107 protein-coding genes and 1 other RNA gene (1 of these 108 only partly in view) are annotated in these 110,971 nt (G+C 70.0%); 39 read left to right on the plus strand and 69 right to left on the minus strand.

What is annotated here, in order from left to right:
• Window positions 1–259: 259 nt before the first annotated feature.
• The 5 genes from mfnA to B378_RS0103970 form a co-directional block, all read right to left on the minus strand.
• Window positions 260–1,354, minus strand: a complete 1,095-nt coding sequence (mfnA, locus tag B378_RS0103950) for a tyrosine decarboxylase MfnA (protein WP_017342524.1) — start codon at window positions 1,352–1,354, stop codon at window positions 260–262.
• 77 nt (window positions 1,355–1,431) lie between these two features.
• Complete coding sequence (gene ppsA, locus B378_RS0103955; protein WP_017342525.1) at window positions 1,432–3,789, minus strand: phosphoenolpyruvate synthase; 2,358 nt, start codon at window positions 3,787–3,789, stop codon at window positions 1,432–1,434.
• Window positions 3,790–4,124: 335 nt separating this feature from the next.
• Complete coding sequence (locus B378_RS0103960; RefSeq protein WP_026046171.1) at window positions 4,125–4,754, minus strand: hypothetical protein; 630 nt, start codon at window positions 4,752–4,754, stop codon at window positions 4,125–4,127.
• 136 nt (window positions 4,755–4,890) lie between these two features.
• Complete coding sequence (locus B378_RS0103965) at window positions 4,891–5,610, minus strand: hypothetical protein (RefSeq protein WP_017342527.1); 720 nt, start codon at window positions 5,608–5,610, stop codon at window positions 4,891–4,893.
• Window positions 5,607–6,374, minus strand: coding sequence for an AAA family ATPase (locus tag B378_RS0103970; protein WP_017342528.1), 768 nt, complete (start codon window positions 6,372–6,374; stop codon window positions 5,607–5,609). Before B378_RS0103970 ends, B378_RS0103965 begins: the two co-directional genes overlap by 4 nt.
• Before the next feature lie 280 nt (window positions 6,375–6,654).
• Between B378_RS0103970 and B378_RS16700 the strand changes: the two genes are divergently transcribed.
• Window positions 6,655–6,942 carry a hypothetical protein gene (locus B378_RS16700; protein WP_192812432.1) on the plus strand — a complete coding sequence of 96 codons (288 nt, stop codon included), beginning with the start codon at window positions 6,655–6,657 and terminating at the stop codon, window positions 6,940–6,942.
• Window positions 6,943–6,964: 22 nt separating this feature from the next.
• Entirely contained in the window at window positions 6,965–8,278 is a 1,314-nt protein-coding gene (locus B378_RS0103975; protein ID WP_017342529.1) for a rhodanese-like domain-containing protein, read from the plus strand.
• A gap of 20 nt (window positions 8,279–8,298) precedes the next feature.
• On the opposite strand, the gene B378_RS0103980 is transcribed toward B378_RS0103975, so the two are convergent.
• From B378_RS0103980 to B378_RS0104000, 5 genes are all read right to left on the minus strand, one after another.
• Window positions 8,299–8,571, minus strand: coding sequence for a hypothetical protein (locus tag B378_RS0103980; RefSeq protein WP_017342530.1), 273 nt, complete (start codon window positions 8,569–8,571; stop codon window positions 8,299–8,301).
• A gap of 172 nt (window positions 8,572–8,743) precedes the next feature.
• Window positions 8,744–9,607 (minus strand): endonuclease V, encoded by an 864-nt coding sequence (locus B378_RS0103985; RefSeq protein ID WP_017342531.1) that lies wholly within the window; start codon window positions 9,605–9,607, stop codon window positions 8,744–8,746.
• Window positions 9,607–10,596, minus strand: a complete 990-nt coding sequence (locus tag B378_RS0103990) for a rhomboid family intramembrane serine protease (protein WP_017342532.1) — start codon at window positions 10,594–10,596, stop codon at window positions 9,607–9,609. Before B378_RS0103990 ends, B378_RS0103985 begins: the two co-directional genes overlap by 1 nt.
• Before the next feature lie 542 nt (window positions 10,597–11,138).
• Window positions 11,139–11,846 carry a type I 3-dehydroquinate dehydratase gene (locus tag B378_RS0103995; protein ID WP_017342533.1) on the minus strand — a complete coding sequence of 236 codons (708 nt, stop codon included), beginning with the start codon at window positions 11,844–11,846 and terminating at the stop codon, window positions 11,139–11,141.
• Window positions 11,847–11,932: 86 nt separating this feature from the next.
• Complete coding sequence (locus B378_RS0104000) at window positions 11,933–12,907, minus strand: transcription initiation factor IIB family protein (protein ID WP_004596489.1); 975 nt, start codon at window positions 12,905–12,907, stop codon at window positions 11,933–11,935.
• Between the two features lie 197 nt (window positions 12,908–13,104).
• On the opposite strand from B378_RS0104000, the gene B378_RS0104005 reads away from it, so the two are divergent.
• From B378_RS0104005 to B378_RS0104015, 3 genes are all read left to right on the plus strand, one after another.
• Complete coding sequence (locus B378_RS0104005; protein ID WP_017342534.1) at window positions 13,105–13,905, plus strand: cobalamin-binding protein; 801 nt, start codon at window positions 13,105–13,107, stop codon at window positions 13,903–13,905.
• Window positions 13,902–14,489, plus strand: a complete 588-nt coding sequence (locus tag B378_RS0104010) for a DUF84 family protein (RefSeq protein WP_017342535.1) — start codon at window positions 13,902–13,904, stop codon at window positions 14,487–14,489. The genes B378_RS0104005 and B378_RS0104010 overlap by 4 nt, the downstream gene beginning before the upstream one ends.
• A 166-nt stretch (window positions 14,490–14,655) precedes the next feature.
• Window positions 14,656–14,928: a hypothetical protein gene (locus B378_RS0104015; RefSeq protein ID WP_017342536.1), complete on the plus strand. Its 273-nt coding sequence runs from the start codon at window positions 14,656–14,658 to the stop codon at window positions 14,926–14,928.
• Window positions 14,929–14,954: 26 nt separating this feature from the next.
• On the opposite strand, the gene B378_RS0104020 is transcribed toward B378_RS0104015, so the two are convergent.
• From B378_RS0104020 to B378_RS0104035, 4 genes are all read right to left on the minus strand, one after another.
• The gene (locus B378_RS0104020; protein WP_017342537.1) at window positions 14,955–15,563 is read right to left on the minus strand and encodes a MarR family transcriptional regulator; all 609 of its coding nucleotides are present in this window, start codon (window positions 15,561–15,563) and stop codon (window positions 14,955–14,957) included.
• A gap of 89 nt (window positions 15,564–15,652) precedes the next feature.
• The gene (locus B378_RS0104025; protein WP_004596483.1) at window positions 15,653–16,789 is read right to left on the minus strand and encodes an SPFH domain-containing protein; all 1,137 of its coding nucleotides are present in this window, start codon (window positions 16,787–16,789) and stop codon (window positions 15,653–15,655) included.
• Between the two features lie 118 nt (window positions 16,790–16,907).
• Window positions 16,908–17,366 (minus strand): SRPBCC family protein, encoded by a 459-nt coding sequence (locus B378_RS0104030; RefSeq protein WP_017342538.1) that lies wholly within the window; start codon window positions 17,364–17,366, stop codon window positions 16,908–16,910.
• Between the two features lie 31 nt (window positions 17,367–17,397).
• Window positions 17,398–19,401: a bacterio-opsin activator domain-containing protein gene (locus B378_RS0104035; RefSeq protein WP_017342539.1), complete on the minus strand. Its 2,004-nt coding sequence runs from the start codon at window positions 19,399–19,401 to the stop codon at window positions 17,398–17,400.
• A 205-nt stretch (window positions 19,402–19,606) separates the two neighbouring features.
• Between B378_RS0104035 and B378_RS0104040 the strand changes: the two genes are divergently transcribed.
• Window positions 19,607–21,673 (plus strand): AAA family ATPase, encoded by a 2,067-nt coding sequence (locus B378_RS0104040; RefSeq protein WP_017342540.1) that lies wholly within the window; start codon window positions 19,607–19,609, stop codon window positions 21,671–21,673.
• 19 nt (window positions 21,674–21,692) lie between these two features.
• Here B378_RS0104040 and B378_RS0104045 read toward each other — a convergent pair whose 3' ends face one another.
• Both B378_RS0104045 and B378_RS0104050 read right to left on the minus strand, forming a co-directional pair.
• The gene (locus B378_RS0104045) at window positions 21,693–21,911 is read right to left on the minus strand and encodes a hypothetical protein (protein WP_017342541.1); all 219 of its coding nucleotides are present in this window, start codon (window positions 21,909–21,911) and stop codon (window positions 21,693–21,695) included.
• Between the two features lie 63 nt (window positions 21,912–21,974).
• The gene (locus B378_RS0104050) at window positions 21,975–22,754 is read right to left on the minus strand and encodes a bacteriorhodopsin (RefSeq protein ID WP_082224238.1); all 780 of its coding nucleotides are present in this window, start codon (window positions 22,752–22,754) and stop codon (window positions 21,975–21,977) included.
• A gap of 178 nt (window positions 22,755–22,932) precedes the next feature.
• Between B378_RS0104050 and B378_RS0104055 the strand changes: the two genes are divergently transcribed.
• From B378_RS0104055 to B378_RS0104065, 3 genes are all read left to right on the plus strand, one after another.
• Window positions 22,933–23,313, plus strand: coding sequence for a SlyX family protein (locus tag B378_RS0104055; RefSeq protein ID WP_017342543.1), 381 nt, complete (start codon window positions 22,933–22,935; stop codon window positions 23,311–23,313).
• Window positions 23,314–24,032: 719 nt separating this feature from the next.
• Window positions 24,033–25,085: a Brp/Blh family beta-carotene 15,15'-dioxygenase gene (locus B378_RS0104060; protein WP_017342544.1), complete on the plus strand. Its 1,053-nt coding sequence runs from the start codon at window positions 24,033–24,035 to the stop codon at window positions 25,083–25,085.
• 102 nt (window positions 25,086–25,187) lie between these two features.
• Window positions 25,188–25,928 (plus strand): protein sorting system archaetidylserine synthase, encoded by a 741-nt coding sequence (locus tag B378_RS0104065; RefSeq protein WP_007346080.1) that lies wholly within the window; start codon window positions 25,188–25,190, stop codon window positions 25,926–25,928.
• A gap of 100 nt (window positions 25,929–26,028) precedes the next feature.
• Here the strand turns inward: B378_RS0104065 and psmB are convergent, their stop codons facing one another.
• Together psmB and B378_RS17010 are read right to left on the minus strand one after the other, a co-directional pair.
• Window positions 26,029–26,760, minus strand: coding sequence for an archaeal proteasome endopeptidase complex subunit beta (psmB, locus tag B378_RS0104070; RefSeq protein ID WP_017342545.1), 732 nt, complete (start codon window positions 26,758–26,760; stop codon window positions 26,029–26,031).
• A gap of 221 nt (window positions 26,761–26,981) precedes the next feature.
• Window positions 26,982–27,158: a hypothetical protein gene (locus tag B378_RS17010; protein WP_017342546.1), complete on the minus strand. Its 177-nt coding sequence runs from the start codon at window positions 27,156–27,158 to the stop codon at window positions 26,982–26,984.
• A gap of 334 nt (window positions 27,159–27,492) precedes the next feature.
• On the opposite strand from B378_RS17010, the gene B378_RS0104080 reads away from it, so the two are divergent.
• Window positions 27,493–28,173 carry a uracil-DNA glycosylase family protein gene (locus B378_RS0104080; protein ID WP_017342547.1) on the plus strand — a complete coding sequence of 227 codons (681 nt, stop codon included), beginning with the start codon at window positions 27,493–27,495 and terminating at the stop codon, window positions 28,171–28,173.
• A 258-nt stretch (window positions 28,174–28,431) separates the two neighbouring features.
• Here B378_RS0104080 and B378_RS0104085 read toward each other — a convergent pair whose 3' ends face one another.
• The 4 genes from B378_RS0104085 to B378_RS0104100 all read right to left on the minus strand — a co-directional run bounded on the left by B378_RS0104085 (window position 28,432) and on the right by B378_RS0104100 (window position 33,369).
• The gene (locus tag B378_RS0104085; protein ID WP_044965585.1) at window positions 28,432–29,685 is read right to left on the minus strand and encodes an asparagine synthase C-terminal domain-containing protein; all 1,254 of its coding nucleotides are present in this window, start codon (window positions 29,683–29,685) and stop codon (window positions 28,432–28,434) included.
• Between the two features lie 8 nt (window positions 29,686–29,693).
• Window positions 29,694–30,377: a PHP domain-containing protein gene (locus tag B378_RS0104090; protein ID WP_017342549.1), complete on the minus strand. Its 684-nt coding sequence runs from the start codon at window positions 30,375–30,377 to the stop codon at window positions 29,694–29,696.
• Window positions 30,378–31,540: 1,163 nt separating this feature from the next.
• Entirely contained in the window at window positions 31,541–31,807 is a 267-nt protein-coding gene (locus B378_RS0104095; RefSeq protein WP_017342550.1) for a hypothetical protein, read from the minus strand.
• Complete coding sequence (locus B378_RS0104100; RefSeq protein ID WP_017342551.1) at window positions 31,804–33,369, minus strand: Na+/H+ antiporter NhaC family protein; 1,566 nt, start codon at window positions 33,367–33,369, stop codon at window positions 31,804–31,806. The genes B378_RS0104095 and B378_RS0104100 overlap by 4 nt, the downstream gene beginning before the upstream one ends.
• 392 nt (window positions 33,370–33,761) lie before the next feature.
• Here B378_RS0104100 and B378_RS0104105 point away from each other — a divergent pair, with 392 nt between their 5' ends.
• From B378_RS0104105 to B378_RS0104120, 4 genes are read left to right on the plus strand one after another with little or no spacing between them, the layout of a single operon-like run.
• Complete coding sequence (locus tag B378_RS0104105; RefSeq protein WP_026046173.1) at window positions 33,762–34,229, plus strand: 30S ribosomal protein S15; 468 nt, start codon at window positions 33,762–33,764, stop codon at window positions 34,227–34,229.
• Between the two features lie 43 nt (window positions 34,230–34,272).
• A complete protein-coding gene (locus B378_RS0104110; protein ID WP_017342553.1) occupies window positions 34,273–35,493 on the plus strand; it encodes a hypothetical protein in 1,221 nt (406 codons plus the stop codon).
• Between the two features lies 1 nt (window position 35,494).
• Entirely contained in the window at window positions 35,495–35,815 is a 321-nt protein-coding gene (locus B378_RS0104115; RefSeq protein ID WP_017342554.1) for a KEOPS complex subunit Pcc1, read from the plus strand.
• Window positions 35,812–36,459 carry a 30S ribosomal protein S3ae gene (locus B378_RS0104120; protein ID WP_017342555.1) on the plus strand — a complete coding sequence of 216 codons (648 nt, stop codon included), beginning with the start codon at window positions 35,812–35,814 and terminating at the stop codon, window positions 36,457–36,459. The genes B378_RS0104115 and B378_RS0104120 overlap by 4 nt, the downstream gene beginning before the upstream one ends.
• A 462-nt stretch (window positions 36,460–36,921) precedes the next feature.
• On the opposite strand, the gene B378_RS0104125 is transcribed toward B378_RS0104120, so the two are convergent.
• Complete coding sequence (locus tag B378_RS0104125; RefSeq protein ID WP_017342556.1) at window positions 36,922–37,494, minus strand: GNAT family N-acetyltransferase; 573 nt, start codon at window positions 37,492–37,494, stop codon at window positions 36,922–36,924.
• Window positions 37,495–37,607: 113 nt separating this feature from the next.
• On the opposite strand from B378_RS0104125, the gene B378_RS0104130 reads away from it, so the two are divergent.
• A complete protein-coding gene (locus tag B378_RS0104130; RefSeq protein WP_004596453.1) occupies window positions 37,608–37,886 on the plus strand; it encodes a DNA-directed RNA polymerase subunit L in 279 nt (92 codons plus the stop codon).
• A gap of 112 nt (window positions 37,887–37,998) precedes the next feature.
• Window positions 37,999–39,027, plus strand: a complete 1,029-nt coding sequence (locus B378_RS0104135; RefSeq protein ID WP_017342557.1) for a glycosyltransferase family 4 protein — start codon at window positions 37,999–38,001, stop codon at window positions 39,025–39,027.
• A 33-nt stretch (window positions 39,028–39,060) separates the two neighbouring features.
• On the opposite strand, the gene B378_RS0104140 is transcribed toward B378_RS0104135, so the two are convergent.
• The gene (locus B378_RS0104140) at window positions 39,061–39,384 is read right to left on the minus strand and encodes a hypothetical protein (RefSeq protein ID WP_017342558.1); all 324 of its coding nucleotides are present in this window, start codon (window positions 39,382–39,384) and stop codon (window positions 39,061–39,063) included.
• A 137-nt stretch (window positions 39,385–39,521) separates the two neighbouring features.
• Here B378_RS0104140 and B378_RS0104145 point away from each other — a divergent pair, with 137 nt between their 5' ends.
• The 4 genes from B378_RS0104145 to B378_RS0104160 all read left to right on the plus strand — a co-directional run bounded on the left by B378_RS0104145 (window position 39,522) and on the right by B378_RS0104160 (window position 43,874).
• Window positions 39,522–40,796: a Single-stranded DNA binding protein gene (locus B378_RS0104145; RefSeq protein WP_017342559.1), complete on the plus strand. Its 1,275-nt coding sequence runs from the start codon at window positions 39,522–39,524 to the stop codon at window positions 40,794–40,796.
• Window positions 40,793–42,421 carry a hypothetical protein gene (locus B378_RS0104150; RefSeq protein ID WP_017342560.1) on the plus strand — a complete coding sequence of 543 codons (1,629 nt, stop codon included), beginning with the start codon at window positions 40,793–40,795 and terminating at the stop codon, window positions 42,419–42,421. Before B378_RS0104145 ends, B378_RS0104150 begins: the two co-directional genes overlap by 4 nt.
• Entirely contained in the window at window positions 42,421–43,200 is a 780-nt protein-coding gene (locus tag B378_RS0104155; RefSeq protein ID WP_017342561.1) for a metallophosphoesterase, read from the plus strand. The genes B378_RS0104150 and B378_RS0104155 overlap by 1 nt, the downstream gene beginning before the upstream one ends.
• 95 nt (window positions 43,201–43,295) lie before the next feature.
• Entirely contained in the window at window positions 43,296–43,874 is a 579-nt protein-coding gene (locus tag B378_RS0104160; RefSeq protein WP_017342562.1) for a putative phosphothreonine lyase domain-containg protein, read from the plus strand.
• Between the two features lie 24 nt (window positions 43,875–43,898).
• Here the strand turns inward: B378_RS0104160 and B378_RS0104165 are convergent, their stop codons facing one another.
• From B378_RS0104165 to B378_RS0104180, 4 genes are all read right to left on the minus strand, one after another.
• Window positions 43,899–44,348: a Zn-ribbon domain-containing OB-fold protein gene (locus tag B378_RS0104165; protein WP_017342563.1), complete on the minus strand. Its 450-nt coding sequence runs from the start codon at window positions 44,346–44,348 to the stop codon at window positions 43,899–43,901.
• On the minus strand, window positions 44,345–45,505 hold the full coding sequence (locus tag B378_RS0104170; protein ID WP_017342564.1) for a 3-ketoacyl-CoA thiolase: 1,161 nt from the start codon (window positions 45,503–45,505) through the stop codon (window positions 44,345–44,347). Before B378_RS0104170 ends, B378_RS0104165 begins: the two co-directional genes overlap by 4 nt.
• An 86-nt stretch (window positions 45,506–45,591) precedes the next feature.
• Complete coding sequence (gene mutL / locus B378_RS0104175; RefSeq protein ID WP_026046174.1) at window positions 45,592–47,919, minus strand: DNA mismatch repair endonuclease MutL; 2,328 nt, start codon at window positions 47,917–47,919, stop codon at window positions 45,592–45,594.
• Between the two features lie 603 nt (window positions 47,920–48,522).
• Complete coding sequence (locus B378_RS0104180) at window positions 48,523–49,656, minus strand: ABC transporter ATP-binding protein (RefSeq protein ID WP_017342566.1); 1,134 nt, start codon at window positions 49,654–49,656, stop codon at window positions 48,523–48,525.
• 216 nt (window positions 49,657–49,872) lie between these two features.
• Here B378_RS0104180 and B378_RS0104185 point away from each other — a divergent pair, with 216 nt between their 5' ends.
• From B378_RS0104185 to B378_RS0104195, 3 genes are read left to right on the plus strand one after another with little or no spacing between them, the layout of a single operon-like run.
• Entirely contained in the window at window positions 49,873–51,150 is a 1,278-nt protein-coding gene (locus tag B378_RS0104185; RefSeq protein ID WP_017342567.1) for an extracellular solute-binding protein, read from the plus strand.
• 21 nt (window positions 51,151–51,171) lie between these two features.
• Window positions 51,172–52,164, plus strand: a complete 993-nt coding sequence (locus tag B378_RS0104190; protein ID WP_017342568.1) for a carbohydrate ABC transporter permease — start codon at window positions 51,172–51,174, stop codon at window positions 52,162–52,164.
• Window positions 52,161–53,222 (plus strand): sugar ABC transporter permease, encoded by a 1,062-nt coding sequence (locus B378_RS0104195; protein ID WP_017342569.1) that lies wholly within the window; start codon window positions 52,161–52,163, stop codon window positions 53,220–53,222. Before B378_RS0104190 ends, B378_RS0104195 begins: the two co-directional genes overlap by 4 nt.
• A 288-nt stretch (window positions 53,223–53,510) precedes the next feature.
• Here the strand turns inward: B378_RS0104195 and B378_RS0104200 are convergent, their stop codons facing one another.
• Window positions 53,511–54,542 (minus strand): glutathione S-transferase family protein, encoded by a 1,032-nt coding sequence (locus tag B378_RS0104200; RefSeq protein ID WP_017342570.1) that lies wholly within the window; start codon window positions 54,540–54,542, stop codon window positions 53,511–53,513.
• A 92-nt stretch (window positions 54,543–54,634) separates the two neighbouring features.
• Complete coding sequence (locus B378_RS0104205; RefSeq protein ID WP_026046175.1) at window positions 54,635–55,426, minus strand: PHP-associated domain-containing protein; 792 nt, start codon at window positions 55,424–55,426, stop codon at window positions 54,635–54,637.
• A 140-nt stretch (window positions 55,427–55,566) separates the two neighbouring features.
• Here B378_RS0104205 and B378_RS0104210 point away from each other — a divergent pair, with 140 nt between their 5' ends.
• Complete coding sequence (locus B378_RS0104210) at window positions 55,567–55,866, plus strand: hypothetical protein (protein ID WP_004596437.1); 300 nt, start codon at window positions 55,567–55,569, stop codon at window positions 55,864–55,866.
• 169 nt (window positions 55,867–56,035) lie between these two features.
• Window positions 56,036–57,277, plus strand: coding sequence for an RNA-guided endonuclease TnpB family protein (locus B378_RS0104215; RefSeq protein WP_017342572.1), 1,242 nt, complete (start codon window positions 56,036–56,038; stop codon window positions 57,275–57,277).
• A 12-nt stretch (window positions 57,278–57,289) separates the two neighbouring features.
• Here the strand turns inward: B378_RS0104215 and rocF are convergent, their stop codons facing one another.
• Window positions 57,290–58,195 (minus strand): arginase, encoded by a 906-nt coding sequence (gene rocF / locus B378_RS0104220; RefSeq protein ID WP_017342573.1) that lies wholly within the window; start codon window positions 58,193–58,195, stop codon window positions 57,290–57,292.
• Between the two features lie 711 nt (window positions 58,196–58,906).
• On the opposite strand from rocF, the gene B378_RS0104225 reads away from it, so the two are divergent.
• Window positions 58,907–59,125, plus strand: a complete 219-nt coding sequence (locus B378_RS0104225) for a hypothetical protein (protein ID WP_017342574.1) — start codon at window positions 58,907–58,909, stop codon at window positions 59,123–59,125.
• A gap of 106 nt (window positions 59,126–59,231) precedes the next feature.
• Entirely contained in the window at window positions 59,232–59,765 is a 534-nt protein-coding gene (locus B378_RS0104230; RefSeq protein WP_017342575.1) for an Rrf2 family transcriptional regulator, read from the plus strand.
• A 125-nt stretch (window positions 59,766–59,890) separates the two neighbouring features.
• Here B378_RS0104230 and B378_RS0104235 read toward each other — a convergent pair whose 3' ends face one another.
• The 7 genes from B378_RS0104235 to ligA all read right to left on the minus strand — a co-directional run bounded on the left by B378_RS0104235 (window position 59,891) and on the right by ligA (window position 67,866).
• Window positions 59,891–61,072 (minus strand): NAD(P)/FAD-dependent oxidoreductase, encoded by a 1,182-nt coding sequence (locus tag B378_RS0104235; RefSeq protein ID WP_017342576.1) that lies wholly within the window; start codon window positions 61,070–61,072, stop codon window positions 59,891–59,893.
• 103 nt (window positions 61,073–61,175) lie between these two features.
• A complete protein-coding gene (locus tag B378_RS0104240) occupies window positions 61,176–61,994 on the minus strand; it encodes a nucleoside phosphorylase (RefSeq protein WP_017342577.1) in 819 nt (272 codons plus the stop codon).
• Window positions 61,995–62,078: 84 nt separating this feature from the next.
• Entirely contained in the window at window positions 62,079–62,489 is a 411-nt protein-coding gene (gene cdd / locus B378_RS0104245) for a cytidine deaminase (RefSeq protein WP_017342578.1), read from the minus strand.
• Between the two features lie 66 nt (window positions 62,490–62,555).
• The gene (locus tag B378_RS0104250) at window positions 62,556–64,172 is read right to left on the minus strand and encodes a hypothetical protein (protein ID WP_017342579.1); all 1,617 of its coding nucleotides are present in this window, start codon (window positions 64,170–64,172) and stop codon (window positions 62,556–62,558) included.
• Between the two features lie 116 nt (window positions 64,173–64,288).
• Window positions 64,289–65,023: an MBL fold metallo-hydrolase gene (locus tag B378_RS0104255; protein WP_017342580.1), complete on the minus strand. Its 735-nt coding sequence runs from the start codon at window positions 65,021–65,023 to the stop codon at window positions 64,289–64,291.
• Window positions 65,024–65,058: 35 nt separating this feature from the next.
• The gene (locus tag B378_RS0104260) at window positions 65,059–65,874 is read right to left on the minus strand and encodes a hypothetical protein (RefSeq protein WP_017342581.1); all 816 of its coding nucleotides are present in this window, start codon (window positions 65,872–65,874) and stop codon (window positions 65,059–65,061) included.
• Between the two features lie 144 nt (window positions 65,875–66,018).
• Window positions 66,019–67,866, minus strand: coding sequence for an ATP-dependent DNA ligase LigA (gene ligA / locus B378_RS0104265; protein ID WP_017342582.1), 1,848 nt, complete (start codon window positions 67,864–67,866; stop codon window positions 66,019–66,021).
• A gap of 113 nt (window positions 67,867–67,979) precedes the next feature.
• On the opposite strand from ligA, the gene B378_RS0104270 reads away from it, so the two are divergent.
• Window positions 67,980–68,564, plus strand: a complete 585-nt coding sequence (locus B378_RS0104270) for a GNAT family N-acetyltransferase (RefSeq protein ID WP_017342583.1) — start codon at window positions 67,980–67,982, stop codon at window positions 68,562–68,564.
• Between the two features lie 1,157 nt (window positions 68,565–69,721).
• On the opposite strand, the gene ffs is transcribed toward B378_RS0104270, so the two are convergent.
• Both ffs and B378_RS0104275 read right to left on the minus strand, forming a co-directional pair.
• Window positions 69,722–70,033, minus strand: an RNA gene (gene ffs, locus B378_RS16315) — signal recognition particle sRNA.
• 71 nt (window positions 70,034–70,104) lie between these two features.
• Window positions 70,105–70,518, minus strand: a complete 414-nt coding sequence (locus tag B378_RS0104275) for a hypothetical protein (protein WP_017342584.1) — start codon at window positions 70,516–70,518, stop codon at window positions 70,105–70,107.
• Window positions 70,519–70,656: 138 nt separating this feature from the next.
• On the opposite strand from B378_RS0104275, the gene B378_RS0104280 reads away from it, so the two are divergent.
• Window positions 70,657–71,115 carry a hypothetical protein gene (locus B378_RS0104280; RefSeq protein ID WP_017342585.1) on the plus strand — a complete coding sequence of 153 codons (459 nt, stop codon included), beginning with the start codon at window positions 70,657–70,659 and terminating at the stop codon, window positions 71,113–71,115.
• A 48-nt stretch (window positions 71,116–71,163) separates the two neighbouring features.
• Here the strand turns inward: B378_RS0104280 and B378_RS0104285 are convergent, their stop codons facing one another.
• Both B378_RS0104285 and B378_RS0104290 read right to left on the minus strand, forming a co-directional pair.
• Window positions 71,164–72,189: an aldo/keto reductase gene (locus tag B378_RS0104285; RefSeq protein ID WP_017342586.1), complete on the minus strand. Its 1,026-nt coding sequence runs from the start codon at window positions 72,187–72,189 to the stop codon at window positions 71,164–71,166.
• Window positions 72,190–72,284: 95 nt separating this feature from the next.
• Window positions 72,285–72,929, minus strand: coding sequence for an FAD-dependent oxidoreductase (locus B378_RS0104290; RefSeq protein ID WP_017342587.1), 645 nt, complete (start codon window positions 72,927–72,929; stop codon window positions 72,285–72,287).
• 383 nt (window positions 72,930–73,312) lie between these two features.
• Here B378_RS0104290 and B378_RS0104295 point away from each other — a divergent pair, with 383 nt between their 5' ends.
• The 3 genes from B378_RS0104295 to B378_RS0104305 all read left to right on the plus strand — a co-directional run bounded on the left by B378_RS0104295 (window position 73,313) and on the right by B378_RS0104305 (window position 77,301).
• Window positions 73,313–75,070 carry a 2-oxoacid:acceptor oxidoreductase subunit alpha gene (locus tag B378_RS0104295; RefSeq protein WP_017342588.1) on the plus strand — a complete coding sequence of 586 codons (1,758 nt, stop codon included), beginning with the start codon at window positions 73,313–73,315 and terminating at the stop codon, window positions 75,068–75,070.
• 3 nt (window positions 75,071–75,073) lie between these two features.
• Window positions 75,074–75,937 carry a 2-oxoacid:ferredoxin oxidoreductase subunit beta gene (locus B378_RS0104300; protein WP_017342589.1) on the plus strand — a complete coding sequence of 288 codons (864 nt, stop codon included), beginning with the start codon at window positions 75,074–75,076 and terminating at the stop codon, window positions 75,935–75,937.
• A 128-nt stretch (window positions 75,938–76,065) separates the two neighbouring features.
• Window positions 76,066–77,301 carry a digeranylgeranylglycerophospholipid reductase gene (locus B378_RS0104305; RefSeq protein WP_017342590.1) on the plus strand — a complete coding sequence of 412 codons (1,236 nt, stop codon included), beginning with the start codon at window positions 76,066–76,068 and terminating at the stop codon, window positions 77,299–77,301.
• A 57-nt stretch (window positions 77,302–77,358) separates the two neighbouring features.
• Here B378_RS0104305 and citZ read toward each other — a convergent pair whose 3' ends face one another.
• The 5 genes from citZ to alaS all read right to left on the minus strand — a co-directional run bounded on the left by citZ (window position 77,359) and on the right by alaS (window position 85,067).
• Window positions 77,359–78,498 carry a citrate synthase gene (gene citZ / locus B378_RS0104310; RefSeq protein ID WP_017342591.1) on the minus strand — a complete coding sequence of 380 codons (1,140 nt, stop codon included), beginning with the start codon at window positions 78,496–78,498 and terminating at the stop codon, window positions 77,359–77,361.
• A 144-nt stretch (window positions 78,499–78,642) separates the two neighbouring features.
• Window positions 78,643–80,532 (minus strand): PINc/VapC family ATPase, encoded by a 1,890-nt coding sequence (locus tag B378_RS0104315; RefSeq protein WP_017342592.1) that lies wholly within the window; start codon window positions 80,530–80,532, stop codon window positions 78,643–78,645.
• An 86-nt stretch (window positions 80,533–80,618) separates the two neighbouring features.
• Window positions 80,619–81,335, minus strand: a complete 717-nt coding sequence (locus B378_RS0104320) for a type 1 glutamine amidotransferase (protein ID WP_017342593.1) — start codon at window positions 81,333–81,335, stop codon at window positions 80,619–80,621.
• A 127-nt stretch (window positions 81,336–81,462) separates the two neighbouring features.
• The gene (locus tag B378_RS0104325) at window positions 81,463–82,266 is read right to left on the minus strand and encodes an alpha/beta fold hydrolase (protein ID WP_017342594.1); all 804 of its coding nucleotides are present in this window, start codon (window positions 82,264–82,266) and stop codon (window positions 81,463–81,465) included.
• 20 nt (window positions 82,267–82,286) lie between these two features.
• The gene (alaS, locus tag B378_RS0104330) at window positions 82,287–85,067 is read right to left on the minus strand and encodes an alanine--tRNA ligase (RefSeq protein WP_017342595.1); all 2,781 of its coding nucleotides are present in this window, start codon (window positions 85,065–85,067) and stop codon (window positions 82,287–82,289) included.
• A gap of 233 nt (window positions 85,068–85,300) precedes the next feature.
• Between alaS and B378_RS0104335 the strand changes: the two genes are divergently transcribed.
• From B378_RS0104335 to B378_RS0104345, 3 genes are read left to right on the plus strand one after another with little or no spacing between them, the layout of a single operon-like run.
• Entirely contained in the window at window positions 85,301–87,187 is a 1,887-nt protein-coding gene (locus B378_RS0104335) for an ATP-binding protein (RefSeq protein WP_017342596.1), read from the plus strand.
• A 60-nt stretch (window positions 87,188–87,247) separates the two neighbouring features.
• Window positions 87,248–87,526, plus strand: coding sequence for a signal recognition particle subunit SRP19 (gene srp19 / locus B378_RS0104340; RefSeq protein ID WP_017342597.1), 279 nt, complete (start codon window positions 87,248–87,250; stop codon window positions 87,524–87,526).
• A 2-nt stretch (window positions 87,527–87,528) separates the two neighbouring features.
• Window positions 87,529–87,759: an H/ACA ribonucleoprotein complex subunit GAR1 gene (locus B378_RS0104345; RefSeq protein WP_017342598.1), complete on the plus strand. Its 231-nt coding sequence runs from the start codon at window positions 87,529–87,531 to the stop codon at window positions 87,757–87,759.
• 12 nt (window positions 87,760–87,771) lie between these two features.
• Here the strand turns inward: B378_RS0104345 and B378_RS0104350 are convergent, their stop codons facing one another.
• The 12 genes from B378_RS0104350 to B378_RS0104405 form a co-directional block, all read right to left on the minus strand.
• A complete protein-coding gene (locus tag B378_RS0104350) occupies window positions 87,772–88,068 on the minus strand; it encodes a hypothetical protein (RefSeq protein WP_017342599.1) in 297 nt (98 codons plus the stop codon).
• Between the two features lie 138 nt (window positions 88,069–88,206).
• Window positions 88,207–89,709 carry an NADH-quinone oxidoreductase subunit N gene (locus tag B378_RS0104355; protein ID WP_044965474.1) on the minus strand — a complete coding sequence of 501 codons (1,503 nt, stop codon included), beginning with the start codon at window positions 89,707–89,709 and terminating at the stop codon, window positions 88,207–88,209.
• Window positions 89,702–91,216, minus strand: a complete 1,515-nt coding sequence (locus tag B378_RS0104360; protein WP_026046176.1) for a NuoM family protein — start codon at window positions 91,214–91,216, stop codon at window positions 89,702–89,704. The genes B378_RS0104355 and B378_RS0104360 overlap by 8 nt, the downstream gene beginning before the upstream one ends.
• 14 nt (window positions 91,217–91,230) lie before the next feature.
• Window positions 91,231–93,279, minus strand: a complete 2,049-nt coding sequence (nuoL, locus tag B378_RS0104365; RefSeq protein WP_017342602.1) for an NADH-quinone oxidoreductase subunit L — start codon at window positions 93,277–93,279, stop codon at window positions 91,231–91,233.
• A 1-nt stretch (window position 93,280) separates the two neighbouring features.
• Window positions 93,281–93,601 carry an NADH-quinone oxidoreductase subunit NuoK gene (gene nuoK / locus B378_RS0104370; protein WP_004596404.1) on the minus strand — a complete coding sequence of 107 codons (321 nt, stop codon included), beginning with the start codon at window positions 93,599–93,601 and terminating at the stop codon, window positions 93,281–93,283.
• Window positions 93,598–93,957, minus strand: coding sequence for a hypothetical protein (locus B378_RS0104375; RefSeq protein ID WP_017342603.1), 360 nt, complete (start codon window positions 93,955–93,957; stop codon window positions 93,598–93,600). Before B378_RS0104375 ends, nuoK begins: the two co-directional genes overlap by 4 nt.
• Window positions 93,954–94,220 carry an NADH-quinone oxidoreductase subunit J gene (locus B378_RS0104380; protein WP_017342604.1) on the minus strand — a complete coding sequence of 89 codons (267 nt, stop codon included), beginning with the start codon at window positions 94,218–94,220 and terminating at the stop codon, window positions 93,954–93,956. The genes B378_RS0104375 and B378_RS0104380 overlap by 4 nt, the downstream gene beginning before the upstream one ends.
• A 49-nt stretch (window positions 94,221–94,269) precedes the next feature.
• Window positions 94,270–94,731: an NADH-quinone oxidoreductase subunit I gene (locus B378_RS0104385; protein WP_004596401.1), complete on the minus strand. Its 462-nt coding sequence runs from the start codon at window positions 94,729–94,731 to the stop codon at window positions 94,270–94,272.
• Between the two features lies 1 nt (window position 94,732).
• Window positions 94,733–95,806: a complex I subunit 1 family protein gene (locus tag B378_RS0104390; RefSeq protein WP_017342605.1), complete on the minus strand. Its 1,074-nt coding sequence runs from the start codon at window positions 95,804–95,806 to the stop codon at window positions 94,733–94,735.
• On the minus strand, window positions 95,806–97,470 hold the full coding sequence (locus B378_RS0104395; RefSeq protein WP_017342606.1) for an NADH-quinone oxidoreductase subunit D: 1,665 nt from the start codon (window positions 97,468–97,470) through the stop codon (window positions 95,806–95,808). Before B378_RS0104395 ends, B378_RS0104390 begins: the two co-directional genes overlap by 1 nt.
• Window positions 97,467–98,165: an NADH-quinone oxidoreductase subunit B gene (locus tag B378_RS0104400; protein WP_026046177.1), complete on the minus strand. Its 699-nt coding sequence runs from the start codon at window positions 98,163–98,165 to the stop codon at window positions 97,467–97,469. The genes B378_RS0104395 and B378_RS0104400 overlap by 4 nt, the downstream gene beginning before the upstream one ends.
• Window positions 98,165–98,581 carry an NADH-quinone oxidoreductase subunit A gene (locus B378_RS0104405; protein ID WP_004596397.1) on the minus strand — a complete coding sequence of 139 codons (417 nt, stop codon included), beginning with the start codon at window positions 98,579–98,581 and terminating at the stop codon, window positions 98,165–98,167. Before B378_RS0104405 ends, B378_RS0104400 begins: the two co-directional genes overlap by 1 nt.
• A gap of 426 nt (window positions 98,582–99,007) precedes the next feature.
• On the opposite strand from B378_RS0104405, the gene B378_RS0104410 reads away from it, so the two are divergent.
• Window positions 99,008–99,268 carry a hypothetical protein gene (locus B378_RS0104410; protein WP_237738320.1) on the plus strand — a complete coding sequence of 87 codons (261 nt, stop codon included), beginning with the start codon at window positions 99,008–99,010 and terminating at the stop codon, window positions 99,266–99,268.
• A gap of 104 nt (window positions 99,269–99,372) precedes the next feature.
• Here B378_RS0104410 and purE read toward each other — a convergent pair whose 3' ends face one another.
• A complete protein-coding gene (gene purE / locus B378_RS0104415) occupies window positions 99,373–99,981 on the minus strand; it encodes a 5-(carboxyamino)imidazole ribonucleotide mutase (protein ID WP_017342610.1) in 609 nt (202 codons plus the stop codon).
• Between the two features lie 118 nt (window positions 99,982–100,099).
• On the opposite strand from purE, the gene B378_RS0104420 reads away from it, so the two are divergent.
• The gene (locus B378_RS0104420; RefSeq protein ID WP_017342611.1) at window positions 100,100–100,369 is read left to right on the plus strand and encodes a hypothetical protein; all 270 of its coding nucleotides are present in this window, start codon (window positions 100,100–100,102) and stop codon (window positions 100,367–100,369) included.
• A gap of 1 nt (window position 100,370) precedes the next feature.
• Window positions 100,371–100,622 (plus strand): type II toxin-antitoxin system HicA family toxin, encoded by a 252-nt coding sequence (locus B378_RS0104425; RefSeq protein WP_017342612.1) that lies wholly within the window; start codon window positions 100,371–100,373, stop codon window positions 100,620–100,622.
• 18 nt (window positions 100,623–100,640) lie between these two features.
• On the opposite strand, the gene B378_RS0104430 is transcribed toward B378_RS0104425, so the two are convergent.
• The 4 genes from B378_RS0104430 to B378_RS0104445 form a co-directional block, all read right to left on the minus strand.
• Window positions 100,641–101,822 carry a 5-(carboxyamino)imidazole ribonucleotide synthase gene (locus B378_RS0104430; RefSeq protein WP_017342613.1) on the minus strand — a complete coding sequence of 394 codons (1,182 nt, stop codon included), beginning with the start codon at window positions 101,820–101,822 and terminating at the stop codon, window positions 100,641–100,643.
• Window positions 101,823–101,919: 97 nt separating this feature from the next.
• The gene (locus B378_RS0104435) at window positions 101,920–102,654 is read right to left on the minus strand and encodes a hypothetical protein (RefSeq protein ID WP_017342614.1); all 735 of its coding nucleotides are present in this window, start codon (window positions 102,652–102,654) and stop codon (window positions 101,920–101,922) included.
• Window positions 102,655–102,736: 82 nt separating this feature from the next.
• Window positions 102,737–103,942: a hypothetical protein gene (locus B378_RS0104440; protein WP_017342615.1), complete on the minus strand. Its 1,206-nt coding sequence runs from the start codon at window positions 103,940–103,942 to the stop codon at window positions 102,737–102,739.
• An 81-nt stretch (window positions 103,943–104,023) separates the two neighbouring features.
• Complete coding sequence (locus B378_RS0104445) at window positions 104,024–105,127, minus strand: AI-2E family transporter (RefSeq protein ID WP_017342616.1); 1,104 nt, start codon at window positions 105,125–105,127, stop codon at window positions 104,024–104,026.
• 117 nt (window positions 105,128–105,244) lie between these two features.
• Here B378_RS0104445 and B378_RS0104450 point away from each other — a divergent pair, with 117 nt between their 5' ends.
• The gene (locus B378_RS0104450; RefSeq protein WP_017342617.1) at window positions 105,245–105,742 is read left to right on the plus strand and encodes an NYN domain-containing protein; all 498 of its coding nucleotides are present in this window, start codon (window positions 105,245–105,247) and stop codon (window positions 105,740–105,742) included.
• A 53-nt stretch (window positions 105,743–105,795) separates the two neighbouring features.
• Here the strand turns inward: B378_RS0104450 and B378_RS0104455 are convergent, their stop codons facing one another.
• The 5 genes in view from B378_RS0104455 to dapB are tightly spaced (at most 57 nt apart) and all read right to left on the minus strand, a layout consistent with a single transcriptional unit that may run on beyond the window.
• Window positions 105,796–107,064 (minus strand): M20/M25/M40 family metallo-hydrolase, encoded by a 1,269-nt coding sequence (locus B378_RS0104455; protein WP_017342618.1) that lies wholly within the window; start codon window positions 107,062–107,064, stop codon window positions 105,796–105,798.
• Window positions 107,061–108,023, minus strand: coding sequence for a diaminopimelate epimerase (dapF, locus tag B378_RS0104460; RefSeq protein ID WP_017342619.1), 963 nt, complete (start codon window positions 108,021–108,023; stop codon window positions 107,061–107,063). Before dapF ends, B378_RS0104455 begins: the two co-directional genes overlap by 4 nt.
• Window positions 108,020–109,387, minus strand: coding sequence for a diaminopimelate decarboxylase (gene lysA, locus B378_RS0104465; RefSeq protein ID WP_017342620.1), 1,368 nt, complete (start codon window positions 109,385–109,387; stop codon window positions 108,020–108,022). The genes dapF and lysA overlap by 4 nt, the downstream gene beginning before the upstream one ends.
• Complete coding sequence (locus B378_RS0104470) at window positions 109,384–110,223, minus strand: 2,3,4,5-tetrahydropyridine-2,6-dicarboxylate N-succinyltransferase (RefSeq protein WP_017342621.1); 840 nt, start codon at window positions 110,221–110,223, stop codon at window positions 109,384–109,386. The genes lysA and B378_RS0104470 overlap by 4 nt, the downstream gene beginning before the upstream one ends.
• A gap of 57 nt (window positions 110,224–110,280) precedes the next feature.
• Window positions 110,281–110,971, minus strand: partial view of a 4-hydroxy-tetrahydrodipicolinate reductase gene (gene dapB, locus B378_RS0104475; RefSeq protein WP_017342622.1) — the 3' portion only. The gene runs 98 nt beyond the window's last position; 691 of the gene's 789 nt are visible here — the last part of the coding sequence; the start codon falls outside the window, past its right edge — the gene reads right to left on this strand; it ends in the stop codon at window positions 110,281–110,283.

A 110,971-nucleotide genomic window follows, 5' to 3' on the forward strand; every position in this document is an offset into this window, starting at 1 on the left:
TCCGCTCACTCGCTGCGGTGCTTCCGTCGTCTGCGCCGCCCTCGCGGCTGCCCCTTCGAGTCCCACCCCGCACCGCGACAGCACCTCACGCCTCCCCAGCCTCGTCGGTGGTCCTCCGCTTTGCTCCGGACCACCGACTCCCTCGCGCGGGCTCCTCGCGGCCTCCGCTTCGCTCCGGCCGCTCGCAGGCACGCGCCACCGCCCAGCAGGTTGATTTATAAGGGTCACTCGCCACTGCGGTCGCGTATTTAAATATCCTCTACCCCCGGATCCGGTCGAGGTCGTCGAGGAACGCCCGCAGCGCCGCACGCGTCACGTGCGGCATACACACCACGCGGAGCTCTCCGGTTCCGGTCCGCGACACCTTCCAGCCGGCGTCGCGGAGCGCGCGGAACTCGGATTCGGGCACGTCGGCCGCGACGAGCGGGAGTTCAGGTTCGACGGCGTCGTACCCGCGGTCGGCGAGTTCGCCGGCGAGCCACTCGGCGTTCTCGGCCGCGCGCTCCGCGGCCTCGCGGTAGCCGTCGGGCCACAGCGCGTCCATCGCCGCGACCGCGCCGGCGACGCCCGCGCCGCTCCGGGTTCCGGTCAGCGTCGCCTGCGAGCGCGTCTCTAAGTACGGCGTGTCGACCGCGAGCGCGTCGAGCGCGGCGTCCTCGCGGGCCAACAGCCCCCCGGCCGGGACCGGCGCCTGGCCGAACTTGTGGGGGTCGATCGTCAGCGTGTCGACCGGCGCGTCGGCGAACGACCACGCGTGGTCAGTGAAGGGGAGGACGAACCCGCCCCACGCGGCGTCGACGTGGAACCCCGCTCCGACTTCGTCGGCGATCGATCCCAGTTCGGGGATCGGATCGACCCGGCCGTACTCCGTGCTGCCAGCGACGCCGACGACGAGCGCGGTCGCGTCGTCGACCGCGGCGGCGACGGCCTCGGGGTCGGCCCGATAGTCGTCGTCGAGGGGAACCGTCCGCAGCTCGACCCCGAGCAGCTCCGCGGCCTTGTGGAACGAGAAGTGCGCGCTCTCGGGCGCGACGACGTTGATGTCGCGCTCGCCCTTCTCGGCGTCACTCCCCTCGTGCCGGTTCCGCGCCGACCGCACCGCCTGAACGTTCGCCTCGGTGCCGCCGGAGGTGACGTACCCCGCGGCGTCGCTCGGGGTCGGGTGGGCCGCGAGCGTCGCGAGCCCCTCGACCGCCCGGGCTTCGAGGTCCGCGACCGCCTCGTACGTGGCGGGGTCGCCCGGGTTCGTCGCGAGAAACCGCTCGGCGGCCGCGCGGGCGTCCGGGTGCGGCTCGGTACACATCGAGGAGAGCACCCGATCGAACGACTGCGGCTCCGGTTCCGGCTGTCGCATCTGCCCCCCTGTTGCCGGGGGCGGCTCTTACTCGTTCCGCTCTGGGATTCGGCAGAGAAAAGCCGCTCCGGGCCGCCTCAGCGGACCGAGTCGAGCAGCAGGCGCTGTTCGGTCCGCTTCACCTCGTGTTGGACGTCGCGGACCGCGTCGATGTTCGCGGAGATGGAGGAGACTCCCTTCTCGACGAGGAACTCGACCATCTCCGGCTTCGAGCCGGCCTGCCCGCAGATGCTGGTGTCGACGCCGAGCTCGCGGCACGTCTCGATCGTGTCGCCGATCAGCCGCAGCACGGCCGGGTGGAGCTCGTCGAATCGGTCGGCGACGTGCTCGTTGTTACGGTCGACCGCGAGCGTGTACTGCGTGAGGTCGTTGGTGCCGAAGGAGGCGAAGTCGATCCCCGCCTCGGCGAGCTCCTCGATCTGGAGCGCGCTGGCGGGCGTCTCGATCATCACGCCCCAGCGGTGCGTCTCGGGGTCGATCCCAGCCTCGCGCATGTGGCCCGTGATTCCCTCGACGTCGGCCGCGTCGTTGACGAGCGGGAACATCACCTCGAGGTTGTCGTACCCCATGTCGTAGAGCCGCGCGAACGCGGCCAGCTCCTGCCGGAACGGCTCCGGCTTGTCGAGGCTCCGGCGGATCCCGCGCCAGCCGAGCATCGGGTTGTGCTCGGCGGGCTCGCCCTCGCCGCCCTCTAACTCGCGGAACTCGTCGGTCGGCGCGTCGATGGTCCGCACGCGGACCGGTCGGGGGTAGAACTCGTCGGCGACGCGCCGGACGCCCTCGATCAGCTCGTCCTGATACGCGCGGGCGCCGTGGTCGGCGATGTACTTCTCCGGGGTCTTGCCGAGCGACAGGACCATGTGTTCGATCCGGAGCAGGCCGACGCCGTCGGCGCCCGTCGCCGCGGCGCGCTCGGCCGCCTCCGGGATCGAGACGTTCACCTTCACCTCTGTCGCCGTCATCGGCTTCACGGGGGTCTCCGGGCGCGCGGCCTCCACCGGCTCGAACTCCTCGCCGGGCTCGGCCGACTCCGACTCGCCCGCGCGGATCGTTCCCTTGTCGCCGTCGAGGGTCACCTGCTGGCCGTCCTCGAGGACGCGGGTCCCGTTGCCGGTGCCGACGACCGCGGGGACGCCGAGCTCGCGGGAGATGATCGCCGCGTGGCTCGTCATCCCGCCCTCGTCGGTGACGATGCCGGCGGCGCGTTTCATCGCCGGTACCATGTCCGGCATCGTCATCTCCGTCACCATCACGTCGCCCTCCTGGACCTGATCGAGGTGGTCGAGCTTGTGGACGATCCGGACCGCCCCGGAGACGACCCCCGGACTGGCGCCGAGCCCGTCGACGAGGACGTCCGCGTCCGAGCCGGCGGATCCGCCATTGGCCGCGCCGGGTTGGCCGGACGCCGCGTCCCCGACGGTGGACTTTCTCGGCGTCTCGCCGCCGGTTTCGCCCGCATCCGCGTCCTCCTCGTCGCCGGTGTCCTCCTGAATCGTCGTGATGGGGCGCGACTGGAGCATGTATATCTCGCCGTCGTAGATCGCCCACTCGACGTCCTGCGGAGACCCGTAGTGGTCCTCGACCAGCTCGCCGAGCTCGACGAGATCCCCGATCTCGGCGTCCGAGAGCACCCGCTCGTGTCGGCGGGCCTCGTCGACGTCGAGCTGGACCGTCTCGCCGGTCTCCTCGTCTTTCACCATCTCCACCTTCTTGTCCGCGACGGTGACCTGGTCGACCTCGCCGCGCTCGCGGTCGTAGACGTAGTTGTCGGGGGAGACGGTGCCGGAGACGACTGCCTCGCCGAGCCCCCACGCGGCCTCGATCGTGACCTGCGGATCGCCCGTCGAGGGGTGGCTGGTGAACATCACGCCGGACTTGTCGGCGTCGACCATCCGCTGGACGACGACTGCGATGTCGACCTCGCTATGCGGAAACCCGCGCTGCTGTCGGTAGTAGATCGCGCGCTGGGTGAAAAGTGAGGCCCAGCACTCCTTCACGCGCCGGAGGAGGTCGTCCTCGCGGACGTTGAGGAACGTCTCCTGCTGGCCGGCAAAGGAGGAGTCGGGGAGGTCCTCGGCCGTGGCCGAGGAGCGCACCGCGACGAACGCCTCCTCGCCGTCCTCGGCCATCGCCCGATACTGTTCCAGGATCTCCTCGCGCACCTCCTCGGGGAACGGCGTGTCGAGGATGAGCTCCTCCGCGCGCGCCTCGGCCTCGCGGAGCGCGGCGGAGTCTTCCGGGTCGACGTCGACCGCGTCGAACAGCTCCTCGTCGATCCCGGCCTCCTCGATGAACGTGCGGTACGTGCCCGCGGTGACGGCGAACCCCGGCGGCACCGGGAGCCCCGCACCGATGAGTTCGCCGAGCGACGCGGCCTTTCCGCCGACGGTCCCGACGTCGTCGGCGTCGACGTCCTCCAGCAAGAGTACTGCCATTCGTGTACCCGGAGGATCCGCGAGCCGACGTATGAAACTTCCGGCAGCCGTAGCGCTGAATAAAATATTACTCGCCGCCGAGTTGTGTTCCTCCGTGGCAGACGGAAGTTGAACGGGGTGAAAGGTACCGGGTCGGGAACCCTGCGACCGCGAGCGAAAACGAGGGCCGAAGGTCGGGGACAGCGAACCGAAACGTGGTTCGTACAACACAGTAATGGAGGGAACCGTCTATACTTATCTGCCGTTTCGCGATTAGGGTCCGTAACTTGTTACGGAAGCTGTAACAGTTCAACGCCGTCGGCTCGAACCGCGAGTCGGTCGACCGCCGTCCCCGATCAGTCGCCGCCGAGCCGCCGCCGCTCGTCTCGGAGCAGTCGCTCCCAGAGCCCGAACAGGGCGCTGTCGAGGCCGTACGCCTCGTCGACCCGGCGAACCCAGCGGTCGTCGGCGAACAGGTGCCGCTGGAACCGCCGGACGTCGGGCGAGAGGCGGTCGCGCTCCCCGCCGTAGTAGGACAGCGACTCCTCGCGGGTCCGCGCGACGAGGTCGTCGGGCACCTCGATCCCGTCGGCGGCGGCGACGTGGTCGAACCACTCTAAGTGGAGCAGCGAGTCCGCGAGGAGGAACCGCTCGCGGAAGCCGGAGACCCGCGACAGCGCCGGGGCGCCGTCGATCCGGACGTCGGTCGGGCGCGAGAACCGCGGCGCGGTCGCGGTCACGGACGCGCGCTCGGCGACCGCGCCGGCGACCCGTCGCAGCCGCCAGTCGCCGTATCTGACCGGCGCGATCAGCGCGAGCTCGTACCACGTCGGCAGCCACTCGCAGTACGGCTCCGAGAACGCGCCGTCCGCGAGCAGCGTCGCCGCGACCGAGCGCGCCTCAGCGGGCGTCAGCTCGTCGGGGGACGTTCGGAGCCGGCGGACGGTCCGCTCGTCGTCGAGCGCGTCGACGCCGGAAAAGCCCATCCCCTCGGCCACCTCGACCGTGTACGCGCGGCCGGCGGCGTACCAGGCCGCGAAGTCGGCGGGCGTCGTCAGCCGCAGCAGACGGAGGACCGTGATACCGATTGGAGGGGCCGCGTCGAGATAATCGTTCGGTCGGTCAGCCGTCGACGGAGCCCCCGGCGTCGCGCTCGATCACGCCCCCGGCGTCGCTCTCTTCCATCCCACCCGGATCGTCGAGCCCGTCGCTTTCCGCCATTTCCTCCGGATCGTCGAGGGCGTCGTCGAGCCCCCACTCGGCGGCGCGGTCGCGCGCCTCGGACCGCGCCTGCTCGCGGATCGCGTCGATCCGCTCCTCGTCCGCGAGGAAGGCAGCGACGGCGTCGTCCTCGTCGTCGGCCGCCTGAAGCCGCTCGTCGGGCGCCGCGTCGCGGGTCCGCTCGGCGAGGGCGGCGTCGTCGGCCAGCTCGGTCGCGGCCGCGTCGGGCGCGACCCGCAGCGCCTCCTCCTCGTGGGCCGCGGCCAGCCCGGTCGCGTCGACGGCGTACAGCTCGACGCGGTAGGGACCGGGTACCGCCAGCTCCGCGAGCGCGTCCGGACCGCCGCTGTCCGTCACGGTGTTGTACGCCAGCACGGGCACGCCGTCGTCGAAGGTGATCACGCCGCGGGCCTCGCCGGACAGCAGCAGCGTCTCTTGGGGAACGAGGGTCGCGTAGCCGGTGAGCTCGCGGTCGAGCGCGCGCGAGAGCGTCGTCCCCACGTCGGAGACCACGCGCGAGCGCAGGAGCGTCCCCCGCGGGATGGTGAGCGTGGCCGACTCCGAGCCGTCGCCGTCCGAGCGGTCGTCGTCCGAGCCGTCGCCGTCTTGGCTCCCGCTCATGGCGTGTCGGGGACGACCGCGCTGCGGAACCGGTCCGCCACCGCGTCGCCGTCGCCGTCGCGCACGTCGAGCCGATCGGCGGCCCGCCGGTAGCGCGCGGCGGCCTCGCTCTCCGGCGCGTGCGCGAGGAGGGGTTTCCCCGCTCGGCGCGCCGCCCGGACGTCGTCGCTCTCGGGGACGTTCGCGAGGACGGGGCCGCCGAAGTGGCGCTCCGCCTGCGCGGCGACGTCGTCGGCCTCGTCCCGGACCTTGTTGAACAGGACGCCGGCGGTCTCCGTGCCGTACGACCGCGCGTACTCCTGGACCTTCAGGCCGTCCGAGAGCGCCGGGATGGTCGGCTCGACGACGACCACGACGCGGTCGGCCAGCACGACCGGCAGCACGGCGGACTTCGACCCCAGCGCGGCCGGCGAGTCGAGCAGGAGCACGTCGGTGTCGCGCGCGAGCTCGGCCACCACGTCGCGGAGGCGCTCCGGTTCCGCGGCCTCGAAGCCGGCCAGCGAGGTGCCGCAGGGGACGACGGAGAGCCCGAACCGCTCGTAGGTCGCCTCGCTCACGTCCGTCGCGGTCCCCTCGACGAGCAGGTCGTGGAGAGTGACCGCCGCGTCGTCGAGCCCGGCGTGAAAGAGGAGGTTCGCCATGCCGGTGTCGGCGTCCACGACCGTCACGTCGTGGTCCGCCGCGAGCGCCATCCCGAGCGCGAGCGTGCTCGTCGTCTTCCCCGTGCCGCCCTTCCCGCTGGCGACCGCGAACGCCTCGACCATACGCCCGCTCGCCGGGCGCTCCGAATAAAAGCTACCCATCGCGGTCGCGGCGGAACCGTCCCGCACTGTCCCGCGGTGGCGCGTGCCGGCGAGCGGCCGCCCTCGGCGGCCGCGAGTCGCACGCGCGAGGGACGCGGTGAGTGAGGGGCGACCGCAGGGAGCTCCGAACGAACCGCGAGGCTGGGGAGGTGTGAGGCTGTGGTTGCTGTGCTGGGCGGGACTCAAAGGGGCAGCCGCGAGGACGAAGACGGGCGACGCAAGGACCGCAGGAGCGAACGTAGTGAGCGACGAGGACCGCGGCGAGCCCATCGAGTCCTCGCGGCTGGGGCTTTGGAGGTGTTCGCGGTCGATCCGTAGTCGATTATTTATAAGCGAGCAGCTGAGGCTTTGGAGGTGTTCGCGGTCGATCCGCAGTCGACTATTTATAAGCGAGCAGCTGGGGGAATCGGAGGCATTCGCCGCAGCGCCGTTGTTTATTTATAAACAAACCGCCGGCGAGTCCCAGCACGCAGCGTTGATCTCGCCGCTGCCGATTCCCTCGTACTTCCCGCCCACCGAGCCCTTTTGATCGCGCGGACCGAGACACGAGTATGGTCGAAACGATATCCGCCGACGAGTTCCGCGACAGGATCGACGCGCGTCGGCGCGGCGAGCGCACGTTCGCCGTGGTCGACACGCGCCCCGAAGAGAGCTTCGCGGGGTGGCGCGTGGCCGACGCCGTCCACTACTTCTACAAGCCGTTCCACGAGTTCGACGTCGACGACTTCGAGCGCGAGACGGGCCTCTCGCCCGACGACAGCGTGGTCACGCTGTGCGCCAAGGGGAAGGCCTCGAACGACTTCGCCGCCGAACTCGACACTGCGGGGTACGACGACGTGGTCGTCGTCGCCGACGGCATGCGCGGCTGGTCCGCCGTCTACGACCGCACCGCCGTCCCGCTCGGCGACCGACCCGACGCCGCCCCGCCGCTCGACGTCGTCCAGGTCCAGCGCCGCGCGAAGGGGTGTCTGGGGTACCTCGCCGTCGGCGGGCGCGAGCGGGGACCCGCGGACCACGTTCCGGCCGCTTCGGACTCCGACGGCGCCGACCGCGTCGCCGTCGCTATCGACGTCTCTCGACACGGCGACGAGTGGATCGAGGCCGCCGCCGAACGCGACGCGTCGATCGCGGCGGTCCTCGACACGCACGTCCACGCCGACCACCTCTCGGGCGGCCGGGCGCTGGCGGACGAACTCGGCGTCCCGTACTACCTGGCCGCCGCGGCGGCCGACCGCGACGTGGCCGCCGAGTTCGAGCCGATCGAACGCAACGAGACGCTCGACGTCGGCGGGGTCGACCTGAAGGCGCTCGCGACGCCGGGCCACACCGACGACGGCGCGAGCTACTTGGTCGGCGACGCCGCGGTGCTCACCGGCGACACGCTGTTCATCGACAGCGTCGGCCGGACGGAACTCCAGTTCTCGGCGGGCGACGCCGACGACACCGCCGACGCGGACGTGAACGCCGACGCCGACGACGAACCCGGGGCGGCGGCCGCCGCTCGCCGGCTCTACGACTCGCTCCACGGCACGCTACTCGCCGAACCCGACGGCGTCGCCGTCTGTCCCGGCCACTTCGCGGTCGCGAACGACGGGACGACCGGGGACGTGGTTCCGGGCGAGCCCGTGTTCACGACCGTCGGCGACGCGCGCCGCGGGATCGGGATCCTCGGACTCGACCGGGAGGCGTTCGTCGAGCGAATCACGCGGACCCTCCCGGAGAAGCCGCCGAACTACGAGTCGGTGATCGCGGCCAACCGGGGCGTCGAGGCGCCGCCCGACGAGACCGCGGCGATCGAACTCGAACTCGGGCCGAACCGCTGTGCGGCCGACTCCGGGTCCGGCTCGACGGCCGACGACGACTGAGCCCGCGGCGGCGACCGCGCTCAGTCGTCGTGGATGAAGACGAGCCGCTTCGAGTCCGTGTTGACTAAACAGAGGTCGATCCCGTCGCGGGTCGCTCCGATCTGCTGCCAGCCGTGGTCGCTGACGAACAGCGTCTGGAAAACGCCGCGGTCGCAGTCGGGGTTCGGACAGCCGACGCCGGCCGCGTTCTTGTACACCGTCGTACCGCCGCCGGAGCTCTGGCGCACTAAGCCGTCCGTTAGCGACCGGAACTCCTCGGCGGACATCGGACTCTCCGTGTCGTCGTCTCCCATGTGATCGCCTTCACCGTCGATCGTCTAAAAACCGCATGACTGTGGCAACTGATGGCACGTCCGTGCCGGCACGCCGCTACCACCCCGCGCGACCGCTCGGCGTCATCGCCAGCCCTCAGTCGCCGGTCTTCGTTCCTCACCGGGTCGCGTTCCGTCACCGGACCGCATTCCGTCACCGGTCCGCGTTCCGCTTCACCGCGTCGGCGTGGGCGTCCGCGAACCGCGTGGGCTCCGGGAGCTTGTAGCCCGCACACAGCGCGTCGACGAGGTCGACCGCGGTCGCGGCAGAGACGCGGTGCCCGGGGCTCACGTACAGCGGGTTCACCCGCCCGCTGTTCGGGTACTGCCGCGACTGGAACGCGTGGCCGATCACGGTGCCCGGCTCGGCGGTCGTCACCGCGTCGTCGGCGCGGATCGGCGTTCGCCAGCCGGCGGGACGCCCGTCGGTCGGCTCGTCGGGTTCGCCACAGAGGAGGCTCTTCGCGACGCCGACGCTCGGCGCGTCACAGAGGACGCCGACGTGCGTCGCGAGTCCGGCCTCCCGGAAGTGGATCCGCCCGGAGCCGTCACAGACCAGCAGATCGGGGGCGACGTCGAGCGCGTCGAGCGCGGCCAGTATCGGCCCGCCCTCGCGGAAGGCGAGGAGTCCGGGAACGTAGGGGATCGAGAGCGGGGTCGTCGCGCTCGCGAACTCGATCACGTCGCCGTCGCGGAACGCGACCGCGGCCGAAACGGCGGCGTCGGGCGCGCCCTCCCGGTCGACGAGGAACGCCTGGTCGAGTCCGACGACGACCGGCGCGTCCGGGTCGTGTCCGTCCGCCGAACCGGCTCCCGCGTCGAGTCGCGCTTGGGCCCCGTCGCGCGCCGGCGGGAGGCCGTCAGCGAGCGAGGCCGCCTCCTCGACCGCGACCGTGGACGGGTCGAGCCCGTGGTCGTCGTCTAACGTCGCGGCCGCCGCGATGTCGCGCTGGAGGGATTCCATCTCGTCGCGCGACAGCGACGGATCCGGGCGGAGGTCGGGCCGCGCGAGGTCCATCAGCGCCGCCCGCCCGGACCGCCGGGGCCGCCGGGGCCGCCCGGTCCGCGCGGGCCGCGCGCGCCGCCCATCGAGACGCCGCCCATGCCGCCCGCGGAGCGCGCGAGGCCCTCGTTGCGCTTGCCGAACGCGAGGCCGATCGCGAACCCGATCAGGTGCGCGAGGTGCGCGATGTTGCCCGCGCTGCCCGCCCCGCCGGCCTGGACGCTCTGGACGACGAGGACCGCAGAGACGATCGCGATCCCCCACGTGAGGTACTTGATCTTCATCGGGATGACGAAGAACAGCAGCACCTGCATGTTCGGCCGCCAGACGGTGAGGACGCCGAGGATCGCGAAGCCGGCGCCGCTGGCGCCGAGGACGCCGGTCGACGTGGCGCCCATGCCGAGCGCGAACAGGATGTGGCCGAGCCCCGCGATCATCCCCGACAGGAAGAAGAACGCGGCGAAGCGCTTCGACCCCACGGCGCGCTCGACGAGCGGGCCGAAGAAGAACAGCACGACGCTGTTACCGATGATGTGGTAGAGGCTGGCCGGCGAGTGAGAGAGCACGGACGTCACCCACGTCCAGACTCGACCGAGTTCGTCCGCCCGGAGCACGAACAGCTGGTCGTGGAGCGCCGGGCTCACGCCCCAGAACACGACCAGCTGCGCGAGGAACGTGACCCAGATTGCGAGGAGGATCGCGTACGTCGCGTTCCCTCGGAAGTAACTGATCAGGCCGCCCGTGCTGGTCTCGCGGTCGACCCGCTGTTTGACGCGGTCGACGACGCCCGCGGACGCGTCGCCGCCCGTTCGGGCGTCGCCCGCGCCGCCCTCAACGCTCTCGTCGAAGCCGCTGTCGAAGACGCCCCCGGGGTCGTCCCACTCGGCGAGGCCCGGACAGTCGTGGTTCTCGGGCAGTCGGTGTTCGGCGCAGAACGTCTGGCCGCACCGCTTACACTGGTACGGGAGGTTCTCGTACTCCCCACACACGTCGCACGTCGCCATTGGCGTGTGTTACGGGGGCGGTCGTAAAGCGGTTTGGCTCTATACGTGGTTTCTTCTGCGACGGATGGCGGCCTTGATGATGATTTATAAGCAGTACTTGACTGCGGATCGATAGCGAACACCGCCAAAGCCCCACCCGCTCGTTTATAAATAGTTGACTGCGGATCGACGACGGACACCTCCAAAGTCCCAGCCGCTCGTTTATAAATAGGTACTGGCGGATCTGCGGCGAAGACTTCCAAAGCCCCAGTCGCGAGACCGCAGTACGCTCGTTGCGCTCCTCGCTCGCTCCGCTCGCTGTGGTGCTTACGTCGCCTACTGCGGTCTCGCGACTGCCCCTTTGAGTCCCACCCCGCACCGCACGGCACCGCACCTCACGCCTCCCCAGCCTCGTCGGTCGCCGTCGCTTTGCTCGGCGACCGACTCCCTCGCGCGTGCGACTCGCGGCCTCCGCTTCGCTCCGGCCGCTCGCAGGCACGCGCCACCGCACCGTATTCACTTATAAATAGTCGCAGCAGTCGCGGCCAATCACTTATAAATAATCACTCGTCAGCTCCACCCTCTCTCAGCCCGTCGACCAGCTCTCTGAGCGTCGCGAGCGGGTACTGGCCCGGCGCGGTCGCGTTCGCGGGGTCGACCGGCGCGTAGCCGATCTTCGAGCCGTAGACCGGGGTGACGGCGCGGGTGTGGCGGCCCGGCTCGCCCATACACATCGTCGCGACGCGGTGGCCGGCGGCGGTCGCCTCGTGGGTCGCCTCGATCATCGCGAGCGCGTCCGCCGGCGCGGTCGCGGTCGTCGCCAGCTTCCCCACGTCGCCCTCGCTCGCGGCGTCGGCGAGCAGGTCGACGAGCGCGGCGGGCTCGGGCGTCGACTCGAAGTCGTGGACGGACGCGACCACGTCGACCCCCGCCTCTCGTGCCGCGTCGCGGAGCGCGGTCGCGTGCGACGCCTCGGCCGGGTCCGGGCGCGTCCCGCGCAGCGCGGCGAGTTCGACGTCGACGGCGGCGACCGCGTCGGTACCGATCGCGTCCGAGAGCGCGTCGTAGCGGCCGAGCCCCTCGGCCTCGCCCCCCTCCCACGACGCCCGGTTCGTGACGAGCAGCGGGAGCTCGCCGTCGTAGCCCGCCAGCTGGTCGAGCGGGTCGCTCGCGAGATCCATCCGGAACTCCACGGCGTCGGCGTCCTCGCGGGCGCGCGGCTCCCCCGTGAGGTCGGCCGTGCTCGCGGTCAGGACGAACTCCTCGAACATACGCGAGGCTTCCGTGGGCGGGGACTTAGCTGATCGGGTCAAGACGGTCCGCGAGGTCGAGACGGGTTCGGGAGAAGTTCGCCGGCTCAGGCGACGAGGCCGTCCTCGGCCTCTAACAGCTCGTGGTACCGGTTCCGGATGGTGACCTCGGAGATGTCGGCGACCTCCGAGACCGCGGCCTGCGTCGTCTTCTCGTTGGTGAGCAGCGCGGCGGCGTAGACGGCGGCCGCGGCGAGGCCCACCGGCGACTTGCCCGAGTGGACGCCCTTCTCCTTGGCGTTGCGGAGGAGGCTCTTCGCGCGCATCTCCGACTCCTCGCTCAGTTCGAGGTCGGAGGCGAACCGGGGAACGTACTGCTCGGGGTCGGCCGGCTTCACTTCGAGCTTCAGCTCGCGGACGACGTAGCGGTACGTCCGGGCGATCTCGGCCTTCTCGACGCGCGAGACGTCGGCAATCTCGTCGAGGCTGCGCGGGACGCCGGCCATCCGGGCGGCGGCGTACACGCAGGAGGTGGAGACGCCCTCGATCGAGCGGCCGGGGAGCAGGTCCTCGTCGAGCGCGCGGCGGTAGATGACGGAGGCCGTCTCGCGGACGTTGTCCGGGAGGCCCTGCGCCGAGGCCATGCGGTCGATCTCGCCGAGCGCCTGCTTCAGGTTGCGCTCCTTCGAGTCGCGGGTGCGGAACCGCTCGTTCCACTTGCGGAGCCGCTGCATCTTCTGGCGCTGGCGCGCGCCGAGCGACCGGCCGTACGCGTCCTTGTCGCGCCAGTCGATGTTCGTCGAGAGCCCCTTGTCGTGCATCGTGTTCGTGGTCGGGGCGCCGACCCGGCTCTTCTCGTCCTTCTCGCGGGAGTCGAACGCGCGCCACTCCGGCCCGCGGTCGACCGAGTCCGCCTCGACGACGAGCCCGCAGTCGCTACAGACCGTCTCGCCGTGCTCCTCGTCGTTGATGACGTGCCCGCCGCACTCCGGGCAGCTGAGCGTCTCGTCGGTGCTCTCCGATTCCTCCTCGTTCGTCTCCGTTCGGGAGCGACTCCCCCGTGTGTGTAGTCGTTCACTCATAGCTCGGTTGCCCCCGGAAACTGAAACTGCCCGGGAGCGATCTTACCTTACCGTCGGCGGAACACAACTTAAAACGACCGGAACGTGTCGCTCGAATCCCGACGAAAGGACACGATCTATCACGTGTTTTCGCCGATCTCCAGATCGGCGGCGACGCGACCGAAACCGTTGACACGGTCGCGGCCGGACCGGTTCCCATGTCCGCGCCCCGCGCCGTCTCGCTCGCGCCGAGCGCGACCGCGACGGTCGCCGCGCTCGGCGCAGCCGACCGCCTCGTCGGCGTCACCGCCCACTGCGACCTCGCCGACGACCCCGACGCCGGGCCCGCGAACGGCGAGGAGCCCCCGACCGCCGTCGGCGGCTGGCTGAACCCCGACCTCGACCGCGTCGCCGATCTCGATCCCGACGTCGTCCTCACGAGCGACGGGCTCCAGGCGGACCTCGCGGACGACTGCCGGGAGCGCGGCCTCGACGTCGCGCACCGAGAGCCGTCGACGCTGGACGAGGCCGTCGAGGGGTTCGCGGCCCGCGGCGCCGACGTCGGCCGCCCGGACGCGGGCGAGCGGCTCGCGGCCGACGCGCGCGACCGGCTCGACCGGATCGCCGACGCCGTCGCCGACCGCCCGCGCCCGACCGTCTACTGCGAGGAGTGGTCCGACCCGCCGATGGCGGCCGGCAACTGGGTCCCCGACGCCGTCCGCGCGGCGGGCGGGCGCTACCCGTTCGTCGACCCCGGCGAGCGCTCCCGCGAGGTCGACCCCGCCGCGGTCGAGCGCGCCGATCCCGACCGCGTCGTCGTCCACGTCTGCGGACACGGCGACCGGGTCGACCCCGCGACGGTCGCCGAGCGCGACTGGGCCGTCGACGCCCCCGTGACCGTGATCGACGACTCCCTCCTCAATCAGCCGAGCCCCGCGCTCCTCGACGGGGTCGAGCGGCTGGCGCGCCTGCTCCATCCCGACGCGTTTTCAGTCGCCGACGCCGACGACCGGACATGACGACCCTGCGAGTCGGCGTCGGCAGCGGCAACCCGGTGAAGCGGCGCGCGGTCGAACTGGCCCTCGGAGCGGCGGCGGACGACGACCTCCCGAGCGACCCGACCGGCGTCGCGATCGAGTCGGTCCCCGTCGACTCCGGCGTGAGCGAGCAGCCGACGGGCCACGCGGAGACGATCGCGGGCGCGGAGAACCGGGCCGCGGCCGTCCTCGACGCGGGCCCGAGAGGCGGCGCCGGCGCGCCGGACGACGGGGCGACGTACGACCTCGGCGTCGGCGTCGAGGGCGGCGTCGCGGGGTTCGACGGGAGCGACGACCGCTACCTGATCATGTGGGCGGCCGTAACGGACGGCGACCGCGTCGGCCGCGCCGCCGGCCCGAGCCTCGCGCTCCCGGCCGACGTCGCCGCCCGGATCGACGACGGGGAGGAACTGGGACCGGTGATGGACGACCTCCTCGACACCGACGGCGTCGCGACGCGCGGCGGCGCGGCCGGCGCGCTCACGAACGGCCGCGTCGACCGCGCCGAGGCGCTCGCCGCCGGGGTGAGCGGCGCGCTCGGCCCGTTCGTCTCCGGGCTGTACTGACCTCGGCGCGCCCTCGCCGCCGGGCCGCCGATCCGGTTCGAAGGCCGTACCCAAACGCGGCGACTGGCCGTCTCTCTCGCCCCTCCTGCCGCACAAAACCGCACGACTGCGGCGTGTTAACCGGACTTACCAACTCCCTTATGCTGGTCACCGACCTAGTGTGGGTATGAGCACGGTCCAATCGGACACGGTCGCAGAACAGGACGCGGTCGCGGCCGACTCGGCCGGCCTCTCCGCGAAACAGGCGCGAATCCTCCGCTACCTCCGCGAGAACGCGGCCGACCGCACCTACTTCAAGTCGCGGCTGATCGCCGACGACCTCGGCCTCTCGGCGAAGGAGGTCGGCGCGAACATGAGCGCCGTCGCCGACGCGGCCACCGATGTCGACGTCGAGAAGTGGGGCTACTCGTCGGGGACGACGTGGATGGTCACGGCCTGACGGTCGCCGTCGCGCTCTGAGTCGAGTCAGGGATCGTACGCGACCAGCGACGCCGCGTCGTCGGCGAACGCGACGGCCTCGGCGTCGAAGGAGTCGGCGTAGCGGACGACGAGCGTGAGCAGCCGCTCCGGCTCGGTCAGCGCGTAGCCGTCGGTCCGGTCGAGGAGGCCGGCGGCTTCGAGGTCGGCGGCCGCGGCGCTTATCGTCGGCCGGGAGACGCCGAGCGCGTTCGCGAGGTCGGCGCCGGTCGCGTCGGGGTCACGCAGCAGCGCGAGGACCATCCCGCGCGGCGTCTCCCGACGGAGGTAGCCGAGCGCCCGCTTGTCGGTCGCGTCGAACCGGCCGGCGGGGAAGAAGCGCCGATAGTCGGCGTCCTTCACCGACTCGATCGCGCCCGCCTCCTCCAGCTTCCGGAGGTGGTACTGCGCCTCGCCGGTCCCGAGGCGGAGGTCGTCGCGGAGCTTCGAGAAGTGCGCGCCGGGGGTCGTCGGCACGTAGCCGCGGATCGCCTCCCGCGTCTCGTTCTCGTCGGTCCCGTCGTCGGCGCTCGCGGTCCCGACGAACGGCGCGGCGGCTCCGACCGCTGCGAACCGCCGGAGCGTCTCCCGCTTTCGGCCGTCGAACCCCTCTGTCACGGCCGTATTAGTCGGCGCCTCGACAAAAGCACTTCGCTCGCGGCCGAATCGCGTCGGAGAATGCGGCTACGGCCGCGCTTCGCGCCGAGCTACTCCTCCTTCTCGACTTCCGCGGGCGCCTCCTCGTCGTCCATCTCCTGGATGACCTCGTCGGCGGACCTGATGCTCGCGCCGGCGTCGCCCGCCTTCACCGCCTCGGCCTCCTTCTCGAGCTCCTCGACGTTCATCTCCGCGGACTCCTCGATCTGGCCGAGGATCTCGTCGATGTCGTCGAGCCCGAGCATCTTCCGGGTGTCGTCGTCGAACTCCTTCCCGTCGAGCCCCTCCATCTCCTGGACGTCGGAGCCGGAGAGCGCCTTGCCGTAGCGGCCGACCAGACTCGTGAGCTCCTGCGGGAGGACGAACGTCGTGGACTCGCCTTTGCCGATCTCTTCGAGGGTCTCCATGCCGCGCTCGATGATGGCGCGCTCGCCCATCGACTCCGCGGAGCGCGCGCGGAGGACCGTCGAAATCGCGTCCCCCTGCGCCTCGAGGATCTGCGACTGCTTTTCCCCCTGCGCGCGGATGATGTTTGACTGCTTGTCACCCTCCGCCTGCTCGACGGCGGAGCGGCGTTCCCCCTGCGCTTCGAGGATCATCGCGCGGCGGCGGCGCTCGGCGGAGGTCTGCTGCTCCATCGCCTGCTGGACGTCCTTCGAGGGGTTGACCTCGCGGACCTCCACGCTCTCGACGCGGATCCCCCACTCGTCGGTGGGCTCGTCGAGCTCTTTGCGGATCTTCGCGTTGATCTCCTGGCGCTTGTTCAGCGTGTCGTCGAGCTCCATGTCACCGAGGACGGCGCGGAGGGTCGTCTGCGCGAGGTTGGAGACGGCCTTCTTGTAGTCGTCGACCTCGAGGAACGCCTTCTTGGCGTCCATCACCTTGATGTAGACGACCGCGTCGGCGGTCACCGGGGAGTTGTCCCGCGTGATCGCCTCTTGCCGGGGGACGTCCAGCGTCTGGGTCCGCATGTCGAACGGGTACGTGCGGGAGACGAACGGCGGGATGAGGTTGATACCCGGTTCGAGCAGCTTGCGGTACTCGCCGAAGACGGTGAGCGTCTTCTTCTCGTAGGCGTCGACGATCTCGAACGACTGCCAGAGCGTGACGACCACGAGCAGGAGTGCGAGCAGGCCGACGCTCACGAGCCCGAGACCGAGCCCGGCTTGGAGGGTGATCGGATCCATGCCCCTCGTTTAGACCATCAAACGCTTAATAGTTCGCCCGCCGCCCCCGAATCGCCCCGCCGTCTCCCGGTCGGTTCGCCGCGCTGGCGACCCCTGCTGACCGATCTGTCGAACATCCTCACCCGTCCGCGTCGAACCGCTCCGCGACGTTCTCCAGCGCCGCCCGGAGCTGCCGCTCGTTGAACCGACGGATCACGGGCGCGCCAACCGTCGTGAGCGCGTTCTCCGGCAGGTCGTACGTCGCGGCGTACGTCAGCTCTGTCCCGCCGTCGACGGGGGCGAGCCGGAGGTCGATGGTGCCGGTGAGCCGGCCGCGGAGCTCGAAGGCGTGGCGCTCGGGCGGCTCGTGGACGGTCTGGACGATCTCGCCGTCGATACCGATCCCGGCCATCCGGTAGGTGTACGAAAGTCGCTTCCCGCCGTTCGCCAGGGGCTCGACGTCTCGAACGTCCGTAATCCCGGGCGTGATCGCCGCGTGGTTCGCGGGGTCGTCGAGGAACGCGAACACGGCCTCCGGATCGGCCGCGACGACGACCGAGTCGCTCGCGGCGAAGGGGTCCGATCGCTCGTCGCTCATGGTCCACCGCGCTCGGCGGTCGACTCCCCGCTCATTCGCTCGATCGGGGGTCGACGTACGCCTCGACCAGCTTCCGCTCGGCCGCGCGGAGGTGCTGGTGGAACGTCTGCCGGGTGATCCCCATCTGCTCGGCGATCTCCGAGCCGTCGACCGGTCGCGGCCACTCGAAGTAGCCGTTCAGCTCGGCGGTCTTCAGGGCGGCGCGCTGGCGCTCGGTGAGCCGCTCGTCGACCGCGGCCGCGAACTCCGCGACGGTGCGGTCGCGGCTCTCGCGCTCGACGCGCGACCGGAGCTCGACGCCCTCGTACTCGCCGCGGAACACGTCGAGGATCGACCGGACGTCGTGCTCGGGCGGCGCCTCGATCGTCAGGGTCGCTCCCTCCGGCGTGGCGGTCGCCTCGGCGACGACGCTGCCGTGGTCGGCCAGCTGCGTGAGCGGCGGTGACTCGGTGACGGTGACGCCGAAGCTGACGCCGTCGTTCGTCTCCGAGACCGTCCGCATCGACTCGACCAGCGGGAGGGCGGCGAGCTCGTCGAGGTCCGGATCCTCGCCGTCGGCGCGGAAGTACAGCTCGCAGGCGTCGTCGTCGAGCCGCGTCGTCCCGAGGTGTTCCACCTCCCCGCCGACCGCGTCGGCGATCCGCGCGAGCGGTCCCGTCGAGTCTCGGATCTCGACCACGAGCTCCACGACGCGGTCGGTCGTGAGCATCTCCGCCGTCTCGATGGAGTGGAGTCCGTTCGCGATCATCTTCCCGACGGACTCGCACACCCGTCGCTCCCGGCGGTCGAGGACGTCAGCCCCGCTGCCGTAGATCGCCAACAGGCCGTACCGTCGCTCCCCGTACGTGAGCGGGACGACGAGGAGCCGCCGCCCGCCGACGGCCGCCGGTTCGAGCGGTCCGTCGGCCGCACCCTCTATCGAGCCGCTGCGGAGCTCCTCGGTCTCGATCGCCTCCCGGACCTCGGTCGGCGTCTCGTCGATGTCGAACGACGCGCCGACGTCGACCGACACGCCGCTCGCGGCGCGGATCTCGAGGCGACCGGTCGCCGACGACACCTCGCCGATCCAACCGCCGGCGTACCCCGGCTCGCCGGCGACGACCTCGCAGACGCGCTCGGGGATGGCGTTCGGGTCCCGATTCTCGACGAGGATGCGACTGATGTCGCTGAAGAGCCCGTTCACCCGACCGAGGACCCTGTCGAGCGAGCGCCGCTCGGTCGCGAGCTTCTCGGCGCGCTCCTCGGCGAGCCGCTCCGCCTCCTTTCGGTCGCTGATGTCGTTCTGGAAGCCGACGTAGTGGGCCAGGTCGCCGTCCTCGTCGTATATCGGCGCGACCGTCAGCTCGTTCCAGAAGGGAGTACCGTCGCGCCGGTAGTTCCGTATCTCGACGGTCGCCTCCTCCTCGTTCGCGATCGCGTCCCCGATCTTCTCGACGGTCTCCGGGTCCGTCCCCGGTCCCTGGAGGAACCGCGGGTTGCGGCCGAGCGCCTCCTCGACCGGGTAGCCGGTGTGTTCCTCCCAGGCGTCGTTGACGTACACGAGGGGGTAGTCCGGGAGGTCCGGGTCGCTGATGCTGATCCCGATCGGCGCGTCCTCGACGGCGCGCGTCACCTCCGACGCGGACGGCTCGTGGTCGGAGACGTCCCGTCGCGGCTCAGAGGCCGGGACTCCCGAACAGACCGTCGAGACGTCGGAGACGAGCTTATCGATCGACGCCGACCCGTTCTTCTGGAGGAACCTGTCGACGCCGTTCTCGAAGGCGGCCTCCGGCACGCCCTCCTCGTCCGTCTCCGTGAACATCACGACGGGCACGCCGGCGTCGGACTCCTCGATCGCGGTCGCGAGGTCGACCCCGTCGTCGCCGGCCAGCGCGTACTCGCTGACGACGCAGTCGTACTCCCCGGTCGTCGCCTTCGCGACCGCGGACGCCGCGGTGTCCGTGCGGGTCACGTCGAACCCCGCGGCCCCGAGCGCCGTCTCGATCCGATCGCTCCCCTCCTCCGGGTGGACGAGGAGCGCTCGAGCGTTCGCCATGGGCGTCCGTTCGCACCCAGACGGGTTAACGGTTGCCTACGTTCCGAGACTCCGAAACGTCGGCGCCCGACCGGCCGACCGCGGGGGCCGTCGGGGCGCGACTGTCCAGTTAGGCCCGGGTACTTTGAGGTCGCTTGGCGTGAGATAGACGCATGGTGTCGACTATCACCGCCGAGGAGCCGTCCCGCGAGCGGGCCCACGAAACATGAGCGTGCGCGTCCCCGTCCGGGAGCCCCCCACGTCGGTTCCCGGCGACCGCGTGGGGCTCCCCGAGGCCGTCCTCGCCGACCTCGGGATCGGCCTCGGCGATTCGGTGACCGTCGAAGGCGCGCGTCGCGTCGCCGCCCCGGTCGTCGCGGTCGACGGCGAGGCGCGAGCCGTCTTCCTCCCCGAGCGGCTCCGCCGGACGGCCGGGGTCGAACCGGGCGAGGCCGCCACCGTGGCGGCGTCGGACCTCCCGGTCGCCTCGTCGGTCACGCTGCGGCTCCGCCAGTCGGTCGACTTGGAGCGGAGCGAGGACGCGATCCGCCGCCGGCTCGATCGGCGCGCGGTCGCCGTCGGCGACGAGGTCGAGGTCACGCGCCTCGGCGGCGCGCTCACGCTCCGGTTCGACGTGCGGGACGTGGCCCCCTCCTCGCCGGCGGTCGTCGGCGACGAGACCGAGATCACCGTCGCGGCCGACGACGGGACGCGGGCGGTCGAGGCCGAGCGCCCCGGCGGGACCGGCGCCGGCGACGGCTTCGTCCCGACGGCGACGTTCGAGCGCCTCCGCGACGCGGTCGCGACCCGGTTCGACGCGGCCGAGACGTTCGAGTCCGCGGGGTCCGCGACGTTGGGGCTGCTCCTCCACGGCCCGCGCGGGTCGGGGAAGACGACGCTCGTCGAGGCCGTCGCGGCCGCGACCGACGCGGCGCTCGTCCGGGCCTCCGCGGCGCGGCTCCGAGGCGAGCGGGCGAGCGACCGATCGGACCGGCTCGACCGCGTCGTCGAGGCCGTCTCGGGGGGCGAGCCGACCGTGGTCCTCCTCGACGACCTCGAGGCGCTCGGAGCCGACGACGGCGGCTCCGCGCTGGCGGACCGCTTCCGGTCGACCGTCGACGAGCTCCGCGCCGGGGACCGGACGGTCGTGATCGGTGCGACGACCGACCCGAGCGAGGTACCGTCGGCGCTGCGCCGCGGCGGCCGGTTCGACCGCGAAATCGAGGTCGAGCCCCTGACGACCGCGGAACGCGCGGCCGCGCTCGAAGCCCTCTGTGAGGGCGCGTCCCTCGCGATGGACGTCGACTTCGAGTCGGTCGCCGCGCGGCTCAACGGCTACGTGTTCGCCGACCTCGCGGTCCTCGCGGACGCGGCGTTGGAGCGGGCGGTCCGCCGCGACGGCCGGACCGCGATCCGGATGGCCGACTTCGAGGCCGCGCTCGACGAGGTCGAGCCCACCGGCCTCCGTGAGGTCACCGTCGAGTTCCCCGCGGTCGGCTGGGACGAGGTCGGCGGGCTCGACGACGCCAAGCGGGAGCTGGTGCGCGCGGTGTACTGGCCCTTAGAGTACGCCGACCGCTTCGCGGAGATGGGGATCGACCCGCCCTCCGGCGTGCTGCTGTACGGGCCGCCGGGGACCGGGAAGACGCTGCTCGCGCGCGCCGCGGCGACGCTCAGCGACGCGAACTTCATCCCGGTGAACGGGCCTGAGCTGCTCGACAAGTACGTCGGCGAGTCGGAGAAGGCCGTCCGCGACCTGTTCGCCACGGCGCGCGAGAACGCGCCGGCGGTGATCTTCTTCGACGAGGTCGACGCCATCTCGCCGCGGCGCAGCGGCGACGACACGGGCGCCGGCGAGCGCGTGGTGTCGCAGCTGCTGACAGAACTCGACGGGTTAGAGCCGCTCACCGACGTCGCCGTCATCGCGGCGACGAACCGCCCGGACGCCATCGACGAGGCGCTGCTCCGGCCGGGCCGGATCGAGAAGGCGGTCGAGACGCCGCTTCCCGACCGCGAGGCGCGCCGCGAGATCCTGGCGATCCACGCCCGGGAGATGCCGGTCGCGTCCAGCGTCGACCTCAACTCGGTCGCCGACCGAACCGCCGGGTACAGCGGCGGCGACCTTGCGGCGCTGGTCCGGGAGGCCGGGCTGCTCGCGATCGAGGACGCGATCGTCGACGACGGGTCGCCCGCCGAGACGACGGTCGGGCGCGACCACTTCGAGCGCGCGCTCGCCGAGACGTCGCCGTCGACCGACGACGGGCGCGCCGAGGTCGAGTCGGCGGAGGAGTGAGCGGCGATCGCGGTCGGGGCTACTCCTCGTGGAGGTTTAAGACGAAGTAGACGACGCCGCCCATGGCGAGCAGCTCCAGCGCCACCATCGTCCAGAACCGCACGTTGACCCCGTCCACCGGCTCCGAGAGCGACGGGATCAGGAAGATCCCGACGAGGGCGACGGTGATACAGACGGCGATGCCGGCGACGGACCGCGTACGCAGCTCTGGCGGCTGTTCGGTCGTAGTGTTGGTCATTGAAAATGAAGGTGAAGGTCGGTTTCGCCGCGCTGTTCTACCGCGTCCGGGTTCGCTAACCGCTTAGTCCGCGGCCTGGGCGTCGGCGCCCGCGGAGGGCTCCGGCGCCTCGGTGTCGCCGAGGATGGCGCGGCTGCGGAGCAGGATGAAGCCGAAGCCGACCTTGGCCGTCACGTCGAGAACCATGAACAGCAGGGTCTCGATGCCGAGGCCGACGACGCCGGCTCCCTCAGTGCCGATGATCCACAGGATCGGGTACGCCGTCCAGAGGACGAGCACCAGCGCGGTCAGCGTGTTGAACGTGCTCGCGACCTCTGGGCCGCGCTCCTTCGCGGCGGCGCGAAGGCTCGTGGCGAGGAAGTACAGCACGACGATCATCGCGATCGTGCTGAACAGCCACCACGTGTACCGCGCGAGCGGTGTGTGCGAGAGCGCGCCGATGAGGCCGGTGACGATCATCAGCGCGTCGACGCCGACGAGCGTCCCGATGGTCACGCGGTCGACCTTCGCGAGGAGCGCGAGGTCGAGCAGCAGCAGCGGCGTGGTGAACAGCCAGTCCGCGTACCGGGCGTAGTAGATGTCGAGCACTTCACCGCCGACGAGCTCGACCTCGGTCAGCCCGATGCCGAAGAACATCGACAGGTACGCCGCCGATGCGATCCCCGGCACGAGGATCGTGATCGCGTAGTACTCACGGGCCTCCTTGTCGGTGACCCCCCATCCTTTGACGATGAAGTAGAAGGTCCCGATGAGCATCATTAGTGTGCCTATACCTAACCAAAGCGTCTCGGGACGACCGTCCCCGAGCAGGTCGTATCCCGCCTGTAGCGCTATCGGGTCCATACCCACCTCATGATACAGTATATATTCTATTCAGATCGATGCCAACCCAGTCAGGTATCGGCGTCCGCGGGCGGTCGACCGACGGGGTTCCTCGGGGGCCGCTGCCCGCGTCGCGTCGCCCGTCGAGGGATACGTTGTCGGCCCGAAAGTAATCAACCTGGGGCCCCAGTATTGCTGTATGGCCGACGACGACACCGAAGCCGAGGCGGAGTCGACGACAGAAACCACCGCGGAGCGAGAGGCCGAAACGGAGGCGGCCGACGACGTCACCATCGACGTCGAGGCGATCGACGAGTACGAACAGCGCATCGAGGAGCTGTCGACCGCGGTCGAGGAGCGCGACGAGACCATCGAGGAGCTCCGGTCGGTCGTCGAGGAGCAGTCCGAACAGATCGACAAGCTGGAGAACCAGTTCCTCGACCTGTCCGCGCGCGTGGCCGACGGCCGCAACCTCGGCGTCTGTCCCGAGTGTAACGGGCCGACCGAGAAGAAGGAGCGGCTGTTCCGGTCAGACACGATCGAGTGCACGCGCTGCGGCGAAGTGATCCACACGTACTGAGCCCGTTCCGACCCCCTCGCTCTCCACCCAGCGCGTCGCCGAACAGAAACACGGCTCCGTCGAACCCTCACAGGTGACGCGTTCTGAGCTGGCGCTGGTCAGTACAGGGGTAGCGACGAGCGATTTCGGGAGTACGTGTAGTACGTCGCTCAGTGTGATTGCGTGGTTGTTTATAAGCTGGACCGCGGTGTTGCTGTCGGCTATTTATAAGTGACCGACGCTGCGGCGGTGAACGTCCCCAAAGCCCCAGCCGCGAGGCCGACGTACGCTCGCTGCGCGCTTCAGTCGCTCACTTCGTTCGCTCCTTCCAGTGCTTGCGTCGCCTACGTCGGCCTCGCGGCTGCCCCTTTGAGTCCCGCCCCGCCCAGCACGGCAACCGCACCTCACGCCTCCCCAACCTCGCCGCTCACGCCCTGCGGGCGTTCGCGGCGTCCCTCGCGGACTGGCTCGCGGCCTCCGGTTCGCTCCGGCCGCTCGCAGGCGCGCCACCGCCTGCCATTTATAAGCGCTCATCGCTGTCGCTCACGGCTATTTAAATACCGTTTCGTCGCCATCGATCTGCGATACCCACTCCCGCAACCGATCGAGAAGCACTCTTCAGCGACCGACCGTTTCCGACGAAATTCATCTGAAAAGTGGGGGTTCCGACAGAGCCGAGAATATAAAAGACCGAATAATGGCGACGAGGCCCTAACCCCGTAACGCCCCTACTGACACCCATGTCGACGTCGACGGCGAGTCCGGTGCGGCGGCTCCTCGGTGAACCGGAACGGACGGCCATCGGTGCGTCCCGCGCGGCGTTGCTCCTGCTCGCGGTCGGGTTCGGGGCGCTCTCCGCGGCCGGCACCGACCTGTCGCTTCGGACCCAGATGATCGCGTACCTCGTCGGGATGGTCGCGCTGAACCTCCCGCACGGGGGGTACGAACACTTCTCGAACCTCCGCCGGCGGGGGCTCCCGTTCGGCGCGCGGTACGTGGCGCTGTACCTCGGCTTCGTCGCGTCGTTCGTGGCGCTGTTCGTCGTCGCGCCGCTGCCCGCGCTCGCGCTCGCGTTCGGGACGGCCGTCGCCAAGGGCGGACACGGTGACCTGCGCGTGATGGACGCCTTAGTCGGTACGGACCATCTCCCGACCAAGCCCCAGCGCGGCCTCGCCGCGCTGGTCCGCGGCGGGGCCGTGATGATCGTTCCCGCCGTCTTCTGGACGGAGACCTACTACAGCTTCACCGGCATCATGCTGGGCGTCTTCGACGGGCAGTTGGCCGGGCCGGCCGCGTCGAACCCCGAGGGGGTCACGACGGCGCTCGGCGCGGCGTTCGGGCTCGGCGTGCTCGCGCACCTCGGTGGTGGCCTCGCGACGAGCCTCCGCTCGACCGGCGGCGTGAGCCGGTCGTGGCTTCTCGACGCCGCGGAGACGCTGCTGCTCGTCGCGTACTTCGCCTTGGTGCCCGTGGTCGTCGCCATCGGGCTGTACTTCCCGCTGTGGTACTCGCTGCGGCAGTCGGCGCGGAGCATGGTCGTCGAGCAGGAGCAGCCCGACCGAACGGAGGGGGTCTCGCTCGTCGTCGCGTGGGGCGTCCTCGTCGTCGGCGCCTTAGTCACGGCGACCGTCGCGGCCGCCCTGTGGACCGTCGCGCCGAACCCGCTGGCCGGGGGGTCGCTGCTCTCCGGCGCCGTCGCCTTCTACACCATCTTCGTCTGCGTCATCGCGATGCCGCACGTCGTCGTCGGGGAGTGGCTCGACTTCGGACGCGGCATCTGGTACGTGCCCTGACGGCGGCCGGTCGCGTCGGCGACACCGCGCTCGCGACGCGAACCGCCCGCCCGCGTCGACGAGATAACAAGCCCTAAAACCCGTCTCGTCGACCGATACGGTATGCCTCTGCGGTTCGCTCGGCGGCTCGGGCTCGCGGACGCGGTGACCGTGGCCAACGCCGCCGTCGGCTTCCTCGCCGTCGTCGCCGCCACGGTCGACGTCGCGCTCGCGGCCCGCCTCGTGCTCCTCGCGGCGGTCGCCGACGGGCTCGACGGCGTCGTCGCCCGCCACCGCGGGTCGACGCCGGCCGGGCCGTACCTCGACTCGCTGGCCGACGTCGCCTCCTTCGGCGTGGCGCCCGCCTTCCTCGTGGCCGCCGTGGTCCGCGACGGGCGCTCGTTCGCGACGGACCCCGTCCTCGTCGGCGCCGGCGTCGGCGCGGGCGCGCTGTTCGTCGCCGCCGCGGTCGCCCGGCTCGGCCTCTACACGGTCGACGAGGACGGCGCCCGCGAGACGGTGGGCGTCCCGACCACGCTGGCGGCGACGGTACTCGCGGCCGCCGTCATCGCGGGCTACACCGCTCCCCTCCTCCTCGTCGGAGCGACCACCGCGTTCGCGCTGCTCATGGGCTCGACGGTCACGTACCCCGACCTCCACGCGCAGGACGCGCTCGTGATGGGCGTCGTGCAGGCCGCCGTGATCCTCACGCCCGCCGGCCACATGGCGACCGGCGCGCTCCCCGCGTGGATCGGTGAGGGGTTCGCGTTCGCGCTGCTGTTCCTCTCGTGCGGCTACCTCCTGCTCGGCCCGCGCTTCTACTGGGGCGACGGGATCCGCGCGCCGCCGGGCTTACGGCGGTGAGTTCGGGACAGCCGGTCGACGTGGCCGCCGGTAGGGAGTGAAACGCCGTCGAAAATCGCAGCGAAAAGGGTTGCCTGACTCGCCTCGTCGGCGGGCCGCCTTACAGCAGGTCGTCGAACTCCTTGTACCGGGTGATCTCGACGCCGTCGTCGGTGACGACCGCGACGTTGATCCCGTTGCCGGACGCGAGGTCGCGCTCGACGGCGGACTGGATCGCCTTCGCGGCGATGGTCTTCGCCTCGTCGATGGTGACCTCGTCGTCGTACTCCTGCTCTAAGACACCGAGCGCGTACTGCGACCCGGAGCCCGTGACGGTGTACTCCTCCTCGGTCGTGCCGCCGAGGGCGTCGATGGAGTAGATGTGCGCGCCCTCGTCGTCGACGCCGCCCAGGATCGGCTGGACGACGAAGAACGCGCCGGAGCGGAGGAGGTTGCCGGTTAGCGTCGACAGCGCCTCCATCGACATGTCCTTGCCGCGGCGGGCCTCGTAGAGGCTCGTCTCGGCGCGGAGCGTCGAGATGAGGTTCTGGGCGGCCGAGACGGAGCCGGCGATGGTGAGGGCGCCGCGCGGGTGGATCTCCTCGACCTTCTGGACGTCCTTCGAGGAGACCATGCCGCCGAGGGAGGCGCGCATGTCGGTCGCCATCACGACGCCGTCGTCGGCCTTGATGCCGACGGTCGTGGTCCCGGTCTTCATCTCGCCGTCCTCCTCCGCCTTGGCGGCGCGGCGCTCGCTGTGTTCGAACTCGCCGAGCTCCGGTCCGAAGACGGGCTGGTCGCGGCCTAAGTCGGCGGCCGGCCCATCGGAGAGGTCGCCAGTCGGTGTTCGCATTACACGCTCGTTGGCTCGGCGCGCTGATAAAGGCAACCCTTCGGGGGCCGCCGACCGGTTCCGACGGGCCTATCCGTCGCCGGGTTGCGACCGGTCGACGGCGACCGGACGGGCGCGCTCGAGACGGGGTGACGGGACGCCCGCACGATCGACGGCGCTGTCGCTCTGGGTCGGTTCGGCGTTCGGTCGGCTGGGCAAAACGAGCTACTGCGGGCGCGTGATCACTCCTCGGCGGCGGTCTCGAACGCCTCGGTGGTGGTCTCGACGAGTCGGCCGACGGGGACGTTGATACCGAGGCGCTGGCGCGCGAAGACGGCCACCGGGAACAGCGAGATCCCGGCGGCGACGGTCGCTTGGTGCAGCCCGAAGAGGGCCGCGGTTCGGATGCGGTCGAACATTGGACTTCTGCCCGAGCCGAACGCGGGGATATATAAATATCTTCCGTGCCTGTCCCCGAGAGTGACCCGACGCAGTCTTGCGGTTTCCGGTCATAAATTAACGATCCTGAAACTTCTCCCGTCCCGCGCCGATCGACGCGTATCCCAGCCCGGTTTGACCCCGTTTATCTCCATAACTTATGAGAATTCACGGCGGTTCGTGCGCCTCGCATCGGCGCTTCGCGTCGGCTCTGTCCCGCCGGCTCCGACCGCGTGTGGGTCGCACCGCGTCGGACCGAGCGAGAGCCGCGCCGGACCGAACGCGATATAACCGAGCGAACGCCTAACCGGTCGCGTGAAGAACGTCACGGACCGAACCCGGAATCCCTTCGGGATGCGCCCCGACTGCCCCTCGTTCGTCCCCGGCTACGGCGACGCCAACGCCGACTTCCACGTCGTCGGCGACTACCCCGGCGTCCACGGCGGGAGCGCGGCGGGCGTCCCCTTCACCGGAGAGGCGTGGTCGCCCGCGTTCCTGTCGGCGCTCGAAGCGGCCGGATTGATCGCGGGGCTCGCCGAGGGTGTCGCCCCCGACGGCGTCGCGCGCGAGGGCGACCCGACCGCGGTCGACCCCGTCTCGACCGACCGGACGTTCCTCTCGTACCTCCACATGTGCGAGAGCGAGGGGACCCCGGACGACGACGACTACGACGACATGGAGCGCTTCTTCGACGCCGAGGTCCGCGCCATCGCGGCCCACGTGCTGCTCCCGGTCGGCGCGCGGGCGACCGAACACGTCTTGGAGACCTACACCGCGCGGGCCTGGAAGACCGAGATCGACATGGACGCGCTCCATGGCGAGGAGCTGCTCGGCGCCGGCTGGCTCGTCGTCCCGATCAAAGATCCCGCCGACTGGTCGGACGGCGACGCCGACCGGCTCGTCGACTCGCTCGGGGAGCTTCGCTCGACCGACTTCCGACGCGAGAGCGACCTCGGGCGGTTCATCGCCGGCAGCGACCCGTACCTGGTCCGCTGACGCAGCGACCGCCGCCGAGTCCGCGAACCGGTCGGTTTTCGCCCGGATAATCGTTAACTTCCCCCAGCAAAGCGAGTCTCTGATACGGACATCTGGCAGTAATCGGTCTTATTCGCGGACGATCGTTTTCTTCCCGGCCGCGACAGAGTCATATTTGTCGCTACTGCCCGGATTTTATAGCCGTCCTGTCGACGTTTCAGTAGACGCCCGTTCGAACGGGCGTCGGCCGCAGGACTGGTACTCCGCGCGGCGACTTGGTCAGCTCCGGCCCTCACCGGCCGGTTTTTCATCGCTACACAGCGCCTCGACGTACTTCCCGACGTGGTCGTCCATCCGCCGCTTGTAGCCAGCCCGCCGCGCGAGCCGGTCGAGCTCGCGGGAGACGTACGTGCCGTACTGGACGGCCTTCTTGTCCGCGGCATGGACCGACTCCGGCACGCGCCCGGCCGCGACCCGGCGGAGGGCGACCTTCCGCTCGTCCCCGTCGACCAGCAGGTCGTCGGGGAGCGCCAGCGCGGCGGCGACGACCCGGTCGTCGAGCAGCGGCGTTACGGGCTCGACGCCGGCGGCGCGGAGCGCGAGGACGTCCCGCTCTAACTGGTCGGGTAGCGTGCGGACGGTCTCCGTCCGCGCCCCGCGGACGGTGTCGGCGTCGACGCGCGGGTCCTCGGCGGGGTCGACGACCTTGCTGTAGCCGCCGAACAGCTCGTCGGCGCCTTGGCCGATCGCGAGCCGGCCGAACCCGTCAGCCGCGGCCGCCTCGGCCGTCAGGTACAGCGGCACCGCGATGGCGACGTCCATCGGGTTCCGGCGACCGGTCGCGGCCGCGACTGCGCGGACGGCGCGCCGGAGGTCCTCGTGCGTGATCTCGACGACCCGCAGGTCGCGCTCCATGGCGCTCGCGGCGTCGCGCGCGGCCGCGACGTCGTGGCTCCCCTCGAAGCCGGCGACGTAGCAGGGGGCCTCGGGGACGGCGGCCGCGACGAGCCCGGAGTCGACGCCGCCCGAGAAGGCGACCGCGAGGCCGCCGTCGGAGGGCTCGTCGTCGACGGCGTCCACGGGCCGGGAAGTAGCGGCGAGGTCGTCGAGTGCCGCGCTCACCGCGTCGTCGACCGCCGACAGCGCGACCTCTCGGTCCGTTGTCGGCTCGGTGTCGGGGAGCCGCCAGACGCGTTCGGTCCCGCTTGCCGAGACGACGCTCCCGGCCGGGACCGGTTCCGGATCGTCGAGCGCGCCGCGGTCGAAGCTCCACGCGTCCGGGGCGGTCGGGTCCGACGGTGACTCGGGATCGAGCGCTTCCCGCTCGACGAACAGCGGCTGTCGGCCCAGGACGTCGCGGACGAGGACAGGCCCTTCGCGGCTCGGCGGGTCGTGGCCGGGAGAGTCGCGGTCCGGCGGGTCGGCCAGCAGGCCGGCGAAGCCGAGTCCGCCCGGGAGCGGGTCGCCGTCACGGAGGGCGACGCGGACGCGGTCCGCGGAGGCGCCGCGCAGTTCGGTAGGTTGCGGGGTCATCGTCGCGGTCACCGGAGGGCGTCGAGCGCGCGGAGCGCGCGGCGCTTGGCCCCGCCGCCGAACTGCCTGAGCGAGACCCGCCACGGGGTGCGCTTGCCGACGACGCTCGTCCGGCCGTCTGCGATGCCGTCGAGGATGGCGGCGGCGGAGCGCTCGTCGGCGCCCACCTCGGTCACCGCCTGCCCGACCATCTCGGAGATGTGGGCGTCGCTGCCGGCGGTCATCGGGAGGCCGTTGCGGACGGCGAACTTCTCGGCCTGTCGGTTCGAGCGTCCGGTGAACAGCCGGGAGTTGTACACCTCGAGGGCGTCGGCGCTCGCCAGCTGCTCGTCGCTGATGTGCGCGGCGACGCCGTGGCGGGACTTCTGGAAGGGGTGGGGGACGACCGCGATCCCGCCCTGATCGCGGATCCGATCGAGCGTCTCGTCGAAGGGGAGGCCGCTCTCGACGCGCTCCTCGATGCCGAACGCGAGGACGTGGCCGACCGCCGAGGTCACCTCCATGCCGACGATGCCGACGAGGCCGTAGTCGGGGGCCTTCTCGGCCGCCTCGATGCTGGCGTCGATCTCGTCGTGGTCGGTGACGGCGAGCGCGTCGAGCCCGACCGCGGCCGCCTGCTCCAAGAGGAGCTCGACCGGGTCGCGCCCGTCGTACGACAGCGCGGAGTGCGCGTGGAGCTCGACCGATAGCACACCCGACGGTTCGACCGTAGTCATAAAAAGCGCCCCGGTCTGCGCCGCTCTCCGCCGATTCGCGGCGGCTGAACCCCGCTCCGGCGATATGATATTTAAAAGAACGCGGTGGCGCGTGCCTGCGAGCGGCCGCCATCGGCGGCCGCGAGGAGCACGCGCGAGGGAGTCAGTCGCCGGAGCGAAGCGGAGGCGACTGACGAGGCTGGGGAGGTGAGAGGTGCTGTGCGGAGCGGTGCGGGGTGGGACTCAAAGGGGCAGCCGCGAGGGCGAAGCACGGCGACGTAAGCACTGTAGGGAGCGAACGAAGTGAGCGACCGAAGCGCGCAGCGAGCCGCGCGAGTCCTCGCGGCTGGGGCTTTGGCGGTGTTCGCCACAGATCCAGAATCAACTATTTATAAACGAGCGGCTGGGGCTTTGGCGGTGTCCGCCGTCGATCCGAAGTCAACCATTTATGCCAAATCGGTTGGCACGTTGGTGGTGTTCACCGCTGATCCGCCATCATCCATTTATAAGGCTTTGTTGATATACTCAGAGACTGATAGTTTCACACCCTCAATCGCTCAGTACAGACGTAGCGACGAGCGATTTCGGGAGTAGGTGTAGTACATTGTGAGCGAGGTTATTTATAAACCAGAGCGCGGTGTTGCTGTCGGCTGTTTATAAATGGTCGACGCTACTGCGGCGAGTGCCTCCAAAGCCCCAGCCGTCGAGGCGGGCGGACGCTCGCTGTGCTCCTCGTCACTCGCGTTGCTCGTTCCTGCGGTGCTTACTTCGCCTCCGCCCGCCTCGACGGCTGCCCCTTTGAGTCCCACCCCGCACCGCTCAGCACCGCACCTCACGCCTCCCCAGCCTCGCGGTTCGCGCTCTCCGAGCGCTCACCGCGTCCCTCGCGGGCTGGCTCGCGGCCTCCGCTTCGCTCCGGCCGCTCGCAGGCGCGCCACCGCACTCTTTTTATAAACGGGCGTCGGCGCCGCTGGCGACTATTTAAATATCGAATCGCTGCTACCGATCTGCGGAACTCACTCCCGAAACCGACCAAGAAGCACTCTTCAGCGAGCGGCTGTTCCAGACGATAATGTGTCTGAAGAATAGGGTTTCAACAGAGCTATTTATAGGCAAACAGTCGGATCAACGACCCCTGAAAAATACATCTCGGTTACCGATTAGAACGCGCTCTCGCCCACCGTCTTCCGGTAGGTCGCCCGGCCGGTGTGCGCCGAGTCGTCCCACGACTCCACGTCGACGATGATCCGAGTGTTGATCGCGTCCGCCGGCGCGTCCTCGATCCGCAGCGTCGAGTCGCCGATGCGGGCGACGTGGCCGCCGTTCTCCTCGCCGGTCACCATCACTTCGAGGACGTCGCCGGCCGCGTAGTCCGGCGTCGACCCGCGGAACGACCAGCCGGCGAGGAACTTGTCGAAGACGCTCATGCCCGCGACACCTCCTCGGAGACGCGGTCGGGAATGTACTCCCGCCCGAAGCCGGTGATCGCGGCGAGGACGAAGATCGCCACGAGGAACCAGCCGTGGAACACGTACGGCACGACCTCGATCGGGTTGACGACCATCTCGGGGCCGTACTCGGCGCCGAGGCCGTCGGGGCCGACCATCACCTGGTACCCCACGAGCACGCCGCCGGCCCACGGGAAGATGTAGCCGAGCGCGGAGGTGTTGGCGTCTAAGATGTTCGCGCGCCGGTAGCCGTTGATGTTGAACTTCTCGCCGATGCGGGCGACGTACGGGGCGATCGCGATCTCCGCGGCGGTGTTGATCGTGATCATCCCGTTGATCGTCGCGGTGCCGAGGACCATCGTCAGCTCCGCCCGGCGGACCGTCGTCGCGACGCGGTCGAGGAGGAACGTCTGGATCGCCTCGAAGCCGCCGCCGCGGATCATGATCTGCGCCATCGCGACGATCAGGAGCGTGAGGACGATGAGCGGGAAGAACCCGACTGCGCCGGAGTAGAGGCTCCCGCCGACGCCCGCGGTCTCACCGACCTCGACGACCGGCAGCCCGGAGAGCGAGCCGGCCTCGGTGACGGTGAAGGCGACGATGTCGCTCGCGCTCGACAACCCGAACAGGAGGTTGAAGGCGATCGCCACGAGCAGCCCCCACGAGATCGCCTCGACGATGTGGCGCCCGGCGACCGCGGTGACGATGACGATCCCCATCGAAAGCAGGTGGACCAAGCCGAGGGCGTTCGCGGACTCGCGCAGCGCGACGGCGCCCTCAAGCTCCACGCCGGACATGACGGAGCCGGCGATCAGGTAGGCGGCGAACGCCGGGACCGCCGCCCCGATCGCGTACTTGAACCGCGAGGCGACGACGCCGCCGATGTCAGCGTCCTGCGTCACCGCGCTCACGATCGTCGTGTCGCTGACGGGCGCGAGGTTGTCGCCGAAGACGGCGCCCGAGAGGATCGCGGCGAACAGCAGCACGGGGTTCGCGCCGATGAGGACCCCGGCCGGGAAAAAGAGGGTGACGAACGCGACGGTCGCGCCGTAGCCCGTCCCGATGCCGGTCGCGAGGAGGCCGCAGAGGACGAACGCGGCCGCCGGGAACGTCGCGGCGCCGACGTTCAGGGCGTCGGCCGCGAAGATGAGCCCCTCGACGAAGCCGCCGACCTGGAGCGTCTGGGCGAACATCCCGGCCCACAGCCACGCGACGATGGCGGTCGCGGCCACGCGCTGGGTCATCCCCTCGAAGATCGTGTCGGCGTACCTCTTCCAGTCCCCGCGGACGAGGAACATGCCGAGTGTCGTCCCGATCAGCGCGCCGACGACGAGCCCGTTGGTGTCGCCGATGCCGAGGACGCCGCTCTGGAAGATCGCCCAGCCGATGAAGAAGGCGAGCGGGACCGTGCTCGCCCACTTCCCGCCGCGGAACTCGATCCGCGGGCCGTCGCTGTTCTGCTCGCCGACGCCGAACTCGCTTCCCTCGGGCGGTTCCCCGCCGTCGGTCGCCGGCGGAGTCCCGTCTCTGGTTTCGGTCATCTATCGGTCACACCGCTCCGAACATCGACTACTCACCTAAATCCTCCCTTCCGCGGAGAACTCGCGCGGAACAAAACCGCCGGCGGCGGGGAGCGAACCGGCGGACGGCGAGAGCGCTGGAACGCGCCCGCCACTCCGCCCCACAAGAACACGCTTAAGAACCCGGACGGCGACTCCGCAGACGGGAACAGCACAGCTGCAGATCCGACTCGCCGGGGCCCTTTCGCCCGCGGCTTGGGAATGTAGCAGTGCGCCGACGCCTCCGGCGTCGCGGTCGGGCGGGCCGCTCGCGCGGCCCGTCCGGTCGGATCGCTCGCTTCGCGAGGGATTCGTAGCCGCGCCGCGCGGAGTCGCGGTCACGTTGCGGTTGTGCCGTTCCAACCAGACAGACAATGGCACGAATGCACACGCGCCGTCGCGGTTCGTCCGGTTCGGACAAGCCGGCGACGGACGAGACCCCGGAGTGGAGCGACGTCGACGCCGAGGACATCGAGTCCCGCGTCGTCGAACTGGCGGAGCAGGGCCACGACCCCAGCGTCATCGGCCTCAAGCTGCGCGACGAGGGCGTCAAGGGCGTCCCGGTCCCCGACGTGAAGCTGGCGACCGGCAAGAAGGTCACCGAGATCCTCGAGGAGCACGACGCCGACGCGGACATCCCCGAGGACCTCCGCAACCTCATGTCGCAGGCGATCCGCCTGCGCGAGCACATGGAGGAGAACGGGCAGGACCACCAGAACAAGCGCGCGCTCCAGAACACGGAGTCGAAGATCCGCCGCCTCGCGAACTACTACCGCGGCGACGAGATCGACGAGGAGTTCACGTACACCTACGAGAACGCCGTCGAGTACCTCGAGGAGTAAGCGCCCCGACGCGGCGACAGCGGCCCACGAGACCCCACCACCCATGACCGAAGCGACGTCCGCCACGCCCGCCCCCGACGCGCTCGCCGGCGTCCTCGCAGACGCGCCGTTCGTCCGGCTCGTCGCGACCGACGACGGCGACGCGCTGGCAGCCGCGGGGCTGCTCGCGCGAGCGCTCCGAGCGACGGGCACGCCGTTCCAGGCGCGCGTCGACCCCGACCCGGTCCCCAACGACGTCGACGACGGCGTCGCGGTGGCCGTCGGCGTCGACCGCGGCCCGCACGCGATCCCCGGGACGGGACGGCCGGCCAGCACGGCGGCCTTCGCGGTCGCTCGCGCGCTCGGCGTCGAGCCCGACCCCGTGGTCGCGCTCGCCGGCGTCGTCGCGGCCGGGTCGATCCCCGGTGCCGACGGCTCCGGCGACGCGCTCGACGCCGCGGAGCGGGCTGACCGCGTCGAGCGGCGCCCCGGCGTCGCGCTCCCGGTCTCGGGAACGGTCGACGAGGAACCGTCCCGAGCGGAGGCCCTCGCGGCCTCGACGCTCGCGCGGACCCGGTACTCCGGCGACCCCGAGGCGGCGCGCGAAGCGCTCGCCCCCCTCGAACTCCCGACCGACCCCGACGCCGACGACCGCCGACGCTTCGCGTCGCTGGTCGCGGTCGACGCGGTCGACGGCGACGACGCGAGCGAGCGCGCGGCCTCGGCGGTCGAGCGCGCGCTCCGCCCGTACGCGACGGACGGCCCGTTCGAGACGGTCGGCGGCTACGCCGACGTGTTCGACGCGCTCGCCCGGGAGGCGCCCGGGACGGGCGTCGCGCTCGCGCTCGCGAGCGACCCGGACCCGTCGCTCCGGACGGCCGCGCTCGACGCGTGGCGCCGCCACGGCCTGGCGGCCCACCGCGCGCTCGACGCCGCGACGGTCGGCCGGTACGACGGCTGCGTCGTCGCCCGCGTCGACACCGCGGCGGCCGACGGCTCGCCCGCGGTCCTCCCGACGGTCGCCCGACTCGTCCGGGACTTCCGGTCGCCGGAGCCCGTCGCGGTCGCGCTCGACGAGAGCGCGGGCCGGCTGGCGGCCGTGGCGACCGGTGGCGGCCGCGCAGTGGGCGACGCGGCCGCCGAACCGATCAACCTCGGCGACGCCTGCCGGACCGCCGCCGGCGAGGTCGGTGGCGACGGCTGGGGGACGCCGATGCGAGGTCACGTTTCGGTCGACGACGCCGATATCACGGCGGCGCTGGCCGCGCTCAGGGAGGCGATCTGAGATGCCCGATGAGACCCGCCGGACCGCCACGGTCCGCACCGAGCACGCCGACGCCGCGACGGTCGCGGCCGCGCTCGGCCCGGACGAGACCGACTCGATGCGCACGCGCGTCGACGGCGACGTCGTCGCCTGTACCGTCTCGCGACCGACGACCGGCGGGCTCCAGTCGACGCTGGACGACCACCTCGTGAACCTGCGCGTCGCCGACCGCGTGATCGAACGCGCTCGGTCGCACATCGCCGCAGACGCTGACTCCACCGACGCACTCGACTCCACAGACGAACCGCAGACGACCGACACCGACACACAACCCGACACATGAGCGAACGATCCGTATCCAAGAGCAGAGAACAGAAGCGCTGGTACACCGTGCTGGCGCCCGAACAGTTCGACCGACAGGAGCTCGGCGAGACGCTCGCCGAGGAGCCCCAGCAGGTCGTCGGCCGCACGATCACGACGACGCTCGACCAGCTGACGGGCGACTCCAACGCGAACAACACGAAGCTGACCTTCAAGATTACCGACGTCGGCAGCGACTCGGCGTACACCGAGTTCATCAAGTACGAGCTGACGCGCGACTACCTGCGCTCGCTCGTCCGCCGCGGCGCCTCGAAGGTCGAGGCGTCGATCACGGTGCTGACGACGGACGACTACCGCGTCCGCGTCCAGCCCGTCGCGCTGACGACGAAGAAGGCCGACCGCTCGCAGGAGAAGGCGATCCGCCGCGTGATGATCGACAAGGTCCACGCCGCCGCCGAGGAGCGGACCTTCGAGGCGTTCGTCGACGCGATCGTCGACGGGAACCTCTCGTCGGCCATCTACGGCGACGCCAAGGAGATCTACCCGCTCCGCCGCGTCGAGGTCCAGAAGCTGACCCTCGAAGCGCGCCCGCGCGAGGTCGCCGCCGAAGAGGAGGCCGCCGTCGACGTCGACGCCGACGAAGTGGCCGTCGACGCCGACGAGTAACGTCTCGCCGCGCGGACCGACGCGATTTCTCCATTTATAAATCCCGTAGCGGCGGCGCCGCCGCGAGACCGAAAGTGCGTCGCGCGGTACTTCTGTTTATAAACTGAACCGCGGTGGCGCGCCTCCGAGCGGCCGCCAGAGGCGGCCGCGAGGAGCCCGCGAGGGAGTCAGCCGCCCGGAGCGAAGCGGAGGGCGGCTGACGAGGCTGGGGAGGCGTGAGGTGCGGTTGCTGTGCGGGGTGGGACTCAAAGGGGCAGCCGGGAGGCGGGCGCAGGCGACGTAAGCACCGCAGCGAAGGAGCGATAGCGACTGAGCGAGGAGCGCAGCGAGCGTGCGCCCGCCTCCCGGCTGGGGCTTTGGAGGTGTTCATCGCTGATCCGCAATCAACGATTTATAAGCGAGCGACTGGGGCTTTGGCGGACTCCACCGCCGACCTGCGACCGACTATTTATAAACAGCCACTCATCTCACGGCTCGCGTCAGCTGCTTTCGGTACGGCTCGAACCCCCGTTTCTCGTAGAACGCTGCCGCGCGCTCGTTGTCGACGTCCACGTCGAGGCGGAGTTCGCCGCAGTCCTGCTCGCGCGCATCTGCCTCTGCTCGCTCCAGCAACCGGTCCGCCAACCTACTCCCCCGAAACGACTCGTCCACGTAGATATCGCCGATCACGAGCCGGTCAGGGCGGTCGAACACCGCGGGGCACGCGTCGACGCTCGTCGAGACGAACGCGACGAGGTCGCGGTCCGGGTCGGGAACGTCGACGGGAGCGGGCTTCTCGGGATCGAGTACCCCGGAATCGACGTCGCCCGGACCGACTTCCGAATCGACCGCGACGACCCACAGGCGGCGGTCCGCGTTCTCGCGGAGCAGGTCGCGTCGAAACGCCGCCTCGGCTGCGATCAGCTCCTCGTCGGGCCGGTCGGCAAGCGCGTGGCTCTCCGCGGTCGCCGCGAGGTCGCGGTGGTAGGGGAGCCACAGCTCGGCGGCGTAGCGGCGGAGGGCGTCCTCGTCGGTCGGCAGCCGTCGGATCTCCATACGACGGGCACCGGAGCGGGCGACATACGCTTTCTGGGTGCGTGCGATCCGTCCGCATCCGTCGATATTCGGGAGACGAAAGCTTGAAACGCCGCTCGCCCGACCTCTCGGGTATGGAACTGCGGGTCATCGAGAAGACCGACACGGAACTCCACATCGAGATCGCGGGCGAGGACCACACGTTCATGAACGTGCTGAAGGGCGCCCTGCTGGAGTCGGACGATGTCGCGGCCGCGACCTACGACATGAACCCCGAGCAGTCCGGGGGCCAGACCGAGCCCGTCCTCACCGTCAAGGCCGAGGAGGGCGACCCGCTCGACGTGCTCGCGGACGCCGCCGGCTCGATCACCGAGCGCACCGACGCGCTGCGCGACGCGGTCCGCGCGGCCTGAGCGCGGTTCGCCTTCTTCGTCCGCCTCGTTCTTCTGGTTCGTTCCGCACGCCACGAGGGGCATACCTAAGTGCCGACTCCCGAAACGGGGGTGTATGCCGCCGAGCGTACTCATGCTGGGGTGGGGGTTCCCGCCGAACATCACCGGCGGGCTGGACGTCCACGTAGGGGAACTGTTCACCGGACTCCGCGACGACCTCGGCGTCGACGTGACGCTGGTGTTGCCTGCGGAGTTCGCGCCCGACGACGAGCCGGGGCTCGAACCCGTCGAGACCGGGGAGGGCGACGTCGCGGCGCGCGTCGGTGAGCTCTCCGACCGCTTCGCCGAGCTCGCGCCCGACCACGACGTGATCCACACGCACGACTGGTTCGGGTACGGGCCCGGGCGCGCCGCGGCCCGCGAGTCCGACGCCACGTGGGTCTCCTCGTTCCACTCGCTGGCGAGCGACCGCAACATCGACCCGCCGAGCCGCGAGGTCGAGACGGAGCGCCGCCTCGCGAACGCGGCCGACACGAACGTCGCGGTCAGCGAGATCGTCCGCGAGGACATCCGGGAGCTGTACGACGCGGACTCACGGGTCGTGTACAACGGCTTCTCGACGCCGAAGTTCTCCGGGAAGGACGTGCGCGAGGACCTCGGTATCGACGGCGAGATGCTGTTCTTCGTCGGCCGCCACACGGACCAGAAAGGGATCTCCCACCTCCTGTACGCGACCAAGAAGCTGCGCGGCCGCGACGTGACGCTCGTCGTCGGCGGCTCGGGCCACCAGACCGAGCAGCTGAAGCGGTTCGCGGAGCTGCTCGGCATCGACGACCGCGTCGAGTTCGTCGGCTACGTCCCCGAGGCGGAGCTGGGCGACTACTACGCCGCCTCCGACGCGTTCGTCTCGCCATCCTACGCGGAGCCGTTCGGGATCACGATCACCGAGGCCTTAGAGGCGGGGACGCAGGTCGTCGCGACCCCATCGGGCGTCGCCGAGGTGCTCCCCGACGGCTGCCTCGTCGAGGTCGAGACGGACTCGGAGTCGATCGTCGACGGACTCATCGAGGCGCTCGACCGCGAGGAGCCGCCGGAGTACGAGCGCCGCGAGTGGAGCGACGTCGCCGAGGACACGCTCGCCGTGTACGAAGACGTCGCCTAATCGATCCGTACCCCCTCTTCGCGGAGCCTTCCGTCAGTCCCGCTCGCCCCGGAACACGTCGAACTCCGTCACCGGCTGCGGATGCGTGACCCGGAAGCCGTCCGCGGTCTCCATCACGCCGCGCGTGCTGCCGGTCGCCCCGCCGTACGGGCTCTCCTCGCCGCCCGCGCCGGCGCCCTGGTACGGCGAGGTGTACGGCGACCCGGAGACCGGGTCGTCGAACCCCTCGGGCGGGAGGTAGATCCGCTCGCCGCCTTCCGACCGCACGACGACGGCGACGTCTCTCGTGCCCGTCACGTCGATCACCGTGCGGTCCTCGGCGATCCGCGCGTCGACATTGATGTCGGTGTCGTCCATGTGGGCCCTTGCGACCGGGAGCGGTTTAGCTGTGCCGGCGGCGCGGCGGGAGTTGCGCTGTGAGCCGATGCGGATCTCGTCGCGGCAACCCTGTCGGTGGTGAATCCTTTTGTGCGGCGGCGCCGAACCTCGCTTCGATGGACGTCAACAGCCATGCCGAGGAGCTCGCCTCCGACCTCGGCGTCGACAAAGAGGAGGTCAAAGCCGACCTGGAGAACTTACTGGAGTACAGCGTCCCCATCGACGAGGCGAAACAGAGCGTCCGCCGGAAACACGGCGGCGGTGGCGGCGGGTCGTCGCCCACGCCCGACGCCGTCGACGTCGGCGAGATCACGACCGACCACGACGGCGTGACGGTCACCGTCCGCGTGCTGACGCAGGGGACGCGCACGATCCGGTATCAGGGCGACGACCTCACGATCCGCGAGGGAGAGATCGCCGACGAGACCGGCGTGATCTCCTACACCGCCTGGCAGGACTTCGGCTTCGAGCCGGGCGACTCGCTGACGATCGGCAACGCCGGCGTCCGCGAGTGGGAGGGCGCACCGGAGCTCAACCTCAACGACTCGACGACGGTCGCCATCGCCGACGAGGAAGTCGAGGTCGATCACGAAGTCGGCGGCGACCGCAGCCTCGTCGACATCGCGGCCGGCGACCGCGGCCGCAACGTGGAGGTCCGCGTGCTGGAGGTCGACGAGAAGACCATCTCCGGGCGCGACGGCGAGACGGAGATCCTCGAAGGGGTCGTCGGCGACGAGACGGCGAAGCTCCCGTTCACCGACTGGCAGCCCCGTTCCGAGATCGAGGCCGGCGCGGACCTCCGGATCGAGGACGTGTACGTCCGGGAGTTCCGCGGCGTCCCCTCGATCAACCTCACCGAGTTCTCGACGGTCACCCCACTCCCCGACCCGGTCGAGGTCGCGGAGGACGCGCCCCGGCTCTCGGTCGCCGACGCGGTCGGCTCCGGCGGGATGTTCGACGTCGAAGTCGTCGGTAACGTCTTGGAGGTCCGGGACGGCTCCGGGCTCATCGAGCGCTGTCCGGAGTGCGGCCGCGTCGTCCAGAACGGCCAGTGCCGGAGCCACGGAGACGTCGACGGCGAGGACGACCTCCGGGTGAAGGCCATCCTCGACGACGGCACCGACACGGTGACGGTCGTCTTGGACGACGAGCTCACCGCCGAGGTGTACGGCGGCGGCCTCGACGAGGCGCTCGCCGCCGCGAAGGACGCGATGGACAAGGCGGTCGTCGCCGACGACATCGCGGACTCCCTCGTCGGGCGCGCCTACCGGGTCCGCGGGAACCTCTCGGTCGACGACTACGGCGCCACCCTCGACGCGGTCGAGTTCGAGCTCGCGGACGACGACCCGGCCGACCACGCCCGTGCCGCGCTCGCGGAGGTGGGCGAATGAGCGACGACGGGCCGGGCGCCCGAGAGGTCGCCTACCGGGTGTTCGCGGCCGAGTTCGACGACGCCTCGCTGTCGTACTCCGAGAGCGACGAAGAGCGCGCCCCGAACTACGTGGTCACGCCGACCGGCGCGCGCGTGAACCGCCTGTTCACCGCGGGCGTGCTCACCGAGGTCGAGCGCGTCAACGACGAGACGCGCCGCGGCCGCGTCGTCGACCCCTCCGGCGCGTTCGTCACCTACGCGGGCCAGTACCAGCCCGAGGCGCAGACCTTCCTCGAACGCGCGGAACCGCCGGCGTTCGTCGCGCTCACGGGCAAGGCGCGCACCTTCGAGCCCGAGGACTCCGACCGGGTGTTCACCTCCGTGCGCCCGGAGAGCCTCAACGAGGTCGACGCCGACACCCGCGACCGGTGGGTCGTCTCCGCCGCCGAGGCGACCCTCGACCGCCTTGCGGTGTTCGAGAAGGCGCTCGACTCCGACCTGCGCGGCGACGACCTCCGCGCGGCGCTGGAGGCAGGCGGCGCCCCCGCCCCCCTCGCGGCCGGGATCCCGAAGTCGCTCGACCACTACGGCACCACCGCGGCCTACGCCGAGGCGGTCCGCCGGCTCGCGGTCGACGCGCTGGAGATGATCGCGGGCGACCGCGACGAGGTCCGCCCCCTCGACCTCGCGCCCGACGAGGGCGAGGCGACTGCTATCGGGCCGCTCCCGGAGACCGACGTGACGGTCGCGGAGCCGGCCGCGACGGCCGAAGACGACACGGCCGCGGAGCCGGAGTCGACCGCCGACGCCGGATCGACTGCCGACGCCGACTCGCCGTTCGACGACTCGACCGAGCCCGAGGCCGACGAGGCGGCCGAACCCCCGACGGACGGGGCGGCCGAGTCGGAGCCGGCCTCCGCCGCCGAGCCCGACTCTCTCGGCGACGCGACCGATTCCGCCGAGGCGATCGACGACAGCGACGCGGGAGGCACCGCCGAAGTCGAAGACGCGGCCGACGAGGATACCGCAACCGCCGACGACGCCGCGGCCGACGAGGATACCGCAACCGCCGACGACGACGGCCTCGGAGACTTCGATACCGGCGGCGACGCGGACGCCGACGGCGACGCGGACGCGACCCCGGACCTCGATCCGGACGCGGACGCCGACGACATGTACCAGCTCGACGAGGAGGAGCGCGAGGAGATCGAGTCGGAGTTCGGCACCGACTTCGCGACCGGGACCGAGGTCGACGAGCCCGGCGAGGCCGACATCGACGTGCCCGACCCGGAGGAGCTCGCCGAGGAGGCCGAGGACCCCGCCGCGGCCGCGGAGGAGGCGGTCGCACCCGGTGCTGAAAGCGACGAGGCCGCCACCGACACCACGATCGATGACGACGCGGAGGCTGGCGCCGAGAGCGACGGGGACACCGACGTGGAGGCGGCCGACGTCGACCTCGAAGCCGCGGCGGTCGCGGCGATGGGCGACCTCGACGACGGCGACGGTGCGCCCCGCGAGGCGGTCGTCGAGCGCGTCGCCGCCGAGCACGGCGCCGACCCCGGCGCGGTCGAGGACGCCATTCAGGACGCGCTGATGAGCGGGCAGTGTTACGAGCCCGGCGACGGGCTGCTCAAGCCGATCTGATGGGCGACGCGCCAGCCGTCGAACCGGTGGTCGGCGAGCCGGCGGCCGTGGCGGACCTCGGCGACGAGCGCGCGTTGCTTGTCGCCGATGTCCACGCCGGCATCGAGGTCGGCCTGCGCTACGAGCGCGGCGTCGAATTAGACTCGCGCGCCGACGAGCGCCGGGAGCGCCTCGTCGACCTGATCGCCGAGACCGGCGCGGACCGGCTCGTCGTCCTCGGCGACCTCGCGCACCGGATCGGCGCGCCCGACGGCGACGAGCGCGAGGAGCTGGAAACCCTGATCCGCGCCGTCACCGACCGCGTACCGATGACGCTCGTCGAGGGGAACCACGACGCGGGCGTCGCGGCGGCGTTCGCGGACGAGCTCGACGTGATCGGCGCCGGCGGGCGCGTGCTCGACGGCGACGTCGGCGTCGTCCACGGCCACACGTGGCCCGACCCCGTGCTCCTCGACGCCGACGTGGTCTGTACCGGCCACGAGCACCCGCAGGTCCGGCTGGAGGACGCCGTCGGCGGGTCGCGTGTCGAGCGCGCGTGGCTCCGCGGCGAACTCGACCCCGCGGCGTTCACCGAGGACGGCGCGGACGGCGTCGGGGACGCCCGCGACGCCGACCCACCCGAACTCGTCGTCTTCCCCGCGTTCAACGAGCGCTCCGGCGGCACGTGGGTGAACGTCGAGGGGCAGTCGTTCCTCGCGCCGTACCTCCCCGCAGCGCTGCCGCAGGCGGACGCGTACCTCCTCGACGGGACGCGACTCGGCGACTATCGCCGGATCTGAGCGCCGCGGGCCGGTCTCCTCGGCGTGCCGTCACGGGCGGGGACCGTTTTCCGCGCGAGCGGGAGCGTTTTGCCCCGCGGCGCGCAACCCGTCCTATGGTCACCGACCGCTCTCCCACCGAAATCGACGAGGAGGGGTGGCACTGGCTCCGGGTCAAGCACGTGACCGGTTTTCCGCGACAGGCCCGCGACGGCTACTTTCCCGACCACGACGTGACGCGACCGGCCGCGACGAGCGAGGCGGACCTGCCGGGAGTCGACCGAGAGCGAGAAGCGTCGCTCCCGGCCGACCCCGAGACCGTCCGCGACGTCGACCGCCTCGCGCTGGAGACGACGTACCTGAGCGGGAAGTGGCTCGTCGAGCGCCCCGCCGAGACGGTCGACGACCTCTGGGAAGCGGTCGTCGAGGACGTCGAAGCCGGGCGGTTCTGGGACGCGAAGGCCACGACGCGCGCCGGCCGCGAGGCGTTCGGCGAGACGGACCACGCCGTGCTGGTGTTCACGCCGAACTACTTCGACCGGGCGGACGTCGACCGGGTTCGGCACCGGCTCAGGGAGGTTCACGGGGTAACCGAGGCGATCCGGTACCGCCCCGACGTGTACACGCTCGACGGGGTCCACGAGGAGCGGCTCGGACCGCTCGCCGACTCTGGCGCGGCGCGGTTCCGGGCCTGAGGCTCGAACTGAAGACGAGTTCAGCTACTCGGCCGGCCGGAACCGGAAGCCGTCCCAGTCCTGGCTCTCCGGCTCGCGGATGCCGGCGCCCGGCTCGCGCAGTTCGTCGGCGTAGGCCGGCTCGACGCGGTCGCCGATCTCGACGTCGAACTGCTCGCCGGTGCTCTCGTGTTCGGCGATCTGCCCGAGCGCGCGGACCGGCGGTCCGTCGTAGCCGTCGCCCATGTCGAACTCGACGATGGCGAGGGTGTTCGGCTCTCGGACGCCCGGGGGCGTCGCTGTCGAGGTGGTCCACGTGACGACCCGGCCCTCGTACTCGCGGAGGTCGACCGTCCCGACGCGCTCGGCGCCGTTCGGGCCCACGGTGTGGGGCGGGTAGGTGACCGTCCCGTCCGCGTACTCCGCGGCCTCGAACGTCGGTTCCGCGCTGTCCGCCCCTTCGGTTTCGGTGTCGCTCGCGTCGTTGTCGCTCATTGGCTTCCCTCCAGGATCGTCGTGGTCACGCAGTTCCCGAACCCGCCGACGTTGCAGGCGAGCCCCCTGTCGGCCTCGACCTGTCGCGGGCCGGCGTCACCCGTGACCTGCTTGAATATCTCGTACACCTGTGCGACGCCGCTCGCGCCGAGCGGGTGGCCCTTCGACTTGAGCCCGCCGGAGGTGTTGATCGGGAGGTCGCCGTCGCGGTCGGTGACGCCCTCCTCGACCGCCTTCCACCCCTCGCCCTTCTCGAAGAAGCCGAGGTCCTCGCTCTGGAGGAACTCGAGGATGGTGAACATGTCGTGGAGCTCGGCCACGTCGACGTCGTCCGGGCCGATCCCGGCCATCTCGTAGGCGATATCGGAGGAGTCGACGACGCCGCCCATCGTCGTCGGGTCCGCGCGCTCGTGGACGACGTGGGTGTCGGTCGCGCCGCCGATCCCCGAGATGACGGCGTAGCTGCCGTCGGGCGCGTACTCCTCCGCGACGGACTCGGGGCAGAACACGAGCGCCGCGGAGCCGTCCGTGATCGGACAGAAGTCGTACAGTCGGAGCGGGTCGGCGACGATCGGCGAGTCGAGGACAGTGTCGAGGTCCACTTCTTTTTGGAACTGCGCGTGGGGGTTGTCCACGCCGTTCCGGTGGTTCTTCACCGCGACCTTCCCGAGGCTCTCGCGGGGCGCGTCGTACTCGTCGAGGTAGAGCCGCGCCGTGAGCCCCGCGAAGGAGGGCAGCGTGACGCCCTGCTTGTACTCGACCGGGTGGGTGAGCGACGCGATCACGTCGGTCGCCTCCGACGTCGTCCGGTGGGTCATCTTCTCGCCGCCGACGAGCATCGTGAGGTCGCTCGCGCCGGACGCGACCGACTGCCACGCGGCGTACACGCCCGCGCCGCCGGACGAGGAGGTTTGGTCGATACGGGCGGTGTAGGCCGGCTGGGCCGCCAGGTCGTGCGCGAGCGCGTTCGGGACGCCGGTCTGTCCCTCGAACTCGCCGCTGGCCATGTTCGAGACGTACAGGTGATCGAGGTCGTCGCCGTCGACGCCGGCGTCGTCGAGCGCGGCCGCGCCCGCCTCCGCCAGCAGCTCCCGCACCCAGGCGTCGCGCTGCCCGAACCGGGTCATCGACGCGCCGACGATCGCTACGCGTTCCATGTCCGCGGGTCGGCCGCGGTCGCCTAAAACGTACCTCTCTGCGGTCGACGGAGAGAGGCTTCCCCACCGACTCGCTCCGCGCACCGTCACTCCGCACGCCGGCCGCCGTGGCCCGGGTAGTCGCGCTCGAACCGCGACCCGATCTCGTCGCGGTCGAGCCGGATCACGACCGGGCGCCCGTGCGGGCAGGCGTAGGGGTTCTCGCAGGCGTCGAGGCGGTCGAGGAGGTCGACGACCCGCCCCTCGGTCAGCGAGGTGTTCCCCGTGACGGAGGGGTAACACGCGAGGTCGGCGAGCAGCTCGTCGACGACGTCCGCGACCGGCTCGTCGCCCGCGGCGGCGTCGTCGACCAGCGCGGAGAGCACGTCCCGCAGGAGGTCGGGGTCGAGCGCGGCGTCGAAGACGGCCGGGACCGCCGTCACAGAGACCTCGCGGTCGCCCGCGCGCTCCGCACGAAACCCGATCTCGGCCAGGTCGTCGACGAACTCCTCGAACAGCGCCGCCTCGCGCGCGGTCAGTTCGATGCGGACCGGCTCCGCGAGCGCCTGCGCGTCCGCGCCGTCCGCGAAGGCCGCCTTCAGCCGCTCGTAGTTCACCCGCTCGTCGGCCGCGTGCTGGTCGATCAGCACGAGCCCGTCGGGCGCCTCCGCGACCACGTACGTCTCGTGGAGCTGTCCGAGCACCCGCAGCGAGGGCAGCGAGTCGAACTCGCGCTCGCTCTCCGTCCCGTCGCCGTCGAGGGTCCGCTGTCGCGGCGCGGCGCGCGTGCTGGCGGTCGGGGGCGTGGCGTCGTCGTCGGAATCCGCCTCGATCAGAGTCGACGTGTCGCCGTCGACCGACCCCTCGTCGCGGTCCGGTCCGTCGTCGGTCGGTGGTGATCCTTCCGGAGTCCCGGGGTCCGCCGAATCGGCCTCGCGATCGACCGCGTCGGTCAGGGTCTCCGCGGTATCGTCGGTTCCGCTCGCGATATCTTCGGTTCCCGCCGACGGCTCGCCGTCCCGTTCCGCAGAGTCGTCCTGCCAGCTCCGCGGCGAGGGGCGGGCGTCGTCGTCCGCGTCGCCGAGTCCGCGCTCCGTCCGTCCGTCGACCGGTCCGCTCGTGGCCCCGTCCTCGCCGCTCAGGCCGTCAACCGCCCACGCCGCGTCGTCCGAGGGGTCCAGTTCGGTCGGCGCCGCGGGGCCGCCGGCGTCGGGCGAGTCTGCGCCGCTGTCGGCCTCGACGTCCGAGGTCGCGGGCTCGCGCCCCTCGCGCGCGGCGCGCTCGTGGTCCGTGTTCGCGCCGCCGACGGCCTCGACATCGGGCGTCTCGGGGTCGACCGCGGTCTCGTCGGGCGCCGACTGGCCGCGCGGCGCGGTCGAGCGGATCAGGCCGTGGTCGAGCAGGGCCTCCTCGACGGCGGTCTCGACCGCGTCCCGGACCGCTGGCTCCTCGTCGAAGCGGACCTCCAGCTTGCGCGGGTGGACGTTCACGTCGACGTCGCCGGCTGGGACCTCGACGAAGAGGACGGCGAACGGGTAGCGGTCGGGCGCCAACTGGCCGCCGTAGGCGTCGAGGGTCGCCTCGCGGAGCGCGCTCGCGGTGACGTACCGGCCGTTGACGTACGTCGAGAGGTAGTCGCGCGTCGAGCGCGCCGTCTCGGGGTGCGAGACGAGCCCCGTCACGCGCTGGACCGGGGCGTCGTCGACGGCATCGCCGGCCGCTCCGTCCGCGTTCGCCTCGTCGGGCGTCCACTCCACGTCGATCATCGACTCGGCCACCTCGCGGCCGTAGACGGCGAGGACGGCCGAGCGGAAGTCGCCGTTCCCCTCGGTCGCGAACGTCTCGCGGCCGTCGTGTTCCAAGGAGACGGCTACGTCCGGGTTCGCCAGCGCGTAGCTCGTCACGACCGTGTTCACGTGGTCGAACTCGGTGGCGGTCCGCTTGAGGAACTTCTCGCGGGCGGGGGTATTATAAAAGAGGTCGTCGACCTCGACGGTCGTGCCCGCGGGACAGCCCGCGGGGCGCACCTCCCCGACCTCGCCGCCTTCGACCGTTATCTCCGCGCCCGCCTCGGCGTTCGGGGGGCGCGAGCGCACGGTGAGCCGGGAGACGGCGCCGACGGTGTACAGCGCCTCGCCGCGGAAGCCGAGCGTGCCGACGCCGCGGTCGAGGTCCTCGATGTCGCCGATCTTCGAGGTGGCGTGCTCCGCGACGGCCGCCTCCAGCTGGTCCGCGGGGATGCCGACGCCGTCGTCGCGGACGCGGATCCCCTCGGTGCCGCCCGACTCGACCGACACCGCCACGCGGCTCGCCCCCGCGTCGAGGCTGTTCTCGACTAACTCCTTCACGACGCTCGCGGGGCGCTCGACGACCTCGCCGGCCGCGATCCGCTGGACGGTCCGCTCGTCCAACCGCTCGATGTCTGGCGGCTCCATGCTTACCGACTGTCCGACGAGCGCGCACTTCAAGCCGTTGTCGCCGGCGGCGACGCAGGACGGACTGAAGTCCAACGAGTACATCATTTATAAACAAAACTGCGGTGGCGCGTGCCTCCGAGTGGCCGCCGAAGGCGGCCGCGAGGAGCACGCGCGAGGGAGTCGGGCGCGCCGAGGGCGACCGAAGGGAGCCCGATGGACGCGCCCGACGAGGGTGGGGAGGTGAGAGGTGCGGTGCTGTGAGGGGTGGGGCTCAAAGGGGCAGTCGCGAGGACGACGCACGGTGACGCAAGCACCGCAGCGAAGGAGCGCCAGCGACTGAGCGAGGAGCGCAGCGAGCCGCGCGAGTCCTCGCGGCTGGGGCTTTGGAGTAGTTTGCCGCCGTTCAGCGGTCAGTTATTTATAAACGAGCGGCTGAGGCTTTGGCGGTGTCAGCCGCCGATCCGCCACCAACCATTTATAAGTGAGCGACTGGGATTTGGGGGCGTTCTCCGCGGTAACAGCGGTTTCCGATCGAGTAGCAGCGTTCGCACTCTCCGAATCAGAGAGAAAGTACGAACAATCGGTTCACACGCCAACGCCCGCTCCGAAAATCGACTCTTCTTAAGCGACTGCGGCCGCGATCTCCTCGTCGGAGAGGAACACGTCCTCGCCGGTCTCCGCGTCGAACAGGTGGAGGTCCGCCTCCTCGAAGACGACGCCGACCTCGTCGCCCGCCTCGGGCTGGACGTTCGCGGGCGCTCGCGCGAGGAAGTCGTCGTTCACGTCAAGGTGGACGTAGTTGTCGGAGCCGATCGGCTCGACGACTTCGACGGTCGCGGTCAGCGTCTCCTCGCCAGTCGGATCCTCGACGATCCCGATGTTCTCGGGGCGGATCCCGAGCGTGTACGGGCCGCTTTCGAGGTCGTGACCGGCGACGTAGTCGCGGCTGAGCGCGAACGCGAGCCCCGAGGACTCGTCGCGGATCGTCGCCGACGTCCCGTCCGTCTCCACGTCAACGTCGAGGAAGTTCATCGACGGCGAACCGATGAAGCCGGCGACGAACTTGTTCACGGGGTTCTGGTACACCTCGGTGGGTTCGCCGACCTGCTGGAGCTCGCCGTCGTTCAGGATGGCGAGGCGGTCGCCCATCGTCATCGCCTCCTCCTGGTCGTGGGTGACGTACATCGCGGTGACGCCGAACTCCTTCTGGAGCTTCTGGATCTCGGCGCGCATCTCGGTGCGGAGCTTCGCGTCGAGGTTCGAGAGCGGCTCGTCGAAGAGGAACACCTCGGGCTCGCGCGCGATGGCCCGGCCGAGCGCGACGCGCTGTTTCTGTCCGCCGGAGAGCTCGTCGGGCTTGTCGTCGAGGAGGCCTTCGATGCCCATCATCTCGGCCATCTCGCGGACGCGCTCGTGCCGCTCCTCGGTCGTCATGTCGGTGCTCATCTTGAGCCCGAACGCCATGTTCTCGCGGACCGTCTTGTGGGGGTATAAGGCGTAGTTCTGGAACACCATCGCGACGGGACGCTCCTTCGCGTGGATGTCGGTGACGTCCTCGTCGTCGAAGTGAACGGTTCCGGACGTCGGCTCTTCGAGCCCCGCCACCATCCGAAGCGTGGTCGTCTTCCCGCACCCCGACGGCCCGACCACGGTCACGAACTCGCCGTCGTCGATCTCCAAGTCGAGGTCGTCGACGGCGACGATCGTTCCTCGGTCGAACTCCTTCCGGAGCGTATCGAGCGTGACGCGTGCCATTTTCCTGAAGACCGGTCCGCTGGCATATGAGTTCTTTGCTGTTTTTCTGATATATGGTGAATAATCTCTTCTCAAATATCGGCCACTCCCCCCCGCCGAGCCGTCCGCCGAGTCGATCGTCGATATTCATAGTCGACAGGGATCGATCCGGATCGATCGGGACGTACCCCAAACACTAAATGTATGAAAATATAATTCATCATTTGTTCTGGTCACATGAACGAGAAACGTAGAACGCTGCTCAAGGCGATGGGGGGAACGACTGCGCTCGCGGGCCTCGCGGGCTGTATCAGCACCGGCGGCGACGGCGGTGACGGCGGTGACGGCTCCGACGGAAGCGACGGTTCCGACGGCGGCGACGGCGAGAGCGGCGGCACCGCGACGCTGTGGACCGACCTCTCGGACGGCGAAGACGAGGCCATGTCTTCGTACATCGACGAGTACGAGTCCGAGAGCTCCAACACGATCGAGAAGAACGAGCCGGGCGGCGAGCTCGACCAGCAGCTCGAGACCGCCATCCCGTCGGGAGAGGGCCCCGACTCGTGGATCTGGGCGCACGACTGGATCGGCCGGTTCGCGGTCCGCGAGGAGCCGCCGTTCCTCTACGACGCGAGCGACGACGTCGACACCTCGCTCGACGTGTTCACCGAGACGGCCCAGGAGGCGGTTCAGTTCGACGGCGCGCTCCACGGGCTCCCGTTCGCCTCGGAGACGGTCGCGCTGTTCTACAACGAGGACATGGTCGACGAGCCGCCCGAGACGTTCGAGGAGATGCTCTCGGTGATGGACGAGTACCACGACCCCGAGAACGGCGAGTACGGACTCTCGTACCCCGTGACGGACCCCTACTTCGCCAGCGGGTTCATTCAGGCGTACGGCGGCGACATCTTCGACACGGAGAGCCTCGAGAACGACCTCGACAGCGAGGAATGTAAGCAGGGGATGGACGCGCTCGAACAGCTGTTCGACTACGTGCCGGCCGACCCCGGCTATGAGTCGCAGATCGTCGCGTTCGCCGACGGCGCCGCGCCGTTCGCGATCAACGGGCCGTGGGAGATCGCGAACCTCGGCGAGGAGATCGAGAACCTCGGCGTCACGACCCTGCCCACCGTCGACGGCAACAACCCCCGGACGTACTCCGGGATCCAGACGTTCTACTTCAGCGCGATGCTGTCCGACGCCGACCAGAGCGCGGTCGACGCCGCGACGGGCCTCGCCGAGTGGTACACCACGAACGAGGACATCATCGAGACCAACGCCGAGGAGCAGGGGTACATCCCCGTCCTCTCCTCCGTCGTGGAGGACGGCGACCTCTCCGCCGACGTTCAGGCGTTCGCCCAGCAGGTCGACCACGGCGTCCCCATCCCGACCCACCCGAACATGAACGCCGTCTGGACGCCGCTGACCGAGGCGCTGACCCGCGTCTTCAACGGCAACCAGGAGAGCGGGCCGGCCCTCGACCAGGCCGCATCGGAGATCCGGGAGAACCAGTAGGCGGCCTCTCCACCAGCCACCATGGCCTCTTCACAACTCGACGCCGGCGACGGGCTCTCGCGGCTCCGGTCAGCGCTGCCGTTCTCCGGCCGCGACTGGGGACTGCTGCTCGTCATCCCCGGCGTGGTCCTCTTCTCGAGTTTCATGCTGTACCCGATCGTCTACCTGTTTTACATCTCGCTGACCGACGCGACGTTCGCCGGGTCGGTGATCGGCGGCGGCGCCGAGCTGATCGGACTCGAGAACTACGTACAGCTGCTCGGAGACCCGCAGTTCTGGACGTCGATGTCGACGACGTGGCTGTTCGTCGCCGTCTCGCTCGTGGTCAAGGTGTTCGTCGCCGTCGGCATCGCGCTCCTGTTGAACCACGCGCGGGTCGTCGGCAAACGCTACATGCGCGCCGCGGTGATCGTCCCGCTGGGGTTCCCCGGCATCTTCACGATCACCGTCTGGCGCGGGATGTTCAGCGACGCCCGGTTCGGCGTGTTCAACACGCTGCTCGGCCGCTACAACGACGTTATGTCGTCGCTGTCCGCACCCCAGGTCCTGCTGTTCGACGTGCCGATCGGCTTCCTCAGCGGCCGCTGGGAGGCGTTCTTCGCGTACGTCACCACGGAGGTGTGGCTCGCGTACCCGTTCATGGTGATCATCATCGTGAGCGCCTTACAGGACGTGCCGAAGTCGCTCCACGAGGCCGCGATGGTCGACGGCGCCGGGTGGCTCCAGCGGTTCCGGACCGTCACCCTCCCGGCGATCAAGGGGCCGGTGCTGTTCGCCTCGATCCTCACGGCCGCGACGTCGTTCCAGCAGTTCCTGATCCCGTGGGTGTTCAACCAGGGCGGCCCGGCCAGAAAGAACGAGCTGATAATCGTGTACGGCTACCGCGAGGCGATCAGCTTCAACGAGTTCGGGCTCTCCGCGGCGATCCTCATCGTCGCCATCGCCTTCGTCGGACTCTTCATGCTCGTCGCCGTGCGCTACGGCGGCCTCGCAGAGGGGGTGGGTGAGGAATGAGCGTGCTCCGCTCGTTCGCGGCGCTCGTCGCCGCCAAGCTGGTCGCGTTCGCGACCGCGCCGAAGCGGTTCGTCGTCACGGTCCAGCGGGCGATCTACGACCTCCGCACGGGCAAGCGCACCCCGTGGGACGTCTCGAAGAGCGTCCTGATGACGCTGTTCGGGTTCGCGATGGTGTTGGTGCTTTTGTTCCCGCTGTTCTGGATCTTCACCGCGTCGCTGGCGGAGGGGACGCGGCTGTTCACCACCAGCGGCATCTTCCCGGACCCGTCGACGTACAACCTCGGCGCGTACCGGTGGGTGGTGTTCGAGTCCGACTTCTTCTTCGTCGACGGCGACTGGGGGTACCCCCAGCTCGTCCTCGGCGGGAGCGGCGGGCTGGTCAGCTTCCGGTGGGCCGGCACCGAGACCGGCCCGGGCGCGGTGTTCAACAGTCTCTACATCGTTAGCGTGACGCTCGCGGCCGGGTTCGGGATGATCGTCCCGGCGGCGTACGCGTTCTCGCGCCGGAAGTTCGTCGGCCGCAAACGCATCCTCTACGGCTACGTCCTCTTCACGCAGATCGGCGCCGGGCTGTCGATCGCGACGCTCGTGGCGCTGTACTCGCTGTTCAGCAGCTACGGGCTCACGAACAACCTGTTCGTCCTCGGGCTGTTCTACGCCGCGTCGGCGATCCCGTTCAACACGTGGCTGCTGAAGACGTACATGGACAACATCCCCGTCTCCTACGAGGAGGCGGCGATGGTCGACGGCGCGAGCTTCCTCGACACGATCCGGGAGGTGATCCTCCCGCTGACGAAGCCGGGGCTCGCCGTCGTGCTCATCTTCGTCTGGCTCGCCGGCTGGAACGAGTTCATCATCGCGCAGACGCTGCTGCGCCCCGAGAACTACCCGCTCTCGGTGGAGCTGTACAACATCGCGACCGAGGGCCGGTTCTCGACGCCGTGGACGCGGTTCGCGGCGTTCGCGAACCTGTTCGCGCTGCCGGTCGCGATCGTCTACTTCGCGGCCCAGCGCTCCGTCGAGGACGGCCTCTCGTTCGGCGGGATGGAGGGGTAACGGGCCGAGCGCGGTCCGCCGTCCGTCCGTCCGTCTGCGTTTCTCGTTTCTCGTTTTCGCTGCCGCGGTCATCCCTCGATGCGCCGATCCGACCCGCGATCGATCGTCGGCACCGCCCCGCTCCGCACGGCACCTCACGCCTCCCCAGCCTCGCGGTTCGCGCTCTTCGAGCGCTCACCGCTCCCTCACGCGTGCTGCTTCGCGGCCGCCGGGGGCGGCCGCTCGCAGGCACGCGCCACCGCAAAATCGACTCCGAAAAGAGCTACAGTCGGCCGAACCGTTCGCTCTTCAGTCGTCGGCGGTCGGGGTCGGCGCCTCGCCGCCGAGCTGCTCGCGGTCGTGGTCGGCCTCGAAGTCGAGGTCGGGGCCGCGCGCGATGATCCCCGAGGGAGTCACGTCCGGGTGCGTGGTGTAGTAGTGTTCCTTGATGTGGGCCATGTTCACCGTCTCCGCGACGCCCTCGGTCTGGTAGAGGTCGCGCAGGTACGGCCAGAGGTTGTCGTACTGGTGGATGAACTGCCGGTTGCACATGAAGTGGGTGTGGTACACCTGATCGAAGCGGACCAGCGTGGTGAACATACAGATGTCCGCCTCGGTGAGTGAATCGCCGACGAGGTAGCGCTGATCGGCGAGCCGGTCGTCGTAGGCGTCGAGCGCGCCGAACAGGTCGTCGATCGCCTCGTCGTAGGCGCTCTGCGAGGTGGCGAAGCCGGCGCGGTAGACGCCGTTGTTGATCGGCTCGTAGATGTCGGTGATCACCTCGTCGACGTCCGCGACGGTCGCGTCATCGTCCGCGTCCGGAAGCAGCGAGACGCCGTTACCGAGGTCGGCGAACGCGGTCGAGAGGGTTCGGAGGATCTCGCGCGACTCGTTGTTGACGATGGTCTCCTCCTCGGTGTCCCACAGCACGGGGACGGTCACCCGACAGGTGGCGTCCGGGTCGGCCTCCACGTACAGCTCCCGGAGGTAGTCGCTGTCGTGGAGGTAATCGCGGGTACAGCCCGCCTTCTCGGGGGTGAACTGCCAGCCGTCCTCGCCGCGGTAGGGGTCGACGACCGAGACGCTGATCGCGTCTTCGAGGCCGAGCAGCGACCGCGCGAGCAGCGTGCGGTGCGCCCACGGGCAGGCGTACGAGACGTACAGGTGGTACCGGCCGGCCTCCGGCTGGAAGCGCTCGTCCGGCTCCGCGTCGACGTGGTCGGGCACGTCGCTGCCCGCGACCCAGTTCCGGAAGGTCGTCTCGCCGCGCTGGAACGAGCCGTCCTCGTCCGTCGCCTCGTAGGTGTCCGTCCGCCACTCGCCGTTCACGAGCTGATTCATGTCTAACACGTGGGCCTCCGTCCGTATAACGTGGGCGGGGACACGCGTGTCACCCGTCGAGCGCGGAGCGAACCGCCGGATTTCGACCCCTCCTACTCGTAGACGCTCACGTCGTCGAACCGGCCCTCGTAGGCGACGTTCGACGGGAGGGTCGGCTCGTTGCCCGAGAGGAACATCCGGTCGAGCTTCGCCCACGTGTTCTCGTAAGCGAGGTGCGCGAACTCCACGAGCCCGCGGAGCTGGTGGCCGGCGCCGCCGCGGTGGATCACCGTCCGGGGGCGGCGCTCGCGGAACGCGTCGACGACCGCCTCCTCGTCGTCGAGGTCGCCCTCGAAGGCGGTCCACGCCTCGCCGACCGTGCCGGGGAGGTGGGCGTACGACGATCCGAACCCGGCGCAGCCGGTCTCTTCCGCGGTCCGGCGGGCGCGCGAGTTTTGGTGGGGGAGCAGCTTCGTGTTGTACGTCTCGATCGCGTCGAGCCGTGCGGCGTGCGCGTCGACCTCGGGGCGCGTGAGCGAGATGGTGGCGAAGCCGGGATGCGGGACGAGGACCGCCGCGTCCTGCCGCTCGAACTCGGCCATCGCGCCCTCGAAGGTGATGTAGTCGGGGACCGGGTCGGAGAGTCCGAGCACGAGGAGGTGGCGCCGGTTCCCCCAGTCGCCGGTGAACACCTCGCGGGCGGGGACGACGGTCAGCTCGTCGTCGGTGTACCGCGCTGCGCGCTCGCGGATCGTCGGCAGGCGCGTGAAGTGCGGCGCGTACACGAGCGCGTCGATCCCGCGATCTTTCGCGCGGGCGACGACCTCGTCGTCGAGCACCTTGACGTGGGCGTCGACGCGCGTTTGCGGTCGGGTCACGGTCGCACGGTCGTCGCGGCGGCGCAAAGACGTATCGTTCGACGACGACGGTGCCGCGACCGCGGCCCAGTCGCAGGGGGACGCGCGGCGCCGATCGGACCCGACGCCGCGGTGCGCCCCCGTCGAGGTGGGAAACCGTTAATCCCCCTCGGGCGAGAGTTCGGGGTATGGCCCCTCGCTGGACGTGCGGCATCGGCGACTGCGACGCCGCCTTCGACGACGTGGAGGCGGCGATCGTCCACCAGACGAACGAGCATCAGCGCCACGAGTGCAAGGTCTGCGGCACGATCGTCCCGGACGGCTACTTCGCGATCCGCCACGCGTTCGACGAGCACACCCGCGCCGAGTTCGTCCGCGCGTACGACGCCGACTCGGCGGCGGTCCGCCGCCGCGAGGAGATCAAAGGCGAGATCGAGTCGGCAGCCGACCTCCAGCGGGTCGTCGAGGAGCTCGACCGGGGCGTCTGACCTGACCTTTCGAGGCCCCGACCCCGACCCGCCGACCTCTCCCCGACCTCCCTCCGACCGCGATTTATCGGCGGACAAGGCGAATACCCCGAGGGTTGACCTCGGGGATGAAGCCGACAACTCGTGATACAAACCACTAAATGAACACATCACTAATCGATAGACAGCGATGGAACACAGTCACCGCTACCACGCTTACCCGACACAAGAGGTAGCGGCTGGACTGGAACACCATCTGGATGTTCATCGTCAGCTCTACAACCACGTCCGCTGGGACTACGAACAAGCCCCGGAGGACAATAAGCCGAGTGAGTACGACCAGAACAACAAACTTCCCGACTGGAAGCGAAAGTGGCCCGTCTTCAGTAAACTACACTCGAAGGCCGCCCAAGCCACCGTCGCACGCTTCTATCGGAACCTCTCGAACCTTCGCAAAAAGAAAGAGAAGGGATACAACGTTGGTCGGCTCAAACGGCAAGCACCCACCGATTATCAAAGCGTGACGTACAACCAGTCTGGTTTCGACCTCGATGAAAAGAGGGGCCAAGACAGGTTCGCTTACGTCCGTTTCAGCAAAATCGGTTGGGTGAAGATTCGTTACCACCGCCCGATTCCCGACCACGCCACGATCAAAGAGGTCACGTTCAAGAAGGAGACGACTGGCGAGTGGTTCGTCTCTTTCGGCCTCGAAACCGACGACGCCGATCTCCCCGAGAAACCCGACGTGGAATCGCTGGACGCGAGCAACAGCGTCGGTATCGACCTCGGAATCCTCAACTACATCCACACCAGCGACGGCAAAACCGTGGATTGGCTCGACCTCGAAGACGACTACGAGCGACTCGGACGCGAACAGCGTAAGTTATCCCGGAAGGAGAAGGGGTCGAACAGCTACGAGAAACAACGAGTTGAAGTTGCCAAAGTCAAGCGTCGGATTCGTCGGAAAGTGCTGGACTACCAGCACAAGATAACGACATGGCTCGTCCGCGAGTACGACGCTGTATTCGTCGAAGACCTGAACGTGAAGGGGATGCTTGAACAGTCGCACAACACTCGAAACAAGCGGGATGCGGCGTGGCGACAGTTCATCACCCTGCTCGAATACAAAGCCGAGTTGTACGGCTGTCACGTCGTTCAAGTCGAAGCCAGAGGCACGACCAAAGAGTGCGCGTCGTGCGGTGTGGAGACAGCGAAACCCATCTGGGTCAGAGAACACTCCTGTCCGTCGTGTGGATTTGAGACGGACAGGGACGCGAATGCGGCGATGAACGTCTTACAGAGAGGCTTTTCTGAATTAGGGCTGGGATGGCCCGAAGACACGCCCGTGGAGACTGTGACCGCTACGGACACGACTCACTTCGAGTCCGTGTCTGCAAGTCACGTCGTGGAAACGGGAAGCCTCGGGGCTTGACCCCGAGGCGATTCACAAGACCCGCTTCCCGAACGCGCTCGCCGCCAGCTCCGTCGCCAGCTCGGCCGTCTCGTTGTGCTGGTCCAGCGTCGGGTTCACCTCGACGATCTCCATCGAGCGGAGCGCGTCGGTCTCGTCGACGATCTCCATCGCGCTGTGGGCCTCGCGGTAGGTGACCCCGCCGCGGACAGGCGTCCCGACGCCGGGCGCGGCGTTGGGGTCGAGCCAGTCGAGATCGAGGCTGACGTGGATCCCGTCGACGCCGTCCGCGGCGACCGACAGCGCCTCCTCCGTGACCTCGGTGATCCCCCGCTCGTCGATGTCGGACATCGTGTACGCCGCGAAGCCGCGCTCTTTGATGAGCTCCGCCTCCGCCTCGTCGACCGACCGGAGTCCGACGAGGGCGACGTTCTCCGGCGAGAGCCCCGCCGCGTTCGCCCACTCGGTGTCCGCGAACTCGTCGATCCCGAGCGCGGCCGCCAGCGGCATCCCGTGGACGTTGCCCGAGGGGGTCGTCGCGGGGGTGTTGAGGTCGGCGTGCGCGTCGAACCAGACGGCACCGATGTCGGCGTCGCGCGCGGACCCCGAGAGGCTCCCGATCGCGATGGAGTGGTCGCCGCCGAGCGCGAGCGGCACCTCGCCGTCGTCGAGCGTCGCGGCGACCTCGTCGCCGAGCCGGCGGCAGACGTCGGCCGTCTCGCGGAGGAACTTCGCTTTCCCTTCGCTGGGCGCGTCCGCGTCCGGGTCGCGCTCCTCCGCCCGCGGGACGAGGAGGTCGCCCGCGTCGACGGTGTCGACGCCCGCGCCGGCGAGCTGGTCGGCGAGCCCGCCGTACCGGATCGCCGACGGTCCCATGTCGACCCCGCGTCGGTTCGCCCCGTAGTCGGTCGGCGCGCCGATGATCCTGACCGTGTCCATACCGGCAACGCGACGCGCCGGCGCTTGAATTGTGGGGTTCGAAGCTTTGGTGAAATCCCGTTCTTCAAATGGGTCCTCCTCCGAAACAGCGGTTCACTGAAGCGTGCTTCTTGATCGGTTGCGGGAGTAGGTGTCGTAGGTTGTGAGTGTGGTTGTTTATAAATCGGAGCGCGGTGTTGCTGTCAGCTGTTTATAAGTGACTGACGCTACTGCGGCGAGTGCCTCCAAAGCCCCAGCCGTCGAGGTGGGCGGACGCTCGCTGTGCTCCTCGTCACTCGCTTCGCTCGTTCCTGCGGTGCTTACATCGCCTCCGCCCACCTCGACGGCTGCCCCTTTGAGCCCCACCCACTCCGCACAGCACCGCAGCCTCACACCTCCCCAGCCTCGCGGTTCGCGCTCTTCGAGCGCTCACCGCGTCCCTCGCGGGCTGGCTCGCGGCCTCCGCTTCGCTCCGGCCGCTCGCAGGCGCGCCACCGCCGGCTATTTATAAGCGGCCGTCGCCGCCGCTGGCGACTACTTAAATACCGAATCGCTGCTACCGATCTGCGATACCCACTCCCGAAATCGCTCGTCGCTACGTCTGTATTGACCGCAACCCGGGTCAAAACGCGTTACCGACGGAGGAGTTCAACAGAGCCGGGATCGACGGTCGCGCTCGCCCGCCTCGCCGGATCGGACACGGTTTTGCGCTCGGCCCCTCACGAGTCGTTCATGAGCAGCTCCGATCCCTACTCGGTCGACCCCGCCGACATCGAGCCGATCGGCGCCACCATCGCGGTCGCGTTCACCGGCGCAGCGATCGGGCTCGTCGGCGCCGCGGTCTCGTTCGTCGCCGTCGACTTCGGGGTCGCGCTGGTCGGCGTCGGCGTCGTGGTGGCGCTGTCGAGCCCGCTCGCGTACGTCCGGATGAAGCGGCTGCGCGGGGAGTAGACCGGCGCGCCGCGGGCTGACGGCGCTCGGTCGCCGAGGGATCTCACACGATCATTTATAAGTGAATTCCATCGCATTTAAGCGGGGGCGCTCTGTAATTGGCACCATGTCATCGATCGAGCTCACGTCGAGCCAGAAAAGCATCCTCTCGGCTCTCATTAACCTGTACGGGGAGCAGGAGGACGCCGTGAAGGGCGAGGCGATCGCCGAGGAAGTCGACCGCAACCCCGGGACGATCCGCAACCAGATGCAGAGCCTCAAGGCCCTCCAGCTGGTCGAGGGGGTACCCGGCCCGAAGGGCGGCTACAAGCCCACCTCGAACGCCTACGAGGCGCTCGACATCCAGCGCATGGACGAGCCGGCCGACGTCCCGATCTTCCACGCGGGCGAGCAGCTCGACGGAGTCAACGTCGACGGGATCGACCTCTCCAGCGTCCACCACCCCGAGCTGTGCCGGGCGGAGATCCACGTTCAGGGCTCGGTCCGCGACTTCCACGAGGGCGACAGCGTCACCGTCGGCCCGACGCCGCTCTCGAAGCTCGTCATCGACGGCACCGTCGACGGCAAAGACGACACCGCGAACATTCTCATCCTGCGGATCGACGACATGCGGGCGCCCGACGAGCCGGCCGAGCACTGACTGCGGAAGCGGAGTTCCTCACTCGCTGCGGAGGCTTTTCAACCGGGAATCGCAGGTCGATTCGTCGCCGAGAAGAGTCGGAGGTCGAAGCCGAGAGACGCGTCGCCGTCGCGAGCCGCCCGCGCTCACATGTCGCCGAACGCGCCGACCGCGCGGCCCGCGGAGGAGACCTTGTTGATCCAGCGCGTGGCGATCGCCTTCTTCAGGAGCTTCGCGGGCGTGCCGCCGAACGTCTTGATCGGCATCCCCATCACGTCGTGAGCGACCGCCTCCTCGCCGACGGAGATGACCGTTCCCTTGTCCTCGTGAGTCCACGAGCGGAGCGGCGCGCCGCGGGCGGCGCGCGCGAGGTTCTCGCCCGCGACCTCCGCGGCCTGCCAGGCGGCTTGCGCGGTCGGCGGCGCGACGTCGTCGTCGCCCTGCTCGACGAGCGCGGTGTCGCCGATGGCGAACACGCGGTCGTCGCTGGTGGCGAAGTCGGAGCCGGCGTGGACGCGGTTCGAGCGGTCGTCCTTCTCGACCTCGACGTTCTCCAGCTCGGGCTGGCCCGTAATTCCGCCGGTCCAGATCAGCACGTCGTAGCCCAGCTCTTCCGGCTCCTCGTCTTCGCCGCCGCCGAGGTAGACGGCGTCCTCGTCGGCCTCGGAGATGAAGTCGCCGGTGAGGATCTCGACGTCGGCGTCCTCGAGCCGCTGGCGGAGCGCCCCCTGGATCTGCGGGTCGTTACCGGGGAACACCTCGTCGAGCCCCTCGACCAGCTTGATGTCGAGCGGCGCGCGGTGTTTGTCGCGGTACTCGGCGATCTCGCCGGCCGTCTGGATGCCGGAGAGACCGGCGCCGCCGACGATCACCTGCGCGGGGTCCGAGCGGGTCGCGTCCGCGGCCGCCTCGCGGACGTCCTCGTGGATCGCCTTCGCGTCGTCGAGCCCCTTCAGCTGGTGGGCGTGCTCCTCTAACCCCTCGATGCCGAAGAAGGCGGTCGTGGAGCCGATACCGAGGAGGAGGTAGTCGTAGTCGACGGTCGTCCCGTCGTCGGTCTCGACGACGCGCTCGTCGGTGTCGACGTCGACGACCCGGCCCTGGACGAAGTCGGACTCGGGCGACTTGATCTCGTCGACGGGGATCGTGATCTTGTCCTCGACGGCGGGGTTGCGGATCGCGCGGTGGACCTCGTGTAAGACGAGGTGGTAGTCGTGTTCCGAGATCCACGTGAGCTCGGCCTCGCCCTCCCCGACCTCGTCTTCGAACGCCTTCACCGCCCCTGCGCCGGCGTACCCGGAGCCGACGACGACGACCTGTGTACTCATGGCCGTAACTCCACGGCGCGCAGATAAAGTCGCTTTGGAACGCTCGCAGGCGAGAATCGCCGACGCGGCGGGTTCGGTCCGCCGCGACGGGACCGCGCGCCCGCTACAGCGAGAGGCCGGCGTGCCAGCGGTCCGCGCCCGCCTCCCGCTTGACCTCGTCCATGCGCGCGAGCAGCTTCACCGCGAGGCTCGCGGTCTCGGCCGCGCGCGACTCGCCCTCCGTCCGGAACTCGCCGGTCACGCGGTTCGCGTAGACGGAGCAGACGGCGCCCGCCCGGAGCCCGTACACGCTCGCGATCGTGAGGATCGACGACGCCTCCATCTCGATGTTCTTCACGTTCGCGTCCTGAAGCTCTTCGACGAGCTCGTCCGAGCCGGCGGCCTCGAACCCCTCGAACCCGGGGCGGCCTTGGCCCGCGTAGAAGGAGTCGGCGCTCATCGTGACGCCGGTGTGGTAGTCGTGGCCCAGCCGCTCGGCGGCGGCGACTAAGGCTGACACGACCTCGCCGTCCGCGGCCGCGGGGTAGTCCTCGCGGACGTACTCGTCGCTCGTCCCCTCCTGGCGGACCGCCCCGGTCGTGATCACGAGGTCGCCCACCTCCATCTCGGGCTGGATCGCGCCGCAGGAGCCGACCCGGATGAACGTGTCGACGCCGACGCGCGCCAACTCCTCGACGGCGATGGCGGCCGACGGGGAGCCGATCCCGGTGGAGGTGACGGAGATCGGCGCGCCGTCGTACGTGCCGGTCGCGGTGCGGTACTCGCGGTGGCGCGCGACCTCCTCGTGGCCGTCCCACAGCGCCGTGATCTTGTCGACGCGCTCGGGGTTGCCCGGGAGCAGGACCGCGTCCGCGACGTCCTCGGACCCGGCCTCGACGTGGTAGCCGGCCCCGTCGTTCGGGTCCTCGCTGTCTTCGGTCATGTCTCCGCCCTTCGGCGAGCCGTTTAAAAGTAGTTCCGTCTCGGTCGCTCGGGGACGTCTCGGCGGCGGCGGGCCGCCGTGCCGTCACTCCCTGCTGGCGTCGTCGAGGGTCCCCTCCGAAATGGTGTTCGGGAGGAGTTCGCCCAGCGTGTACTCCGTCACGGCGTCGCCGCCCTCGTCGCAGGCGACGACGAGGTCGTCGGCCGCGAACTCCGCGAGCGTCTGCCGGCACATCCCGCAGGGGGTGACGCCGTCGCGGACGCCGGAGGAGACCGCGATCCGGTCGAACTCGCGGTGGCCGTTCTTGACCGCCTCCGCGAGCGCGACCTCCTCGGCGTGGAGGCTGTTGGAGTAGTTCGCGTTCTCGATGTTACAGCCGGTGTAGACGGTGCCGTCGGCGGTCCGGAGCGCGGCGCCGACGCGGTACTCGGAGTACGGAACGTGGGCGGCCTCCAAGGCCTCGCGCGCCGCGGCGATCAGATCGTCATCGTCCATACCGACGGATGACGCGGCGGGCCGATAACTGTACTGTGTTGCGGTCGCGCGGAACCGGTCTCCCCGTCAGGAATCGCCCGTCCACGCCGAGAAGCCGCCGTCGATGAGGGTGTCCGCCTGCTGGCGGATGTACTCGCGCTGGGTGTCGTGGACCGCGGTCGCGAAGTCGTCGCCGTCGTCGAGCCGGGCGCGGACGCGGTCGCGCTTCCAGCTCGCCGGCGTCGTGCGGTTCGCGACGCGCCAGCGCAGCGGCGCGATCCACTCGGCGGCCTCGTCGTCCGCGCAGCCCGCGGTCCGGAGCCCGGCCTCGGCGTGGTCGAGGAGGTCGGCGTACAGCGTGTCCGTGTCCGTCGTCCGCTCCCCGTCGCGGCCGATCCACTCCATGTCGGCGTCGAGCCCGTCGGCCACGGCGGCGTAGAAGTTATCGCGGGCGGTCTCCCAGTCAAGCCCGATGACCGGGTGTTCGTGCTGCGCGAGCGCCTGCATCAGCCCGGCGAACGCTCCCTGGAACGCGATGGAGTCGCGGACCGTGGGCTGACCGGGAATCGGGCGGAACTCGATCCGGGCGTTGGCGGCGGAGCGGCTCGCCCCCTCGAAGACGGGGCGGACCCAGCGCCAGTAGCTCCCATGCTTGGTCCGGAACGTCGCGAACTCGTCGTCGAAGCGGTCGCTGCCGCCCGGGTCGGGCATCGGGATCAGCGTCTCGTCGCCCGCGATGCGGTCGACCGCGGTCTCGACGTCGCGGAAGTCGCGCGGGAACCGCACCTTGTCCGCGTCGGTCCGCGCGTTGAGGACGGACTCGAACACGTGGACGCGGTTCTCGGTCGCCCCCTCGTCGAGGACGCGCTCGCCGTCCCAGCCGTCGTCGTACAGGTCCGGCGGGAAGAACGGGGAGTTGACGCCGAGCGCTAAGAGCGGCCCGGCGATCCGGAGCGCGTACCGGAAGTGCCGCGGCAGCGTCTCGGCGTGCGCCACCTGGTAGTGCGGCTGGATCGACGTGATGAGGCTCTCGGGCATCACCGTGTCCGCCGCCAGCGACACGCCCGGGGCGGAGAGTTCGACCTCGGCGCCCCCGGTCGGCTCGGTCGGGGTCTCGCCCCCGTCGCCCGGCTCTGCGCCGTCGGCCTCCTCGTCGCTGGCCGCGTTCGCCATCGCGTGGTAGCGGACGGAGTCGCTCATGTTGACCGCGACGGTGACCCCGTCGACCTCGACGCTGTCGGTGAGGTAGCCGCGGGCGGTCTCGCCCGCCGGCGGGATGGTCCAGAGCCCGTCGGAGACGAGCCGCATCCCCTCCACGCCGGCGGTGTTTTCGGCGGCCTCTAAGCGCGCGCGGACCTCGGCGAGCTGGGCGCGGAGCCCGTGGTCGGAGAGGGGCTGCGGGCTCGTCGACATCTCGGCGTTGTGGAGTCCCAGCTCCTTCTCGAACCCCATCAGCTCCAGCATCCGGCGGGGCACCCGCATCAGCGCGTACTCGCCCGCCCGCGACTCCTCGCTCCACCGCCCGTCGCCGACCGCGTAGAACTCGTACTCGAAGCCGACGATCGACTGGTGGTTGTCGAAGGAGCCGTCGTGGAGCTCCTGTTTGACGATCTCGGCCTCCTCGGCCGCGCGCTCGGCGAACGCCTCGGCGTCGACCGAAAGCGCCTCCCGGACCCCGTCGGCGAGCGCGGACTCGGTGGTCATGCGACCGAGGAAGGACGCGGCGGATTAAAAAGGTCACCGGCCGCGAGAGCGTTCGGGTCGCGTTCCCACGACCGCTCCGAGGGGCTCTCTCCCCGCCGGCTCGCCGACCGCTCGGCCTACTGATTCGCCGAGCGCGCGTCGAGCGCGACGGGGACCGACCGGCTCGCGACGTCGCCCGCGAACGCCTCGCCGTCCGCTTCGAGCAGCTCGAAGGTGTCGTAGTGGATCGGGACGACGAGGTCGGGGTCCATCGCCTCGGCCAGGTCGGCCGCCTCGTGTCGGTCGGCGACGATGCCACCCCCGCCGATGTTCGCGAGGAAGACGGAGACGTCGAGCTCGGCGAAGCCGTCGAGCGCGTCCGAGTCGCCGGGCCAGAAGACGGTGCGGCCGCCGAGCGACAGGAGGAAGCCGCAGCCGAATCCGGGCGGGTGCGCGACCGAGCCGTCCGCGTCCGCGTTCGGCCCCTCGGGGTCGTTGTGCGCGGGGACGGACCACACCGTGACATCGCCGGCGGGCGTGTCGACGTCGACGCGCTCCTCCTCGCCGACACGGACCACGTCGTAGTCGGCCGCGAGCGCGTCGATCGGCTCCACGTCGCGGTCGATGCCGGCCGGGTCGACCGCCTCGTAGATCACGAGCGTCGCGTCCTCCGTCGCGACCGACCGGATCCCGTCGCTGTCGTAGTGGTGGTCGTGGGTGACGACGACGAGGTCGCCGTCGCGCGCCCAGTAGTCGTCGAGGACGCCGTAGCGGCCGGGGTCGGTGTAGACGACCGGCCCCGCGTCCGTCTCCAGCCGCGCCGTCGCGTAGCCAAGCCACTCCACCGCGAACTCCTCGTAGCGGACCGTCATGTCGCAACCTGCGGCCGCGGGCGTCTTGAGGGTGGCTATCGCTCTCTCTCGTCGATCACGGACAGCTCCCACGCCGCCGCGAGCGCGTCGTCGCCGATTTCGCGCCCCAGCGCGTGTTCCGGAACCAAGGGCATCGGAACCGGGACGTAGCCGGCCTCGCGCAGCGCGGCGAACCCGCCGACGGTCTCGACGACGGTCCCGTCGTCCCCGCGGCGGACGCGGAACCGCTTGTCGTCCGGGTCGCGGCGGTACGCGAACGGGAACGCCGCGTCCGGCGGGGACCGGAGGCTGTCGACGCCGGCGAGGACGGCGACGGGCGCACCGTCCACCTCGCAGACGAGCCGAGGGACGACGGGTCGCCCCTCGTCGTCGACCGCGGCGGCGTCGACGGACGAGTGAGCCGTCACCGGGCCGACGGGGGTGTCCGTCTCGCGCCACGCGAACGTCGGTTCGCCGAGCCCTTCGGCACGGACGCAGGCGTAGCCGCCGCCGGAGACCGGGATCCGGTCCGGCCCGATGTGGAACGTGCGCCGGCCGTCGCGGCGTGCGGCGAGCAGCGGCGGGTCGGCGAGGAGGTCGCGGGCGGCGGCCGCGGTGGCGTCGTCGCGGGCGACGAACAGGACGCGGCGGTCGCGGTCGAGCGCGTGGCCGAGCCGCGAGACGATCACGGTCGGCGTGGCGTCGTCCGCCGCGAGCGGTTCGACCGCGACCCGCTCGTCGCCGCGGCTCGCGACCGCGGGCGGCTCGGCGCCGCTCTCCGGACGGTCGACCTCGAACCCGTCGGCCGCGAGCCGGTCTGCGGCCGCGTCGGTGAGGTCGCGCCGCGTCGCGTCGCCGAGCGGGCCTGGCATGCGATCGCCTACGAGCCGGACCGTGAAGGGGTTTCGCGTGGCGGAACGCCACGGGGGGCCGCGCCGCCCGCCGCCCGTCGCCCGCCGCCCGCCGTCCGCCGCCCGTCGCCCGTCACCCGCCGCCCGCCGCCCTCTCGCGTCGGCTCAGTCGTCGCCGGCGAGCCGGCGGACTCGGGCGAGCGAGTCGGCGTCGTCGACGCCCTTGTCCTCGCGGACGCCGACGAACCGGGGGAACCGGAGGGCGTAGCCGGCCGAGTACGTCGGCGAGGTCTGGATATCCTCGTAGCCGACCTCGACCACCAGTTCGGGGTCGAACGCGACTGTCGTCCCCGTCTCGTCGACGACGTGGGGCTCTAACCGCTCCGTGAGATCCGCGAGCGCCTCGTCCGTGATCCCCGTCGCCACCTTCCCGACCGTGGCGTAACCCGCGGGCGCGAGGTCGTCGTCGTCGCGGTCGGCCGCGTCGCGGTCCGGGGCGTCGCTCGCGTCGTCCTCCGCGCGAACCGCGAGCAGGAACGTGCCGAACAGCTCGGCGCGGCGCCCCTCGCCCCACTCGGCGCCGACGACGACGGCGTCGAGCGTCTCCACGTCCGGCTTGCGCTTCAGCCAGTCGCGGCCCCGGTCGCCGGGCGTGTACGCCGCGTCCGGGTTCTTCAGCATGACTCCCTCGTGGCCCGCGTCGAGCGCGGCCCGCTCTTCGGCCGCGATCGTCTCCGCGTCGTCGGCGAGCGTGAGGTCGGCGGCCGCGTCCGGCAGGACCCCCCGGAGCCGCTCGTGACGGTCGCGGAGGGGGCGATCGAGCAGGTCGTCGCCGTCGGCGTGGAGGCAGTCGAAGGCGTGGAGCCGCAGCGAGACGGTCTCGCGCATGCGATCGACGTCGTGCTTGCGGCGGAACCGCCGCAGCACCTCCTGGAACGGGAGCGGGTTGCCCTCCTCGTCGACCGCGACGACCTCGCCGTCGAGGATGGCGGGGACGTCGACGCGCTCGGCGACGAACTCGACGATCTCCGGGAGCGCTTCGGTCACGTCGTCCATGTTCCGCGAGTAGAGGCGCGGGCCGAGCGCCGAATCGCCGTCGGTTCCGGGATCGTAGTGAACCTGAACGCGGGCGCCGTCGAACTTCGTCTCGACGGCGACCTCGCCGAACGCGTCGACCGCGTCGGTCGCGGTGCCCGCCTGCGCGAGCATCGCCTGAACGGGTCGGCCCACGCGCAGCGACTCCTCACGCAGCCCCGCGAGCCCCTCGTCGCGGGCGCGGACTGCGACTCGACCGTAGTCGTTCGTCACCTGAAGAGCGCGCTCGACGGCCGCGACGGCGTCCTCGGACGCGGCGAGTCGGGGCTCATCGGCCGCTTCCGCGTCGGCGGATTCGGGCGTCTCCTCCGGCGCGAGGAACGCCTCCGCGACCGCGTCGCGGGCCGTCCCCTCGCCGACGCCGAGCCGCATCTCGCCGAGGACGAGCCGGGCGAGGAACGCCGCCTCGCTCGGCGAACAGCGCGTGAACAGCCCGAACAGCGCGTCCCGCTTGCGCGACTCGCTCCCCTCGCCGCTCGCGGCCGCGAGGTCGCGCAGTTCCGCGTCGAGTTCGGCCACCGTGAGCACGTCGCGGCCGCTCCCGAACGCGGCGAGCCCCTGTTGCCCGCCAAAGTCGTACGCGGCCGCGACGGCGCCGATCTCGCCGCGCTCGGCCAGGCGGTCCTCAACGTCCGCCGCGGAGACGTTCTGGCCCGCGGCGCGGGCGATGGCCTCGCGGCAGAGCGCGGGGCCGACGTCGAGGGTCCGGGTGTCGTGGGCGGGGAAGACGCGGCCGAGGAGGAACCGGACGACGACGGGGAGATCGTCGGTCGAGCCGTCGGGCTCGGCGCCGTCGTCCTCGTCCCTGTCGGCGGCGCCGGCGTCCGCGAGCAGGTCGGCGACGGCGAGCGTCGTCTCGATGTCGCCGTCGTTCGCGGCCACCCGTTCCGCCCGTTCAGCCAGCGCGGCGAACTCCATACGCGTCCGGTCGGGGGGCGGCCGTCAAAAGCGGCCCGATGGCGTCATGGTCGCGGAAGGCGGACGCGTCCGCCGGGGAACCGCTTTTCACCTCCGGTCTCGTACGACTCTCTATGTACGTCCGCGACGCCAAGAACCGTGACGAGGCGTGGTTGTTGGACGCGATCGAGCAGCTGGGGCTCGACGACGTCGCCTTCCGGTCACGGGACTACGTGATCGCGGTCGACGAGGAGTCCGGCGACCGGGCCGGGTTCGGCCGGCTCCGCCTCCACCGCGGCGACGAGGACGAAGAGAACCGGATCGAGCTCACGGGCATCGGTGTCCTCCCCGAGTGGCGCGACCGCGGCGTCGGGGCGCACGTCGTCGAGCGCCTCGTCGACACCGCGGCGGCGGACGGGTTCGAGACGGTGTACGTGCTCACCGACCAGCCCGAATACCTCGCGCAGTTCGGCTTCGAGCGCGTCGACACCGACGACCTCCCGCCCGCGCTCGGAGAGCGCCTCACCGAGAAGCGGGAGTTCCTCGGCGGCGGGGTCGTCGGCCTCCGGCTCGCGGTCGACGCGTTCGAGATGCCGAACCGTTTCCGGACGGCGTTCAAAGACGCTGAGCCGACCGGCGACGACGAGCCGGAGGAGTCCGCCGAGGACTTCGGCATCGACCCGGACTCGGCGACCTACAAGTACGACACCGGACGCTAAACCGCGACACCAACCTGCTTTCCGCGGTTGCGGTCGGCGCGTGGCTGCGAGCGGTCGCCCCCGGCGACCGCGAGGAGCACGCGCGAGGGACGCCGCGAGCGACCGGAGGGAGCGAGCGGCGAGGCTGGGGAGGCGTGAGGCGCTGTGCGGTGCGGGGCGGGACTCGAAGGGGCAGCCGCGAGGACAGCGCAGGCGACGTAAGCACCGCAACGAGGGAGCGAACGGAGTGAGCGATCGAGTGAGGAGCGCAACGAGCGTGCGCTGTCCTCGCGGCTGGGGCTTCGGCGGTGTTCATCGCGGATCCGCGGTCAATTATTCGACTCTGTTGAAATCCTATTCTTCAGATACATTCCTGCCTGAAACAGCCGGTCGATGGGAGCCGCTTCTTGATCGGTAGCGGGAGTATGTGTATTAGTTCGGTTGAGTAGTTGTTTATTAGTGATCAAGCGGTGTCGCCGTCGGCTGCTTATAAACGTGCGGCGGCGTTGCGGTGAACACCGCCAAAGCCCCCAGCCGGCTCCGGTCGAGGGCCTCGCTGCGCTCCTCGCTCACTCCGTTCGCTACGGTGTCGCCGGCGGCTCTGCCGCCGGCTACCCGTGGCGCGTAGCGCCACACTGCTTGCGTCGGCCGTCTTCCCGGATCCGACTGCCCCTTTGAGTCCCACCCCGCACCGCACAACGCCTCACGCCTCCCCAGCCTCGCGGCTCCCTCCGCTTCGCTCCGGTCGCCGCGTCCCTCGCGCGTGCTCCTCGCGGCCGCCGAGGGCGGCCGCTCGGAGGCACGCGCCACCGCCTACTATTTATAAGCGATCGCCGCTGTCCCTCGTAACTATTTAAACACCGTCTTGTCGTGATCGATCGACAGCATCGACTCCCGCTATTGCTCACCGCTACCGCTGTACTGACCGATCCGTGAGTCACCTGTATTTGTCGCAACCGGGTCAGAATACATCACGTACTGAGGAATTCAACAGATCTGATTATTTCTAAGCGAGCGCCGGGGCTTCGGCGGTGTTCGCGGTGACGATGTCGCTTATTTATAAACAGAACTCCGACCAGACAGTCTTCACTTATAAATGAACGCTCGCGGTGTCGACGCTCACGCCAGCAACCACAACATCGTAGCGTCACCACTCAGCGAATGAGAATCGGTATGAATGGCGGACAGGCGGGGTAGCCCGGCGTTCCGGCACGGGGTATCCCGATTGCCTCCTCCACCCCGCGACCCGACGAGCGACGGGCGTCCGGCGGTGGGCTGCTCGCTTCCGCGCCTGACCCAGTGTCGCCGACGAACCGCGACGGACCGCTCCTGCGAGCGGGCGTCACGGACCGCTGTCCCCGGCGGACGAGGCTTCCACGTTGGCTCTCGGGGCCCGCGCCGGTCTGACCGGACGTGCCCGCTGTTCGGTCCCCGCTGAAGACTGCCTCACGGGTTACGAGCGGGGCCTAACCGCCCGACCTAGTCCGTTCGACGATATTCGGGTGCGGCATAAGGGCCTTTCGTTCGGCGACCGCCGCCGCCGCGGCGCCGCTCCGTTGACCTACGACAGCAGCTCCCGAGCGTACACCGCGGCGGCGAGCGGCACGGGGACGGAGAGCGCGACAACGGCGCGCGCGTGCCACACCAGCCAGAGGTGGTCGCGGAACACCGGGCTCGGCTCAACCGCGAGCGCCCAACTGGCCGCGCTGGCGGTCGTCGCGAGCCCGAGGACGACCGCCACGCCCGCGAGCGTCCCGGGGTCGACGTTCCCCCGCTCGACGGAGGCGATGACGACCGCGGAGAGCAGTGCGAACAGCGCGATCCCGCCCCACCCGACGACGCCGGACGCGTAGTACGCCGCGAGCTGGCTCGTGTACTCCGGCCCAGTGATGACCGCGTACGGCGCGACGAGCGCGACGACGGTGACGACGGCGGCGGCGATCCCGACGCGACGCGAGACGGCGCGGAGGTCCATACCTGCTCTCGGGACGGCGGCGCGGTAAAAGGACCGGATCGGGCACGCCGAGCAAGCACGGCGCGCGCGGCCGAAGGGAGCGGCGTCGGAACGAGCCGTTCCCGTAGGGTTTTGCCCCGTCGCCGCCCATACCGTCGTATGTCACTCGACGTCGAGACGCCGGAGCCCCCCGAACTCGCCGCCGTCGACCCGAACGAGTACGAGGACGCCGAGGTGGCGGGCGGGGAGTACCGCCGCGATGACCTGGAGGCGCTCCTCCGCGAGGGCGCGTGGGAGGACGCGTTCTCCGAGTGGGTCGACACCACCGACATGGACGAGTCCGACTGGCGGATCGCGGTCGACCTCGAGCTCGTCTCCCGATTCGACTTCTTCTGGGACGACTTCGCCGACCGCGTCGGCTACCACGCGCCGGGGCTCCCCGAGGACTGGAAGGAGCGCGACCTCCACCCCGACCTCGACTCGTGGGGGACCGTCTCCGCGATCAACGCGGGACTCACGGAACTCGGACAGATCGTCTGCGAGACGCTCAAGGAGGAGTACATCGACTGGGAAGCCGACTTCGAGGCGCCGGACGACCTGCCCGACTTCGACGAGTAGCGGCCGCGCTCCGATTCGGACGCGGCCGCCCGGTGCGGGTCCGCCCGCTCAGTGCCCCCAGAGGCTCCCGTCGGGGGCGTAGCGCGCGTCCATGATCCGGTCCCACTGCTCGTCGGAGAGGTCGAGGTCGGCGGCCGCGACGTTCTCGTCGAGCTGGTCGACCGTCCGCGCGCCGACGATAGGGACGCAGGTGAACTCGTCCCACTCGGTGAGCCACGCCAGCGCGACCTGCGCGGGCGTCGCGTCGAGCTCGTCCGCCACGTCGCGGACCGCGTCGAGCACCTTCCAGCCGCGCTCGGAGAGGTAGAAGCGCTCGAACCGGTCGTCGAAGCTCGCGCGCGAGCCGTCGGGCGCGATCACCTTCTCGGGGTCGTCGGGATCGGCGCGCTCGTACTTCCCGGTGAGGAACCCGCCCGCGAGCGGGGAGTACGGGCAGACGGCCAGATCCTGATCGACACAGACGTCGAGGTACTCGCTCACGTCCTCGTAGTAGCCCGCGTGGTGGAGCGGCTGGACCACGTCGAAGCTCGCGTAGTCGTTGACGTCGGCGGTCCACTGCGCCTTCGTCAGCTGCCAGGCCGCCATCGTCGACGCGCCGAGGTGGTGCACTTTCCCCTCGGCGACCAGCTCGTCGAGCGCGCGCATCGTCTCCTCGATGGGCGTCTCCTCGTCCCAGCGGTGGATGTAGTAGACGTCGAGGTAGTCCGTGTCGAGCCGGTCGAGGGTGCCCTCGATCTGCGCGCGGATGTGCTTGCGGCCGAGCCCGGAGTCGTTGGGTCCCGGCTCGCCGCGCCCGTCGAACGGGAAGTACACCTTCGAGGCGATCACGTAGTCCTCGCGGTCGCGGTCGGCGAGCCACTCGCCGATGTACTCCTCGCTCGTCCCGTTCGGGTTGCCGTAGACGTTGGCCGTGTCGATGAAGTTGATCCCGCGGTCCGCGGCCGCGTCGAGCAGTTCGTGCGACTCCTCGCGGCCCGTCTCCACGACGCCGTTCGTCTCGCGTCCGAACCGCCACGTCCCGAAGCAGAGCTCCGAGACGCTGAGTCCCGTGTTCCCGAGTTGTCGGTAGTCCATACCCGCCCCTCTCGGGCGCTATTTATAAAGCGTGGCGGCACCGGCGGGGAGCGCGCTGGGAGGCCGCAGGGCGAAGTCGGCTATCCGGGAACCCGCTATCCGAAGTTCTCGACCTTCGCGGCGTCCGCGTCGCCCCCGGCCGCGTCGACCGCGGCCTCCGCGTCGGCGACGAGGTCCGCGAACCCGTAGACGAACACGGTCTCACCGTCCGCGCCGGTGAGGACGTCGGCGACGGCGTCGGTCAGGGGCTCGTCTGCGTCGAGGAGCCGAATATCGGCGCCGCGCTCGCGGAGGGAATCGATCCGGTCGGCGTGCGCGACGTCGTCGTCGCGGTAGACGACCGCCGCCTCGGCGCCCTCGTCGAGCGCGCGCTCCGCGATGGCGACCGCGGGGCCGATCCCGGGCCCGCCCGCGATCACGACCGCGCGGGGCTCGCCGTCGTAGTGCTGGTCGCCGAACGGGCCGGAGAGGGTCATCTCGGTGCCGGCCTCGGCGTCCGAGAGGAACGCCGAGAAGTCGCCGCCCTCCTCGGGGTCGATGCCGACCGTGACCTCGAACGTCTCGCCGACGCGGGGCGACGAGAGGGTGTAGAAGCGCGCGACCGACTCGCCGTCGATCTCGGTGCCGAGCTTCACGAACTGTCCGGGTTCGGCGGCGAACCCCTCGGGCGCGCGGAAGCGGAGGGCGTACGTGTCGGGGCCGACCGCCTCGACCGCCTCGACCGTCGCTGTCGTGTCCATACGTCGGATCGGCGGGGGAGACACAAACCCCTTCGCGTCGGCGTCGGTCCTGCCCGTGTCGAAACCGGTCCCGCGGCGCGGCCCGACTCCACAGGCACGCTCTCGGAGACGCACGCGCCCTCGTCACACGCTCGATCTCGCCGACGCGTCTGGGAGGGCCGTTCCCGGCCGAGAATATTCGATGATCGTCGAAAACGGGTCCGACGCGAGGGGTCGATCGTGATGGATTCGGTGGATGTATGTTCAATTATCTCCCGACTATATTCTTATACAGCGCCCAGTGGCGACAATATTCGCGAGAGCGAACACGTTCGTCCAGAAACACCTCGGTGGCTCCTTCCAGAAGCCTTTTGATGAGTCCGCCGGAACCTTGCCCATAGCACATGGCCGCGGATTTCAACTGGGCTGTCGGCGGAGAGGCCGGCGACGGCATCGACTCGACGGGGAAGATCTTCGCACAGGCGCTTTCCCGCGCGGGTCGGCACGTGTTCACGTCGAAGGACTTCGCATCGCGGATCCGAGGCGGGTACACCGCCTACAAGGTGCGGACCTCCGTCGACAAGGTACAGAGCGTCGTTGACCGACTCGACGTGCTCATCGCGTTGACCCCCCGGACGATCGAGGAGAACCTCGACGAGCTCCACGAGGGGTCGGTGATCATCTACGACGGCGAGCGGACCACGATGCAAGACGTCGAGATCCCCGAGGAGATGATCGGGCTCGACGTGCCGCTCAAGAGCCTGGCCGAGGAGGCCGGCGGAGCGATCATGCGGAACGTCGTCGCGCTCGGCGCCGCCTGCGAGGTGGCGGAGTTCCCCATCGAGAACCTCGACTCCGCCCTCGAAAAGCGGTTCAAGGACAAAGGGCAGAAGCTCGTCGACAACAACAAGGAGGCCGCGCGCGCCGGGCAGTCGTACGTCGCCGACGAGTACGACCACGAGTTCGACTACGACCTCGAGACCACCGACGAGGACTACGTCCTCCTCAACGGCGACGAGGCCATCGGCATGGGCGCCATCGCGGCCGGCTGCCGCTTCTACGCCGGCTACCCGATCACGCCCGCGACCGACGTGATGACGTACCTCACCGGGCGCATCGAGCGGTACGGCGGCCACGTCGTCCAGGCGGAAGACGAGCTGTCCGCGATCAACATGGCGCTGGGCGCGGCCCGCGGCGGCGCCCGCGCGATGACGGCGACCTCCGGGCCGGGGATCGACCTGATGACCGAGACGTTCGGACTCATCGCCACCTCGGAGACGCCGCTCGTCATCTGTAACGTGATGCGCTCGGGCCCCTCGACGGGGATGCCGACGAAACAGGAGCAGGGCGACTTAAACCAGATGCTGTACGGCGGCCACGGCGAGGTGCCGCGGTTCGTCCTCGCGCCGACGACGATCGACGAGTGCTTCTGGAAGACGGTCGAGGCGTTCAACCTCGCCGAGAAGTACCAGCTCCCCGTCTACCTCACCGCCGACCTCTCGATGGCGGTCACCGAGCAGACGTTCTCCCCGGAGACCTTCGACATGGACGAGGTGGAGGTCGACCGCGGCAACGTCGTCGACGAGACGACGATCGACGACCACATGAGCGAGTCGGGCGGCTTCCAGCCCCACGAGATCACCGACGACGGGATCTCGCCGCGGGCGTTCCCCGGCACCGCCGACGGCGCGCACATGTCCACCGGCCTCGAACACGACGAGCAGGGCCGCCGGACGGAGGACACCGACATGCGCGTCGCGCAGGTCGACAAGCGCAACCGGAAGGTGGAGACGGCCCGCGAGCGCGAGGACTGGAGCCCGCGCGAGTTCGGCGATGAAGACGCCGACGACCTCGTCATCACGTGGGGGTCGAACGAGGGCGCGCTCGCAGAGGCGGTCGAGATCCTCGACGAGGAGGGGCAGGACGTGCGGGTCCTCTCGGTCCCGTACATCTTCCCGCGACCGGACCTCTCGGCGGACGTCGAGGCGGCCGAGACGACGGTCGTCGTCGAGTGTAACGAGCGGGGGCAGTTCGCGGACCTCGTCGAGCACGACGTGCTCGAACGGGTCGACCGCGTGAACAAGTACAACGGCGTGCGGTTCAAGGCCGACGAACTCGCAGCGGAAATCAAGTCGACCCTCGCGGAGGGGGTGGAGGCGTAACCAATGAGCTCAGAGATTCGATTCACCGACTTCAAGTCCGACAAGCAGCCGACGTGGTGCCCGGGATGCGGCGACTTCGGGACGATGAACGGGATGATGAAGGCGCTCGCGGAGACGGGGAACGACCCCGACAACACCTTCGTCGTCGCCGGCATCGGCTGTTCCGGCAAGATCGGCACGTACATGCACAGCTACGCGCTCCACGGCGTTCACGGGCGCGCGCTCCCCGTCGGGACCGGCGTCAAGATGGCGCGGCCTGACATCGAAGTGATGGTCGCCGGCGGCGACGGCGACGGCTACTCCATCGGCGCGGGCCACTTCGTCCACGCCGTCCGGCGCAACGTCGACATGACGTACGTCGTGATGGACAACCGCATCTACGGGCTGACGAAGGGACAGGCCTCCCCGACCTCCCGCGAGGACTTCGAGACGTCGACGAGCCCCGAGGGGCCGAAGCAGCCCCCGGTGAACCCGCACGCGCTGGCGCTCGCCTCGGGCGCGACGTTCATCGCGCAGTCGTTCTCCTCGGACGCGCTCCGCCACCAGGAGATAATTCAGGAGGCGATCGAGCACGACGGGTTCGGCTTCGTCAACGTCTACTCGCCGTGCGTCACCTTCAACGACGTCGACACGTACGACTACTTCCGCGACTCGCTGGTCGACCTGAAGGAGGAAGAGCACGACCCGACCTCCCGCGAGGACGCGAAGGACGTCATCCTCGACAACGAGAAGGAACACCAGGGCGTCATCTACAAAGACGAGTCGTCGGTGCCGTACCACGAGCAGCACGGCGTCGACGAGGACATGTCGGTCATCCCGGACGGCGCTCCCGAGAGCGCGACCGACCTCGTCCGCGAGTTCTACTGAGACCGCCGGACGAAGCGGGGGCGATTCCGACCTCGCTCGACGGCCAAAACCGGCCGAACGGGCGGGTTCGCGCGGATTTTTCGGGGAGTTTCAGCAAGCCTAATTAGGTGGGTCCGTAACTTCCGTGTATGGTTGATCGCTACGACGTCGCTGTCGCCGGGGCCGGTCCGGCGGGCGCGCAGTGCGCCCGCGACCTGGCGACGCGCGACTACGACGTCGTCGTCTTGGAGACGGAGTCGGAAGACGAGTTCCCGCGACAGAGCAACAAGTCGACGGCGGGCACGTTCCCGTCGATGATGTCCTCCTTCGGGATCCCCGACGACGTCGTGATGTCGTACACCGACGACGTCGTGTTGGAGTCGCCAAACGAGTACTACGAGAGCTACCAGCCGGGAGCGGTGCTGGAGTTCGCGGAGTTCAAGCGGTTCCTCGTCGAGGACGGCCGCGACAACGGCGCGGAGTACCGCTTCGACGCGCGCGTCTCGCGACCGATCCTCGACGACGACGGGGTCATCGAAGGGGTTCGGTACAACGGCGACGAGGAGGTGTACGCCGACGTCGTGATCGACGCCACCGGGCCGGCCGCGCCGCTCGCGAGCGCGCTCGACGTCGTCGACCTTGAACGCGAAAATCAGGCAATCGGCATCGAGTACGAGATGGAGGGCGTCGAGATGAACCATCCCGAGTACGCGGACCTCCGGCGCGCGATGATGCTGCGCTTGGACCACAACATCGCGCCCGGCGGCTACTCGTGGATCTTCGCCACCGGCGAGGACACCGCGAAGGTCGGCCTCTGTTACATCCAGAACGACCGCCACCGCGAGTTCGCCGAGGCGGGCAAGACCGTCGACGGCTACCTCGACGACTGGGTGAGCCGCGACCCGCGGTTCGCCGACGCCGAACAGATCGACGAGAAGGTCCACCGCGGCTCGGCGCACATCCAGCGCCCGGGACAGATGCACACGGACCGGTTCATCGCGATCGGCGATACGGTCCCCTCGATCGACCCGCTGTGGGGCGAGGGGATCCACAAGGGGATGAAGTCCGCCCGCGCCGCCGCGGCGACCGTCGACCGCTGTCTCACCGACTCGGAGCGGCGCATCGACGCGGAGAGCCTCGCGGTGTACGAGACGCTGTGGCACCGCGACGTGGCGCCGCGCGCGGAGTCGCGGCTGGCGCTCACGGAGCTGCTGTACCTCGCGCCTAACGAGCGGTACGACCGGTTGATGCGCGACCTCCAGAAGACCGACGACGACATCTTGGCGAAGGCGAACCGCGGCGAGAAGGCGGGGATGGCCCGGCTGCTCCACCTCGACGACGTCCCGCTGCTCGCGAAGTACGCCCGCGAGCGGTTCGGGGTCTGAGGCCGCGGCTGGGGAACGACGACGACCTGGAGAGAAACGGAACGGGGAACGCGTCGCCTACCGCTCGTCGACGGGGACGAACTCGGCGTCCTCGGGACCGGTGTACCGGGCGCGCGGGCGGATGAGGCGGTTGTCCTCCTGATACTCGGCGACGTGGGCGATCCAGCCGCCGACGCGGCTCATCGCGAAGATGGGCGTGTACATGTCGACCGGGATACCGAGCGAGTCGTAGACGGAGCCGGAGTAGAAGTCGACGTTCGGCGCGATCCCCTTCTCGACGAGCCCCTGATCGGTGAGGTACTCCTCGATGGCGGTGGTGTAGTCGAGCCACTTCGTGTCACCGGACGACTCCGAGAGGTCGCGGAGCTTCTCTTCGAGGATCTTCGCGCGGGGGTCCTTCACCTTGTAGACGCGGTGGCCGAACCCGGGGATGCGCCCGCCGTCGTCCTGCCGGTGTTTCACCCACTCGACGGGGTCCTTCGAGGAGGCGTCGATCTCGTGGAGAACCTCCATCACGTCCTGGTTTGCGCCGCCGTGGAGGGGGCCGGAGAGGGCGCCGATACCCCCCGTGACGCCGGAGTAGATGTCGGCCATCGTCGAGCCGATGACCATCGCGGTGAACGTGGAGGCGTTGAGCCCATGGTCGGCGTGGAGCGTCAGCGCCATGTCGAACGTCTCCTCGCTCACGGCGTCCGGCTCGGTCCCGGTAAGCATGTAGAGGAAGTTCCCGGCGTGCGAGAGCTCCGGGTCGGGGGCGACCGGCTCCTCGCCTTGGCGGACGCGCTCGAACGCGGCGAGGACCGTCGGGATCTTCGCGGTGATCCGGCGGCCCTGTCGGAGGGCGGACCCGTCGTCGTCGCTCTCCTCGTCGTCGTACGCCGACAGCATCGACGTCGCGGTCCGGAGCGCGGCCATCGGCCGCTCGCCGGCGTCCGCGAGCGCGCGGACCGTCTCGATCACGTCGTCGTCCACCTCGCGCTCCGCCGCGAGGTCGGCGGCGAACGAGTCGAGCTCCACGGCGGTGGGTAGGGAACCGTGCCACAGCAGGTACAGCACCTCCTCGTAGCTCGCGCCGCGCGCGAGGTCCTCGATGTCGTACCCGCGATACACGAGCTTCCCGACCTCGCCGTCGACGTAGCTCAGATCCGACTCCGCGACGAGGACGCCCTCGAGCCCGCGTTTTAACTCATCTGCCATACCCCGAGTTGTCAAGGCCGTCAAAAAAGCGTTATCTTTCAGGAGGGATAGGTTACGACGATCGTGGTACCCCGCCGCGTCGTCCGACGACGTGACAGGGTTCGGAAACGTCGGTCCAGCGGAGCTGGCCGCCGCCGGCCTCGCTTACCGCGCCGGAACGACCGTCACCGTCCGGTTCCGGTCGATCGCGTCCTCTAACTCCTCGGCGATGGCGGAGCCGCGGGAGACCTGGACCTCGCCGCCGCGGCCGACGGTGGCGGTGAAGAGGTACTCGCCGTCGGCGCGCACCTCGACGGTCTCGCCGACGCCGTCGTCGACGTCGATGACGACGTGCCGCGAGGTGATCTCCGGGGCGACCACCGTGCCGCGCTCGGCGCCGACCTGTCCGTCGCCGCGGCCGTTCTCGGCGGCGCCGCCCGAGGCGGCCGACCCCGACCCACCGGGCTTCTCGTCGTGCGTGCGGACGTCGATGTCGATCCCGAGCCGGTTCTCGATGTCGGCGATGCGGCCACCGCCCTTCCCGATCACCGTGCCGATGTCGCCCTCGGTGACGTAGACGACCGCTTCGTCGTCGCCGTTGAGCGTCACGTCGACGCGCCCGTGCGCAACCGACTTGATCTCGCGCTCGATCTCCTTTTTCGCGATGCGGCCGACGCCGGACTCGCTTTCGGCCTCGCCGCCGTTCTCGTCGAGCGGGACGGTGACGACCTGGCGGTTGAACGTGTAGATCTCGTACTCCGGTCGGCCGGTCTCGAAGTTCGACACCTGGATGACCGGGCGGGCGAGGTCCTCGGCGGTGAGCCCGGCGGGCACCTTCACCTCCGTGGTCACGTCGTAGACGGTGTGGACCTCGCCGGCCTCGATGTAGACGACGGTGTCGACGATCTGGGGGATCATTCCGAGCTCGACGCGGCCGACGAGCCGCTGGAGCGCGTCGATCGCGCGGGAGGCGTGGACGACGCCGACCATCCCGACGCCGGCCATCCGCATGTCCGAGAACACCTCGAAGTCGTTCGTCTTCCGGACCTCGTCGTAGATGGTGTAGTCGGGCCGAACGAGGAGGAGGGAGTCGGCGGTGTTCTCCATCTCGCCGCCGAGCGCGCCGTACTGCGTGATCTCCGGCCCGACCTGGAGGTCACGCGGCTTCTCCATCGTCTTCACCGCGTAGTCGCTGTCGTTGAGGAACTCCGCGACCGCCTGCGCGAACGTCGACTTGCCGGCGCCGGGGGATCCGGAGATGAGCACGCCGCGCTTGCGCTCCGTGAACCGGTCGCGAAGCTCGTCGGCGAACTCGTAGTCGTCGAGAGTCGTCTTCGCGATCGGTCTGACCGCGGTGATCTCGATGCCGTCCGCGAACGGCGGCCGGGCCACCGCGATCCGGTAGTTCCGGAACTGGACGATGTCCATCCCGTCGTCGGAGAGCTCGATGAACCCCTCGTTCGACTGGCGGGCGAGGTCGACGATCGAGTTGGCCCACTCGCGCATCTGCTCCTCGTCGGTCTCCTCGTCCGCGATCTCGACGTAGCGCATCTCGCCGAGGGTCCCGCGCTTCGCCTTCGGAACGGTGCCGGTCTTGAGGTGGACCGACATCGTCTCGTCGGTGAAAAAGTCCTGAATCGGGAGCTCGTCAACGACGCCGCGGGCGACCGGCTCGACGTACTCGACGTCGAGCCCCTTCGCGCGGGCGACCTCTGCCTGAACCACGTCGCTGGAGAGGAGGGTCGCGTCGTGGTCGGCGGCCAGATCGCGGATCAGCGCGTCCACGTCGCCCTCGTGGGCGTTCGAGCGGGCGTCGCCGCTGGCGCGCTCGCCGACGTACCGCAGCTCGATTCTCCCTTCGTCGGCGAAGTCGGCGAGCCGCTTCAGCTCGCTCAGCCCGTCCCAGCCGGATTCGAGCCCGTCGTTCGCCTGCGACTCCAGCTCGCCCACGACCGCCTCGGGGACGAACACGGTGACCGACTCGTAGGTCCCGTCCGCGACGCGTTCGGACACGCGGCCGTCGACGACCGCGCTCGTGTCCGGTACTACGTTCATACCGAGGATCGGTCCGGGAACCGTATAAGGGTGTTCGACCGGGGGCGCTCGACCGCGGGGGCCGTCCGCTCGCTCTGACTCCTTGCTCAGTCGTCCGCGGCCGCCCGCTCCGACCGCTCGCCCGCCAGCCGCGCGGCGTAGGCGGTGAAGTTCTCGAACAGCGCCTTCGCCTCGCAGGCGGCGTCGTACGCCGCCGGCGTGATCGATTCGAGGACGCCGTCCACGCGGGCGTCGCCGATCTGCTCGCGCTTCCCGTCCGTCACCTCGCGGGCGGTCTCGACGTCGTACTCGGGGTGGAACTGGACGCCCCAGCAGTGGCCGTCGCGGAACGCGTGGACGCCGCGGTCGTTCTCGGCGAGCAGCGTCGCCGACGGCGGGAGCTCAACGACCGCGTCGCCGTGGGTCGTGAAGGCGGTGAACGACTCGTCGATCCCCTCGAACAGCGGGTCGTCGCGGACGCGGCGGATCTCGTTGTAGCCGATCTCGAACCCGTCCATCCCCGCGACGCGGCCGCCGAGCGCCTCTGCGAGCACCTGGTGGCCGTAACAGACGCCGAGAACGGGACAGCCGGCCTCGGCGGCCTCGGCGACGTAGTCGACGAGCGGCGGGATCCACGCCTCGTCCCAGTAGACCGACGAGCGCGATCCCGTCACGACGACGCCGTCGAACTCGGTGTGGTCGGGGAGGTCGCCGTCGACCGCGTCGAACTCGACGAGGTCGGCGTCGAGCTCCCGGCGGAAGTTCCGACGGGTGTTCGCGCCGTCGTGGGCGGCGTTCAACAGGGCGAACCGGAGACGAGTCATCGACCGAACGGAGAGCCGAGAGTCACAAAACGGTTGCGGCGCCGGAGGCGTCGGCCGACGACGCGGGGGCGCCGCTCGAACCGCGTCGTTCTGACCGCGGCGTTCGCGCGTCAGAGCCACGCCGGGCCTACTCGAACCGGTCGGTCGCGTGTTCGGCGAGCCAGCCCGTGAGCAGGTCGTTGACCGCCGCCGACGCCTCGACCCCGACGAGGTGCCGGGCGCCCTCGACCGCGTGGAACTCGCCGCGCGGGAGCCCCTCCGCGAGCGTCTCGCCGGCCGTGACCGGACAGACCGTGTCGTCGCTCCCGTGGACGACGAGGGCCGGCGTCGTCACCTCGAACAGTCCGTCGGTCAGGTCGAACCCCTCGACCGCGGCGCGGTGCGCCTCGTACGCCTCGCGGCCGGCGTCCTCCGCGAGGCGCCACTCCGCGATCCGCGAGAGCGCGTCCGGGTGCGCCTCGCGGAAGTCGGGCGAGAGCAGCCCGTTCAGCGACCCCTCGACCGCGGCCGGGTCGCTCGGATCGGCCCAGACGCCGTCGGGGTTGTACGCGTCGCCTGCGGGGGGCGTTCCCACCACGGCGACGCTCGCCGGCCGCGAAGAAGTCAGCGCGGCGGTGAGGGCGACCATCCCGCCGAGGCCGTACCCGACGAAATGAGCGTTTCGGATCCCTTCGGCCGCGCAGACCGCGTCGAGATCGGCCGCGAGCGCCTCGATCCCGTAGGGGTCCGGCGGCGCGTCTGACCGACCGACACCGCGCGTCTCCGGCGTGATAACCGTGTGCGGCCCGGCCAGCGCGGCGTGCTGCCAGCCGAACTGCCAGGCGCCGAGCCCGACGTCGCCGCAGAAGATGACCGCCTCGTTTGGGTCGCCGGCGTCGGGGGCGTCTACCTCGTACCGGATCTCGGTGCCGGCGTTGGTCGCGTAGGGCATATGGAACTTGAGGGGGAGGACTAGGCCTCCTGAAGGCTGCGAAGGACGTCCGGCGCCGCGTCGAGCGCGTCGTCGAGCGCGTCGACGTCCGGGCCGCCGCCCTGGGCGAAGTCCGGCGGACCGCCGCCGCCGCCGCCCACGCGCCCGGCGAGCTCGGAGACGACCTGCCCGGCGTTCACGTCGACCCCGTCGGGGACGCCGACGACGAAGCTCGCGGAGCCGTCGGCGCCGCTGCCGATCACCGCCACCTTCCCGTCGTCGACGTGGGCGTTCGCGGTCGCGCGCAGCTCGTCGGCGTCGCCGTCGAGCCGCTGGATCACCGCGGTCGTCCCGGCGACCTCGACCTCCTCGGCGTCGGCGCCGCCGGAGGCGCGCGCGGCCGCCAGCTCCTCCTTGAGCGACTCGATCTCCTTGCCCCGCGCCTTCCACTCCTCGAAGAAGCGCTCGGCCGTCTCGGGCACGTCGAGCGGGTCGACGTCTAACACGTCGGCCGCGTCGTACAGCGCGTCCTCGGTGCGCTGGGTCGCCTCGACGGCCGCGGCACCCGCGGCGAAGGCGATGCGCTCGACGCCGTCCTGAACCGGCTCCGTCTTCAGCACCTTCACGGCGCCGATCTCGCCGGTCCGGTCGACGTGGGTGCCCGCGCAGGCCTGGACGTCGGCGTCGCCGACGTGGATCAGCCGGACGTTCGTTCCCGGCGGGACGCCGCCCTGATACAGGTCGAAGCCGTGTTCCGCCTCCGCCTCGTTGCGGTCGGGCCACTCCTGACGGACGGGCACGTCGTCGCGAACGAGCTCGTTGGCGACGCGCTCGATGGCCTTCACGTCTTCGCGGGTGATGCGCTCGAAGTGGCGCACGTCGAGCCGCGCGGAGTCGGTCCCCTTCTGGGCGCCCGCCTGCCGGACGTGGTCGCCGAGCACCTCGCGGGCGGCGTGGCCGATCAGGTGGGTCGCGGTGTGGTGCGCGCGGAGCCGCTCGCGGCGGTCGCCGTCGACCTGCCCCTTGACGAACTCGCCTTTCCCGGGGTCGGCGTCCGTGCGGTGGAGGACGACGCCGTCGGCCTCCTGAACGTCGGTGACGTCGACGGTCGTCTCGCCGACCGTGAGCTGGCCCCTGTCGGCCGGCTGCCCGCCGCCCTCGGGGTAGAACATCGTCTGGTCCAACACGACGTCGTACCCCTCCTCGGCGTCGATCACGTCGAGGACGACCGCCTCGAACTCCGTGCGCCCCTGGTCGTCGTAGAACAGCTTCTCCGTTTCGGGGAGGTCGGCCAGCCGCTCGTCGCGCTCGTCGGCCGCCGCCGCGGCGTCGCCCTCCTCGTGCCGGTCGGCGACGAGCGCGTAGAAGTCGTCGGGCACGTCGACGGCCGCGCCGCGCTCGTCGGCGATGTCGGCGACCATGTCGGGCTGGATCCCGTGGGAGTCGTACAGCTCTAAGAGCTCCTCGGTCGGGATCGGCTCGCCGGTGCCGGCGTACTCGTCGGCGAGCTGCTCGACCTTGCGGGCGCCGCGCTCTAAGGTCCGCTCGTACTTCCGCTCCTCGCTGCGGACGATTTCGCGGATCGTGTCGCGGTTCTCGTAGCCGAGCCGATCGGCCTGCATGTCGACCAGTTCGTCGAGCGGGGCGTCGACGCCCACCTCGTCGACGAGCCGCTTCATCCGCCGTAACACCATCCGGGCGAGGTAGCCCGTGCCGACGTTCGACGGGACGATCTCGTCGCCGAACATGTACGCGAGCGTCCGCGAGTGGTCGGCGATCGCGTAGATCGATTCGAGCGGCTCCACTAGCTCGCGCAGGCGGTCCACGTCCACGTCGAGCCGGTCGGCGATGTCGCCGCGGGCGGCCTCCACGTCGTCGACGTCGTCGATGTCGAGCCGGCCGGAGAGCTTCGCGGCGCGGTGGACGATCTCGCGTTCCGCCTCGGTGTGTTCGATCCCGGCGTTCTCCTTGAGGAACTCGATGGCGTCGGGGTAGATCGCCTCGTACACCGTCGCGGTCCCTTGGCTCATCCAGGTCCACCGTTCGAGCCCGTACCCGGTGTCGACGATGTACGTGTCCATGAACGAGTACGTGTTCCCGTCCTTCATCTCGTAGTCGCCGTCGGGGTCCTGCTCCATACACATGAAGACGAGCGTCGCCAGCTCGGCGCCCTTGTAGATGACCTCGATGGCGGGGCCGGCGTTGCCGCCGCCGACCCACGGGTCCTCGATGTAGGTGATCTCCTCAAGGTCCGCGCCGAGCGACTCGAACAGCTCGTCGCAGTACTGTACCGTCTCGTCTTTCCAGTACACTTCGCCGTGGTAGGCGTACTCGTCCTCGTCGACCTCCTCGCGTGTGTTGAACGCGTGGTGGGCCATCATCTCGAACGCCATCGTGTGGCGGCCCGTCTTGCCGACGTTGTCGATGTCCTGCATCCGGATACAGGGCTGTGAGATGGTCAGCGGGTTCGCCGGCGGCGGCGTCCGTCCCGAGGTGACGAGCGGCTGGAAGTCGTAGATCGACGCCTGCGTCAGGAGGACGTCGTCGCGCCAGCGGTTCGCGGCGACCGGGTACGGATCGATCCGCTCGTGGCCGTGGTCTTCGAAGAAGGAGAGGAACGCCTCGCGCATCTCCGACAGCGAGTGGGCCTCCGGGAAGCCCGGGTCGTCGATGAAGCTGTAGTCCTCGCAGGGCGGCTCGCCGCACAGTTCTCGCTCCGCGTCGCGGGTCCAGAAGTGCGCGCCGCAGGAGGTGCATTCCTTGCGCTCGAACCCCTCCTCCTCGAAGTAGTCGAGACGGTACTCCGCTTCGAGATCGCTCATTACACGAACGTGGCCCGTGTTGCTCCAAAAGGGTTCCGGGGTCGCTCGTCGGCCGCGACGGCGCCGCTCGCCGCCGCGAGACGGGCTCGGCAGGGGATCCTCGGTCGGAGCGATAGCGCCCGGTCGCGCAGGCGGCCGGGAGGGACGCGATCGACCAGAAACGGACGACGGCACCGGGATTCGCCGACCGGTACGAAGATTTATACGCTCCGCGGGACCTATCACGTACAATTGTGACTTCCGTGTTGGGCGAGCACGCCTCGGTCCTCGTGCTCGACGACGACCCCGAGTTCGCCGGCGAGCTCGGGTCCCACCTCGGCGCCGAGCGCCGCGACTCCGACGACGGCGATGCGGTCGAGACGCACGCCGCCGCCCCGGACGGCGTCGACGACTCCCGCCTCGCCGGGGCCGACGTGACGGTCGTCGGCGGCGAGGCGGGACTCGAACGGGTCCGGCCGGTCGACCGCGTCGGCGCCGTGGTCGCGTACGTCGACGACCCGACGGGCCGCGTCGCGACCGACCCGCTCGTGGACGCGGTCGCGGGCACGCCCGAGGCGCTCTCGGAGACGGTGTCGTGGCTGCTCGCCCGCGACCGCCGGTCGGTCGTCCGGTCGAAACCGGCCCGGACCCCCTCGCGGATCGAACAGCTCAACGCCGGGATGGCGGAGCTCGCCGCCGTCAGGTCGGTCGACGAGGCGTACCGGGCGACCATCGCGGTCGCCGAGCAGGTGTTTCCCGGATATCAGGGCGTGGTCGCGGTCCGCGACGGGGAGTGGGTCGAACCTGTGGTCGCCTCCAGCGGGACGCCCGTCGAGGACTGTAACCGCGTCCGCGTCGGGAGCGGCGTGGCCGGCAGGGCCGTCCAGACCGGCGACGCCTCCATCGCGCCGAACCCGAACCCGGAGAGCCGGTTCGACACGGTGCTCACCGTCCCCGTGGGCGACGACGTCGTCTTCCAGCTCGCGGCGGACGCGACCGGCAGCGGCGCCGAGTTCGACGACGCCGACCGCCGGCTCGCGGAGCTGCTCGCCTCCCACCTCGAGGAGACCCTCGATCGGATCGACGTCACCGAGACGCTCAGGGCCGAGCGGGACCGGCTGCTCGCGCTGTTCACGAACGTTCCCGACCCCGCCATCGCCTACGACTACGTCGACGGCGAGCCGATCGTCCGCCAGGTGAACGAGGCGTTCGAGGCGACGTTCGGCTACGACGCCGAGACCGTGCTCGGCGAGTCCATCGACGACTACATCGTTCCCCCCGACGCTGAATCGGAGGCTAACGACCTCAACGAGCAGCTCCAGCGCGGCGAGAACGTCCGTCGGGAGGTGACGCGGACCACTACTGACGGGCCGCGCCACTTCATTCTCCACGTCATTCCGATCCACCTCGACGCCGCGAACGCGGCGGGCTACGCCATCTACACCGACGTCACCGACCGACGCGAGCGCGAGGAGACGCTCCGGCGGCAGAACGAGCGGCTCGACGAGTTCGCCTCCATCGTCTCGCACGACCTCCGGAACCCGCTGTCGGTCGCGGAGGGGTACGTCGAACTCGCGCGGGAGACGGGCGACGTCGACCACCTCGAAAGGGCCGCCGCCGCGATCGACCGGATGGACGAGCTCGTCGAGGACCTCCTGTCGCTGGCCAGGGAAGGGCGGTCGGTGGGCGAGACGGAACCCGTCTCGCTGGCGGCGGTCGCGCGCGAGGCGTGGAGCAGCGTCGAAACCGACGGTGCGACGCTGACCGTTGAGGCCGACGGGACTCTGGAGGCGAACCGGACGCGGCTGCGCGAGCTGTTGGAAAACGTCTTCCGGAACAGCGTGGAACACGGTTCCACGAGCGGCCGGACGGAACCCGACGAGCCGCTCTCGGTCCGCGTCGGAGGGGGGACGCTCCGCGACGACGACGGAGAGGAAGTCCCGGGGTTCTACGTCGAAGACGACGGGATCGGGCTCCCGGAGGACGCCGATCGGGTGTTCGACAGCGGGTTCACGACCGAGGAGTCGGGCACGGGGCTCGGGCTCGCCATCAGCGAGCGCATCGCCGAGGCGCACGGGTGGACCGCCCACGCGCTCGCCGGCGCGGACGGCGGGGCCCGCTTCGAGTTCCGGACCGGCTGAGCGGCCATCGGACCCGCGCCGGTCCGAAACGACCTTACGCCGCGCGCGAGGGTATCCGGTATGGTCGAGAACGTCGTCTACCCCGCCTACTTCGACGCCGAGCTGTCCCGCTCGGAGGGCCGCCGCGTCCCGACGGACCTGGCGGTCGAAGCGCCGACCGTCGACGAGATCGCGAAGGCCGTCCAGCAGGTCGGCTACGACGCCGTCGTCGAGCGCGACGCGACGTACTCCCGAGAGTTCGAACCCCGCGGCTACGTGGCCGTCAAGGGCACCGAGGACACCGCGAAGAACGACCTCGTCCAGGCGATCGCCGCGTACCTCGGCGTGCTCCGGGAGTAACCGTGCGGCGCGTCGGCACCGTCGTCCGGACCGCCGGGGGGCTCGCGATCGCCCGCGGCGACGCCGGAGAGGATCCCCCGCGGATCGGCGCGAGCGTCGTCGACGAGTCGCTCTCGACGGTCGGGCGCGTCGTCGACGTGTTCGGGCCCGCCGGTCACCCCTACGTGGCCGTCACGCCAAGTGACGGCGTCGGACTCGCCGACCTCGTCGGCGGGAAGCTGTACGCGCGGTAGCGTCGCCCGCCGTCACTCCGCCGCGACCGCGTCGGTGGCCTCAGTCACGTCGAAGTCGGCAAGCGTCTTCTCCGTGCGCGCGAGCCGCTCGGCGACGACCAGCTTCTCCCGTCGCTCCAGCCGCCCCCAGTCGAGCTCGGCCGGCGGCGACGCCTCCAACGCCTCGAACTGATCGATCACCGTCTGGTTGGCGAACCGCTCGAACGAGCCGCAGTTCGGGCAGGTCCGCGAGAGGTGCGACGTGTCGAACGACCGCGTGACGGTCGCATCGAGGCAGTTCAGACATCGATAGGTGCGAGTCCGAGACACGCGATCACTGAGGGGCCGGACGAAGGAGTATCTGTGGGCGGCGGCGCGCGGCTCGGGGATCGGAACCCGGCGAGCGCGGAGCGGTCGCTGCGGGCGTCGAGTACGTCGAAAGGAAGGAAACCGAAATCCCGCGACCGATCAGAACAGCGCGGACGCCGCCGCCTCGGCCGTCTCGATGACGGGGCCGAAACCGGGTAAGAGCAGCACCGTCGCGACCGCCGCGAAGATAACCGCGGCGTACAGCGCCGTCGGCCGCACGTCGATCGCGTCGAGCGCGCTCGACGACTCGGGGTCGTCGAGCCACAGCGCCTTCACGACCCGGCTGTAGTAGTACAGCGAGACGACGCTGTTTATGGCGCCGAGCCCCGCGAGCCACAGGAAGCCGTTGTCGATGGCCGCTTGGAAGAGGAAGTACTTCGAGAAGAACCCGGCGAACGGCGGGAGCCCGGCGAGCGAGAACATGAACACGGCCATCGCCGTCGAGGCGACGGGCGCGCGGCGCGCGAGCCCGGCGTAGTCCTCGAAGGTGCGACCGACCCCCCACCGCTCCGCCATCGCGACGAAGAGGAAGGCGCCGGTGTTCATGAACCCGTAGACGAGCAGGTGGGCCATCGCGGCGCCCATGACGGTGCCGTTGGCGGGCCCGTCGACCGTGAGCGCGGCGACGCCGATGAGCGCGTACCCGGCGTGCCCGATGGAGGAGTACGCGAGCATGCGCTTGACCTCCTCCTGGACCGCGGCCGCGAAGTTACCGAGCGTCATCGTGACGGCCGCGAGGACGGCGAACGCGAGCATCCAGTCGACGTTCGCGGACACCGCCATCTCCAGCGGGAACGCCTCGGTGAACACGCGGAACGCGACGACGAACCCGGCGGCCTTGGAGGCCGACGAGAGGAACGCGCTCACCGGCGCGGGCGCGCCCTCGTACGCCTCCGGCGCCCAGAAGTGGAACGGGACGGAGGCCGTCTTGAACGCGACGCCGCCGATCATCATCACGACGCCGACGCCGAGGACGCCGGCGAGCCCCTCGATCGAGGCCGACGCGATGTCGGCGAGGATGAGCGACCCCGTCGCGGCGTACACGAGCGAGATGCCGAACAGGAAGATCGCCGACGAGAGCGCGCCGACGAGGAAGTACTTCATCCCCGCCTCGACGCTCCCGCGGTCCTGCTTGAGGTACGCGACGAGCACGTACGACGGCAGCGACACCATCTCGAGGGCGACGAACACGACCGCGAGCGAGTTCGCGACCGCGAGCAGCGCCATCCCGGTCGCGGCGAACGTCACGAGCGAGTAGAACGCCGCCGGGTTGGCGTGGTCGTGGAAGTAGTCGTGCGCGGCGACGAGGACCAGCGCGGTCACCGACGCGAAGATGGCGGTGAAGAATAACGCCAATGTGTCCACCTTGATCGCGTCGGCGAACAGCAGCACCGCGCCGCCGTCCGGGCTCACGCCGCCGCTCGCGGTGAGCCAGACGGTGGCCGCCAGCGCGGCGAGCGAGCCGAACGCCCCGACGACCGCCATCGACGTGTTCGACCGCGCGTCCGGACGGACCGTGTCGACCAACAGTAGCGCGAGGCCGGTGAACGCCAGGATCAGCGCCGGCAGCAGCGCCGTCACGGCGGGCAGTCCGTTAACCATCGATCGTCACCCCCTCGACCACGGGAACGGCAGCGTCACGGATCATCTCGAAGAAGATGTCGGGCGCGACGCCCAGCACGATGATCGCCACCAGCAGCACCGCGAGCGGGGCGACGTCGTGGAACGCCGCGGGGCCGACCTCGTAATCGGTCTCGAGTTCGAACGGGCCGAACAGCGTGCTCTGCATCGCCGACAGCAGGTAGCCGGCGACGATGACGATACCGAACATCGCCAGCGCCGTGAACACCGGCGCGTACGGGAGCGCCGGCGCGGACAGCGAGCCGACGAAGATGAAGAACTCGCCCGCGAAGCCGGCCATCAGCGGCAGCCCCATGTAGCCGAAGGCACCAGCAACGAGGATGCCGACGGTGACCGGCATCCGGTCGGCCATCCCGGCCATGTCGCCGACCATCCGAGTGTGGGTGGCGTTGTAGATGACGCCGACCGCCATGAACATCAGCCCCGAGATGAGGCCGTGCGCGACCATCTGGAACGTCGCGCCGCCGACCCCGTACTCGGTGAAGACGACCAGCCCGAGGATGACGTACCCCATCGAGGAGACGGAGGAGTAGGCGACGATCCGCTTGAGGTCCTTCTGCGCGAGCGCTAACATTGCGCCGTAGATGACGCTAACCACGGCGATGGCCGCGATCGGGATCGCGAGCATCGACGCCTGCTCCGGGAGCATCGTGAAGTTGAACCGGAGCAGCGCGTACGTCCCCATCTTCAGGAGGACGCCGGCCAGGAGCACCGACGCGGGCGTCGGCGCCTGAACGTGGGCGTCCGGGAGCCACGTGTGGAACGGCACGATCGGGACCTTCACCGCGAACCCGAGGAACATCGCGAGGAACGCGACCATCGCGATCCGGTCCGGCGGGATGCCGAACCACGTGCCGAGGTCGCCCGCGGCGATCGCCTGTGCGATTTCCGGTAAGGCGAACGAGGACACCGAGTCGCCGAGCGCGAACACGAGGCTCATGAAGCCGATGAACATCAGCAGCGACGCCGCGTTCGTGTAGACGAAGAACTTGATCGCGGCGTACTTGCGGCGCGGACCGCCCCAGATCCCGATGAGGAAGTACATCGGGACCAGCACGGCCTCCCAGAAGACGAACCAGAGGAAGAAGTCGAGCGCGGCGAACACGCCGAGCAGGTTCGCCTCCATGAACAGCATCAGGCCGTAGAACTGGCTCTGTCGCGTGTCGACGGGCGTCCACGCGCTGAGGATCGCCAGCGGCACGAGGAACGTCGTGAGCACGAACAGCGGGAGGCTGATCCCGTCGAGCCCGACGAACCACGAGACGCTGCGACCGCCGACTTCGAGCCACTCGATCTGCGTCGCGTACGCGATCTCGCCGCCGAGCAGCGCGTTGCCGCCGGCCTCGAAGCCGGACCACAGGTAGAGGCTGCCGACGAACGGGACCAGGCTGATCGCGAACGCCAGCCGGCCGGCCCACTCGTCGGGCGCGAGGAACACCGTCAAGGCGCCGACGAACGCGGCCGCCATGAGCGCTTCGAGTATCACAGGAACCACCCCCCGGTCGCGCCGAGCACAAGAAGCAGCGCGACCAGTCCGAAGGTGAGCAGCGCTGCGTACTGCGAGACGACCCCCGACTGGAGCTTCCGGATCCGGCCGCCGCCGGTCAGGCTCACCGACGAGACGCCGTTCACGACGCCGTCGATGATCCCTTGGTCGAAGGTGTTCGCGCCGCCCGCGACGTCTTCCGTCCGATACGCGAGCCAGACCTGCAGTTCGTCGAGGTAGTAGTTGTTGTACAGCACGTCTTTGATCCCGCCGAGTTTGGCGGTGTGTTCCGTCGGCGACGGCACGTTGTAGAGCCGCCAGGCGAGTCCGAGTCCGAGCAGCGCGAGGCCGAGCGAAACGGCCGCGCCGACGAGGACGGTGCCGACCTCACCGCCGACGAGGTACGCGCTGCTGTACGGGCCGATGTCGGCGTAGTGGTGCGAGGAGAGCCCCTCGATGCCGCCCCACTCGTTGTCGAGCCAGCGGTGGAGCAGGTCGATCCCCTCCAGTCCGAGCACCTTCTGGACCGGAACCATGTTGATGAGACCGGTGACGACCGCGAGCGAGCCGAGGACCGTCAGCGGGCCCTTCACGTTCCAGCGGACGGACTCGGGGTCGCGGGCGGTGTCGCTCCGGGGCTCGCCGTGGAACGTCAGGAACACCATCCGGAAGGTGTAGAACGCGGTGACCGGCACCGCAAGCAGTCCCATCAGGTAGCCGCCGAGCAGCAGCGGGTCGTTGAGGCCGTGGACGAGCGCCTCGTAGAGGATCTCGTCTTTCGACCAGAAGCCGGCGAACGGGAAGATGCCCGCGAGCGCGAGCGAGCCGGCCAAGAAAGTGTAGTAGGTGACGGGCATCCGCGATTTGAGCCCGCCCATGTCCCACATGTCCTCGTTGTGGTGCATCGCGATGATGACCGAGCCGGCGCCGAGGAACAGCAGCGCCTTGAAGAACGCGTGGGTGGTGAGGTGGAAGACCGCGGCCACGTACCCGCCCGCGCCGAGCGCGAGCATCATGTAGCCGTACTGCGAGATGGTGGAGTACGCGAGCACCTGCTTCAGCTCGTCTTTCACCACGCCCATCGTCGCCGCGAACAGGGCCGTGAAGCCGCCGATAAAGGCGATGACCGCCATCGTCGTCGGCGTCAGCACGTAGAAGCCGTACATCCGCGCGACGAGGTAGACGCCGGCCGCGACCATCGTCGCGGCGTGGATGAGCGCGGAGACGGGCGTCGGGCCCTCCATCGCGTCGGGGAGCCACGTGTGAAGCGGGAACTGCGCGGACTTGCCGACGACGCCGCCCAAGACGAGCAGGCCGACGACCGTCAGCCACGTCCCGAGGTCGAGGCCGCCGGGCGTCCACGCGACCGAGCCGGAGCCGTTGAGCGCCGCGTCAGCGAGCGCCGGGAACGACTCCGGACCGGCGAACTGCGCCGTGCCGAAGGTGGCGAATACTGCGACGACGCCGACGAGGAAGAAGTAGTCCCCGAAGCGGGTGACGAGGAACGCCTTCTTCGCGGCCGACGGCGGGCCCGGCTCCCGGAAGTGGAAGCCGATGAGCAGGTACGAGCAGAGCCCGACCAGCTCGAAGAACATGAACGCCATCAGCAGGTTGTCGGCGACGACGAAGCCGAGCATCGACGCCGTGAAGAGGCCGAGCCCTGCGTAGTAGCGCGGCAGGCCGGTCTCGCCCTCGTCGTTCATGTAGCCGAGCGAGAACACGTGGACCAACAGTGCCACGAGCGTCACGATGACGAGCATGAGCGCCGAGAGGGGATCGATCAGGACGCCGAACGTGAGTTCGATGTCCGTCGGGCCGATCCCGGCGCCGCCCTCGCTCGCCCAGTAGTACAGCGTCTCGTTGTACGCTTGCCCGCCCGCGACGGTCGCGGCGACCCAGATCGACAGCAGGAACGAGCCCGCGGTCGCCGCGATGCCGCCGAAGGCGCCCCCCTTCGGGAGGTACCTACCCGCGCCGAGCGCGACCAGGAACGAGAAGAACGGTAAGAGTACGATCGCCGGAACGTATGCGAATGCGTTCACCATCTTACCACCTCATCTCCGCGGGAACAGTCACGTCTGTCGTGCCGAAGTTGCGGTATAACACGAGTATGATGCCGATGCCGATGGCGACCTCCGCGGCAGCGAGCGCGATGACGAACAGCGCGAACACCTGCCCCGTGAGGTCGCCGTAGTACAGCGCGAACGCGACGAAGTTGATGTTGGCCGCGTTCATCATGAGCTCGACGCTCATGAGGAAGTAGAGCGCGCTCCGCCGCGTCAAGACGCCGAACAGTCCGATACAGAACACGGCCGACGCCAGCAGCAGGTACCACGACGGCGGGATCGAGGCGGCGACGGCGGTCACCGGCGGTCACCTCCGTCGCGTCCGCCATCGGTGAACGCCTGCCCGAGCGCGGAGACGACCGTGTCGTCCTCCTCGCGCTTCGCCAGGTAGACGGCGCCGTCGACCGCGACGTCGAGCGCGACCGCGGCGATCAGGAAGGCCGCGAGGAACCCCTCGGACGGCACCGCGCCGAGCTCGTACTCGGCGAGGTTGAAGAGGGCGTACCCGATGTTGTGGACGATCGAAGCGTCCGCCGGGAAGCCGACCGACTCGAAGCCGAACGTCGCCCCGTTGACCGTCGCGGCCAACACCGCGAACAGCCCGCCCACGGCGATCGCGGGTGCGATCCGGGAGCCGCGGCTCTCGTCGTTGCTCACGCGCTACTCACCTCCGTTTCGGAATCCGATCGCGTGAGCATCACGGCGAACGTGACTAAGATGAGAACCCCGCCCACGTAGACGAGGATCTGCATGGCGGCGATGAACTCCGCCCGCAGCATCACGTAGTGCACCGCGACGCTCGTGAGGGCTCCGCCCAGAAGCAGCGCGGCGTGGAACACGTCGCGCGCCAGGACGACCCCGAGGGCGAACGCCAGCGTGACCGCGGCGAACAGCCCGAACGCGATGGTAGCATAAACCATTGTGTTTGTCTCCTATGAGAACCCCTTTGAAGATTTCGAGACGTGCCCGCTACTGGTAGTCGACCTCGCCGTCGCCCTCCCCGATCCACGCGCCGCGATCGGGGTTGCGGGACTCCAGCGGGTCGATTCCCTTGTACCACGGGACGTTCTTGAGCTGTTCTTTGTTGAACACGAAGTCGTCCTTCGTGTCGGCGGTGAACTCGAAGTTCTGCGTCAGCAGGATGGCGTCGACGGGGCAGACCTCCTCGCAGAGCCGGCAGTAGATGCACTGCCCGATGTGGAGGTTGTACTGCTCCCCGTTGCGCTGGTCGTCCTGAACGATCTGGATCGTGTCGTTCGGACAGACGTTCTCGCACTGGCGGCACCAGATGCACCGCTCCTGGCTGAACTTGTGGACCCCGCGGAACCGCGGGCTCACCTCGGGCGCGTCCTCCGGGTATTCCACCGTGAACGTCGACCCGTCCAGCGCGTGTTTCATCGTCGTCGCCATGGATTTCATGAGTCCGATCATGTTACGCGATCACCCCCACGATTACGGCCGTGAGCACCAGGTTCGCGAACGACAGCACCAGCATTCCCTTCCAGCCGATCTCGATCAGCTGGTCGATACGGACGCGCGGCAGCGCCGCGCGGGCCCACTGCGTGAACAGGAAGAAGCCCCAGATCTTCACCACGAACCAGATGAAGCCGATGCTCTCCGGGCCCGGACCGGACGCACCACCGAGGAACGTCACGGCGAGGATCGCCCCGCCGAGGAAGATGTGGACGAACTCCCCGAGGTAGAAGAGGACGAAGTACGCCGAGGAGTACTCCGTCTGGTACCCCGCGACGATCTCCGTCGGCGCCTCCGGGATGTCGAACGGGTTCCGCCCGATCTCCGCCATGTTCGCCGTGAGGAACAGCACGAATGCGAACGGGTTCACGAACGCGTACCACGACGGAATCGAGACCCCGGCGATCGCCACCAGCGTCTCCGTCTGCGCGCCGACGATACCGCTCATCTGGAGCGTCCCGGCGAAGATCACGACCGACATCGCCGTGACGATGAGCGGGATCTCGTACGCGAGGTTCTGCGCGACCGCGCGGAGCCCGCCGAGCAGCGAGTACTTGTTGTTCGACGCGTAGCCGGCCATCACCAGCGAGACGGACGCGATCGACGCGAACGCGAACACCAGCGCGAACCCGACCTCGGGGTCCGCGAGCTGGAGGTTGATCGGGCCGAGCTGCCCCATCGGGATGACGGAGAAGCCTAAAAGCGCCGACGCCGGCAGGAGGATCGGCGCGATGTCCCACGAGGGACGGTCGACGCCTTCGGGGATGATGAGCTCCTTCGCGAGGAGCTGGACCGCGGCCGCCGGGATGATGAGGAGTCCGTAGGGGCCGATCCGGTCGACCGCGATCCGGTCGGTGAACGCGGCCGTAATCTTCCGTTTCGCCCACGGGCCCGCGACGCCCGTGAACGCGAGGATGATGTTGCCGACGACGAAGGCGGCGACGAGCGAGGCCGCGACCTCGCCGATGACGCTGTCGAGCCCGAGCGTGTCGACGATGAACTCGGGGAACAGCTGCGCGGGCGCCGTGCCCATCAGCGGTCCACCTCCCCGAGAACCACGTCGAGGCTACCGAGCGCGGCGATGACGTCGGGGATGTACTCCCCGTTCGCCATCTCCGGCAGCGTCTGGAGGTTCGAGAAGCACGGCGACCGGATCTTGAACCGGGCCGGCTTGTCCGTCCCGTCCGCGCGGATGTAGATGCCGAGCTCGCCCTTGGCGCCCTCGACGGCGCGGTAGATCTCCGTGTCGTCGTCCGGGCGCAGCGTGCGCGGCACGTTCGCCTGAATGTTCCGCTCGTCTTCGGGCCAGTCTTCGAGCAGGTCGACGCACTGCTCGATGATCTTCGCGGACTCCTCGACCTCGCGCATCCGGACGAGGAGGCGGCTGAAGTTGTCGCCGCCGTCCTCGGTGACGACGTCCCAGTCGAGCTCGTCGTAGTAGCCGTACGGGTCGTCGCGGCGCAGGTCGTAGTCGACGCCCGAGCCGCGGGCGACGGGTCCGGTCGCGCCGTAGTTCTTCGCGACCTCCGGCGGGAGGACCCCGGTGTCGATCGTCCGCATCTGGAACACCTCGTTCGAGGTGATCAGGTTGTGGTACTCCTCAACGGACTCCGGGAGCTGGTCGAGGAAGTCCCGAGTCTTCGAGAAGAACTCCTCCCGGGGCTCCGGCAGGTCCCAGACGACCCCGCCGAGCCGGAAGTAGTTGAACATCAGCCGCTGGCCCGTCAGATCCTCGAGGAGGTTCTGGACGCGCTCGCGGTCGTTGATGGCGTACATGAACGTCGCCGTGAAGTCGCCGTTGATGTCGAGCGCGAACGTCGCCAGGGCGAGCATGTGCGCGGCGATCCGGCACATCTCCGCGCCCATCGTGCGGATGACCTGCGCGTACTCCGGCACCTCGATGTCCGCGAGGTCCTCGGCCGCGCGGGCGTACGCCCACTCGTTGAGCAGCCCCGCCGAGATGTAGTCCCAGCGGTCCGGGTACGGCATGATCTGGTGGCGGTACGTCCCGGACTGCGCCATCTGCTCCTCGCTGCGGTGGAGGTAGCCGATGTCGGGCTCGACGTCGGCCACCTGCTCGCCGTCGAGGACCGTCTTCAGGTGGAGGACGCCGTGGGTCGCCGGGTGGTGCGGCCCGATGTTGAGGAACATCGTGTCGGACTCGGCGTCCTTGTGGTGGTCCTCCAGCGGGTTCGCGTGCTCCGGCAGCGTCGCGATCTGCGGCCGGTCCTTGTCGTAGTCCATCGACAGGGGGTGGCCCTGCCAGGTCTCCGGCAGCAGGATCCGGCGCAGGTCGGGGTGGTCGTCGTACTCGATCCCGATCAGGTCGTACGCCTCCCGCTCGTGCCAGTCGGCGGTGCGGAAGACGGGTTCGGCCGACTCCGAGACGGGGTCGTCCTTATCGGCGGGGACGACGATACTGACCTCCTGAGTGGGGTCGTCGTACTTCTTCAGGTGGTAGATCGACTCGTAGCGGTTCTCGTACTCCTGTGCGGAGACGACCGAGAGGTGGTCGTAGCCGGCCTCCTCTTTCAGGGTCCGAAGCGTCTCCTGAACGGTGTCCGGGCGGATGACGAAGCCGGGGGCGTTCAGGTGGTCGTCGCGGTCGACGACGAGGTCGCCGAGCAGCGCCTCCAGCTCGTCGGGCGTCCGCTCGACGGCGCCGTCGTCGACGGTGTCTGGTCGTTCGAGGCTCATGGCGAATCAGCGAAGTTGTACCGCATGACGAGCTCGTCGTCGTCGATCTCGTCGGCCAGCTTGTCGACGAGTTCGTCGCGTTCGAGGTCCGAGAACTCCTCTAACTCGTACGGCTTGACGGTGACGGGCGCGGCCTCGCCGTTGGCGACGCGCTCCTGAAGCTTCACGACGCCGTACACGAGCGCCTCGGGACGAGGCGGGCAGCCGGGGACGTGGATGTCGATCGGGATGACCTCCTCGGCGCCCTTGATCACGTTGTACCCCTCCTGGAACGGGCCGCCGGAGATGGTACACGAGCCCATGCCGACGACGAACTTCGGCTCGGGCATCTGGTCGTAGACGCGCTTCATCCGCGGGGCGAACTTCGAGACGATCGTCCCGGGGACGATCATCACGTCGGCCTGCCGCGGCGAGGCGCGGGGGACGCCCGACCCGAATCGGTCGAGGTCGTGTTTCACCGCGTAGGTGTGCATCATCTCGATGCTGCAGCAGGCGATACCGAACTGCAGCATAAACATTGAGGAGCCCCGACACCAGTTCAGGAACTTGTCGAACTTGGTGAGGATGAACGGCGAGGAGCCGAACGCCTCTCGGAGCCGGGAGTTGAATCGGTCTCCCTGCCCGGTCATCCGGGCGTCTCTGGTCTCGGTTACGACTTGCGAATCGTCGGTGATAAACGGTTGATCGCTGCTCATTAGTTGATGTCCTCCGTCGTCTTTCTGCTGGTCGCGCGGGGGCTGCGAGCCCAGCTGATCGCCCCCGACCGCCACGCCCAGACGAGTCCGACCGCGAGGATCCCGACGAACGCCAACATCGGCCACAGCAGGTCGGCCATCGGCACGCCGGCCTGGACGGCCGGACGGTAGATGACCGCCCACGGGAACAGCAACACGGTCTCGATGTCGAACACGACGAACAACAGCGCGACCATGTAGTACTGGATGTTGAACCGGATCCGCGTCCCGCCCGTCGGGGTCTCGCCGGACTCGTAGGTGGTACTTTTACCGGTCTCAGGCACGCTCGGACGGAGCAGCGCCGACACTGTCATCATCGCTATCGGGATGAGCAGGCCGACGACCGCCAAGGCGCCAATCGCTATCCAATCGCTCATATAGGTCTCCGTAACGTGCTGGCGTTTGGACCGCCCCCTCATAAGCGTTGAGTCTTGTGCGTCCGCGTGCGTGCGGGCCGATATCGCCCGTTCGCGGTCGAAGCACCGGCGAAGCGACCGGCAGCCGTCGATCCGGATCGGAGGGCGAGTCGACGGAAGCGCACCGATTTTGGGGCGCGCGGAACGGAGTTCGTTTATAAATGAGCGCCGGTGCGGTCGGCGCGTGCCGACGAGCGCCCGCAGGGCGCGATGTCGCACGCGCGAGGGAGTCGGGCGCGGCGAGGGCGACCGGAGGGAGCCCGCAGGACGCGCCCGACGAGGCTGGGGAGGCGTGAGGCTGCGGTTGCTGTGCGGTGCGGGGCGGGACTCAAAGGGGCAGTCGCGAGGCCGCCGTAGGCGACGCAAGCACCGCAGCGAGGGAACGGAGTGACTGAGCGAGGAGCACAGCGAGCGTACGGCGGCCTCGCGACTGGGGCTTTGGCGGTGTTCGCCGTTGATCTCCGGTTTACCATTTATAAACAAGCGACTGGGGCTTTGGCGGCGTTCACCGTCGATCTCCAGTTCACCATTTATAAGCGACCGGCTGAGGCTTTGGCGGTGTTCGCCGTTGATCTCTGGTTTACCATTTATAAACGAGCGGCTGGGAATTTGGAGACGTTCTTGACCGATCTACCGTCACCGGCGTAACGCTGAACGACTGGGGATTTATAAGCGTCTGCCGAATCCGCACACGGTACTACTTATAAACAAACGGCCGGGTATTCGGGCGCGGCCACCACGCGGGTCACTCCTTACCGATCCCGGAACCCGTCGAGACCCAGATCGTGAAGATCGGCGGAGACGTCCGCGACGCCCGCCTTCTGCTCGTCGTGGAACTCGACTAAGCGCTCCTCGATCTCGTCGTGTTCGCGCGCGAGCACCTGCGCCGCCGACAGCGCCGCGTTGTACGACTTCCCGGCGTCGACGGCGACGATCGGCGCGCCCGTCGGCATGCCGATGACGGAGTCGACCGACTTCTCTTGAACCGGCACGCCGATGACGGGCACCGGGTACGCGATCGACGCGGTCATGTTCGGCAGGTCGGCGGACTTCCCGCCCGCCCCTGCGATGATCACGTCGAGCCCGCGGTCCGTCGCCGTCTCCCCGTACGCGTACATCAGCTCCGGCGTCCGGTGCGCGGAGACGACGTAGCTCTCGTAGGTGAACCGGGCGTCCGGCGCCCCGTCGAAGTCGGTCTGCTCCGCGAAGCCGAGGTCGTCGAGCGCTTCGTAGGCGTCCTCCATGACGGGGAGGTCCGAGTCCGAGCCCATAATGATCCCCACGTCCGGGGTGGTCGCCGGGTCCGCGTCCGCCGCCGCTTCCGCTTCGAGCCGGTCGATCAGGTCGTCCACCGTGGTCATAAACGAGGGTTCGTCGGAGGGCTACAAGGAACTCCCGGATGCGGCGACCGGTCTCGTCTCGATGCGGCAGTGTCCCCTGCCCAACCCTTATCAACCGAATCGCCCGAACTGTACGATAATGGCAAGCTCGACGGACGACGGAGCCGACCGCGACAGTGAGATCCGCCTCTGGAAGGAGGAGAAGTGGTGGATCGCCCGAGACATGGGGACAGGCGTCACGACGCAGGGCGAGTCCCGCTCCGACGCGCTGGAGAACCTCGACGAGGCCGTCGCGCTCCACCGGGGAGAGATCGGTCGCGAGCCGACCGACGAAGAGCTTCGGGAACTCGGGATCGATCCCGGGGAGAACGCGACCGGAGACACGGAACCGCCCGACGTCCTCGAATAGCGTGGCGAGGCGCACGTTCTCCGGGCGAGAGGTCGTGAAGGTACTCGTCAACCGCGCCGGCTTCGAGTGGCGGCGAACGACCGGCGACCACGCGCAGCTCTACTACGAACACCCGACGAACGAGACGGACAAACGGCACGTCACGGTCCCGCTCCACGACGAACTCCGGGAGGGAACACTCAGGGGCATCGCGGACGACGCCGGAGCGCACGATTTCGACGCATTCTGCGAGTGGATCGACCGAAACTCGTGAGAGCCGACCGCGACGTGACTACGCGTCCCGGAACGTCAGCCCGTCTCGGAGGTCGCGCGCCCGAGAGAGCAGGGCGTCGCGGTCGGTTTCGTCAGCAGCGGACCCCTCCGCTCCCTGCTCCGTCACGGTCAGGTGCCCCATCTTCCGGAGCGGGTACACGTCGTCCTTGCCGTACCAGTGGAGGTCGGCGTCGGGCGCCGCGAACACCTCCTCGACGTTCCGGAGCGTGGCCGACTCTCGCTCGTCCACGTCGCCGAGCACGTTCGCGGTGACCGCGGGCGCGACGAGGTCGGTCGGGCCGAGCGGCCAGCCGAGGACGGCCCGAATATGGTTCTCGAACTGCGACGTGCGCGCGCCCTCGATCGTCCAGTGGCCGGAGTTGTGCGGGCGCGGCGCGATCTCGTTGACCAACACCTCGCCCTCCTTCGTCTCGAACAGCTCGATCCCGTAGACGCCGCGGCCGTCGAGGACCGCTAGCACGTCGCGGGCGATCGACTCGGCCTCCGCGACGACCGCGTCGTCCGCCCGGACGGGACTGACGCTCTCGCGGAGGATCTCCTCCCGGTGGATCGTCTCCGTGACGGGGTAGGTCCGCGTCTCGCCGTCCGCGCCCTTCAGGCCCATCACGGCGACCTCGCGCTCGAAGTCGAGGAACTCCTCGGCCATCGCGGCGCCGCCGACCGCGTCGAGCGCATCCGCGGCCTCGTCGGGCGTCTCGACCGGGACGTTCCCGCGGCCGTCGTAGCCGCCCTCGCGGGCCTTCAGCATGACGCCGCCGAACTCCTCGACGACGCGTTCGAGCCCCTCGGCGGTCGCGACCGCGACGAACTCGGGGACGGGGATCCCGGCGTCCGCGAGCGCCTCCTTCTGGACCAGCTTGTCCTGGATCGTCTCCAGCGTGCCGGGGTCGGGGTGGACCGGCACGCCGTGCTCCTCACTCGCGGCCGCGAGGACGGCCGGGTCCGCGAGCTCGATCTCGAACGTCAGGGCGTCGACGCGGGCCGCGAGCTCGCCGATCGCGTCCGCGTCGTCGAAGTCGCCGACGATCTGGTCGGCCGCGACGGGCGCCGCCGGACAGTCGGGCGTCGGGTCCAACACGACGAGGTCGACGCCGAGCGGCGCGGCAGCCTCGCCCAGCATCCGGCCCAGCTGTCCGCCGCCGACGACGCCGAGCGTCGGCCCCGGAAGAGTGATCGACATGTGCGAATCGGTACTGGACAGCAGTGAATAAGTATTGCCAAACAAGCCGACAGATAGGCACGAACGCGGATCTATCTGCCGAGTGCGCGCCGGCGAGTCAGACCGAGACCCGTTCGAGGTCGCTCTCCAACTCCTCGACGAACTCGTTGTACGCCGCGACGAACCCGCGGAACCGGTCGGCGTACTCCCGGACGTCGGCCGCGGAGGGGGCCCCGTACTGCGAGAGGAGGTAGAGTCCGCCCGACCCGCCGATCCGAAGGTACGACACCGCCCCCTCGTCGTACTTCAGCTCCCAGCGGTCCCCCTCGACGCGCGTCGTGAACGTCCCGTAGTCGTCGCCCTCGTACCGGTGGATCTCCCCCGCGATAACCGCGCAGGTGTCGCGAATCTGATCGAGGACGCGGTCGCGTTCGGCCACCACGCCCTCGGTGGTCGCCGGCTCGGGGAACTCGGCGCTCACGCCGTCGAGGACGCCGGACAGTGAGTCGACGTGGTCGTTCCACGCCGCCACGAACGCCGCGTAGTCGTCGAGTGCGGTCGCGAGCGCCGCCGGCTCCGGCGGCTGCTTCGTCGAGATGACGTACGTGTCGGAGCCCGAGTTCGGCGAGAACAGCAGGAACTCCAGCTCGCCCGCCTCGTGTTTCACCGTCCACTCGCCGCCGGGCGTCGACAGCGTCTCGCGGCCGTAGTCGCCGCCCTGGAGCCGCGCGAGCTGGTAGGCGATCCGTCCCGCGTGGTCGCGCACCGCGGCGACGAGCTCGTCGCGGCGCTCCGCGACTGCCGCGGCGTCGCGCACGTCGACGTCGATCCCGAGGTCTGCCTGCGTCGTCACGGTCTCAGTGGGCGCGCCATCCGGTTAACCGGTTCGGGTCGACGAGCGGATTCGTCCCCGGTTCGCAGCGACGACGCGCCGGTCACCCGATCGTCTCGCGGATCTCGCGGACCCGGTCCGGCTCGTCGATCCCCGACCGGACCACGACCGCGAACACCTCGTCGCCCTCCGGGATCGGCGTGTCGCCGCTCAGGATGGCGTCCGAGCCGGTCTCCTCCGCGAGCCAGCGCCGCCCGTCGGCGATCGCCTCCCGGTTGAGCCACGCGGGCGGGCCGCCGACCACGAGCAAGGTCCGGTCGGCGCGCCCCTCGGGTGCCTCGACCGTGTTCTTCCCGCGGGCCGCCTTCCGGATGACCGTCTCTATCGCCGACACGGCCGCGCTCGTGTCGACCTCGGCCGGCTCCGAGGAGCCGAAGAGCCCGAGCCCGAACTTCGAGCCCGAATCGGGGGGCTCCACCGCCTGCGTCGCGTGGCCGATCACCGCTATCTCTCCGTCGTCTCCCACCGCGCGGGCGACATCGCTCGCGTCGAGCACCTGCTGGGGCGTCGCCGTCCCCTCGGGCGTCTCGCCGGCGCCGAACAGCGCCGCGATCCGCTCGACGGCGACCTCGTTGAGCCGGTCGCGGGCCCCGGCGAGCGTCTCGCTCGGGCGGAGCCACGCCGCGTTGTCGAACGGGAAGACCGCCGCGCACTCGTCCGAGAGCGCGTCGAGGGTTCGCGCCGCGTTCCGCTCGGCCAGCGGGCGGTGGGCCGCCGGCGGCGCCGGCTCGTCTCTGGAGGACGCCGCGCCGCCGGCTCCTGCGCCCGACGCCGCGCCGCCCGCCCCTCCGGAGGACGCGCTCCGCGGCCCGTCGTCGTCCGGCTCCTCCGTCTCGTCGCGGGTAGGGAGGAACCCGAAGGCGTAGACTGGGGCGTCGTAGAGCCGCGAGAGTTCCGTGGCGAGCGCCGGCGCCGCGCCCGCGCCGGCCGCGCCGCCGAGGCCGACGACGATCAGGAACGCCTCCGCGAGGGACGGCCCCTGGTCGTCCATGGCCCGGCCGAGCTCGCTCGCGTGCGCGTCGCCGAGGCGGCGCCCGGCGTGGAGGTCCCCCTCGAGCCCGTCCCCGCCCGCGGCGTCGCCGAACCGGTACCGGCGCTCCTCGCCGAGCGCGTCTAAGGCCCCGAGCGCGTCCATGTCGGTGTCGAAGGCGTGGACGCCCGCGAGGAACGGGTCGTCGCCGTGGTCGGCGGCGAGGCGGTCGGCGATCCGCCCCCCGGCTCCGCCGAGGCCGATGACGTGTAGTCGCATACGTGAGGCGGTCGTCGACCGGGGATATATGACTTCGGCTCGCCGCGAGCCGTTGCCGAACCGCCGTGTGCCCACGACGGCTCAGAACTCGTCGAGCTGACGCTGGCCGGCGGGGATCTCCGGTCCCGGGTCCGGCTCGACGCCGAGCAGGCGCAACAGCGCGGTGTCCGCGAACGTCAGCGCCACCACGAGGATGATCGGCGCGAGGAACAGCCCGTGGAAGCCGAACACGACCGGACCGAAGATGTACGCCAGCATGAGCAGGCCGACGTGGGTAGTCTCGCCGCTGAAGTACGGCCGGAGGACGATGTCGGGGATGGTGTCGACGACTACCACCACGACGGCGAGGAACCCGGCGACGTAGGCGAGCAGCGAGAGATCGCCGTCGAGCGCGACCGGGATCGACATCGCGGCCGCGACCGGGATGTAGACGATCTTCATCCCGATCACGGGGATCAGGCTGGCGACGCCGGTGAGCGCGCCCGCGAGCGTCGGGTACGGGATCTCGACCGCGGCGGGGGCGACCGCGTTGTACGCCAGGTACGTGACGACCGCGATGATCGAGATGGCGATGACGTTGAGCAGGTTCCCGTACAGCACGGCCTCCAGCTCGTCGTCGGCGGTTTCGAGGTACTCGCGGACGATCGCGTCGTCGTCGAAGCGGAGCAGCCAGTCGTGGAGCTTGGAGCCGTCGATGAGGAGGTAGTACGTGACGATCACGGTGATGAGCAGGTTCAGGGCGAGCCCCGATAGCGTGCTCGCCAGCAGCGACGCCTGCTCGGAGACGAGCTCGATGAGCGGGTCGAACTGCCCGGAGCGGTACGCCGCGAGCAGCTCGTCCATCGTCGGGTTCGACAGCTCCGCGAGGTCGCCGATCACCGAGTTCTCCGCGCCGATGGTGTCCGCGACCGGGTACGTCTCGATGAACCGCCGCGCCTCCAAGATCAGCAACACCAGCGTGTAGCTCACCAGGCCGATGAGCGGGACACCGATGACCGACAGCGACACGACGGCGCGCACCCGGGCGGGCAGCCGGAAGCGTTCGAGCCGGTGGTAGAACCGCCGCGTCGAGTAGTAGAGGAAGACCGCGACGGTGAGCGGGGCGACGAACCGATAGGCCACGTAGCCGGCGACGACCGCGACCGCGAGGCCGAAGAGGGCGACGACGAACCGCTTTTCGTCCATGGGCCACGGTGGCCAGCGCTTGACATAAACCATGGTGGTCGCCGCGACCCGTCCGACCCCGAAATCGCGGCCGCGCGGATCCCAAAGCCCCTAACGGCGGGCGATGAAGGAGGGCCCATGAGCGACATTCACCCGGACCAGCGCGTCGCGGTGCTGGCGGACTCACAGAACCTGTACCACTCCGCACAGAGCGTCTACTCGCGGAACATCGACTACTCGGGGCTCCTCGACGAGGCTGTCGCGGACCGGTCGCTCGTCCGCGCCATCGCGTACGTGATCCGCGCCGACTCGCCGGAGGAGGAGAGCTTCTTCGAGGCGCTCCGCGACATCGGCTTCGAGACGAAGATCAAGGAGATCAAGACGTTCGCCGACGGCTCGAAGAAGGCCGACTGGGACCTCGGGATGAGCCTCGACGCGGTCTCCTTAGCGAGCCACGTCGACACCGTGGTCCTCTGTACCGGCGACGGGGACTTCGCCCGGCTCTGCTCGCACCTCCGCCACGAGGGCGTCCGCGTGGAGGCGATGGGGTTCGGCAACTCCGCCGCCGATGAGCTGATCGAGGCCGCCGACGACTTCGTCGACCTCGCCGAGGAGGAGGACACCTTCCTGCTGTAGTCGGGGGAGAAATCCGGCGTCGCGTTGCGAGCGGGCGTCCGAGCGGACCGCGCTCACCCGAGCAGCGCGGCGACCGCCTCCTCGACCGCCGCCGCCGCCGCCTCGACCTCGCGCACCCGGACGTACTCCCGCTCGGCGTGCGCGACCGCGCCCGCCTCGTCGGCGAGGTCGCCGGGCCCGAACACGACCGTCGGCGCCGGCGCGAAGTAGGAGGCCTCCGTCGCGGCGCCGAACGGCCGGACGCCGCCGCCGCGCCCGCTCGGAAGGCCGACCGCGTCGCCCGCGTCGCGCGCCGCGCCGGCGACGGTTCGGACGAGCTCGTGGTCCGGATCCGTCGCGAACGCCTCCAGGAACGGCGACTCGCGGTCGGTGAGCGTCACTGCGGTGTCGACACTGCTGCGTTCGTCGGTAACATCCGCGAGCGACTCCCGCACCGCGTCCGCGAGCGACGACCGGAACCCCTCGGCCGTCTCCGGGGGGACGCTCCGCCGGTCGACGGTGATCGCGCAGTCCGCCGGCACCTGGTTCGTCGCCGCGCCGCCCTCGATGACCGTTGGCGTGAGCTTCGGCGGGCCGAGCTGCGGGTGCGCATCAGCCCCGTCGTCGAACGTCCGGATCGCCGCGAGCGCGTCCTCCGCGGCCGCGACCGCGTTCGCGCCGGCGAACTCCGCGGCGTGCGCGGCCGTCCCCGACAGCTCCACCGTCGCCTGAAATCGCCCCTTCGCGGCGGTACACGCGTCGAGGCCGGTCGGCTCGCCGACGAGGTACAGGTCGCCGTCGAGCCGGTCGTCTGTCCCCGGGAGCCGCCCCGTCAGCGCCGCAGCACCGAGCGAGAGTTCTTCCTCGTCGGGGGTGAGCGCGAGCGTGAGCCGCCCGCGGTCGGGGTCGGCGGCGAGAAAGCCGTTTAAAAGCGACGCGAGCGGCCCCTTCGCGTCGCAGGCGCCGCGCCCGCGGATCACCTCGTCCGGCCCGTCAGCGGTCGCCGCCGAGGCGCTCCGCGCGTCGTCGCGCGCCGCCCCTCGTTCGCCGCCGCGCGCCGCGCCCCGCTCGAACGGGACGTGCGGCGTCACCGTGTCGAGGTGGGTGTTCAACACGAGGTGCGGGCCCGCCTCGGGCGCCGGCGAGCGCTTCTCCGCGAGGACGCAGCCGTCAGCGACGACCGCGGGGTCGGCGCCCTCGTCGTCCAACAGGTCGACGACGAACTCGCGCATCCCGTCGGGCGACTCGTGGGAGGGAATCCGGACGGCGTCTTCGAGGAACGAGACCGGATCGAACTCGGATCGAGCGTCTGAGTCGGAGTCGGCGCCGGGCTCCTCGCTCATCGCGGGTCGGCGGGGAGCGTCCCCGAGAACTCGTGGGCGACGGGGCCGGTGAGGGTGGCGTGCCCGCGGTCGGGGACGGCGATCTCCAGCTCGCCGCCCGGGGGGCGGCTCACCGCGTCGTCGCCGTCGATCAGTCCGAGCCGGCGGGCGGCCGCGACGACCGCGACCGCGCCTGTGCCGCAGGAGCGCGTCTCCCCCTCGACGCCGCGCTCGAAGGTGCGCTGGTCGAGGACCGCGGGGCCGTCGCCCGAGCCGTCGTCGACGACCGCCGCGAGGTTCACGTTCGCGCCCTCGGGGAAGACGTCGGCGTGGCGGACCGGCGGCGCGACAGATTCAAGATCGACCGCGTCGATCCCGTCGGGGTCGTCGCGCCCGCCGTCGACGAACGCGACCGCGTGCGGGACGCCGGTGTTGACGGCGGTGACGGTGAGCCCCTCCACGGGTTCGTCGACGAGGGGCTCGTCCGCGAGCGGGCCGTCGCGGGCGACCGGGACGCGCCGGGGGTCGAACGTCGGCTCGCCCATCTCGATGGTGGCCGCGGTCCCGTCCGCGGTCACGGTGGCGCGCCGGGTGCCGGCCTGCGTGTCGATCATGAACTCGTGATCGCCCGTCCGGTCGTGGGCCCACCGTGCGACGACGCGGGCGCCGTTGCCGCACATCGTCGCTGTCGAGCCGTCCGGCTGGACCAGCGTCATCACGACGCGCGTCGGGTCGAACCGCTCCTCGACGCTGAGGAAGAGGACGCCGTCGGCGCCGCGCCGCCCGCCGGCGCCGCGTCGGTCCGCGGACGCGCCGCGCTCGTCGGCACCGAAGTCGCGGCCGTCGACGCCCGTCTCGCGGTCGCAGTGGGCACGCGCGAACGCCGCGCGGTCGCCGACGTTCTCGGCGGCCGCGTCGACGACGAGGAAGTCGTTGCCCGTGCCGTGGTACTTCTCGACCGGGACGGCGTGGGTGCTCATCGGCCGCCCTCCGGTCGGTCGGTTCGGTCGCGGTCGGCCTCGCGCTCGACCGTCGTCAGGTCGCCGAGCGTCTCTCTGCGCCGGGCGATCGCCGCGCGTCCGTCGTCGAGCGCGACCTCCGCGGGTCGCGGTCGTGAGTTGTATTGGCTCGCCATCTCGTATCCGTACGCGCCCGCGACGCCGACCGCGAGGAGATCCCCGCGGCTCGGGTCGGCGAGCGCTCGGTTCCTACCCAGCGTATCGCCGGTCTCACAGATAGGTCCGGCGACGGTGACAGGGGTTGCCGGCCGCTCGGCGACCGGTGATTCCCCCGGTGCCCCGCCGAGGTTGCGGATCGGGTGATACGCGTCGTACATCGCCGGGCGCAGGAGATCCGTCATCCCGGCATCGACGCCGACGACCGTCTCGTCCGGCGTATCTTTGACGGTGTTCACGCGCGTCAGGAGGACGCCGGCGTCCGCGACGACGTAGCGCCCGGGCTCGACCGCGAGGTCGGTGCCGTCGGGCAGCGGCGCGACCGCCTCGCGGGTCGCATCGGCGACGGCCGACAGGTCCAGCGGCGAGGCGTCCTCCTCGTAGGGGACGCCGAACCCGCCGCCGACATCGACGTATTCGAGGTCGAGGGGGGCGGCGTTCGCGGCCGCGGCGGAGTCTTCGCCGCCCGGATCCGCCAGCTCTCGCGCCAGATCGCCCATCCGCGCGACCAGTTCGCGGTGGCTGTCGAGCTGCTCGGGGTCGATGCCGGAGCCGGCGTGGGCGTGGATCCCGACCACGTCGAAGCGCTCGGCCGCCGCTCGGGCGGCCTCCGCGGCGCGGTCGTACGGGATCCCGAACTTCGCGGCGCCGCCGGTGGTGACCTTCTCGTGGTGGCCCGCGCCGACGCCGGGGTTCACGCGGACGCAGACACGACCGTCGTAGCCGCGCTCTGCGAGTCGGTCGAGGGTGTCGACCGCGCCGACGGTGACCGTGAGGTCGGGCTCCGCCTCGGCGACGCCGGCGACGTAGTCGAGGTCGCGGGCGGGCGGGTTCACAGCGGTGTAGTGGAGCCGCGAGCCGTCGAAGCCGGCCGCGAGCGCGCGGTCGACCTCGCCCGCCGAGGCGCACTCGGCGTCGAGGCCGGCGTCGCGGACGGTCTCCAGGACGGCCCGGCCGGTGTGCGCCTTGACCGCGTACCGCACGTCGGCATTGGGGAACGCGGCGAGCAGGCGCTCGCAATTCTCACGGACGCGGTCGAGGTCCTGAACGTACAGCGGGGTCTCGTACTCGGCGGCGAGCCCGCGGAGGCGCTCGGCGTCCCAGTCGCTCACGCGCCGGACCGGGGGATTTTCTCGCGCGTCCGTTGCGCCCGACTCGGGACTGCTCATTCGCGGAGCGCGTCCTCTCGCTGCGTCGCTTCGAGGGTGTCCTCCTCGACGTGCGTCGCCACGACGGCGGGCTTGTACGCGCCGCCCTCGAAGAGCTCGTGATCGCCGACGGACGACTCCACCATCCGCGTGAACGCGCGGCGCTCGGCTGGGAGGTGGCCGTAGATGACCTCCTCCTCGACGAGGTCGTAGACGGGGATTCGGGGCGTTAGGAGGGTGTTCTCGCCGACGATTGAGTTCTCGCCGACGCGGAAGCCGGAGGTGACACGGCAGCCCGCGCCGAGCGAGACGCCGTCCTCGACGATCACGGGCGCGTCCTCGACCGGTTCGAGGACGCCGCCGATCAGCGTGTTGGCGCCGAGCTTGACATTCTCGCCGAGCTGCGCGCAGGACCCGACCGTGTCACAGGAGTCGACGAGGGTGCCGTCGCCCACGTACGCGCCCATGTTGACGAACGAGGGGCTCATCATGATACAGTCGCTGCCGAGGTAGGCGCCCCGGCGGATCGCGGTCCCGTCCGGCGTGTTCCGCGTACCGCGCTCCGCGAGGTCGTCGGTGTCGCGCAGCGGAAGCACGTCGTGGTAGGTGACGCCGCCGTACTCGCGCGGCTCCGTCTCGCGCAGGCCGAAGTTGAGGAGAATCCCTCGCTTGACCCACTCGTTGGCCTCCCACGAGGTGACGTCGTCGCCGGTCTTCTCGGCGGCGCGGACCTCGCCGGCCTCTAAGGCGGCGAGGAACTCGTCGATCACGGCCGCGTCCGCGTCGCTCGCGTCCGCGGCGGTCAGTCCGTCCTGATAGCGGTTCCACAGATCGGTTACGTCGGCTTCGAGGCTCATTGGGTAGTGTATGGATGAGTGTCGGTATTTATATATCGATGTGCGTATGTCCCACGGTCATTCGGCGCCGCCCGCGTCCAGCACGTCGCCGAACCCGTACCAGCCCGGGTCGCGGTCGGCGAGCCACGCGGCGGCGTCGAGCGCGCCCTCGGCGAACACGCCGCGGTCGCCGGCGCGGTGCGTGAGCTCCAGCGTCTCGCGGTTCCCCGCGAGGAGGACCTCGTGTTCGCCGGTCACGTCGCCCGCGCGGCGGGCGTGGACGCCGACCTCGCCCGGGCTCCGGGGGGCGTCGCCCTCGCGCCCGTGGACGCGCTCGTCGAGGTCGCCTCGCACGTCCTCCACGTCGTCGAGGATCGACTTCGCGGTGCCCGAGGGGGCGTCGCGCTTGGCGTTGTGGTGCGTCTCGGTCAGCTCGACGTCGTAGCCGGGGAGCGCCGCGGCGGCCTCGCGGACCGCGCGGCGGAGCGCGGCCACGCCCCGGGCGAAGTTCGACGCCTTGAGCACGGGCACGGCATCGCTCGCGGCCCGGAGGTCGTCGATCTGCGCGTCCGCGAACCCGGTCGTCCCGGTGACGAGCGGGACGCCCGCGTCGGCGCAGGCTTCGGCGTACGCGACCGCCGACTCGGGACCGGTGAAGTCGATCAGGACGTCCGGTGCCTCGCTCGCGAGCAGGTCGTCAAGGTCGTCCGCGTCGTCGACCGGGACGCCAGCGACGGGGTCGGTCGCGGTGCGGTTGACCGCGACCGCG

This window comes from Halorubrum sp. T3 (genome assembly GCF_000296615.1).
Lineage (GTDB): Archaea > Halobacteriota > Halobacteria > Halobacteriales > Haloferacaceae > Halorubrum > Halorubrum ruber.

What these genes read in the sequence shown, in the direction of transcription:
- mfnA (WP_017342524.1), bottom strand. Translation starts at nt 1,354, where the DNA reads ATGCGACAGCCGGAACCGGAGCCGCAGTCGTTCGATCGGGTGCTCTCC.
- ppsA (WP_017342525.1), bottom strand. Translation starts at nt 3,789, where the DNA reads ATGGCAGTACTCTTGCTGGAGGACGTCGACGCCGACGACGTCGGGACC.
- B378_RS0103960 (WP_026046171.1), bottom strand. Translation starts at nt 4,754, where the DNA reads ATGGGCTTTTCCGGCGTCGACGCGCTCGACGACGAGCGGACCGTCCGC.
- B378_RS0103965 (WP_017342527.1), bottom strand. Translation starts at nt 5,610, where the DNA reads ATGAGCGGGAGCCAAGACGGCGACGGCTCGGACGACGACCGCTCGGAC.
- B378_RS0103970 (WP_017342528.1), bottom strand. Translation starts at nt 6,374, where the DNA reads ATGGTCGAGGCGTTCGCGGTCGCCAGCGGGAAGGGCGGCACGGGGAAG.
- B378_RS0103975 (WP_017342529.1), top strand. Translation starts at nt 6,965, where the DNA reads ATGGTCGAAACGATATCCGCCGACGAGTTCCGCGACAGGATCGACGCG.
- B378_RS0103980 (WP_017342530.1), bottom strand. Translation starts at nt 8,571, where the DNA reads ATGGGAGACGACGACACGGAGAGTCCGATGTCCGCCGAGGAGTTCCGG.
- B378_RS0103985 (WP_017342531.1), bottom strand. Translation starts at nt 9,607, where the DNA reads ATGGACCTCGCGCGGCCCGACCTCCGCCCGGATCCGTCGCTGTCGCGC.
- B378_RS0103990 (WP_017342532.1), bottom strand. Translation starts at nt 10,596, where the DNA reads ATGGCGACGTGCGACGTGTGTGGGGAGTACGAGAACCTCCCGTACCAG.
- B378_RS0103995 (WP_017342533.1), bottom strand. Translation starts at nt 11,846, where the DNA reads ATGTTCGAGGAGTTCGTCCTGACCGCGAGCACGGCCGACCTCACGGGG.
- B378_RS0104000 (WP_004596489.1), bottom strand. Translation starts at nt 12,907, where the DNA reads ATGAGTGAACGACTACACACACGGGGGAGTCGCTCCCGAACGGAGACG.
- B378_RS0104005 (WP_017342534.1), top strand. Translation starts at nt 13,105, where the DNA reads ATGTCCGCGCCCCGCGCCGTCTCGCTCGCGCCGAGCGCGACCGCGACG.
- B378_RS0104010 (WP_017342535.1), top strand. Translation starts at nt 13,902, where the DNA reads ATGACGACCCTGCGAGTCGGCGTCGGCAGCGGCAACCCGGTGAAGCGG.
- B378_RS0104015 (WP_017342536.1), top strand. Translation starts at nt 14,656, where the DNA reads ATGAGCACGGTCCAATCGGACACGGTCGCAGAACAGGACGCGGTCGCG.
- B378_RS0104025 (WP_004596483.1), bottom strand. Translation starts at nt 16,789, where the DNA reads ATGGATCCGATCACCCTCCAAGCCGGGCTCGGTCTCGGGCTCGTGAGC.
- B378_RS0104030 (WP_017342538.1), bottom strand. Translation starts at nt 17,366, where the DNA reads ATGAGCGACGAGCGATCGGACCCCTTCGCCGCGAGCGACTCGGTCGTC.
- B378_RS0104035 (WP_017342539.1), bottom strand. Translation starts at nt 19,401, where the DNA reads ATGGCGAACGCTCGAGCGCTCCTCGTCCACCCGGAGGAGGGGAGCGAT.
- B378_RS0104040 (WP_017342540.1), top strand. Translation starts at nt 19,607, where the DNA reads ATGAGCGTGCGCGTCCCCGTCCGGGAGCCCCCCACGTCGGTTCCCGGC.
- B378_RS0104045 (WP_017342541.1), bottom strand. Translation starts at nt 21,911, where the DNA reads ATGACCAACACTACGACCGAACAGCCGCCAGAGCTGCGTACGCGGTCC.
- B378_RS0104050 (WP_082224238.1), bottom strand. Translation starts at nt 22,754, where the DNA reads ATGGACCCGATAGCGCTACAGGCGGGATACGACCTGCTCGGGGACGGT.
- B378_RS0104055 (WP_017342543.1), top strand. Translation starts at nt 22,933, where the DNA reads ATGGCCGACGACGACACCGAAGCCGAGGCGGAGTCGACGACAGAAACC.
- B378_RS0104060 (WP_017342544.1), top strand. Translation starts at nt 24,033, where the DNA reads ATGTCGACGTCGACGGCGAGTCCGGTGCGGCGGCTCCTCGGTGAACCG.
- B378_RS0104065 (WP_007346080.1), top strand. Translation starts at nt 25,188, where the DNA reads ATGCCTCTGCGGTTCGCTCGGCGGCTCGGGCTCGCGGACGCGGTGACC.
- psmB (WP_017342545.1), bottom strand. Translation starts at nt 26,760, where the DNA reads ATGCGAACACCGACTGGCGACCTCTCCGATGGGCCGGCCGCCGACTTA.
- B378_RS17010 (WP_017342546.1), bottom strand. Translation starts at nt 27,158, where the DNA reads ATGTTCGACCGCATCCGAACCGCGGCCCTCTTCGGGCTGCACCAAGCG.
- B378_RS0104085 (WP_044965585.1), bottom strand. Translation starts at nt 29,685, where the DNA reads ATGACCCCGCAACCTACCGAACTGCGCGGCGCCTCCGCGGACCGCGTC.
- B378_RS0104095 (WP_017342550.1), bottom strand. Translation starts at nt 31,807, where the DNA reads ATGAGCGTCTTCGACAAGTTCCTCGCCGGCTGGTCGTTCCGCGGGTCG.
- B378_RS0104100 (WP_017342551.1), bottom strand. Translation starts at nt 33,369, where the DNA reads ATGACCGAAACCAGAGACGGGACTCCGCCGGCGACCGACGGCGGGGAA.
- B378_RS0104105 (WP_026046173.1), top strand. Translation starts at nt 33,762, where the DNA reads ATGGCACGAATGCACACGCGCCGTCGCGGTTCGTCCGGTTCGGACAAG.
- B378_RS0104110 (WP_017342553.1), top strand. Translation starts at nt 34,273, where the DNA reads ATGACCGAAGCGACGTCCGCCACGCCCGCCCCCGACGCGCTCGCCGGC.
- B378_RS0104115 (WP_017342554.1), top strand. Translation starts at nt 35,495, where the DNA reads ATGCCCGATGAGACCCGCCGGACCGCCACGGTCCGCACCGAGCACGCC.
- B378_RS0104120 (WP_017342555.1), top strand. Translation starts at nt 35,812, where the DNA reads ATGAGCGAACGATCCGTATCCAAGAGCAGAGAACAGAAGCGCTGGTAC.
- B378_RS0104125 (WP_017342556.1), bottom strand. Translation starts at nt 37,494, where the DNA reads ATGGAGATCCGACGGCTGCCGACCGACGAGGACGCCCTCCGCCGCTAC.
- B378_RS0104130 (WP_004596453.1), top strand. Translation starts at nt 37,608, where the DNA reads ATGGAACTGCGGGTCATCGAGAAGACCGACACGGAACTCCACATCGAG.
- B378_RS0104135 (WP_017342557.1), top strand. Translation starts at nt 37,999, where the DNA reads ATGCTGGGGTGGGGGTTCCCGCCGAACATCACCGGCGGGCTGGACGTC.
- B378_RS0104140 (WP_017342558.1), bottom strand. Translation starts at nt 39,384, where the DNA reads ATGGACGACACCGACATCAATGTCGACGCGCGGATCGCCGAGGACCGC.
- B378_RS0104145 (WP_017342559.1), top strand. Translation starts at nt 39,522, where the DNA reads ATGGACGTCAACAGCCATGCCGAGGAGCTCGCCTCCGACCTCGGCGTC.
- B378_RS0104150 (WP_017342560.1), top strand. Translation starts at nt 40,793, where the DNA reads ATGAGCGACGACGGGCCGGGCGCCCGAGAGGTCGCCTACCGGGTGTTC.
- B378_RS0104155 (WP_017342561.1), top strand. Translation starts at nt 42,421, where the DNA reads ATGGGCGACGCGCCAGCCGTCGAACCGGTGGTCGGCGAGCCGGCGGCC.
- B378_RS0104160 (WP_017342562.1), top strand. Translation starts at nt 43,296, where the DNA reads ATGGTCACCGACCGCTCTCCCACCGAAATCGACGAGGAGGGGTGGCAC.
- B378_RS0104165 (WP_017342563.1), bottom strand. Translation starts at nt 44,348, where the DNA reads ATGAGCGACAACGACGCGAGCGACACCGAAACCGAAGGGGCGGACAGC.
- B378_RS0104170 (WP_017342564.1), bottom strand. Translation starts at nt 45,505, where the DNA reads ATGGAACGCGTAGCGATCGTCGGCGCGTCGATGACCCGGTTCGGGCAG.
- mutL (WP_026046174.1), bottom strand. Translation starts at nt 47,919, where the DNA reads ATGGAGCCGCCAGACATCGAGCGGTTGGACGAGCGGACCGTCCAGCGG.
- B378_RS0104180 (WP_017342566.1), bottom strand. Translation starts at nt 49,656, where the DNA reads ATGGCACGCGTCACGCTCGATACGCTCCGGAAGGAGTTCGACCGAGGA.
- B378_RS0104185 (WP_017342567.1), top strand. Translation starts at nt 49,873, where the DNA reads ATGAACGAGAAACGTAGAACGCTGCTCAAGGCGATGGGGGGAACGACT.
- B378_RS0104190 (WP_017342568.1), top strand. Translation starts at nt 51,172, where the DNA reads ATGGCCTCTTCACAACTCGACGCCGGCGACGGGCTCTCGCGGCTCCGG.
- B378_RS0104195 (WP_017342569.1), top strand. Translation starts at nt 52,161, where the DNA reads ATGAGCGTGCTCCGCTCGTTCGCGGCGCTCGTCGCCGCCAAGCTGGTC.
- B378_RS0104200 (WP_017342570.1), bottom strand. Translation starts at nt 54,542, where the DNA reads ATGAATCAGCTCGTGAACGGCGAGTGGCGGACGGACACCTACGAGGCG.
- B378_RS0104210 (WP_004596437.1), top strand. Translation starts at nt 55,567, where the DNA reads ATGGCCCCTCGCTGGACGTGCGGCATCGGCGACTGCGACGCCGCCTTC.
- B378_RS0104215 (WP_017342572.1), top strand. Translation starts at nt 56,036, where the DNA reads ATGGAACACAGTCACCGCTACCACGCTTACCCGACACAAGAGGTAGCG.
- rocF (WP_017342573.1), bottom strand. Translation starts at nt 58,195, where the DNA reads ATGGACACGGTCAGGATCATCGGCGCGCCGACCGACTACGGGGCGAAC.
- B378_RS0104225 (WP_017342574.1), top strand. Translation starts at nt 58,907, where the DNA reads ATGAGCAGCTCCGATCCCTACTCGGTCGACCCCGCCGACATCGAGCCG.
- B378_RS0104230 (WP_017342575.1), top strand. Translation starts at nt 59,232, where the DNA reads ATGTCATCGATCGAGCTCACGTCGAGCCAGAAAAGCATCCTCTCGGCT.
- B378_RS0104235 (WP_017342576.1), bottom strand. Translation starts at nt 61,072, where the DNA reads ATGAGTACACAGGTCGTCGTCGTCGGCTCCGGGTACGCCGGCGCAGGG.
- B378_RS0104240 (WP_017342577.1), bottom strand. Translation starts at nt 61,994, where the DNA reads ATGACCGAAGACAGCGAGGACCCGAACGACGGGGCCGGCTACCACGTC.
- cdd (WP_017342578.1), bottom strand. Translation starts at nt 62,489, where the DNA reads ATGGACGATGACGATCTGATCGCCGCGGCGCGCGAGGCCTTGGAGGCC.
- B378_RS0104250 (WP_017342579.1), bottom strand. Translation starts at nt 64,172, where the DNA reads ATGACCACCGAGTCCGCGCTCGCCGACGGGGTCCGGGAGGCGCTTTCG.
- B378_RS0104255 (WP_017342580.1), bottom strand. Translation starts at nt 65,023, where the DNA reads ATGACGGTCCGCTACGAGGAGTTCGCGGTGGAGTGGCTTGGCTACGCG.
- B378_RS0104260 (WP_017342581.1), bottom strand. Translation starts at nt 65,874, where the DNA reads ATGCCAGGCCCGCTCGGCGACGCGACGCGGCGCGACCTCACCGACGCG.
- ligA (WP_017342582.1), bottom strand. Translation starts at nt 67,866, where the DNA reads ATGGAGTTCGCCGCGCTGGCTGAACGGGCGGAACGGGTGGCCGCGAAC.
- B378_RS0104270 (WP_017342583.1), top strand. Translation starts at nt 67,980, where the DNA reads ATGTACGTCCGCGACGCCAAGAACCGTGACGAGGCGTGGTTGTTGGAC.
- B378_RS0104275 (WP_017342584.1), bottom strand. Translation starts at nt 70,518, where the DNA reads ATGGACCTCCGCGCCGTCTCGCGTCGCGTCGGGATCGCCGCCGCCGTC.
- B378_RS0104280 (WP_017342585.1), top strand. Translation starts at nt 70,657, where the DNA reads ATGTCACTCGACGTCGAGACGCCGGAGCCCCCCGAACTCGCCGCCGTC.
- B378_RS0104285 (WP_017342586.1), bottom strand. Translation starts at nt 72,189, where the DNA reads ATGGACTACCGACAACTCGGGAACACGGGACTCAGCGTCTCGGAGCTC.
- B378_RS0104290 (WP_017342587.1), bottom strand. Translation starts at nt 72,929, where the DNA reads ATGGACACGACAGCGACGGTCGAGGCGGTCGAGGCGGTCGGCCCCGAC.
- B378_RS0104295 (WP_017342588.1), top strand. Translation starts at nt 73,313, where the DNA reads ATGGCCGCGGATTTCAACTGGGCTGTCGGCGGAGAGGCCGGCGACGGC.
- B378_RS0104300 (WP_017342589.1), top strand. Translation starts at nt 75,074, where the DNA reads ATGAGCTCAGAGATTCGATTCACCGACTTCAAGTCCGACAAGCAGCCG.
- B378_RS0104305 (WP_017342590.1), top strand. Translation starts at nt 76,066, where the DNA reads ATGGTTGATCGCTACGACGTCGCTGTCGCCGGGGCCGGTCCGGCGGGC.
- citZ (WP_017342591.1), bottom strand. Translation starts at nt 78,498, where the DNA reads ATGGCAGATGAGTTAAAACGCGGGCTCGAGGGCGTCCTCGTCGCGGAG.
- B378_RS0104315 (WP_017342592.1), bottom strand. Translation starts at nt 80,532, where the DNA reads ATGAACGTAGTACCGGACACGAGCGCGGTCGTCGACGGCCGCGTGTCC.
- B378_RS0104320 (WP_017342593.1), bottom strand. Translation starts at nt 81,335, where the DNA reads ATGACTCGTCTCCGGTTCGCCCTGTTGAACGCCGCCCACGACGGCGCG.
- B378_RS0104325 (WP_017342594.1), bottom strand. Translation starts at nt 82,266, where the DNA reads ATGCCCTACGCGACCAACGCCGGCACCGAGATCCGGTACGAGGTAGAC.
- alaS (WP_017342595.1), bottom strand. Translation starts at nt 85,067, where the DNA reads ATGAGCGATCTCGAAGCGGAGTACCGTCTCGACTACTTCGAGGAGGAG.
- srp19 (WP_017342597.1), top strand. Translation starts at nt 87,248, where the DNA reads ATGGTCGAGAACGTCGTCTACCCCGCCTACTTCGACGCCGAGCTGTCC.
- B378_RS0104355 (WP_044965474.1), bottom strand. Translation starts at nt 89,709, where the DNA reads ATGGTTAACGGACTGCCCGCCGTGACGGCGCTGCTGCCGGCGCTGATC.
- B378_RS0104360 (WP_026046176.1), bottom strand. Translation starts at nt 91,216, where the DNA reads ATGGCGGCCGCGTTCGTCGGCGCCTTGACGGTGTTCCTCGCGCCCGAC.
- nuoL (WP_017342602.1), bottom strand. Translation starts at nt 93,279, where the DNA reads ATGGTGAACGCATTCGCATACGTTCCGGCGATCGTACTCTTACCGTTC.
- B378_RS0104380 (WP_017342604.1), bottom strand. Translation starts at nt 94,220, where the DNA reads ATGGTTTATGCTACCATCGCGTTCGGGCTGTTCGCCGCGGTCACGCTG.
- B378_RS0104385 (WP_004596401.1), bottom strand. Translation starts at nt 94,731, where the DNA reads ATGATCGGACTCATGAAATCCATGGCGACGACGATGAAACACGCGCTG.
- B378_RS0104390 (WP_017342605.1), bottom strand. Translation starts at nt 95,806, where the DNA reads ATGGGCACGGCGCCCGCGCAGCTGTTCCCCGAGTTCATCGTCGACACG.
- B378_RS0104395 (WP_017342606.1), bottom strand. Translation starts at nt 97,470, where the DNA reads ATGAGCCTCGAACGACCAGACACCGTCGACGACGGCGCCGTCGAGCGG.
- B378_RS0104400 (WP_026046177.1), bottom strand. Translation starts at nt 98,165, where the DNA reads ATGAGCAGCGATCAACCGTTTATCACCGACGATTCGCAAGTCGTAACC.
- B378_RS0104405 (WP_004596397.1), bottom strand. Translation starts at nt 98,581, where the DNA reads ATGAGCGATTGGATAGCGATTGGCGCCTTGGCGGTCGTCGGCCTGCTC.
- purE (WP_017342610.1), bottom strand. Translation starts at nt 99,981, where the DNA reads ATGACCACGGTGGACGACCTGATCGACCGGCTCGAAGCGGAAGCGGCG.
- B378_RS0104420 (WP_017342611.1), top strand. Translation starts at nt 100,100, where the DNA reads ATGGCAAGCTCGACGGACGACGGAGCCGACCGCGACAGTGAGATCCGC.
- B378_RS0104430 (WP_017342613.1), bottom strand. Translation starts at nt 101,822, where the DNA reads ATGTCGATCACTCTTCCGGGGCCGACGCTCGGCGTCGTCGGCGGCGGA.
- B378_RS0104440 (WP_017342615.1), bottom strand. Translation starts at nt 103,942, where the DNA reads ATGCGACTACACGTCATCGGCCTCGGCGGAGCCGGGGGGCGGATCGCC.
- B378_RS0104445 (WP_017342616.1), bottom strand. Translation starts at nt 105,127, where the DNA reads ATGGACGAAAAGCGGTTCGTCGTCGCCCTCTTCGGCCTCGCGGTCGCG.
- B378_RS0104450 (WP_017342617.1), top strand. Translation starts at nt 105,245, where the DNA reads ATGAGCGACATTCACCCGGACCAGCGCGTCGCGGTGCTGGCGGACTCA.
- B378_RS0104455 (WP_017342618.1), bottom strand. Translation starts at nt 107,064, where the DNA reads ATGAGCGAGGAGCCCGGCGCCGACTCCGACTCAGACGCTCGATCCGAG.
- dapF (WP_017342619.1), bottom strand. Translation starts at nt 108,023, where the DNA reads ATGAGCACCCACGCCGTCCCGGTCGAGAAGTACCACGGCACGGGCAAC.
- lysA (WP_017342620.1), bottom strand. Translation starts at nt 109,387, where the DNA reads ATGAGCAGTCCCGAGTCGGGCGCAACGGACGCGCGAGAAAATCCCCCG.
- B378_RS0104470 (WP_017342621.1), bottom strand. Translation starts at nt 110,223, where the DNA reads ATGAGCCTCGAAGCCGACGTAACCGATCTGTGGAACCGCTATCAGGAC.